This window comes from Pseudomonas sp. AM14(2022) (assembly GCF_036346455.1).
In the GTDB taxonomy this organism is placed as follows: domain Bacteria; phylum Pseudomonadota; class Gammaproteobacteria; order Pseudomonadales; family Pseudomonadaceae; genus Aquipseudomonas; species Aquipseudomonas putida_A.
On sequence record NZ_JAOTNY010000012.1, the window covers coordinates 1 to 109,162 of the forward strand.

The 109,162-nt window shown below is 59.3% G+C and carries 127 protein-coding genes, 1 tRNA gene and 2 pseudogenes; 83 read left to right on the forward strand and 47 right to left on the reverse strand.

The features are described 5' to 3' along the window. Positions 1-251: 251 nt before the first annotated feature. The 6 genes from V3W27_RS21300 to V3W27_RS21325 form a co-directional block, all read right to left on the reverse strand. Positions 252-1,226, reverse strand: a complete 975-nt coding sequence (locus V3W27_RS21300; RefSeq protein WP_330207457.1) for an AraC family transcriptional regulator — start codon at positions 1,224-1,226, stop codon at positions 252-254. A gap of 187 nt (positions 1,227-1,413) precedes the next feature. Then, on the reverse strand, positions 1,414-1,935 hold the full coding sequence (locus V3W27_RS21305) for a hypothetical protein (protein ID WP_330207458.1): 522 nt from the start codon (positions 1,933-1,935) through the stop codon (positions 1,414-1,416). Continuing rightward, positions 1,935-2,666 (reverse strand): alpha/beta hydrolase, encoded by a 732-nt coding sequence (locus V3W27_RS21310; protein ID WP_247269040.1) that lies wholly within the window; start codon positions 2,664-2,666, stop codon positions 1,935-1,937. The genes V3W27_RS21305 and V3W27_RS21310 overlap by 1 nt, the downstream gene beginning before the upstream one ends. A 3-nt stretch (positions 2,667-2,669) precedes the next feature. Next, positions 2,670-3,167, reverse strand: a complete 498-nt coding sequence (locus V3W27_RS21315; RefSeq protein ID WP_247269041.1) for a PAAR domain-containing protein — start codon at positions 3,165-3,167, stop codon at positions 2,670-2,672. Between the two features lie 353 nt (positions 3,168-3,520). Beyond that, the gene (locus V3W27_RS21320; RefSeq protein ID WP_247269042.1) at positions 3,521-3,820 is read right to left on the reverse strand and encodes a hypothetical protein; all 300 of its coding nucleotides are present in this window, start codon (positions 3,818-3,820) and stop codon (positions 3,521-3,523) included. Positions 3,821-3,940: 120 nt separating this feature from the next. Beyond that, complete coding sequence (locus V3W27_RS21325) at positions 3,941-4,303, reverse strand: DUF6124 family protein (RefSeq protein ID WP_247269043.1); 363 nt, start codon at positions 4,301-4,303, stop codon at positions 3,941-3,943. A 460-nt stretch (positions 4,304-4,763) separates the two neighbouring features. On the opposite strand from V3W27_RS21325, the gene V3W27_RS21330 reads away from it, so the two are divergent. The 3 genes from V3W27_RS21330 (at position 4,764) to V3W27_RS21340 (ending at position 7,921) form a co-directional block, all read left to right on the forward strand. After that, entirely contained in the window at positions 4,764-5,636 is an 873-nt protein-coding gene (locus tag V3W27_RS21330) for an AraC family transcriptional regulator (RefSeq protein WP_330207459.1), read from the forward strand. Between the two features lie 117 nt (positions 5,637-5,753). Further along, the gene (locus V3W27_RS21335) at positions 5,754-7,022 is read left to right on the forward strand and encodes a DUF1479 domain-containing protein (RefSeq protein ID WP_330207460.1); all 1,269 of its coding nucleotides are present in this window, start codon (positions 5,754-5,756) and stop codon (positions 7,020-7,022) included. Positions 7,023-7,669: 647 nt separating this feature from the next. Next, on the forward strand, positions 7,670-7,921 hold the full coding sequence (locus tag V3W27_RS21340; protein ID WP_330207461.1) for a DUF2790 domain-containing protein: 252 nt from the start codon (positions 7,670-7,672) through the stop codon (positions 7,919-7,921). Positions 7,922-7,965: 44 nt separating this feature from the next. Here the strand turns inward: V3W27_RS21340 and V3W27_RS21345 are convergent, their stop codons facing one another. Next, positions 7,966-8,910, reverse strand: a complete 945-nt coding sequence (locus V3W27_RS21345) for a LysR family transcriptional regulator (RefSeq protein ID WP_330207462.1) — start codon at positions 8,908-8,910, stop codon at positions 7,966-7,968. Positions 8,911-8,997: 87 nt separating this feature from the next. Between V3W27_RS21345 and V3W27_RS21350 the strand changes: the two are divergent. The 13 genes and pseudogenes from V3W27_RS21350 to V3W27_RS21410 form a co-directional block, all read left to right on the forward strand. Continuing rightward, positions 8,998-9,084: pseudogene (locus V3W27_RS21350) on the forward strand (G/U mismatch-specific DNA glycosylase); the annotation flags it as partial. A gap of 355 nt (positions 9,085-9,439) precedes the next feature. After that, a complete protein-coding gene (locus V3W27_RS21355; RefSeq protein ID WP_027613808.1) occupies positions 9,440-9,955 on the forward strand; it encodes an Hcp family type VI secretion system effector in 516 nt (171 codons plus the stop codon). Between the two features lie 125 nt (positions 9,956-10,080). After that, entirely contained in the window at positions 10,081-12,987 is a 2,907-nt protein-coding gene (locus tag V3W27_RS21360) for a type VI secretion system Vgr family protein (protein WP_330207463.1), read from the forward strand. After that, positions 12,984-17,669: an RHS repeat-associated core domain-containing protein gene (locus V3W27_RS21365; RefSeq protein WP_330207464.1), complete on the forward strand. Its 4,686-nt coding sequence runs from the start codon at positions 12,984-12,986 to the stop codon at positions 17,667-17,669. Before V3W27_RS21360 ends, V3W27_RS21365 begins: the two co-directional genes overlap by 4 nt. Further along, entirely contained in the window at positions 17,659-18,141 is a 483-nt protein-coding gene (locus tag V3W27_RS21370; RefSeq protein ID WP_097089968.1) for a DUF4265 domain-containing protein, read from the forward strand. Before V3W27_RS21365 ends, V3W27_RS21370 begins: the two co-directional genes overlap by 11 nt. A gap of 59 nt (positions 18,142-18,200) precedes the next feature. Beyond that, positions 18,201-18,464 (forward strand): PAAR domain-containing protein, encoded by a 264-nt coding sequence (locus V3W27_RS21375; protein WP_007969244.1) that lies wholly within the window; start codon positions 18,201-18,203, stop codon positions 18,462-18,464. A 124-nt stretch (positions 18,465-18,588) separates the two neighbouring features. Continuing rightward, entirely contained in the window at positions 18,589-23,292 is a 4,704-nt protein-coding gene (locus V3W27_RS21380; protein ID WP_330207465.1) for an RHS repeat-associated core domain-containing protein, read from the forward strand. Beyond that, positions 23,292-23,531, forward strand: coding sequence for a hypothetical protein (locus V3W27_RS21385; RefSeq protein ID WP_238547102.1), 240 nt, complete (start codon positions 23,292-23,294; stop codon positions 23,529-23,531). Before V3W27_RS21380 ends, V3W27_RS21385 begins: the two co-directional genes overlap by 1 nt. Before the next feature lie 49 nt (positions 23,532-23,580). Continuing rightward, positions 23,581-23,976 carry a hypothetical protein gene (locus V3W27_RS21390; protein WP_330207466.1) on the forward strand — a complete coding sequence of 132 codons (396 nt, stop codon included), beginning with the start codon at positions 23,581-23,583 and terminating at the stop codon, positions 23,974-23,976. 24 nt (positions 23,977-24,000) lie between these two features. Continuing rightward, a complete protein-coding gene (locus V3W27_RS21395) occupies positions 24,001-24,384 on the forward strand; it encodes a DUF1801 domain-containing protein (protein ID WP_330207467.1) in 384 nt (127 codons plus the stop codon). 137 nt (positions 24,385-24,521) lie between these two features. Then, positions 24,522-24,596, forward strand: a tRNA-Gln gene (locus V3W27_RS21400). Positions 24,597-24,768: 172 nt separating this feature from the next. Further along, complete coding sequence (locus V3W27_RS21405; RefSeq protein ID WP_003224376.1) at positions 24,769-25,149, forward strand: RidA family protein; 381 nt, start codon at positions 24,769-24,771, stop codon at positions 25,147-25,149. Positions 25,150-25,366: 217 nt separating this feature from the next. Next, positions 25,367-27,355 (forward strand): peptidase U32 family protein, encoded by a 1,989-nt coding sequence (locus tag V3W27_RS21410; protein WP_330207468.1) that lies wholly within the window; start codon positions 25,367-25,369, stop codon positions 27,353-27,355. A 27-nt stretch (positions 27,356-27,382) separates the two neighbouring features. On the opposite strand, the gene V3W27_RS21415 is transcribed toward V3W27_RS21410, so the two are convergent. From V3W27_RS21415 to V3W27_RS21440, 6 genes are all read right to left on the reverse strand, one after another. Beyond that, positions 27,383-28,345: a Dyp-type peroxidase gene (locus tag V3W27_RS21415; protein WP_330207469.1), complete on the reverse strand. Its 963-nt coding sequence runs from the start codon at positions 28,343-28,345 to the stop codon at positions 27,383-27,385. Positions 28,346-28,413: 68 nt separating this feature from the next. Continuing rightward, positions 28,414-29,679: an NAD(P)/FAD-dependent oxidoreductase gene (locus tag V3W27_RS21420; protein WP_330207470.1), complete on the reverse strand. Its 1,266-nt coding sequence runs from the start codon at positions 29,677-29,679 to the stop codon at positions 28,414-28,416. A gap of 2 nt (positions 29,680-29,681) precedes the next feature. Further along, positions 29,682-31,259: an aldehyde dehydrogenase (NADP(+)) gene (locus V3W27_RS21425; RefSeq protein WP_330207471.1), complete on the reverse strand. Its 1,578-nt coding sequence runs from the start codon at positions 31,257-31,259 to the stop codon at positions 29,682-29,684. 58 nt (positions 31,260-31,317) lie between these two features. Continuing rightward, positions 31,318-32,265 carry a dihydrodipicolinate synthase family protein gene (locus V3W27_RS21430; protein WP_027613817.1) on the reverse strand — a complete coding sequence of 316 codons (948 nt, stop codon included), beginning with the start codon at positions 32,263-32,265 and terminating at the stop codon, positions 31,318-31,320. A gap of 50 nt (positions 32,266-32,315) precedes the next feature. Next, a complete protein-coding gene (locus V3W27_RS21435) occupies positions 32,316-33,242 on the reverse strand; it encodes a 4-hydroxyproline epimerase (RefSeq protein ID WP_330207472.1) in 927 nt (308 codons plus the stop codon). Between the two features lie 21 nt (positions 33,243-33,263). Continuing rightward, complete coding sequence (locus tag V3W27_RS21440; protein WP_330207473.1) at positions 33,264-34,892, reverse strand: APC family permease; 1,629 nt, start codon at positions 34,890-34,892, stop codon at positions 33,264-33,266. A gap of 200 nt (positions 34,893-35,092) precedes the next feature. Here V3W27_RS21440 and V3W27_RS21445 point away from each other — a divergent pair, with 200 nt between their 5' ends. After that, the gene (locus V3W27_RS21445; RefSeq protein ID WP_330207474.1) at positions 35,093-35,866 is read left to right on the forward strand and encodes an AraC family transcriptional regulator; all 774 of its coding nucleotides are present in this window, start codon (positions 35,093-35,095) and stop codon (positions 35,864-35,866) included. Positions 35,867-35,876: 10 nt separating this feature from the next. Here V3W27_RS21445 and phnE read toward each other — a convergent pair whose 3' ends face one another. The 5 genes from phnE to V3W27_RS21470 all read right to left on the reverse strand — a co-directional run bounded on the left by phnE (position 35,877) and on the right by V3W27_RS21470 (position 39,675). After that, a complete protein-coding gene (gene phnE / locus V3W27_RS21450; RefSeq protein WP_007969262.1) occupies positions 35,877-36,644 on the reverse strand; it encodes a phosphonate ABC transporter, permease protein PhnE in 768 nt (255 codons plus the stop codon). Next, complete coding sequence (locus V3W27_RS21455; protein WP_330207475.1) at positions 36,641-37,468, reverse strand: PhnE/PtxC family ABC transporter permease; 828 nt, start codon at positions 37,466-37,468, stop codon at positions 36,641-36,643. Before V3W27_RS21455 ends, phnE begins: the two co-directional genes overlap by 4 nt. Continuing rightward, positions 37,462-38,259, reverse strand: coding sequence for a phosphonate ABC transporter ATP-binding protein (locus V3W27_RS21460; protein ID WP_330207476.1), 798 nt, complete (start codon positions 38,257-38,259; stop codon positions 37,462-37,464). Before V3W27_RS21460 ends, V3W27_RS21455 begins: the two co-directional genes overlap by 7 nt. After that, positions 38,256-39,119: a putative selenate ABC transporter substrate-binding protein gene (locus V3W27_RS21465; RefSeq protein WP_330207477.1), complete on the reverse strand. Its 864-nt coding sequence runs from the start codon at positions 39,117-39,119 to the stop codon at positions 38,256-38,258. The genes V3W27_RS21460 and V3W27_RS21465 overlap by 4 nt, the downstream gene beginning before the upstream one ends. A gap of 157 nt (positions 39,120-39,276) precedes the next feature. Continuing rightward, positions 39,277-39,675, reverse strand: a complete 399-nt coding sequence (locus V3W27_RS21470) for a RidA family protein (protein WP_027613824.1) — start codon at positions 39,673-39,675, stop codon at positions 39,277-39,279. Between the two features lie 122 nt (positions 39,676-39,797). On the opposite strand from V3W27_RS21470, the gene V3W27_RS21475 reads away from it, so the two are divergent. Together V3W27_RS21475 and V3W27_RS21480 are read left to right on the forward strand one after the other, a co-directional pair. Next, on the forward strand, positions 39,798-40,724 hold the full coding sequence (locus tag V3W27_RS21475; protein WP_330207478.1) for a LysR substrate-binding domain-containing protein: 927 nt from the start codon (positions 39,798-39,800) through the stop codon (positions 40,722-40,724). Between the two features lie 66 nt (positions 40,725-40,790). Beyond that, on the forward strand, positions 40,791-41,813 hold the full coding sequence (locus tag V3W27_RS21480) for a GlxA family transcriptional regulator (protein WP_330207479.1): 1,023 nt from the start codon (positions 40,791-40,793) through the stop codon (positions 41,811-41,813). Positions 41,814-41,838: 25 nt separating this feature from the next. Here V3W27_RS21480 and V3W27_RS21485 read toward each other — a convergent pair whose 3' ends face one another. Then, positions 41,839-42,873: an alpha/beta fold hydrolase gene (locus tag V3W27_RS21485; protein ID WP_330207480.1), complete on the reverse strand. Its 1,035-nt coding sequence runs from the start codon at positions 42,871-42,873 to the stop codon at positions 41,839-41,841. Between the two features lie 301 nt (positions 42,874-43,174). Here V3W27_RS21485 and V3W27_RS21490 point away from each other — a divergent pair, with 301 nt between their 5' ends. Further along, positions 43,175-43,588 (forward strand): cupin domain-containing protein, encoded by a 414-nt coding sequence (locus V3W27_RS21490; protein WP_027613829.1) that lies wholly within the window; start codon positions 43,175-43,177, stop codon positions 43,586-43,588. Between the two features lie 6 nt (positions 43,589-43,594). Here the strand turns inward: V3W27_RS21490 and V3W27_RS21495 are convergent, their stop codons facing one another. Further along, positions 43,595-44,614, reverse strand: coding sequence for an AraC family transcriptional regulator (locus tag V3W27_RS21495; protein WP_027613830.1), 1,020 nt, complete (start codon positions 44,612-44,614; stop codon positions 43,595-43,597). 90 nt (positions 44,615-44,704) lie between these two features. Continuing rightward, the gene (locus V3W27_RS21500; protein WP_027613831.1) at positions 44,705-45,400 is read right to left on the reverse strand and encodes an SDR family NAD(P)-dependent oxidoreductase; all 696 of its coding nucleotides are present in this window, start codon (positions 45,398-45,400) and stop codon (positions 44,705-44,707) included. A gap of 437 nt (positions 45,401-45,837) precedes the next feature. Here V3W27_RS21500 and V3W27_RS21505 point away from each other — a divergent pair, with 437 nt between their 5' ends. After that, positions 45,838-47,334 (forward strand): sensor domain-containing diguanylate cyclase, encoded by a 1,497-nt coding sequence (locus tag V3W27_RS21505; protein WP_330207481.1) that lies wholly within the window; start codon positions 45,838-45,840, stop codon positions 47,332-47,334. 41 nt (positions 47,335-47,375) lie between these two features. Here V3W27_RS21505 and V3W27_RS21510 read toward each other — a convergent pair whose 3' ends face one another. The 3 genes from V3W27_RS21510 to V3W27_RS21520 all read right to left on the reverse strand — a co-directional run bounded on the left by V3W27_RS21510 (position 47,376) and on the right by V3W27_RS21520 (position 49,564). Beyond that, complete coding sequence (locus V3W27_RS21510) at positions 47,376-48,293, reverse strand: AraC family transcriptional regulator (protein WP_330207482.1); 918 nt, start codon at positions 48,291-48,293, stop codon at positions 47,376-47,378. 80 nt (positions 48,294-48,373) lie between these two features. Continuing rightward, a complete protein-coding gene (locus V3W27_RS21515; RefSeq protein ID WP_330207483.1) occupies positions 48,374-48,631 on the reverse strand; it encodes an Atu4866 domain-containing protein in 258 nt (85 codons plus the stop codon). 168 nt (positions 48,632-48,799) lie between these two features. After that, positions 48,800-49,564, reverse strand: coding sequence for an SDR family NAD(P)-dependent oxidoreductase (locus V3W27_RS21520; protein WP_204895496.1), 765 nt, complete (start codon positions 49,562-49,564; stop codon positions 48,800-48,802). Between the two features lie 165 nt (positions 49,565-49,729). Here V3W27_RS21520 and V3W27_RS21525 point away from each other — a divergent pair, with 165 nt between their 5' ends. From V3W27_RS21525 to V3W27_RS21540, 4 genes are all read left to right on the forward strand, one after another. Beyond that, positions 49,730-50,674, forward strand: coding sequence for a helix-turn-helix domain-containing protein (locus tag V3W27_RS21525; protein ID WP_027613836.1), 945 nt, complete (start codon positions 49,730-49,732; stop codon positions 50,672-50,674). A 181-nt stretch (positions 50,675-50,855) separates the two neighbouring features. After that, a complete protein-coding gene (locus V3W27_RS21530) occupies positions 50,856-51,590 on the forward strand; it encodes an SDR family oxidoreductase (RefSeq protein WP_330207484.1) in 735 nt (244 codons plus the stop codon). 178 nt (positions 51,591-51,768) lie between these two features. Further along, positions 51,769-51,990 carry a hypothetical protein gene (locus tag V3W27_RS21535; protein ID WP_247269071.1) on the forward strand — a complete coding sequence of 74 codons (222 nt, stop codon included), beginning with the start codon at positions 51,769-51,771 and terminating at the stop codon, positions 51,988-51,990. Between the two features lie 163 nt (positions 51,991-52,153). Further along, positions 52,154-54,280: a TonB-dependent siderophore receptor gene (locus V3W27_RS21540; RefSeq protein WP_330207485.1), complete on the forward strand. Its 2,127-nt coding sequence runs from the start codon at positions 52,154-52,156 to the stop codon at positions 54,278-54,280. A gap of 67 nt (positions 54,281-54,347) precedes the next feature. On the opposite strand, the gene V3W27_RS21545 is transcribed toward V3W27_RS21540, so the two are convergent. After that, entirely contained in the window at positions 54,348-54,887 is a 540-nt protein-coding gene (locus V3W27_RS21545) for a GAF domain-containing protein (RefSeq protein WP_330207486.1), read from the reverse strand. A gap of 218 nt (positions 54,888-55,105) precedes the next feature. Between V3W27_RS21545 and V3W27_RS21550 the strand changes: the two genes are divergently transcribed. The 6 genes and pseudogenes from V3W27_RS21550 to V3W27_RS21575 all read left to right on the forward strand — a co-directional run. Further along, complete coding sequence (locus tag V3W27_RS21550; RefSeq protein WP_027613841.1) at positions 55,106-55,336, forward strand: hypothetical protein; 231 nt, start codon at positions 55,106-55,108, stop codon at positions 55,334-55,336. 83 nt (positions 55,337-55,419) lie between these two features. Next, the gene (locus V3W27_RS21555; RefSeq protein ID WP_027613842.1) at positions 55,420-55,659 is read left to right on the forward strand and encodes a hypothetical protein; all 240 of its coding nucleotides are present in this window, start codon (positions 55,420-55,422) and stop codon (positions 55,657-55,659) included. Between the two features lie 135 nt (positions 55,660-55,794). Continuing rightward, positions 55,795-57,021, forward strand: a complete 1,227-nt coding sequence (locus V3W27_RS21560; RefSeq protein ID WP_330207487.1) for a zinc-dependent alcohol dehydrogenase — start codon at positions 55,795-55,797, stop codon at positions 57,019-57,021. A 56-nt stretch (positions 57,022-57,077) separates the two neighbouring features. After that, positions 57,078-57,230, forward strand: coding sequence for a hypothetical protein (locus V3W27_RS21565; RefSeq protein WP_178083349.1), 153 nt, complete (start codon positions 57,078-57,080; stop codon positions 57,228-57,230). 98 nt (positions 57,231-57,328) lie between these two features. Beyond that, on the forward strand, positions 57,329-58,159 hold the full coding sequence (locus V3W27_RS21570; protein ID WP_330207575.1) for a ZIP family metal transporter: 831 nt from the start codon (positions 57,329-57,331) through the stop codon (positions 58,157-58,159). A gap of 12 nt (positions 58,160-58,171) precedes the next feature. Then, positions 58,172-58,323 (forward strand): annotated as a pseudogene (locus V3W27_RS21575) (DUF892 family protein); the annotation flags it as partial. A gap of 200 nt (positions 58,324-58,523) precedes the next feature. On the opposite strand, the gene V3W27_RS21580 reads toward V3W27_RS21575, so the two are convergent. Further along, positions 58,524-59,270, reverse strand: a complete 747-nt coding sequence (locus tag V3W27_RS21580; RefSeq protein ID WP_330207488.1) for an SDR family oxidoreductase — start codon at positions 59,268-59,270, stop codon at positions 58,524-58,526. A gap of 134 nt (positions 59,271-59,404) precedes the next feature. Between V3W27_RS21580 and V3W27_RS21585 the strand changes: the two genes are divergently transcribed. Further along, positions 59,405-60,292 (forward strand): LysR family transcriptional regulator, encoded by an 888-nt coding sequence (locus V3W27_RS21585; RefSeq protein WP_330207489.1) that lies wholly within the window; start codon positions 59,405-59,407, stop codon positions 60,290-60,292. Positions 60,293-60,486: 194 nt separating this feature from the next. Here V3W27_RS21585 and V3W27_RS21590 read toward each other — a convergent pair whose 3' ends face one another. From V3W27_RS21590 to V3W27_RS21600, 3 genes are all read right to left on the reverse strand, one after another. After that, entirely contained in the window at positions 60,487-60,873 is a 387-nt protein-coding gene (locus tag V3W27_RS21590) for a hypothetical protein (protein WP_247269077.1), read from the reverse strand. 308 nt (positions 60,874-61,181) lie between these two features. Then, positions 61,182-62,231, reverse strand: a complete 1,050-nt coding sequence (locus tag V3W27_RS21595) for a tyrosine-type recombinase/integrase (RefSeq protein ID WP_330207490.1) — start codon at positions 62,229-62,231, stop codon at positions 61,182-61,184. A 1-nt stretch (position 62,232) separates the two neighbouring features. After that, the gene (locus V3W27_RS21600) at positions 62,233-62,475 is read right to left on the reverse strand and encodes a DUF4224 domain-containing protein (protein WP_330207491.1); all 243 of its coding nucleotides are present in this window, start codon (positions 62,473-62,475) and stop codon (positions 62,233-62,235) included. 11 nt (positions 62,476-62,486) lie between these two features. On the opposite strand from V3W27_RS21600, the gene V3W27_RS21605 reads away from it, so the two are divergent. Together V3W27_RS21605 and V3W27_RS21610 are read left to right on the forward strand one after the other, a co-directional pair. Then, positions 62,487-62,786 (forward strand): hypothetical protein, encoded by a 300-nt coding sequence (locus tag V3W27_RS21605; protein WP_330207492.1) that lies wholly within the window; start codon positions 62,487-62,489, stop codon positions 62,784-62,786. A gap of 75 nt (positions 62,787-62,861) precedes the next feature. Then, positions 62,862-63,002, forward strand: a complete 141-nt coding sequence (locus tag V3W27_RS21610) for a hypothetical protein (protein WP_330207493.1) — start codon at positions 62,862-62,864, stop codon at positions 63,000-63,002. A gap of 55 nt (positions 63,003-63,057) precedes the next feature. Here the strand turns inward: V3W27_RS21610 and V3W27_RS21615 are convergent, their stop codons facing one another. From V3W27_RS21615 to V3W27_RS21635, 5 genes are all read right to left on the reverse strand, one after another. After that, on the reverse strand, positions 63,058-63,840 hold the full coding sequence (locus tag V3W27_RS21615; protein WP_330207494.1) for a hypothetical protein: 783 nt from the start codon (positions 63,838-63,840) through the stop codon (positions 63,058-63,060). A gap of 53 nt (positions 63,841-63,893) precedes the next feature. After that, positions 63,894-64,274 (reverse strand): hypothetical protein, encoded by a 381-nt coding sequence (locus tag V3W27_RS21620; protein WP_330207495.1) that lies wholly within the window; start codon positions 64,272-64,274, stop codon positions 63,894-63,896. Further along, on the reverse strand, positions 64,271-64,585 hold the full coding sequence (locus V3W27_RS21625) for a DUF4406 domain-containing protein (RefSeq protein WP_330207496.1): 315 nt from the start codon (positions 64,583-64,585) through the stop codon (positions 64,271-64,273). Before V3W27_RS21625 ends, V3W27_RS21620 begins: the two co-directional genes overlap by 4 nt. Then, positions 64,582-65,181, reverse strand: coding sequence for a hypothetical protein (locus tag V3W27_RS21630; RefSeq protein ID WP_330207497.1), 600 nt, complete (start codon positions 65,179-65,181; stop codon positions 64,582-64,584). Before V3W27_RS21630 ends, V3W27_RS21625 begins: the two co-directional genes overlap by 4 nt. 175 nt (positions 65,182-65,356) lie before the next feature. Beyond that, complete coding sequence (locus V3W27_RS21635; RefSeq protein WP_330207498.1) at positions 65,357-66,835, reverse strand: DNA cytosine methyltransferase; 1,479 nt, start codon at positions 66,833-66,835, stop codon at positions 65,357-65,359. 83 nt (positions 66,836-66,918) lie between these two features. On the opposite strand from V3W27_RS21635, the gene V3W27_RS21640 reads away from it, so the two are divergent. Continuing rightward, positions 66,919-67,449, forward strand: a complete 531-nt coding sequence (locus V3W27_RS21640) for a hypothetical protein (RefSeq protein ID WP_131671972.1) — start codon at positions 66,919-66,921, stop codon at positions 67,447-67,449. Between the two features lie 24 nt (positions 67,450-67,473). Here the strand turns inward: V3W27_RS21640 and V3W27_RS21645 are convergent, their stop codons facing one another. From V3W27_RS21645 to V3W27_RS21700, 12 genes are all read right to left on the reverse strand, one after another. Then, positions 67,474-67,950, reverse strand: coding sequence for a hypothetical protein (locus V3W27_RS21645; RefSeq protein WP_330207499.1), 477 nt, complete (start codon positions 67,948-67,950; stop codon positions 67,474-67,476). A gap of 55 nt (positions 67,951-68,005) precedes the next feature. After that, entirely contained in the window at positions 68,006-68,317 is a 312-nt protein-coding gene (locus tag V3W27_RS21650; RefSeq protein ID WP_108183211.1) for a hypothetical protein, read from the reverse strand. 81 nt (positions 68,318-68,398) lie between these two features. Next, positions 68,399-68,863 carry a hypothetical protein gene (locus tag V3W27_RS21655; RefSeq protein ID WP_108183210.1) on the reverse strand — a complete coding sequence of 155 codons (465 nt, stop codon included), beginning with the start codon at positions 68,861-68,863 and terminating at the stop codon, positions 68,399-68,401. Next, entirely contained in the window at positions 68,860-69,102 is a 243-nt protein-coding gene (locus V3W27_RS21660; RefSeq protein WP_330207500.1) for a hypothetical protein, read from the reverse strand. The genes V3W27_RS21655 and V3W27_RS21660 overlap by 4 nt, the downstream gene beginning before the upstream one ends. Further along, positions 69,099-69,866, reverse strand: a complete 768-nt coding sequence (locus V3W27_RS21665) for a lambda exonuclease family protein (RefSeq protein ID WP_330207501.1) — start codon at positions 69,864-69,866, stop codon at positions 69,099-69,101. Before V3W27_RS21665 ends, V3W27_RS21660 begins: the two co-directional genes overlap by 4 nt. Next, the gene (locus V3W27_RS21670) at positions 69,863-70,621 is read right to left on the reverse strand and encodes an ERF family protein (protein WP_330207502.1); all 759 of its coding nucleotides are present in this window, start codon (positions 70,619-70,621) and stop codon (positions 69,863-69,865) included. Before V3W27_RS21670 ends, V3W27_RS21665 begins: the two co-directional genes overlap by 4 nt. A 7-nt stretch (positions 70,622-70,628) precedes the next feature. Beyond that, a complete protein-coding gene (locus V3W27_RS21675; RefSeq protein WP_330207503.1) occupies positions 70,629-71,786 on the reverse strand; it encodes a hypothetical protein in 1,158 nt (385 codons plus the stop codon). A 157-nt stretch (positions 71,787-71,943) separates the two neighbouring features. Beyond that, positions 71,944-72,165 carry a hypothetical protein gene (locus tag V3W27_RS21680; RefSeq protein ID WP_017736470.1) on the reverse strand — a complete coding sequence of 74 codons (222 nt, stop codon included), beginning with the start codon at positions 72,163-72,165 and terminating at the stop codon, positions 71,944-71,946. Further along, a complete protein-coding gene (locus V3W27_RS21685; RefSeq protein ID WP_047297566.1) occupies positions 72,162-72,353 on the reverse strand; it encodes a hypothetical protein in 192 nt (63 codons plus the stop codon). Before V3W27_RS21685 ends, V3W27_RS21680 begins: the two co-directional genes overlap by 4 nt. After that, positions 72,350-72,775, reverse strand: coding sequence for a hypothetical protein (locus V3W27_RS21690; RefSeq protein WP_330207504.1), 426 nt, complete (start codon positions 72,773-72,775; stop codon positions 72,350-72,352). Before V3W27_RS21690 ends, V3W27_RS21685 begins: the two co-directional genes overlap by 4 nt. Before the next feature lie 24 nt (positions 72,776-72,799). Next, positions 72,800-73,387, reverse strand: coding sequence for a hypothetical protein (locus V3W27_RS21695; RefSeq protein WP_330207505.1), 588 nt, complete (start codon positions 73,385-73,387; stop codon positions 72,800-72,802). A gap of 234 nt (positions 73,388-73,621) precedes the next feature. Continuing rightward, positions 73,622-73,786, reverse strand: coding sequence for a hypothetical protein (locus tag V3W27_RS21700; protein ID WP_330207506.1), 165 nt, complete (start codon positions 73,784-73,786; stop codon positions 73,622-73,624). Positions 73,787-74,405: 619 nt separating this feature from the next. On the opposite strand from V3W27_RS21700, the gene V3W27_RS21705 reads away from it, so the two are divergent. Next, a complete protein-coding gene (locus V3W27_RS21705; RefSeq protein WP_330207507.1) occupies positions 74,406-75,116 on the forward strand; it encodes a hypothetical protein in 711 nt (236 codons plus the stop codon). Here the strand turns inward: V3W27_RS21705 and V3W27_RS21710 are convergent, their stop codons facing one another. Continuing rightward, positions 75,117-75,812: a LexA family protein gene (locus V3W27_RS21710; protein ID WP_230679685.1), complete on the reverse strand. Its 696-nt coding sequence runs from the start codon at positions 75,810-75,812 to the stop codon at positions 75,117-75,119. A gap of 66 nt (positions 75,813-75,878) precedes the next feature. On the opposite strand from V3W27_RS21710, the gene V3W27_RS21715 reads away from it, so the two are divergent. The 47 genes from V3W27_RS21715 (at position 75,879) to V3W27_RS21945 (ending at position 109,086) form a co-directional block, all read left to right on the forward strand. Further along, positions 75,879-76,064 (forward strand): hypothetical protein, encoded by a 186-nt coding sequence (locus V3W27_RS21715; RefSeq protein ID WP_024013552.1) that lies wholly within the window; start codon positions 75,879-75,881, stop codon positions 76,062-76,064. Between the two features lie 28 nt (positions 76,065-76,092). Beyond that, positions 76,093-76,284: a hypothetical protein gene (locus V3W27_RS21720; RefSeq protein WP_024013551.1), complete on the forward strand. Its 192-nt coding sequence runs from the start codon at positions 76,093-76,095 to the stop codon at positions 76,282-76,284. Positions 76,285-76,618: 334 nt separating this feature from the next. Beyond that, a complete protein-coding gene (locus tag V3W27_RS21725) occupies positions 76,619-77,473 on the forward strand; it encodes a phage regulatory protein/antirepressor Ant (RefSeq protein ID WP_330207508.1) in 855 nt (284 codons plus the stop codon). Continuing rightward, positions 77,470-77,775 (forward strand): hypothetical protein, encoded by a 306-nt coding sequence (locus V3W27_RS21730; RefSeq protein WP_330207509.1) that lies wholly within the window; start codon positions 77,470-77,472, stop codon positions 77,773-77,775. Before V3W27_RS21725 ends, V3W27_RS21730 begins: the two co-directional genes overlap by 4 nt. Continuing rightward, entirely contained in the window at positions 77,772-78,563 is a 792-nt protein-coding gene (locus V3W27_RS21735; protein ID WP_330207510.1) for a helix-turn-helix domain-containing protein, read from the forward strand. Before V3W27_RS21730 ends, V3W27_RS21735 begins: the two co-directional genes overlap by 4 nt. Continuing rightward, a complete protein-coding gene (locus V3W27_RS21740) occupies positions 78,553-79,359 on the forward strand; it encodes an ATP-binding protein (protein WP_330207511.1) in 807 nt (268 codons plus the stop codon). Before V3W27_RS21735 ends, V3W27_RS21740 begins: the two co-directional genes overlap by 11 nt. 1 nt (position 79,360) lies before the next feature. Then, positions 79,361-79,861 (forward strand): hypothetical protein, encoded by a 501-nt coding sequence (locus V3W27_RS21745; protein WP_330207512.1) that lies wholly within the window; start codon positions 79,361-79,363, stop codon positions 79,859-79,861. After that, on the forward strand, positions 79,858-80,337 hold the full coding sequence (locus tag V3W27_RS21750) for a hypothetical protein (RefSeq protein WP_330207513.1): 480 nt from the start codon (positions 79,858-79,860) through the stop codon (positions 80,335-80,337). Before V3W27_RS21745 ends, V3W27_RS21750 begins: the two co-directional genes overlap by 4 nt. Then, positions 80,334-80,810, forward strand: coding sequence for a hypothetical protein (locus V3W27_RS21755; RefSeq protein WP_330207514.1), 477 nt, complete (start codon positions 80,334-80,336; stop codon positions 80,808-80,810). Before V3W27_RS21750 ends, V3W27_RS21755 begins: the two co-directional genes overlap by 4 nt. Beyond that, complete coding sequence (locus tag V3W27_RS21760; RefSeq protein ID WP_330207515.1) at positions 80,807-81,205, forward strand: recombination protein NinB; 399 nt, start codon at positions 80,807-80,809, stop codon at positions 81,203-81,205. Before V3W27_RS21755 ends, V3W27_RS21760 begins: the two co-directional genes overlap by 4 nt. A 2-nt stretch (positions 81,206-81,207) precedes the next feature. Then, positions 81,208-81,885 carry a hypothetical protein gene (locus tag V3W27_RS21765; RefSeq protein WP_262948981.1) on the forward strand — a complete coding sequence of 226 codons (678 nt, stop codon included), beginning with the start codon at positions 81,208-81,210 and terminating at the stop codon, positions 81,883-81,885. After that, positions 81,882-82,526, forward strand: coding sequence for a recombination protein NinG (locus V3W27_RS21770; RefSeq protein WP_262948982.1), 645 nt, complete (start codon positions 81,882-81,884; stop codon positions 82,524-82,526). The genes V3W27_RS21765 and V3W27_RS21770 overlap by 4 nt, the downstream gene beginning before the upstream one ends. Beyond that, on the forward strand, positions 82,523-83,200 hold the full coding sequence (locus tag V3W27_RS21775) for a hypothetical protein (protein ID WP_262948983.1): 678 nt from the start codon (positions 82,523-82,525) through the stop codon (positions 83,198-83,200). Before V3W27_RS21770 ends, V3W27_RS21775 begins: the two co-directional genes overlap by 4 nt. A 134-nt stretch (positions 83,201-83,334) precedes the next feature. Next, a complete protein-coding gene (locus V3W27_RS21780) occupies positions 83,335-83,499 on the forward strand; it encodes a hypothetical protein (RefSeq protein WP_184315735.1) in 165 nt (54 codons plus the stop codon). A 327-nt stretch (positions 83,500-83,826) separates the two neighbouring features. After that, positions 83,827-84,150: a phage holin, lambda family gene (locus V3W27_RS21785; RefSeq protein WP_122597479.1), complete on the forward strand. Its 324-nt coding sequence runs from the start codon at positions 83,827-83,829 to the stop codon at positions 84,148-84,150. After that, positions 84,147-84,533 carry a hypothetical protein gene (locus tag V3W27_RS21790; protein ID WP_252143694.1) on the forward strand — a complete coding sequence of 129 codons (387 nt, stop codon included), beginning with the start codon at positions 84,147-84,149 and terminating at the stop codon, positions 84,531-84,533. Before V3W27_RS21785 ends, V3W27_RS21790 begins: the two co-directional genes overlap by 4 nt. Then, entirely contained in the window at positions 84,493-84,675 is a 183-nt protein-coding gene (locus V3W27_RS21795; RefSeq protein ID WP_047297581.1) for a hypothetical protein, read from the forward strand. Before V3W27_RS21790 ends, V3W27_RS21795 begins: the two co-directional genes overlap by 41 nt. Before the next feature lie 52 nt (positions 84,676-84,727). Continuing rightward, positions 84,728-85,159, forward strand: a complete 432-nt coding sequence (locus V3W27_RS21800; RefSeq protein ID WP_108183185.1) for a proteasome subunit beta — start codon at positions 84,728-84,730, stop codon at positions 85,157-85,159. An 8-nt stretch (positions 85,160-85,167) separates the two neighbouring features. Further along, positions 85,168-85,767, forward strand: coding sequence for a hypothetical protein (locus tag V3W27_RS21805; RefSeq protein WP_274129536.1), 600 nt, complete (start codon positions 85,168-85,170; stop codon positions 85,765-85,767). A gap of 1 nt (position 85,768) precedes the next feature. Beyond that, positions 85,769-87,256, forward strand: coding sequence for a terminase (locus V3W27_RS21810; RefSeq protein ID WP_330207516.1), 1,488 nt, complete (start codon positions 85,769-85,771; stop codon positions 87,254-87,256). 8 nt (positions 87,257-87,264) lie between these two features. Beyond that, positions 87,265-88,683 (forward strand): DUF4055 domain-containing protein, encoded by a 1,419-nt coding sequence (locus V3W27_RS21815; protein WP_330207517.1) that lies wholly within the window; start codon positions 87,265-87,267, stop codon positions 88,681-88,683. Further along, positions 88,673-89,716, forward strand: a complete 1,044-nt coding sequence (locus V3W27_RS21820; protein ID WP_330207518.1) for a phage head morphogenesis protein — start codon at positions 88,673-88,675, stop codon at positions 89,714-89,716. The genes V3W27_RS21815 and V3W27_RS21820 overlap by 11 nt, the downstream gene beginning before the upstream one ends. A gap of 37 nt (positions 89,717-89,753) precedes the next feature. Then, positions 89,754-90,335: a hypothetical protein gene (locus tag V3W27_RS21825; protein WP_330207519.1), complete on the forward strand. Its 582-nt coding sequence runs from the start codon at positions 89,754-89,756 to the stop codon at positions 90,333-90,335. A 114-nt stretch (positions 90,336-90,449) separates the two neighbouring features. Then, entirely contained in the window at positions 90,450-91,160 is a 711-nt protein-coding gene (locus V3W27_RS21830) for a hypothetical protein (protein WP_330207520.1), read from the forward strand. Between the two features lie 12 nt (positions 91,161-91,172). Beyond that, positions 91,173-92,141: a major capsid protein gene (locus V3W27_RS21835; protein ID WP_330207521.1), complete on the forward strand. Its 969-nt coding sequence runs from the start codon at positions 91,173-91,175 to the stop codon at positions 92,139-92,141. 50 nt (positions 92,142-92,191) lie between these two features. After that, positions 92,192-92,776 carry a hypothetical protein gene (locus tag V3W27_RS21840; protein WP_330207522.1) on the forward strand — a complete coding sequence of 195 codons (585 nt, stop codon included), beginning with the start codon at positions 92,192-92,194 and terminating at the stop codon, positions 92,774-92,776. 40 nt (positions 92,777-92,816) lie between these two features. Beyond that, positions 92,817-93,206: a DnaT-like ssDNA-binding protein gene (locus V3W27_RS21845; protein ID WP_330207523.1), complete on the forward strand. Its 390-nt coding sequence runs from the start codon at positions 92,817-92,819 to the stop codon at positions 93,204-93,206. Between the two features lie 3 nt (positions 93,207-93,209). Next, positions 93,210-93,569: a hypothetical protein gene (locus V3W27_RS21850; protein WP_330207524.1), complete on the forward strand. Its 360-nt coding sequence runs from the start codon at positions 93,210-93,212 to the stop codon at positions 93,567-93,569. After that, positions 93,569-94,144: an HK97 gp10 family phage protein gene (locus V3W27_RS21855; protein WP_330207525.1), complete on the forward strand. Its 576-nt coding sequence runs from the start codon at positions 93,569-93,571 to the stop codon at positions 94,142-94,144. The genes V3W27_RS21850 and V3W27_RS21855 overlap by 1 nt, the downstream gene beginning before the upstream one ends. Then, positions 94,141-94,536: a phage tail terminator-like protein gene (locus tag V3W27_RS21860; protein ID WP_330207526.1), complete on the forward strand. Its 396-nt coding sequence runs from the start codon at positions 94,141-94,143 to the stop codon at positions 94,534-94,536. Before V3W27_RS21855 ends, V3W27_RS21860 begins: the two co-directional genes overlap by 4 nt. A gap of 63 nt (positions 94,537-94,599) precedes the next feature. Next, a complete protein-coding gene (locus V3W27_RS21865; protein ID WP_330207527.1) occupies positions 94,600-95,760 on the forward strand; it encodes a phage tail tube protein in 1,161 nt (386 codons plus the stop codon). Between the two features lie 79 nt (positions 95,761-95,839). Then, positions 95,840-96,325, forward strand: a complete 486-nt coding sequence (locus tag V3W27_RS21870; RefSeq protein WP_330207528.1) for a hypothetical protein — start codon at positions 95,840-95,842, stop codon at positions 96,323-96,325. A 2-nt stretch (positions 96,326-96,327) separates the two neighbouring features. Further along, positions 96,328-96,567 carry a hypothetical protein gene (locus V3W27_RS21875; protein ID WP_330207529.1) on the forward strand — a complete coding sequence of 80 codons (240 nt, stop codon included), beginning with the start codon at positions 96,328-96,330 and terminating at the stop codon, positions 96,565-96,567. A 31-nt stretch (positions 96,568-96,598) separates the two neighbouring features. Further along, positions 96,599-96,955 carry a DUF2513 domain-containing protein gene (locus tag V3W27_RS21880; RefSeq protein ID WP_330207530.1) on the forward strand — a complete coding sequence of 119 codons (357 nt, stop codon included), beginning with the start codon at positions 96,599-96,601 and terminating at the stop codon, positions 96,953-96,955. A gap of 59 nt (positions 96,956-97,014) precedes the next feature. Next, positions 97,015-97,455 (forward strand): hypothetical protein, encoded by a 441-nt coding sequence (locus V3W27_RS21885; RefSeq protein ID WP_330207531.1) that lies wholly within the window; start codon positions 97,015-97,017, stop codon positions 97,453-97,455. 9 nt (positions 97,456-97,464) lie between these two features. After that, positions 97,465-97,764, forward strand: a complete 300-nt coding sequence (locus V3W27_RS21890) for a hypothetical protein (RefSeq protein WP_330207532.1) — start codon at positions 97,465-97,467, stop codon at positions 97,762-97,764. Between the two features lie 57 nt (positions 97,765-97,821). Next, positions 97,822-100,743 carry a phage tail tape measure protein gene (locus V3W27_RS21895; protein WP_330207533.1) on the forward strand — a complete coding sequence of 974 codons (2,922 nt, stop codon included), beginning with the start codon at positions 97,822-97,824 and terminating at the stop codon, positions 100,741-100,743. An 18-nt stretch (positions 100,744-100,761) separates the two neighbouring features. Then, positions 100,762-101,346: a hypothetical protein gene (locus tag V3W27_RS21900; protein WP_330207534.1), complete on the forward strand. Its 585-nt coding sequence runs from the start codon at positions 100,762-100,764 to the stop codon at positions 101,344-101,346. Next, positions 101,346-101,948 (forward strand): hypothetical protein, encoded by a 603-nt coding sequence (locus tag V3W27_RS21905; protein ID WP_097090050.1) that lies wholly within the window; start codon positions 101,346-101,348, stop codon positions 101,946-101,948. Before V3W27_RS21900 ends, V3W27_RS21905 begins: the two co-directional genes overlap by 1 nt. A 2-nt stretch (positions 101,949-101,950) precedes the next feature. Next, the gene (locus tag V3W27_RS21910) at positions 101,951-102,349 is read left to right on the forward strand and encodes a DUF6950 family protein (protein ID WP_330207535.1); all 399 of its coding nucleotides are present in this window, start codon (positions 101,951-101,953) and stop codon (positions 102,347-102,349) included. Next, positions 102,346-105,390 (forward strand): phage tail protein, encoded by a 3,045-nt coding sequence (locus tag V3W27_RS21915; protein WP_330207536.1) that lies wholly within the window; start codon positions 102,346-102,348, stop codon positions 105,388-105,390. Before V3W27_RS21910 ends, V3W27_RS21915 begins: the two co-directional genes overlap by 4 nt. A 41-nt stretch (positions 105,391-105,431) precedes the next feature. Then, on the forward strand, positions 105,432-105,740 hold the full coding sequence (locus V3W27_RS21920) for a hypothetical protein (RefSeq protein ID WP_330207537.1): 309 nt from the start codon (positions 105,432-105,434) through the stop codon (positions 105,738-105,740). After that, the gene (locus V3W27_RS21925; protein WP_330207538.1) at positions 105,737-106,399 is read left to right on the forward strand and encodes a hypothetical protein; all 663 of its coding nucleotides are present in this window, start codon (positions 105,737-105,739) and stop codon (positions 106,397-106,399) included. The genes V3W27_RS21920 and V3W27_RS21925 overlap by 4 nt, the downstream gene beginning before the upstream one ends. 25 nt (positions 106,400-106,424) lie before the next feature. Then, entirely contained in the window at positions 106,425-107,636 is a 1,212-nt protein-coding gene (locus V3W27_RS21930; RefSeq protein ID WP_330207539.1) for a hypothetical protein, read from the forward strand. A gap of 4 nt (positions 107,637-107,640) precedes the next feature. Next, positions 107,641-108,060 (forward strand): hypothetical protein, encoded by a 420-nt coding sequence (locus V3W27_RS21935; RefSeq protein ID WP_330207540.1) that lies wholly within the window; start codon positions 107,641-107,643, stop codon positions 108,058-108,060. A 64-nt stretch (positions 108,061-108,124) separates the two neighbouring features. Then, entirely contained in the window at positions 108,125-108,547 is a 423-nt protein-coding gene (locus V3W27_RS21940; protein WP_330207541.1) for a cell wall hydrolase, read from the forward strand. Further along, positions 108,547-109,086 carry a lysis system i-spanin subunit Rz gene (locus tag V3W27_RS21945; protein WP_330207542.1) on the forward strand — a complete coding sequence of 180 codons (540 nt, stop codon included), beginning with the start codon at positions 108,547-108,549 and terminating at the stop codon, positions 109,084-109,086. Before V3W27_RS21940 ends, V3W27_RS21945 begins: the two co-directional genes overlap by 1 nt. The last annotated feature ends 76 nt before the right edge of the window (positions 109,087-109,162 follow it).

The window sequence follows — 109,162 nt, forward strand, 5'->3', positions numbered from 1 at the left end:
GCTTGCTCGCGAAGAGGCCATGTCAGTCACCATCACCTTGGCTGACCCACCGCATTCGCGAGCAAGCCCGCTCCCACATTCAGATCCCGGCCAGCCGCCAACCCTGAGCCCAGCACATAACCCCACGGCACCGACCAGCCGCAATCTTGAGTCCACCAACTAACCCTGTGGAAGCGAGCCTGCTCGCGAAGGCGTCATGTCAGCCAACATCACCATCAACTGACCCATCAGCATTCCCGTCGATAAACCAATCAACCCCGCCCCCTCATCTGCGCCGGACTCACCCCATACGCCTGCTGAAAATACTGACAAAACCGCCCGACATTACTGAAGCCAAAGCGCAACGCCACCTCCGTCACCGACGCCGAATGCCGCTGCCCCAGCGCCTCGAAAGCGCGCTCCAATCGCACCTGACGCTGATACGCCACAATCGACATCCCGACAAACCGCCGAAAGCCCTCCTGCAATGCGCGCTGACTGACATTGCTCAACCGCGCCAACTCAACCCCACTCACCAACTGTTCGGGATGCGCCTGAATAAACTCCACCGCCAACTTCACATGCCGCGGCGTCACCCTCGGCGCCGGCTGGCGCAACGCCTCGGTAAAATTGTGCGGCCACGCCTCCAGCACCGCATCAATCAACATCTCACGCAACCGCGACGGCATCAGCGTGCCGCTATTGAGCAACAGATCAAACTCCGTCCCCGTCGCCAGATCAATCAACGCCTTGATCCCGCCAAACGCCGCCGAGTGCAGATCCACCACCGGCTCAAACACAATCTTCTGCACAACCGGCCGCCCCAACAACGCCGCCAAACGCTCAGTCAGTTGCCCCCGATTCACCGAAATCCCGTGCTGCGCGTGATTGTCGAGAAAACGCATTGAACGGATATCCGCCTTATCAATCGCCAACCCCACCTGCGCCACACCGACGGACTCGGTGCGGTGGTTGAACACAATCTTGCCCGCCGTGGGAATCACAAAAGTGATCTCGTCCTGCGGGTCGGGGAAGGTGACGGTGAAATCACCGTGGTAATGCATACGCCGGAAACTGACCCCGTCGTGCCGCCCGTAGACGCCGCCGATGATGATGTTGGAGGGGATCGGCGGGGTGTCGGCGTAGCGATTGCCGAAGAGCCGGGAGAAGAGGGCGCCGAAGTCTTCGGAGTGGAGGTTTTCGGAGCGGAGGATGATTTTTTGGCGAGGTGGGGCGACGGAGTACACCTTGGGGCACCTTTTTTTGGGGCTCTTGGGTAAGTGGGGAGAGGCGCAGGGGAGGTTAGCAGGTTGGGGGTGACAGGTTTGTGACGGGAGATTGAGTCACTGGAGACGGCCAATAACCCCCAGGTATATCCAGCAGCAGCGGGCAGATACTTCAGGTAAGTGCTTGCTTAGGTTGCATCTAAAAAAACTAAGGGTTTTTAAATATCTGCTCTGTCATTTTCATGGTTGGAATGATCAATGACTTTGTGTAATAGGTTTTATATCCATACGCGGTAATGCGTACCTTGCAGGGTATGAAAGCTTTATTGGCTAGTAGCGGTCGGACGGCTTCGTAATCATTCAGGTCGAGTTGCGTCCCATCGGGTCTTGTATTGTAAAAAACAAGTTCTGAAGTGAAGGTGTGATTTGGTCTGGCTTGGCTGCTCGCATTCACCAGGCCTTCAGCCTTTATATTGATTGAATGCTCGGACGAAAAATTCATGTCGCCGTCTAACGAGCAGGTCAGCGTTGGCGTGAGCTGATTAGAGTTTTCGAAATCATTGAATGCGCTAGCCAAATCTATTGTTGAAGTAAATTTCACAGTAAAAAGATTATTCGGCCCTAATTCGAAAGACGACAAAGTAAGATCGGCGGGCGGGATGTTGGCTGTTTTTACACAGCCAGCGCAGAGAAGTAATGTCAGGTAGACGAAGCAGCGATATAGATTCATTAACCGAAAATACCATTGATGGAGTCAAAAATCAGATCGAGCGCTGATTTTGTTTCCTGAACCGGCTGAATGAACATCCAATCTGCAGAGGCGTGGTGGATATCGATGGTTTTGTTCATAGTCGGACCGGATTTTATATTCCAGCGCTCGCCGAAATCAGCGACGCTGTCAGAAGAGTCGGGTTTGCTTGAGTTGGCTCGAATGTTAATCCAGGTCTCTGCGACAGGTTGCGGCTCTGACATGTAGATATCCGAGCCCAGCCATACCCAAAAACCTTCGCCGACAGGGTCAAGTGTCACCAGAAATTTAATGCTGTAACCCGCTTCAGATAAAATTTTAGAAAGATGTGCTCCGTTCCATCCACCCAAGCTGTGACCCACGATATACACGGGGCTTGATTTGCTGGGTATTTTGTCGATGAAGTTGGTTTTGATGTCTCCGGAACCTTTGGCGTCGTTGTAGCCTCTGGCCCAGCTGGTGTATTTGGTTTTCAGTTTTGCGTTTGGGCTTATTCTGTTATCAAGCAGATTTTTTGCGGCATCGATGTTGTGATAGGCACCTTGGAAATAATACTTTTCCTGGTCTGCGGCGCCACCGATAAAGAAGACGATGGCTTTCTTTTCCGGAACTGGTACTGCTTTGACGGTTGAGTCATTTGCAGCGGTCAATGTTTTCGTTGCCGCAAGGCTTGCGGTGTTGCCGTTTGGAAGAACAATTTGCTCTGCGGCCATTACTTAGTCTTCCAGAAAGATTTTGATGGTTTCTGCCAAGTGCGAACTCACCATATGGGTGAAGCCCATTGAATCGCTAACGCCATGTTCCAGGCTTCCATCCTCACGTTGGATGGCGTAACCGTGATTAGGCATTGGCTCGCCGGTCGTGCCGTCGACCAGTTTGATCTTGTCGCTGAAGTGCACCGGCATCGGCAGTAAACCGCTGAAGGGCGCTGATACAACGGTGTCGCCGATGATGACGGTGCCGGAGCCGCCAATGACAATGTTGCCGTGGCCTCCGGTGCTGTCTACTGTCGCGGCGTTCAGGCCGTTGATGAATACAGTCGAACTGATGCCCCCGGTAATTGGGCTACCGCAGGCGGATTTGTCGGTCATGCGAGCAGCTGCGAGGCCGTCGAAGAATACGTTCGGCGAGCCGCTGGCAATAGGATTGGTACCGTGTCCTGGAAGTGGGCAACTGGTGGGGTCTGAGACGCGAGCAGCTGGTTTTCCACTCATGGGAGGTTCCGTTTCGAAATGTGAGTAGGCGAGCTCGAGATTCTCGAGCGAGCGTTGGGCGGCAGTTTGATTAGGCGATTGCTGTTTTTACGAGCAGCAGCTCTACGTAGCCGTCGCCCAAGAAGGGATGGCTTTCAGTTCTGAAATGCGGGGGCGTATCTGAGGAGTTGTGGCGCGGTGGCGCTTCCGTACGCGGGGCATTCATAAAAATAAATCGTCCTTGAAAAATCGCCGTGAAGGATGCCCGAGGTGAAGGTCTCGTTCAACGAGATTTTCGCGCGTACTCGTACTTTTTGATCTCGTTCCCGAACTTTTTTGCAGAGCGTAATAGGCCGCTGCCGTCATTACTAAATTCAGGCTGAGGGAAACTCCAGGCTGTCGAGATCGATTTTGGCATAGGTCCCGAGTTCGCCCTTGTAGAGGGATACTCTGGATACTCTTAGCTCAGATTGTAGAAAACCAACGAGTACCCTGAGACTTGAGTGTTTGGACATGCTTGTTGGATGCACCACGGTAGCCTTGCCGGGCTCATCGTCGTAGGTTCGGATCATAAAAGTGTCTTCGCCGTTCTGGATGACGTAGTTAACCCCACGGTATTCATAGCCAGCGTCATGGTCGACATCATCGAAACGAGTAGCGGTTGTTATTTTCAATGTAGATTTCCGTTGAATTTGGCTCGTGGCAGGTAGCTTTTCGAACCGTTCGTGTTGATGTCCACTAGGCAATACCCTCCGTGGCACCAAGCTAGCTAGCGGCCACAGAGGTCTTACGAGTTATTGCGTCGGCACAACATTATCCAACGCCTGATTCACCGCCAGTTCCCCCAGCATCACCACCTGCGCAATGCCCAGCAGCGTCTTGCGAATCGGCCCCTCAACCAGCGCCGCGACATCCCCCAACATCACCGTCGCCGAACCCAGTGATTCACTGGCGTTCGCCAGCAATTCCTCGGTGGCGATTTTTGGGTTGGCTAGAAACATGGCGTTGGGTGTGTAGGGCGTGGCCATGATTTGGCTGGCGGGGTTGAGGTAGTGGTCGAGGGCGCGTTCGGCGGCTTCGCTGAGTTTTCGGGAATCGGGGGATTCGTAGGGGGAGACTGTTTCGGTCTCGGGCGGGTTCGGTGTGACTTTGAACATGATGACGCTCCATATGTGGCTAAGGGAACCATCACATTCGCTACCAAACGAGGGTGGTGGCCATTACGAAGGTTGGTAGACCGGCACACATGGAAAAACCGGCGCGCTCGAAAGCGCCCTGCGCATGGCCACCATTAAGACAGCCGCCAGAAGGCATCTGCGTAAGGTGACGTTTTGCGCCATGTGTGAAACCGGGCTACCAAACCCGATCGCTGCTTTTCAGCGACCGACCCACGATAGAACCCGCACCCTGGGCGCACAAGCCGGCGGATTCTGGCGTAGTCGTAGGCAATGGCGCAAGGCGTTGTAGCCTGGGATGACGTAACACTGGGTGTCTTTAAACGGCTCTGGCAAAACCTTAAACACGAGCGAGAAACTGACCGATTCGCGGCTTGAGCATTTCGATCGCGGTGATACGATCGTGGCGCGCCACCCACGCCAAAGAGCAGAATCGATCACCATGAAACCCAGTTTCGAAAAAATCCCCACCGAAGCCACTGCCTCGTGGACACTGCTGAACCGGCGTTTGCCGGAGGCGATTCCGTTCGAATGGCATCACCATCCCGAGTACGAGCTGACGCTGACCTTGAACAGTCGTGGCCATCGCTATATCGGCAATGACGTCGCGCCTTACGATGACGGCGATCTGATTCTGGTCGGGCCAAACGTGCCGCACAGCTGGTCGTCGGCTGAGCGGGTCGATGCCGGGCAACCGCATGTAGCGCTGGTGATCTGGTTTTCGGTGGCGTGGGCGGAGTCGCTGGTGGCGTTGTTTCCGGAGTTGGGTTCGTTGCGGCAATTGCTCGCGGCAGCGCGGCAGGCGTTGAGTTTCAGTGCGGTGGCGTCGCGGGAGATTCGGCCGCTGATCGAGGCGATGGTCGAGCAGGAGCCATCCGAGCGGTTGATCGCGTTGCTGGTGGTGTTGAACAAACTGACGCGGGACGTCGATGCCAGGCGAATCCTGTCGGCGCCGGACTTGCAGGTTGGCAGTCAGGTTGTTGAAGACCCGCGCATCCATCGGGTTCTGGATTATTTGCATGGTCACTACGCCCAGGCGATCAGCATTCCCGCATTGGCCGAGATGGCGTGCGTCAGTGTGTCGGCGTTCCATCGGATGTTCCGTCGTCATACGCGCAGCACGGCGTTGGACTACATCGTGCGGCTAAGAGTCGGACACGCCTGCGCGCTGTTGATGCAGGGGCACTCGACGGTTTCGTGGATTGCCGAGGCAGTGGGGTATTCGTCGCTGGCGCTGTTCAATCGGCAGTTCAAGGCGTTGAAGGGGCTGACACCTTCAGAGTTTCGTCGTCAGCACGGTCATCATTTTCTGTAAGCGGCGCGCTGCTTAAACGCCACAATCGTATTAGTCGACGCGGCAAATCAGGATGCCGCCGCCACCCTCGGAAGTGGTCCCATACCTGCACCAACAATAAGGTCTGCAGGTCCCCCGATGAGCAAATACCAGGCATTCGAGAGCGCAACGCTTCCGGAGAACTACCGCGACAGCATCGTCAAAATGAAACGCACCTTGCGCGCGCAGATCGGCGATGTACAGGGGCTGTTCGCCGAGGTCAGTGAGTTTATTGCCGGCGAAATTGCGTCGATCAAAGTGCAGGAGGGGCAGACCGGGTCGGCCTGGCCGGTGCTGGAGTTCGCTGACATCGCCGGCGGCACAGTGACTGCCGAGCAGTTGGCGTTGATCAAGCGTCGCGGCTGCGTGGTGATCCGCAATCACTTCCCCCGCGAGCAGGTGCTGCAGTGGGACCAGGGCTTGCTGGATTACCTCGACAAGAATCGATTCGATGCGCTGTATCGCGGGCCGATTGACCAGTTTTTCGGCAATCTCGAGGCGTCGCGGCCGGAAATTTTTCCGATCTACTGGTCGGCGGCGCAAATGCAGCTGCGCCAGCATGAGCGGATGGGCACGGCGCAGGCGTTTCTCAATCGATTGTGGAAGACTCATTCGCACGGCCAGGACTGGTTCAACCCGGATATCAATGCGCTGTATCCGGATCGGGTGCGCCGACGTCCGCCGGGCACACACTCGAAAGGCCTTGGCCCGCACACCGATTCCGGGGCGCTGGAGCGCTGGCTGCATCCGGCGTATCTGAAAGTCTTCGACAACATCTACAGCAACGACTTCGCGGCCTACGACCCGTGGGATGCGGCGTTTCGTACCGAGGTGGATGAATACGCCTACAAGGACACGGTCAAGTGCTCGGCGTTTCGCACGTTTCAGGGCTGGACTGCGCTGTCGGACATGCAGGCCGATCAAGGCGTGCTGCACACCGTGCCGATCCCCAAGGCGATGGCCTACCTGCTGCTGCGGCCGCTACTTGATGACGTGCCCGAAGACGAGTTGTGTGGGGTGGCGCCGGGCAAGGTGCTGCCGGTGTCGGCGCAATGGCATCCGTTGTTGGTGGAGGGGCTGAGTGCGATTCCGGATGTGCAGGCCGGTGATTCGGTGTGGTGGCATTGCGATGTGATCCATGGCGTCGCGCCGGTGCAGAACCAGCAGGGCTGGGGCAACGTGATGTACGTGCCGGCGGCGCCGATGTGTCCGAAGAATCTGCGGTATGCGCGGGATGTGTTCAGAGCGTTTGAGCAGGGGGCTTCGCCGGATGATTTTCCGCGTGAGGATTATGAGCGGTCGTGGGAGGAGCGTTTTGCTGTGGAGCGTCTGAACTCGCTGGGGCGTGCGGGGCTTGGGCTGGAGTAGGTGAGTTTGGGGTTTGGGGCAGGTCGCGGCCCATCGGGACGCTGCGATGTTTCGCTAAATCCTCTCACCACCGTTTTTTGTTTTGTCTGATTGAGCTGGGTGCCTTTCGGACAGCGAAACGCCCAAGGGTTTGGCACATCCTGAATGTTTAGGACGGCTTACTGCCTTGGGCGGGATGGGCGCAGATTGGTCGACGGCAATGCGAGGAGAAAGATAGAACTGCTTCGGAAAGCCTACAAGCCAGCCACTTCCGCAAGATTTGTAGGCAAATGCGCGGGCGCTTGTAGCCCCAATGTGGGGGTGATAACGGCCTGATATGAGTGGTTTGCCTGTTGGTGGTTGAAAACGGCCATGGCTAGGCGGTTTTTGAACTGGCGGTAGACTTGGGTTTTTCGCTGACTGGGCTGGCGTTTTCGCGAGCAAGCCCGCTCCCACAATGGTTTTGCGGTGTTCTGGAATGGTGTGGTCGGCGCAAAACCTGTAGGAGTGAGCCTGCTCGCGAAGGGGCATCCACGGTGTGTGGATTTATTCATCCCCATTCTGGACACAGTGTTTGTCCAACCGACCGATTTTTGCCGTGCGCTTGAACCCCTAACATCGTCTCCACTCCGTGAACAAACACGGTTCCCCACGAGACGGTGAACATCATGAAAGTTGCAAAAATCGCTCTTCTTCTGGTCTTCGGTGGTATCGGCGCGCAGGCGTTTGCAGCTGACGAGACCGCGCAAGTCGAGGCCTACAACGCCGCTGCTCAAGCAGACATCGCCCACGTGGTGTCGATCTCCGAAGCGGCCAATCAGTGCGGTGCGGTGCCGGTGCAGATGACTTATGACGACTCGACCGGTGCGCGGCATGTCGTGCAATACCAGGTGATGGGCAGCGGTTGTTCCAACGGTTGATGTCGGTGCAGGCGCTGGAGGGTCGCCACTCCAGGTCTGCGGCACTAAGCGTTGGCGAGTTCTTTGGCCCCGGCCATGTGTTCATCGGATGCCAGCAGTTGCGGGATGGCGGTTTTCAGGAACTCCACCCAGGTCTTGATTTTGGCGTCGACGAATTTGCGCGACGGGTAGATCGCGAACAGGTTGTATTCCTCCAGGCGGTACTGCGGCAGTACCCGCACCAGCGTTCCTCCCACTAATCCTTCGACGGCTGATGCCAGTGGCTGAATGCCGATGCCCATGCCATTTCTGATCGCCGTGGCCATGCCGTCGGCGGTGTTGATGTGGAAGGGTGAGTCGGGGATATTCTGCGTTTCCATGCCTTGCGGGCCTTCGAACACCCAGTTGTCTGCGGGCATCACCGTGTTGACGATGCGCAGGCAGTCGTACGCGGCGAGGTCGGCGGGTGTGGCGGGGTGGCCGCGTTTGGTCAGGTACGCCGGTGAGGCGCAGAGGATGCTGTAAGTAGTGCCCAGGCGTTGCGCGACGAAGCCGGAATCCGGCAGGTCGCGGGCGAGGACGATCGACATGTCGTAGCTTTCTTCGAGCAGATCGGGCAGGCGATTGCTCAGGGTCAGGTCGAACATCACCGTGGGGTGAATTTCGCGGTAGCGGGCGATCGCATTGATCACATAGTGGTTGCCGATGGCGGCCATGGCGTGGATCTTCAGACGCCCGACCGGCAAGGTCTGCGCGGTGCCGGCTTCTTCATCGGCTTCGCGCAGGTCATCGAGGATTTTTTCAGCGCGCTGCAAATAACGCACGCCGGCTTCGGTCAGGGCGAGGCGGCGAGTGGTGCGGTTGATCAGGCGCGTGTGCAACCGGGCTTCGAGGCTGGAGACGGCTTTGGAGACGTTGGTCGTGGTGGTGTCGAGCACATCGGCCGCAGCGGTGAAGCTGCCGCTCTGGGCGACGGCGACGAAGCAGCGCAGGGTCTGAATAACGTCCATCGTTGTGGTTGGCTCTGTGGCTGGGATGGCCATTCTAGGGTTTGCCGCGGGTGGTGTTGCAAATGTTTGCGAACGAGGGGCGCGCGCATGGCGGGTGAAGGGCTTGAAGACATTCTGGCGCCGGGGCTTTCGGTGGTGTTTTGCGGGATCAATCCGGGGTTGCTCGCGGCGGCGTATGCGGCGTTGACGGGGCAGGAGGTGGTGGCGCCAGCGTCGAAAATCTAAACACCACCACTGCGCAAAAAGTTGCGCAGTTGCTTCGCCAATTTCACCCGAGAACTCCCTTCAAGCCTCTCTAAACCAAGCCCTCCAGCCAAGTGCGCAAGAAGTTGCACAGTACTGCGCAACTTCTTGCGCACTTTTTTCTGTTTATCGAAGTTTAAAACGCCGGAACGCGAAGGTATTGCCGCCAACCCATTGATCCGAAATGGCTAGATGATGGCTGGCACGGAACTTGATATCCGAGCAGGTACCCGGGCAGGCAATGGTGCCTGTCGGTTGTGTTTTTTCAGGCAAGGAGAGCATCCCCATGGCAACACCAGCGTACATGTCCGTCACTGGCGAAAAACAAGGTCTGATCACTGCCGGCGCGTTCACCGCCGACTCCGTGGGCAACACCTTCCAGGAAGGTCACGAAGACCAGGTCATGGTTCAGGCCTTCACCCACGACGTGATTATCCCGCGTGATCCGCAATCCGGTCAGCCAACCGGTCAGCGCGTGCACAAGCCAGTGGTGATCACCAAGGTCTACGACAAGGCTTCGCCTCTGCTGCAAGCGGCGCTGACTTCCGGCGAGCGCATGAGCGAAATCGTTATCCAGTGGTACCGCACTTCGGCTCAAGGTACTCAAGAGCACTACTACACCACCAAACTGGAAGACGCGATCATCGTCGCCATCAACAACAAGATGCACAACTGCCAGGACCCGTCGAACGCCCACTTCACCCACCTGGAAGAAGTGCAGTTCACCTACCGCAAAATCACCTGGACCCACGAAGTATCCGGTACTTCGGGTTCCGATGACTGGCGTGCTCCAGTCGTTTAATCGCGACTGATGGTTGTACCACCCCGGCCAGTGGGCTGGCCGGGGTGGTTGTACCTACAGATTTTTTTGCGTGCGCCACGCTTCTTGGAATGGCGCCCGTCGCAGCATTGCGCGAGGAACAAGGGATGTTCTCACCGGCCAATCAGCCTCATTTCAATCTGACCATCGATGGCGCGGACAGCGATTTCCAGGTGCTGTCGTTCACCGGGAAAGAGGCGCTCAACACCCCCTTCGAGTTTGAGCTGGAACTGGTCAGTGAGAAGGCCTCGATCAACCTCGAAAGCCTGCTGCACAAACTCGCGTTCCTGCAGCTGTCGCCCAGCGGCACGGGGATTCACGGGCTGATCTACAGCATCGCCCAGGGCGAGGCCGGCAAGCGCCTGACCCGCTATAAAATCTCCCTGCGCCCGCAGCTGGCGTACCTCGCGCATCGGGTCAACCAGCGCATCTTCCAGCAGATGACCGTGCAACAGATCATCAGCAAGGTGCTGGAAGAACACGGCATTCTCGCCAGTGACTATCACTTCCAACTGAGCGCGATTTATCCGGAGCGCATCTACTGCGTGCAGTACGACGAAAGCGATCTGCATTTCGTCCAGCGCCTGTGTGAGGAGGAGGGGATTCACTACCACTTCCAGCACACCGCCAGCGGCCACAAACTGATGTTCGGCGATGACCAGACGGTGTTCCCGAAACTGGCGCCAGTAGCTTATCAGCAGGACTCCGGACTGGTCGCCGATCAACCAGTGGTCAAGCGTTTCGGCCTGCGTCTGGCGACCCGCACCAGCCGCACCACACGACGTGATTACGACTTCGTCAAACCGAAGATCGAGCTCGAAAGCGATGCCAAGAGCAGCGCCCAGCCGGATCTGGAAGATTACGATTACCCGGGGCGTTTCGTTGACCGCGAGCGCGGCAAGCATCTGGCCAATCGCGCACTGGAACGCCATCGCAGCGACTATCGTCTGGCCGAGGGCAACAGCGATCAGCCGATTCTGGTCAGCGGGCATTTTCTCGCCCTCACCGAACACGCCAACCCGACCTGGAACGATCTGTGGCTGCTCACCGAGATCTTCCACGAAGGCAAGCAGCCGCAAGTGCTCGAAGAGTCGGTGACCAGCGACACCACCGACAACAAGGACGATTTCCACCAGGGCTACCGCAACCGCTTCAACGCGATCCCGTGGGATGTGCCGTACCGGCCGCCGCTCGATCACCCGAAACCGAAAGTCCTCGGCACTCAGAGCGCCGTGGTCTGCGGCCCCGAGGGCGAAGAGATCTACTGCGACCAGTACGGTCGGGTGAAGGTGCAGTTCTTCTGGGACCGCGAAGGCGAGCACGACGACAAGACCAGTTGCTGGATGCGCGTGGCCTCAAACTGGGCCGCGGAAACCTTTGGCGCGATCAACATTCCGCGGGTCGGCATGGAGGTGTTGATCACCTTCCTGGAAGGCGATCCCGACCAGCCGCTGATCACCGGTTGCCTGTACCACGGCGCGAACCTGCCGCCGTACAAACTGCCGGACTTCAAGACCCTGGCCACGGTCAAGAGCAAGGAATACAAGGGCAGCCGCGCCAACGAACTGCGCATCGACGACACCACCAGCGAGATCAGCATCGCGCTGCGCAGTGATCACGGCGCCAGTGCGATCAACCTCGGCTACCTGACACACCCGCGCCCGAGCGGCGGGCAGCCGCGTGGCGAAGGTTTCGAGTTGCGCACCGACCGCCATGGCGCGGTGCGTGCTGGCGCCGGTCTGTTGATCACCACCGAGCCGCGCCCGAACGAATCGAAGCACCACAAGGACCTGCCGGAAACCGCCGAGCGCCTCGCCACTGCGAGCGATCAGCAGGACGGTTTCGCCACTCAGGCCAAAGAGCTTCAAGCGCAAGAGGCCGGCGATCAGGACGATGTGGCCAAGGCGTTGCACGCGCAGCATCAAGGTGTGCTGGGCAGTGGCCCGGCGAACATGACCGCCAATGAATTCCCTGAATTCACCGAGCCGCATCTGGTGCTTGCCAGCCCGGCCGGCATCGCCCTGACCACGCCGCGCTCCAGCCACATCGCCACCGGCGAACACCTGGCGCTGAGCAGCACCGGGCACACCAGTTTTTCCATCGGCAAACGCCTGCTGGCCAGTGCCAGCCGTGGCATGCGTCTGTTCGTGCAAAGCATGGGCTGGCGCCTGGTCGCGGCCTCCGGCGACATCGACGTCAAGGCCCTCAAGGACAGCATCAACCTGCTGGCCAAACTCAACATCACTGCCAACGCCGACCGCATCACCATCACCGCCAAGACCGAACTGGTGATCCAGGGCGGTGGCAGCGCCACCACCTACAACGCCGGCGGCATCACCCACGCCACTACGGGCCCGTACACCGCGCACGCGGCGAATTTCGCCTACACCGGGGCGAAAAGTCTCGCCGGGGTATTCCCGGAACCGCCGAAACCGGGCAAAGGCAATCTGGAGCTGTTCAACCAGTACGCCGGGCGCCAGGGCATCAAGGAAGGCGACTACGAAGTTATCGACGCCCTCGGCAAAAGCATCAAGGGCAAGCTCGACGCCAAGGGTTTCGCCAGCGTTTCTGGCGCTGCACCAGGCCCCGCGCGTGTGTTGTTCGGCAAGGATCCGGCGGACACCTGGAGTGAGGGCAGCTACATCGGCAAAGCGGAATGGCCGCTGAAACCGCCAGCCACTGAAGACGTACCGAGTCAGGTGCAGGCGATGGTTGCGCAGGTTCTGCCGAACAAGCACTGGGACATGCTGGAGAAGGGCAAGGACATGGCGCAGAGCGGCATGGGCGCCATGCAGACCGCACAGGGCGCGATGCAGACGGCGCAGCAGGTGAAAGGGGCTGTGCAGGGCGGGGTGGCCGGGTTACCGAAACTTGCCAGTGCGGCGCTGCCGAGTGCATCGAGCATCCTCGGCGCAGCGAGCAAGGCAGGCAAACTGCCAAGCCTCCCGGCCCCGTCCTTGCCCAAACCATCGCTCAAGACGCCTGGCCTGCTGAATGGGGAGGTGCTCTCATGACTGAGGCAGCCGTTGCCAAGAAGCGCGAGCCGCAGGTCGCGATCGTTCCGCTCAACACGCTGGACGTGCAGGACGTAGGTCGTGGTGCCGCCCGGTTTGATGCCTGGCTACGATCCATCAGCGGTGGTGTCGTCACGCTCGATCGAATCAAAGGAGTTGCCGGGTCGCTGCCGGTTGTCGGCAACATCATGGCGCTGGTCGATGCGCTGGGCGATATCGTCACGCTTACCAGAAGCAAGCAGCGGGAGTTGCTTGATTGGGTCAGCCTGGGGATCAACCTGATCGGTGTTTTACCTGCGCCTCCGACCATGGCGGCTGCTCGTATGAGTTTGCGTCCGACCTTGTTTCTGGTACGTCAGGAATTGCGTAACAGCGTCAAGATGCTGTTGGGCGATTCAATGATCGAAGTGCTGGTCGGGCATTTGAACGCGACTATCGTCGGCACGATCGATGACTTCGTGAAACAGGCTCAAGGCAAACTCTCGGGCATTCTCGCCGATGCAGGAAAACTCGGCGAAAGCGCAGTCACCGAAATTGCCAAGGGTCTTGAGGCCGTTGTAAATGGCAAGCTTGATTCAAAAGGCGATGCGCGCGCGGCTGGACAAAAGATCACGGCGGCGGGCAATCAACTGCTCAGCGATCCCAAAGCGGCGATCAGTAATATCTTCGGGGCGGCATTCAGTGCCTACAAAGCCGTGGGTAAAGGGGTTGCCAACAGCGCGGCGAAGAATCTTCTGCCGGATCAGGCCAAAAAACTGGTGATGACGCACACCGGTTCATTGAGAGCGATGGGGCCTGAGATCAAAACCCAATTGAGCAAGTTGGGTGACCCGGGAACGCGTCATTCGATTGGTTGGTTGTTGCAAATGCTCAGCGGTGCTGTGTTGACGTGGCGCAGGCGTCGTGGGCATGGACAGAGTGCCAGCGTTAAACCCAACGCCACCAGTAAGGCTCAGAACAAGGCAGGTGAAGGACGACTCGAGGCCAGCAGCCATCAGGCTCCTGCGAACGCCAACGCCAATGGCAAAAAAAATGGTGCTTGTGCGGGTACTTGCAACAGCATCAGTTTCGCGTTGGGGTCCGAGTCACTGAGCCATACCGATTTCAGCCTGCCGGGTCCATTTCCTATCGAGTGGGTGCGCACCTACAGCTCCCGGTTCGATGCTTTTGACAATGGCGAATTAGGGGCACGGTGGGTAACAGAGTTTACGACCCGATTCGACTGCAAGGACGATGGACTGGTTTTTTTTGGAGCCGATGGTCGTAGCATCGATTTCCCCCTGCCCAAGCCAGGCCTCTTTCACTATGACCCCGTTGAAAATCTCACGCTGGTTCGTTCCGCTGAGGATCAACTGCTCGTTTGCTTCGGTTTCGAGCGCAAGGAAACCTATGTCCGTCGTGGTCGTTCCTTTTGGCTGACGGATGTGAAGATGCGCAGTGGTGCCGGGCTGATGCTGCATTACGAGTATCGCCATGGGGACGCCCTCGTATTATCCGATCTGATCACCTATCAAGGTGACGTCACGCAAGTTTACTTGCACATCGGAACGCTGATAGATGATCAAGGACGCTTGAGCGGTCTCTGGGAGATTCGTGACGGCGCGCCTGTACGGCAATTGTGTCGTTACCAATACGACATCCATGGCAACTTGATCCAGGCGCAGGATGAAAACGGTGCGGCCTGGAGTTATCAGTATCAGCATCACCTCCTGACTCGGTATACCGATCGCACCGGCCGCGGTTTGAATCTGCAGTGGGATGGCCAAACATCGCACGCCAGGGCTGTGCGCGAGTGGGCGGATGACGGCAGTTTCGATACTCGCCTTGAATGGGACGAAAACATCCGTCTGACTTACGTCACTGATGCCCATGGCAACGAGACTTGGCATTACTACGACATCAAGGGCTATACCTACCGGATTCGCTATGCCGATGAACGTTCAGAGTGGTTCTTTCGCGATGATGCGAAGAACGTGATTCGTCACGTTCATACAGATGGCACCACCGATCGCTACAGCTATGACGAGCGCGGTAATTTGCTCGAGCACATCAGCCCCGACGGCAGTGTCGCTCACTACGCCTACGATGATCTCAACCAACTGATCAAGGTCAGTGATGCAGAAGGCGGTCAGTGGCAACGAGCTTACGATGACGCCGGTAATCTGGTGGAGTCGGTCGATCCGCTTGGCAACAAGACGGAGTACGCCTATGACAAAGCAGGTCAGTTGATCGCTATCAAGGATGCAATTGGCAACGAGAAAACGCTTGAGTACAGCGTTGCCGGTCAGCTTCTCAAATATACCGATTGCTCTGGCAAGACCAGCGAGTGGGAATACAACGATCGCGGTCAGATGATCTGCTTTACCGATGCAGCGGGGCAAAGCACCGAATATCAGTACAAGGCCGGGCATGTCGCCTTGATAACGCATCCGGATAAAACCGAGGAGCGATTCGAGCGTGATGCCGAAGGGCGTCTGCTCGCTCATGTTGACGGTCTGGATCGCTGTACGACGTGGAGCTATAACGCGGCCGGTCTGGTTGCCGAGCGAGTAGACGCCTGCGAGCAAACGCTTCGTTACCGTTGGGACCTGCTAGGCCGTTTGATAGCACTCGAAAACGAAAACGAGCAGCGCACCCAGTTTCACTATGATCCTGTCGGAAGATTGCTTGAGGAAAAAGGCTTCGACGGCCTTGCCACACGCTATCAATACGACGCTGAGAGCGGGCGGTTGGCGAGCGCCATCAGCGGTGAACGCATCATTTCGATGACGTTTGACCCAATGGGGCGGCTTGTTGAACGCCATGCGAGCCTAGGCAATGCGACTCAAAGCGAATCCTTTGCGTATGACGGTAATGGCAACATGGTTTTGGCCACGAACGACCAGAGCCGGTTGCTGTGGTTTTATGATTCGGCCGGTAATCTGATCAGAGAGCACCAGCATTATCAGGATCTGGATGCACCGCTCGTTGCCATCTGGAGGCATGAGTACGATGCCCTCAATCAGTGTGTCGCCACGACTCGTCCGGATGGCCATCGGGTGAGTTGGTTGACGTACGGCAGTGGGCATTTGCTCGCGTTAAAACTGGATGATCACGAACTGGTCGGCTATGAGCGAGATGATTTACATCGCGAAGTCGCTCGTTATCAAGGGAATCGCCTGCGCCAGACGCAAAAGTGGGATCCGGCAGGGCGGCTACAGGAGCAACTGCTCGGTCGAAGCGACGACAATTCGACGTTGCTCAAACGCCAGTACCAATATGATGCGGTCGGCCAGTTGACCGAGCTGAACGATACTCGTCGCGGACCGCTTACCTACCGTTATGATCCGGTCGGGCGACTGATCAGCGCAGCAAGTCGCCTAGGCGTTGAAAACTTCGCGTTCGATCCCGCCAGCAACCTGCTCGACGAGAAGGTGACAGAAGTGCGCCGGCCTCTTGATCAGGCCCCGGCACGTAGTCGGTTGGTAGACAATCTTTTACGTGAATACGTCGGTACTCATTACGAGTACGACGATCGTGGCAACCAGACATTGCGTTGGCACAATGGTCGACGCAGTCGATTGCAATGGGACCTGTTCGATAGGTTGGTGCATTTTGAAGATGATCGTCTTTCGGTCAGATACGCCTACGATGCCTTGGGTCGCCGGTTGTATAAGCACTCCACAGCCCATTATGTGAACCGTCCTGAAGCAGGTTCGCACTGGAATAAAAATGAGCAGGGGCGCATTCAGCGCTTGCTTGGCTGTGGCTTGACCTTGTACGGGTGGGACGGGGACAACCTTTCCTGGGAAAGCAGTCCAGCCCCTATTGATGGGGGGACAGGTCGCACCGTCCATTACGTTTATGAACCCGGCACATTCGTACCGGTGGCTCAAGCCCTCACACACGCCTCGATTGATCTGTTGAGTCAGCCTGAATATGTCGGCGGCGACAATCTTGAAGATGATCCGCTGTGGAGTCACGCTCCTGAAGCACAACCGTTCGATGCCCTGGCCTGGTATCAGTGTGACCATTTAGGCACACCATTGGAACTTACCGATCAAGACGGTGAGATCGCCTGGAGCGCTCAATACAAAGCGTGGGGGCAGGTGAAAGAACAGACATCAGCCTCGGCAGTGCGGCGCGGGCTGACTAATCCCATTCGTTTCCAGGGTCAGTACCACGATCACGAAACAGGCTTGCACTACAACCGCTACAGGTACTACGACCCCCATGTAGGTCGCTTCATCTCGAAAGACCCGATAGGTCTGATGGGCGGTATCAACCTTCATCAATACGCGCCTAACCCGACGCAGTGGGTGGACCCTTTAGGTCTGGTCAGAAAACCGCCATCCAAGCGCGCGCTGAAGGACGGTGCTGGAGCCTCCGCTAAAGACATCGCTGCGAGCAAGGTCGGCGGCGGTAGTCGGAAAGGACAAGCGGCATGTCGCAAAAAACTTATTGCCAAAAGCAAACCGGTGGGTGTGTACAAGTGCTGGCGGTGCGGGCATACCTCTAGCAATCCTGATGACATGCACTTGGGGCATAAAAATGTGGCGACCTCGAATGGCGGCAACCTGGCCGATGTCAACGTAGATCTTGAGGGCGCTTCGTGTAACCTGAGTGCTGGAAACAGCGGTTACGTGAAAGAAGGGATGTCGTGTGTCGAACGTGGAAGTTGTGGAGCGCCATATGGACGATAAAGAATTGCCTGTTCTGATTGAGGTGTTTGTATCAGATGACGATGGCCCTGTATTTGAGGAGCTCCCTGCAATCGCGATGGGGCAGGATACTTATCAGCTGCTGTCCTCACCTGGTCTTGCGCTGAATTTGGCTCGAGGTGATGTCATCTCGATAAAAAACAAAAATACCCACGCTGAAGTCCTGAAGCGCGGAGGGAATTTTTGTATTCATATTTACGCCGACTACATCCCCGAGGACGTCATTGCACAACTGGAAACTGATGTTGGCAATGAACTGGGTGGAACGCTGGATGGCGTTTTCGAAGGCAACCTGTCACTGGCTGTGCCCTCAAGCAATGGCATGGACAGCATCAATGCGTTTTTTGATCGGTTCCGCGAGAAAACCGGACTCGAATGGTATTACGCCAATATCTATAAAAACATTGATGATGAAGATGATGAAACGCTGCTCAATTGGTGGCTGCAGAGCTGACTGACAGGTCAGCGGACGGCAGGGTCGCGAGACCAGGATCAAGTCAAAGGAGTGACAACATGAAAGACGCCATTCGCTTGGGCGACTCCACCACTCACGGTGGCAAGGTGCTCGAAGCCTTCTCCCAAACCGATCTCAACGGCAAGCCTGTTGCCGGAGTCGGTCACAAGGTCAGCTGTCCACTGTGCAAAGGGGTTTTCCCGATTGCAGAGGGCAGCAGCACCTACACCGTTGATGGCACGCCCATCGCTCTGGACGGTATGAAAACCGCTTGCGGCGCTGCGCTGATTGCAAGCGGCCCGAAAGGGGCTGTGATCAGTTGAATCTACATGTACCGCATCGGCATATGCCGGGCATCACCTGACGTTTGTTGCATGCGTGTTGGCAGGCCCAGGCCATCAATCATTTCTTTAAAGTCTTGAACTATCTTACGGATGAGATGCAGTCATGACGACTGAAACGCCTGTCGCGAAAGTACGTGAACCTCAAGTGGCGATCGTTCCGCTCAACACCATTGACATCAAGGATGTCGGACGCGGTGCAGCCAGATTCGATGCCTGGCTGCAATCGATCAGTGGTGGAGTAGTCACGCTTGAGCGCGTCAAGAACGTTGCCGGAGCGTTGCCGGTGGTGGGCAACATCATGGCCTTGGTGGATGCGCTCGGAGACATTGTTGTCCTTGCCAAAAGCAAGCAACGCCAGATTCTGGACTGGGTCAGCCTGGGTATCAATCTGATCGGTGTTTTACCGGCCCCACCCACAATGGCCTCGGCGCGTATGACCTTGCGTCCGACTTTGTCATTGGTGCGTCAAGAACTTCGTAACAGCGCCAAGATGCTGCTGGGCGATTCGCTGATCGAAGTCCTGATCGGACATTTGAATGCCACCATTGTCGGTACGATCGATGACTTTGTAGAGCAGGCCAAGCCGAAGCTGGCTGAAATACTCGACAACGGCGGCAAGCTTGGCCAGAACGCGGTCAACGAAATCGCCAAGGGACTGGAAACGGTCGTCAACGGCAAGCTCGATGCAAAAGGCGACATGAAGTCGGCGAGTGCCAAGATGAGTGCGGCCGGAGGTCAGTTGTTGCATGACCCCAAGGCAGCCATCAGTAATATTTTCGGCGCAGCCTTCAGCGCCTACAAGGCTGCCGGTAAAGGTGTTGCCAACAGTGCGGCTAAGAACCTGTTGCCGGACAGTGCCAAGGCTTTGGTGCTGAGCAATACCGGCATGCTTCGTACTATGGGTGTGGAGTTGCGCACTCAAATGAACAAGCTGGGTGATCCGGCTGTTCAGCATTCAATCGGTTGGCTGCTGCAGATGCTGGCAGGTTCTGTCTTGACCTGGCGCAAGCGTCGAGCACATGGTCAAGGGGCCAGCGTCAAGCCGGATACTACTTCAAAGACTCAGCACAGGGCTGGAGAGGGGCGGCTTGAAGCCAGCAGCCAACAAGCGCCAGCGACGCATAACTGCAAAACATGTAAAAACGGCGTCATGCCGGGCACGGCGCATAGCATCAGTTTTGCCCTGGGCTCTGAATCGCTGAGCCATACGGATTTCAACCTGCCTGGTGCATTCCCTCTCGAGTGGACACGCACCTACTGTTCGCGTCTGGATGCGTATGACGCCAGCGAGATGGGCGCCCGCTGGATTACGTCGTTAACTACCCGTTTTGACTGTGTTGGCGGGAGTCTGGTGTTCCATGACGCTGATGGTCGCAGCCACGACTATGTGCTGCCCGAGACAGGGCAGACTCACTACGATGCCATTGAAAACATGACGCTGGTACGGGTGACCGATGACCAGCTTCTGTTGTGCAGAGGGTTTGAACGCAAGGAAACCTATCTGCGTCGTGGACAACGTTTCGTGCTGGTCGGCGTGGTTTTGCGCAACGGTGCGGGAATCATGCTGCACTACGAGCATCGCCACGAAGGAATGCCGGTGCTGTCCGACCTGATTACCTATCAGGGTGATATGGCCGACGTCAGATATCACCTCGGCACCCTGCTTGATGAGCACGGTCGCGTAAAGGGGCTTTGGCTGATCAGCGACGGTGTTCCTCAGCGTCAACTGTGTGCCTATCACTACGACAGTGTCGGTGATTTGATTCAGGCTCAGGACGAGAACGGGGCGGCGTGGAGCTATGAGTACCAGCATCATCTGATCCGTCGTTACACCGATCGGACCGGACGGGGCATGAATCTGGAATGGCAGGGCACAGGCGCTGATGCGCGGGCCGTTCGCGAGTGGGCGGACGACGGCAGTTTCGACACGCGCCTTGAGTGGGACGAGAATATTCGCCTGACCTATGTCACCGATGCGTACGGTAACGAAACCTGGCACTACTACGACATTCTTGGTTATACGTACCGCATTCGCCATCCGGATGAACGTTCCGAATGGTTGTTCCGTGACGAAGCGAAAAACCTGATTCGCCACGTACATGCTGACGGCACAACTGATCGCTTCATCTACGACGCGCGTGGCAACGTCGTCGAACATTTGCGTGCCGACGACAGCGTGCTGCATTTTGCCTACGACGATCTGGATCAACTGATCAAGACCAGCGATGCAGAAGGGGGGCAGTGGCAGCGTGCTTATGACGATCATGGCAACCTTGTGGAAGCAGTCGATCCCCTTGGTAACGTAACGGAGTTTGCCTACAGCGTGGCAGGGTTGCCGACAGCGATCAAAGACGCCGCCGGCAATGAGAAGAAGCTCGACTACAACGATGCTGGTCAACTGATCGAGTATGTCGACTGCTCAGGAAAGACCAGGGCCTGGGAGTACAACGAACTCGGACAGATGATCTGTTCTACCGACGCGGCCGGCCAGAGTACCGAGTACGGGTATCGACTGGGCCAGCTGGCCTGGATCAGGCACCCGGACAAGACCGAGGAGTATTTTGAACGAGACGCTGAAGCCCGGTTGCTCGCGCACACGGATCGTCTTGGCCGCTGCACTACCTGGAAATATACAGCTGCCGGTCTTGTAGCCGAGCGCATCGATGCTGATGAGCATACATTGGTCTACCGCTGGGATCGTCTCGGGCGCTTGCAGGCGCTGGACAACGAAAACGAAAGCCGGGCGCATTTCCTCTACGACCCGATAGGTCGCCTGCTGGAAGAAAAGAGCTTTGATGGTCGTATCACCCGCTATCGGTATGATTCTGATACGGGTCATTTGAGTCATATCGTCAACGGCGAGCGTGTGATTTGCGTGAGCTTTGATGCCATGGGACGCCTGATTGAGCGACGCGCCAGTCAAGGTGAGAAATCGCAAAGCGAGCGCTTCATTTATGACGGCAACGGTAACCTGATTGAAGCCGCCAACGCAGACAGTCGTTTACAGTGGTTTCACGACCTGGCCGGCAATGTGCTGCGCGAGCATCAGCATTACCTTGGGCTGGACCAGCCCCCGGTAGTTGGCGTGTGGCAGCACAAGTACGATGTGCTCAACAATCGGGTCGCGACAGTTCGTCCGGACGGGCACCGTGTCAGCTGGCTCACCTATGGCAGCGGTCATTTGTTGGCGCTACGCCTGGACGAGCACGAGCTGATTGGCCTGGAGCGCGACGACCTTCATCGTGAGATTGTCCGGCATCAGGGCAACCACCTGCAGCAGACGCAACAGTGGGATTCTGCCGGGCGTTTGCAGGAGCAGGTGCTGGGGCGCAGTGAGGACGGTGCGACGCTTGTCAAACGGACATATCAATACGATGCCGCTGGTCAACTGACTGCGATCAACGATACCCGAAGAGGCGCGATTTCATACCGTTACGATCCTCTCGGTCGACTGTTGGAAGCAGCGACACGACAGGTGGTTGAAACATTCACCTTTGACCCGGCCAGTAATCTGCTTGATGAAAAGGCGAGTGAAATTCGACGACCACTGGACCGGTCTCCGCGCCAGGAGAGGCAGGTAGACAACCTGCTACACGAGTACGAAGGTAATCAGTTCACATACGATGAGCGCGGCAACCTGGTCGAGCGTCTGCAAAACAATCAGCGGAGCTTCCTGCAATGGGATCTGTTTGACCGTTTGGTGCGATTTGAAGATCAACGCTTGTCGGTTGAATTCGCCTATGACGCTCTTGGACGTCGTCTTCACAAAAACTCTGTCGCCCATTCCAAGGGGCGTCCCGAGGCGGGGTCGCACTGGAACCGGAACGAGCATGCACGCATACAGCGAGAGTACGGCTGTGGCTTCACGCTCTACGGCTGGGACGGTAACCGACTTGCCTGGGAAAGCAGTGCCGCGCAACTGGATGGCGGTGCCGGACGCACGGTGCACTACATTTTCGAGCCCGGTAGTTTCATTCCTGTAGCACAGGCCATACGACATGCCCCGATTACACTGACGAATCAGCCTGAGTATCAGGGAGAGTACAGCCTGGATGACGATCCGTTGTGGAATCGCAAGGTCACGGTTCAGCCAATTGACGTTTTGCTCTGGTATCAGTGCGATCACCTGGGTACGCCTCAGGAACTGACCGACTCTGAGGGGCAGTTGGTCTGGACGGCTCAGTACAAGGCATGGGGGGCGATATCGGAGCAGCGATCGCAATCGGCCCGACAAAGTGATGTGAGAAATCCTATAAGATTTCCGGGGCAGTACCATGATCATGAGACCGGGCTGCATTACAACCGGCATCGTTACTATGACCCGGCGGTGGGGCGATTCGTCAGCCAGGATCCGATCGGTTATGCGGGCGGTCTGAATTTCTACACCTATGGCCCGAACCCTACAGGGTGGGTGGATCCGATGGGCCTGACGGGGGTCGATGTCTATCGGGCCATGAAAACCGACGAAAAAGGAAAGCCCATTGCTGACTCGACCGCGCGTGGCCTAGGGGTACGTCCTGTCGATATTCCAGTTGATAAAGATGGGAACGTTCATCCCAATACCGGTGGGATGTCCGTAGCGCCGGATACTCCGCAAAACCTGCCGGATCATCGGCGCCCCTCCACGTTACCCGGCGGAACCGGCAAAGACAGCGCCTGCAAATTGAATACCGCTTCACTTCCGGAAAGTCTTCGTTACGTGCAAGACAAAAAAACTCACGGAACCATTCAGCCTAGTAAGGCCATGCCACTTTCTGATTACCAGAAGGCACTAGGGTCGACGGCTGAGCATTGGGAGAAACAATGATGAAAACGCTTGATAAACCGTTGGACGATGAACTGTCCGGCGCATTGAGGAGGGGGGATGATCTTCTTTCGATACGGGAAATCCTGCTGAAGTATCGAGATAAGGGTTTTTCGGCTATATCGGTTAATGAACTGTTGGGGTCAATGCGCGGTGATGCCGATGAAGAGTTGGAGGATCGGATTCTGGAGGTGATGGATATCGTTACCGGGTTTTGTGCGCCAGCTCTGGAAGTCTGGTAAGCGGCGGGTTTGGAATTGAGAGGTTTCACTGGAAATCTGGGAAATGAGCATGAAAAACACTGCTGTGATCCTTGCACTGACCGCCACTTTCGGCCTCTGCGCCCTGGCCCGCGCAGAAGCGCCAGATCCCGCTACCCTGAAAAGCATGTATGACAGCGGTCGCAACATGTCGGGCCTGATCAAGCATTGCGTCGACAAGGGCTACCTGAAAGCGGACAGCACGGAAAACGCCAACAAGATGGTGGCGTTCGTTGCGAATATGCCGGGCGCGTTCGACAAGGCCGATGGCGACAAGAACGAAGGTCTCGGTCGCAAGGGCGAAGTGTTGGCCGACGGTCAATACAAGAGCCTGCAAGGCAACCTGCCGCCGGATCTGAGCCTCAAGCAATGGTGCGAGCAAGCGGATCAAGGGATGGGTGAGGGGCTCAAGCAAATCGGCTTGTAAACCACATCGAAGAGAACACTTGCCATGAAATCCGAAATACCACCCACCGACGCCTCGGCACTCATCGACGCTCGAATCGCTGAACTGGACGATTGGCGTGGCGTCATTCTCAGCGAGATTCGCAAGGTCATTCATCAGGCCGATCACGAGGTGGTGGAGGAGTGGAAGTGGCGCGGTGTTCCGGTGTGGTCACGGGGCGGGATCATTTGTACCGGGGAGACCTACAAGGCGGCAGTCAAAATGACCTTCGCCAAGGGCGCAGCGTTGGCCGATCCGGCGCGGTTGTTCAACGCCAGCCTTGAGGGCAACACCCGCCGGGCGATTGATTTTCATGAGGGCGACACGGTCGATGAGCAGGCCTTGAAAGCGCTGATTCGCGAGGCGATTGCGCTGAATCTGTCGAAGTGAATCGTGGCGCTTGCCTTGGCTCAGAAATAACTGGCTGTTTTAAAACAAATTTTTTTGCATTCAGGGCTTCCCAGATCAAAAAAAGCTTGGTAAATTGCGGCCCATTCTCGCAGAGCTTGTTACAGAGCTTGAGATACAGGGGCGTCGCCAAGCGGTAAGGCAGCAGGTTTTGATCCTGCCATGCGTTGGTTCGAATCCAGCCGCCCCTGCCATATTCAGAAAAAACGCCAGTCCGAAAGGGCTGGCGTTTTTTTATGCGCGCGATTTGTGGCTGGGGCTGACAGTTGCCTGAGCCAAACCGGGGGACTGTTGTAAACTCCCCGGCGAAAAGTCCCGGTGCGTTGCTGGCCGGCGACCCTCATTCTCTCCAGACAAGAGACTTTCATGGCTAATCAAGACCTCAGCTTTACCCCTGATCCGGATGCAGATTCGATTTCCTCCGACGTTGTCGGTTTCAACGGCATTCTGGTTTCGACCCAGATCCCGACCCGCGCCGACGGCAGCCTGGAGCTGGGCGACATCACCCTGCAAAGCGAATGCACCCTGCAGGCGCTGAAAGTGGCGCTGGAGCGGGCCGGCAGTTCGATGGATCGGGTCATGCACCTGACCATCTACCTCACCGACATGGCTGACCGTGCGGCATTCAACGAAGTCTACAAGCGCTTCTTCGCCAAGCCATGGCCGGTGCGCGCCGCGGTGGGCGTGGCGTCGCTGGCGGTGGAAGGCATGCGCGTGGAAGTCACCGCGATGGCCGCCAAGGCCTGACCGCCCCCTGTAGGAGTGAGCCTGCTCGCGATAGCGGTAAATCAGCCACCATCAACGTTGACTGTGCCACCATCATCGCGAGCAGGCTCACTCCTACAGGAGACTCTCGTGTCGGATTGGAGCGAGGTCATCTGCCACTTGGCAGCACAGGCGTGCCGCTCGGGCGTTTCGCGGCTACAATGCGCGCCTTAACCGTGACAGCCTGACTAAAAAAACTATGTCCTTGCCCAAGCATCATCTGGAATTGCTCAGCCCCGCCCGTGACGTGGCGATTGCCCGCGAGGCGATCCTGCACGGCGCCGATGCCGTGTACATCGGTGGCCCGAGCTTCGGCGCGCGCCACAACGCCTGCAACGAGGTGAGCGAAATCGCCGAGCTGGTGGAGTTTGCCCGCCGTTATCACGCGCGCATTTTCACCACCATCAACACCATCCTGCACGACAACGAACTGGAGCCGGCGCGCAAGCTGATCCACCAGTTGTACGACGCCGGTGTCGACGCGCTGATCGTCCAGGATCTGGGCGTGATGGAACTGGACATTCCGCCGATCGAGCTGCATGCCAGTACCCAGACTGACATCCGCACGCTGGAGCGGGCGAAATTCCTCGATCAGGCCGGTTTCTCGCAACTGGTACTGGCCCGCGAGCTGAACCTGAAAGAAATTCGTGCCATCGCCGACGAAACCGATGCCGCCATCGAGTTCTTCATCCACGGCGCGCTGTGCGTGGCGTTCTCCGGGCAGTGCAACATCTCCCATGCGCAGACCGGGCGCAGCGCCAACCGTGGCGACTGCTCGCAGGCCTGCCGTTTGCCGTACACCCTCAAAGACGAAAAGGGTGGGGTGATCGCCTACGAAAAACACCTGCTGTCGATGAAGGACAACAACCAGAGCGCCAACATTCGCGCGCTGGTCGAAGCCGGTGTGCGCTCGTTCAAGATCGAAGGCCGTTACAAGGACATGGGCTATGTGAAGAACATCACTGCCTATTACCGCCAGCGCCTCGACGACGTGCTCGAAGATCGCCCGGACCTGGCCCGTGCTTCCAGCGGCCGTACCGCGCACTTCTTCCTGCCGGACCCGGAAAAGACTTTCCACCGTGGCAGCACCGACTATTTCGTCACCGATCGCAAGATCGACATCGGCGCCTTCGACTCGCCGACCTTCACCGGTCTGCCGGTGGGCACCGTCGAGAAAGTCGGCAAGCGTGACATGCAGGTGGTGACGCAGGAACCGCTGTCCAACGGCGATGGCCTCAACGTGCTGGTCAAGCGTGAAGTCGTCGGTTTCCGCGCCAACATCGCCGAGCCAAAGGGCGAGTTCGAAGAAGACGGCGAGAAGCGCTATCGCTACCGCGTCGAGCCGAACGAAATGCCCGAAGGCCTGTACAAGCTGCGGCCGAATCATGCGCTGAACCGCAACCTCGACCACAACTGGCAACAGGCGCTGCAGAAGACCTCTGCCGAGCGTCGTATCGCATTGAGCTGGGTCGCACGTCTGCGTGAAGAACAGCTGGAAGTGACCGCTACCAGCGAAGAGGGCATCAGCGCCAGCGTGACTCTGAACGGCCCATTCGGTGTGGCCAACAAGCCGGAGCAGGCGCTGGAACAATTGCAGGATCTGCTCGGCCAGCTCGGTACCACCCAGTACCACGCCACCGACATCAAGCTCGACGCGCCGCAGGCGTTCTTCATTCCCAACTCGCAGCTCAAGGCCTTGCGCCGTGAAGTCATCGAAGCCCTGACCGCCGCCCGTGTCGCGGCGCACCCGCGTGGCAGCCGCAAGGCCGAAACCACGCCGCCGCCGGTGTACCCGGAGTCGCACCTGTCGTTCCTGGCCAACGTCTACAACCAGAAGGCACGCGACTTCTATCACCGTCACGGCGTGAAGCTGATCGATGCGGCCTACGAGGCGCACGAAGAGGCCGGTGAAGTGCCGGTGATGATCACCAAACACTGCCTGCGTTTCTCGTTCAACCTGTGCCCGAAACAGGCCAAAGGCGTGACCGGTGTGCGCACCAAGGTCGCACCGATGCAGCTGATTCACGGCGACGAAGTGCTGACCCTGAAGTTCGACTGCAAGCCGTGCGAGATGCACATCATCGGCAAGATGAAAGGCCACATCCTCAACATGCCGCAACCGGGCAGCGTGGTCGGCCACATCAGCCCGGAAGACCTGCTGAAAACCATCCCGCGCGCGCCACACTGAGTGACGGGCGGGCGTGGCGCTACGGTGTCACGCCTGCTCGGGCTCTCGCTCCGCCAGCTCTTCGAGCAGGTCGGCTGACGGCACAAAGAACAACCCCCCGGTGACTGCGGTGCTGAAGTCCAACAAACGGTCGTAGTTGCCGACGGGTTTGCCGACAAACATGTTCTCCAGCATCTGCTCGATCGGTTCCGGCGAACGCGCGTAACCGATGAAATAGGTGCCGAACTCGCCAGCCCCCGGGCGGCCGAACGGCATGTTGTCGCGCAGGATCTTCTGCTCCTGACCGTCCTTGGTGATGGTGGTCAGGGCGCTGTGGGAGTTGCTCGGCTTGACCTCCTCACCGAGTTCGATGTCGGCCAGCTTGGTGCGGCCGATCACCTTTTCCTGAGCTTCGACGCTCAGTGCATTCCACGCCTCCATCTTGTGCAGGTACTTCTGCACCAGCACATAACTGCCGGATTCGAACGCCGGGTCTTCGTTGCCGATCAGGGTGAAGTGGTCTGCCTTGCGGCCCACCGGGTTCTCGGTGCCATCGACGAAACCGATGATGCTGCGCATGTCGAAGTAGCGGAAACCCTGCACCTCATCCACCACGGTGATCGCGCCATTGAGCGCGCTGCACAACTGGGTCGCCAGTTCGAAACACAGATCCATCTGGTCGGCACGGATGTGCAGCAGAATGTCGCCGGGAGTGGCCACGGCGCGACGGCCCTCGACGCCGAACTCGCGGAACGGATGCAGCGACGCCGGGCGCGGGCTGCCGAACAGGGCGTCCCAGGCGTTGGCGCTGAACCCGCAGACACATGACAAGTTACCGCTGGGCACGCGTTTGCCGACCGAACGGGTGAGGGCGGCGATATCGCCGCACCAGCCGCGCACCTGACTGGCGGCGTCACTGCCGGGCAGCAGCGTGGCGACGATGAAGATCGCGCTGCTGGTGATCGGGTTGCAGATCGCTTGTGGCTCGGGGGTATCCATTGATGAGGTCATAGTCGGTTCCATATGCGCGGGGCCAAGGTCGGCGCTCAGTATGAAACCAAAAACGTTTCATCGATATCTCAGAAACGCCCCAGTCGATAGGCATCCATCGTCGGCAAGCCGGAATTGGCCGAGGGTGGCGCCAGTTGCGCAATCATCTGCGCAGTCACCGCCGCCTGCGTCAGCCCCAGATGCTGATGACCGAACGCGAGCAGTACCTTGCCGTCGCAGACCTTGTCGATGATCGGCAGCGAGTCCGGCAGCGACGGACGAAAGCCCATCCACGGCATTGCGTCTTCAGCGTTCAAATCACGGCGGAACAAACCTTTGCTCAAGCGATGCAATTGCCAGGCGCGCTCCATAAACGGCGGGCGCTGCAGGCCGGCGAACTCCACCGTACCGGCCAGGCGCAGGCCGCCGGTCATTGGCGTCATGATGAACTTGCGCTCCAGCGAGGTAACGGCGAACGGCAGTCGCTCGGGCTCGTGGGGCAGCATCAGGTGATAGCCGCGCTCGGTGTCCAGCGGCACGCGTTTACCGGTCAGCGCAGTGGTGAGCTTCGCCGAATGCGCGCCACAGGCGATCAGCACCTGCCGCGCGGTGAAACGCCCCTGATCGGTGATCAGCGACACGCCATGCGCCTGCAACTGGCCGCCCTGAACTTCCTGCTGGAGGAACTGCACGCCGGCCGTTCTGGCGGCGCTCACCAGTTCACACACCACCTGATACGGGTCGAGAAAATGCCCGGTGCGCGGGTAGAACAATCCGCCTTGAATCTGTTCACTGAGCTGCGGCGCGCGCTCCCTTACGGCGTTGGCCGACCACAAATCCACCGGCACCTGCTGCTGACGCATGCGCGCCTGCAAGGCGTCGATGGCTGGCCGCGACTCGGCGCGCTCGAATACCAGCAGCGAGCCGTCCTCCTTGAGCAGGTCGGGGCGGGCGATGCTCTGCAGCAGGCGCTTCCAGGCGTCGAGGCTGCTTTCGTTGAGCGCGCGCAAACCGGCTACGGTGCGCTGAAACGGCGCCGGGCGCAGGTTCAGCAGCAATCGGCTGAACCACGGCACGGCGTGCGGCAGGTACTTCCAGTCCAGGCGCAGCGGCCCCATCGGGTCCATCAGCATCGCCGGCAGACGCTTGAGGATCGACGCATCGGCAATCGGAAACACCTGCTCGGTGGCCAGATGCCCGGCGTTGCCGAACGAGGCGCCATGACCGGGCGGCTGCTTGTCGATGACCACCACCCGTTTACCCTGACGTGCCAGTTGCAGAGCGCAGGCGACGCCGATGATGCCGGCGCCGATCACCGCGATGTCGGCGTTGTCCGTTGTGAGGTTGTCGGGCATGTTCAGGCTTCCCTCTGGCCGTCGAGCAAGCGTCGTAGCAGCAGCGGATTTGCCTGTTTCAGCGGCGGCGGCAGCAGGCTGTCGGGGAAATCCTGATAACACACCGGACGCAGGAAGCGCAGGATCGCCGCCGTGCCCACCGAGGTGCTGCGCGAATCCGAGGTGGCCGGGAACGGCCCGCCATGCACCATCGCGTCACACACTTCGACCCCGGTCGGCCAGCCGTTGACCAGCAGACGTCCGGCCTTGCGCTCCAGTGTCGGCAACAAGGCCCGGGCTTGATCCAGATCGGCGTCATCCAGGTGCAGGGTGGCGGTCAACTGGCCTTCGAGGTGTTCGCAGACCTGACGGATTTCATCGTCGTTGGCGCATCGCACGATCAGCGATGCCGAGCCGAATATTTCACCTTGCAGACGCACATCAGCGATGAAGTCTTGCGCCGGAGTGACGAACAATTGCGCCTGACATTGGTTCGGCCCTTCAGCCGCCCGGCCGCTGGCCACGCGTTGCGCCTGCGGATGTTCGGCCAACGCGGCGACTGCGCTTGAATAGGCGCGGAAGATCCCCGGCGTGAGCATGGTCTGCGCGGGGCTGCGCTGGATCAGCTCGGCGGCCGCCGCGATAAAAGCGTCCAGTGCCGTCCCTTGGCGAGCGATGACCAGCCCGGGATTGGTGCAGAACTGCCCGGCGCCCTGAGTCAGCGAGGCGACAAAATCCTGCGCCAACGCCTCACCGCGTGCGGCAAGCGCTGCGGGAAACAGCAACACCGGATTGATCGAACTCATTTCCGCATACACCGGAATCGGTTCCGGCCGCGCTTGCGCCGCTCGGTTCAGGGCGAGGCCGCCACTGCGCGAGCCGGTGAAGCCCACAGCCTTGATGCGCCAATCACTGACCAACGCAATGCCGACCTCGTTGCCGGAGCCGAACAGCAGCGAAAACACGCCTTCAGGCAAACCGCATTTTTTCACCGCGCGAGCCAGCGCCTGGCCGACCAGTTCACTGGTGCCGGGATGCGCGCTGTGCGCCTTGACGATCACCGGGCAACCGGCGGCCAGCGCCGAAGCGGTGTCGCCGCCCGCCACGGAGAACGCCAGCGGAAAGTTGCTGGCGCCGAACACGGCCACTGGCCCCAGCGCGATCTGCCGCTGGCGCAAATCAGAACGTGGCAGCGGCTGGCGCTGTGGTTGTGATTGATCGACGCGAACGTCCAGCCACTCGCCAGCACGCACGGTGCGGGCAAAGGTGCGCAGTTGCCCGCAGGTGCGTCCGCGTTCGCCCTGGATACGGGCGCGTGGCAGGCCGGTTTCGGCCACGGCACGGTCGATCAGCGCATCGCCAAGGGCTTCGATCTCATTGGCGATGGTTTCGAGAAATTCGGCGCGAGCCTCCAGGGAGGTCTCGCGATAACGATCAAACGCTTGCCACGCCAGTGCGCAGGCCTGTTCGACATGCTCGCTGCTGCCCCCGGCGTAGGCCGGTTGCAGCACCGCGTCGGTGGCGGGATTGATCGCGCGGATCGCTTCACGGCTGCCGGCGATGGCTCGGCCGCCGATCAACATGTGCCCTGTCAGAGTCATGACGCTTCCTTGATAAAAGAGGTGAAGCCCCGGCATCACACCGGGGCAGGGACTGTGATCAGGCGAGGTTCTGTTCGGCGGACCAGTTTTTGTACCACTGGCGGAACAGCGCGTACTGGGTCTCGGCGTAACGCCGCTGGGCATCGCTCAAGGCGTCGGTTTCGTTGAAGTGCAGGGCGTACTCGCGGTCGCCGTTGAGCACCATCAGATGCTTGTAATACAGCACCAGGTCGCAGCCTTCGTCGAACGACGACAGCACCGCCAGCGCCGCTTCCAGTTCGCGCGCCAGACGCCTGGCCTTGGCGTCGCCCTTGGCCGCTTGCTTGCTCAGCGCCACCAGTTGCAGCACTTCGCGCGGCAGGGCGTTGCCGATACCGGTGATCGCGCCGGTGGCGTTGCAGTTGACGAAACCGTGCACCACTTGGGTATCGACACCGACCATCAGGGTCACGGCATCGTCCTGCGAGGTGATGTTTTCGGCGGCGTAGCGCAAGTCGGCGCCACCGCCGAACTCCTTGAAGCCGATCAGGTTCGGGTGTTCACGGCGCAGTTCGAAGAACAGGTCGGCGCGGGTGGCGAAGCCGTAGTAGGGACTGTTGTAGATCACCGCCGGCAGGTTCGGCGCGGCGTTGAGGATCGCGGCGAAGTGGGCTTTTTGCGCGGTGGCCGAAGCACCACGGGACAAGACGCGCGGAATCACCATCAGGCCATGGGCGCCGACTTTCGCCGCATGTGCAGCGTGGGACACCGCTTCACGGCTGTTGACCGCGCCAGTGCCGACGATGGTCGGTACCCCGGCGGCCACCAGACGCGCCACGCCTTCCTGACGCTCGGCCTCGGTCAGCAGCGGCCAGTCGCCCATCGAGCCGCAGTAAACCACCGCGCTCATGCCGATATCGATCAGCTCGCGACCCTTGGCCACCAAGGCGTCGAAGTCAGGTTTGCGCGCGGCGGTGCACGGGGTCATCAGCGCGGGAATGCAGCCAGTGAAGATGTTATCGCTCATTGTTGTAGCTCCTCGGGACATTCATTCGGATCGGTAGAAAAGCGGGGCACTCAGATGCCCCACGCGAAAGGGTCCTGCTCGTCGATCAGCAGGGTGGCGTCGGCGGTCATGTAGGCGCGGCCGGTAATGAAAGGGCGCACGCGTTCGCCATGCCATTCGAAGCGGCCTTCGAACTGGCTGCCGGTGATGCTCGCTTGCGTCCAGACCTGGCCTTCGGCGAGTTTGCCGTCAGCGGCGAGGCAGGCGAGTTTGGCGCTGGTGCCGGTGCCGCAGGGCGAGCGGTCGTAGGCTTTGCCCGGGCACATGACGAAGTTGCGGCTGTCGGCGTGGGCGTCGTCGGCAAACAGTTCGACGTGGTCGATCAGCGCGCCGTCCTCGCCGTGGATGCCTTGGGCTTCGAGAGCCTTGAGCATCGCCCAGGTGTACTCGGTAAGGGCTTCGACGTTGCTCATCTGCAGGTCCTGGCCGTGTTCGGAAACCAGGAAAAACCAATTGCCGCCCCAGGCAATATCGCCGAACACGCGGCCGTGGCCGGGCACGTCCACCGGCACCTGTTTGCGATAGCGGTACGCCGGGACGTTGCCCAGGGTCACCGCGCCGTCCTCGTGCAGGGTGGCGCTGACCGGGCCGACCGGGGTGTCGATCTGGTGCACGCCCGGTTCGATGAGGCCCAGGTAATGCAGCGAGTTGACCAGGCCGATGGTGCCGTGGCCGCACATGCCGAGGTAGCCGGCGTTGTTGAAGAAGATCACCCCGCAGGTGGCATCCGGCGACACCGGCGCGCAGTACAGCGCACCGACCAGCACGTCGTTGCCACGCGGTTCCAGCAGGCAGGCGCGGCGCCATTGATCATGGCCCTCGCGCAGGGCATCGCGCTTCTCGGCCATGCTGTTGCCGGGCAGCTCGGGGAAGCCTTTCATCACCAGACGCGTGGGTTCGCCGCCGGTATGGGAATCGATGATGTGCAGTCGTTTCATGGTTCGTCCCTTGAGTGAAGGTCAGGCGTGAGCAGGGCGCTGGCCCGTTGCCGAATGGGTGGAGGATTCAGCGGCTTCGCTTTCGTCGTCCTCGGTTTCCAGACGAATCAGGCGTGCCGGTACACCGGTGGCGGCGCCCCAGTAGTAGATGCCCAGCGCGCAGACCGCGACGATCACCGTGTCGAACGGATGGCTGAGCACGCCGATGCCGCCGAAACTGCCGAGCTTGGAGAGGACGATGGTCACGGCGTAGAAGCCGATCAGCCATGCCGAAGAATGCACTTGCTGGCCGAGGTTGAGGTGCGCGGTCGGCACCATGCGCCCGCACAGCAGGTAGATGACAAACATCAGGATTTGCAGGCCGAGCAACCACGACACGGTGCCCCAGCCCGACCAGTAGACAATCAGCGCGGCGATGATGAACGACAGCGGCCCAAGCACGCTCATGCCCTTGACCCGGAACGGACGCGGCATGTCCGGCGCATTGCGACGCAGTGCGGCAACCGTCACCGGAGCCACCGCATAGCTCAATACCAGCGCGGCAGAGACAACGTTGATCAGCGCTTCCCACGACGGGAACGGCAGGGTCCAGAACACCGACAGGCCAAAGGTCAGCCACAGCGCCGGGCGCGGGATGCCGGATTTTTCGTCGATGCGGGTGAAAATCTTGAAGAAGGTCCCGGTCTGCGCCCAGCCGTAGATCACCCGTGGCGTGGCGTTCATGTAGATGTTGCCGCAGCCGCTGGGCGAGATCACCGCATCGGCCACCACCAGATACGCGAGCCAGCCGACACCCAGTGCCAGGGCGATGTCGCGGTACGGCAGGGCCAGTTCCTTGGCGACGCCGGCCCAGCCATTGGCGAGCATTTCGGTCGGGATGCCGCCGAGGAACGCGGTTTGCAGCAGCACGTAGATAGCGGTGGACAGCAGCACCGACAGTATCAGCGCGATCGGGATCGTGCGTTGCGGGTTCTTCACTTCACTGGCCACGGAAATGATCGGCGTCAGGCCCAGATAAGCAAAGATCACCCCACCCGCCGAGACCGCCATTTCAATGCCGGACAGACCGAACGGCGCAAAGCCGTGCACTTCGAAATTGGCCGGTTTGAAGAAGGTGAACAGCACGCCAATCACCAGCAGCGGCACGATGAACTTGAACACGCTGACCAGATTGTTGGCCATGGCGAAGGTCTTCACGCTGCGGTAATTGAGCAGGAAAAACAGGCACAACAACCCGAACTGCACGAACCACCCGAGCACGGTCGGGTCGCTGGAACCGGCCTTGGTCAATTCGGGAAACCACGCCGCCGCATATTGCCGCGAGGCGACTACTTCGATCGCCACCAGGCTGGAAAACGCGATCAGCGTGATGAAGCCCATCAGGTAGCCAAGCAGCGGGCCGTGGGAGTAAACCGGGTAACGCACCACACCGCCGGCACGGGGCAACGCAGCGCCCAATTCGCAGTAGACGATGCCCAGCAGCAACACGGCGAAACCACCGAGCAGCCAGGAAAAGATCCCCGCCGGGCCGGCGATGGCCGACACGTGACTGGCGGCGAACAACCAGCCCGAACCGAAGATCGCCCCCAGTCCGATGAACGTAAGGTCTATCAGTGAAAGTTGTTTCTTGAACTTGCCTTGGCCTGTCATAGCGTCGCCTTCTTGTTGGTTGTTGGAGGGGCGTGCAGTGGCGCTACAGTGAACTGATCAGGCGATGGGCGATTGATGTTTTTTGCCGGTGACGATGACGAAATCAGCACAGTGGCCAACGGCAAAGGCCCGGCTCGACAGGCTGTCAGCCATGGGGCAATCTGCGTGCAAGTGATAAAACCGAGTGGGGAGTGAGAGGTATGCCGCAGAACGCGTTTGCGATCCTGAGCCAGCACAACGAAGCGAGCCGACCGCAATGCCTCGACGATCTGCTCGCCGGTATGGCGCTGCTGTTGCCGATGCTCGACGTGATTCCCAACGCGGCGATCTTCATCAAGGATCTGCAGGCGCGCTACGTCATGGCCAACCAGACGCTGGTGCAGCGCTGCGGTTTGAAAGACCTGCGACCGTTACTGGGCAAGACCAGCGCCGAGGTGTTTCCCGCGCAATTGGGCCCGGGCTACACCGAGCAGGATCGGCGCGTGCTGGAAGAGGGGTTTGTGCTGGAGGATCAGCTGGAACTGCATCTGTACGGCAGCCGCGAACCGGGCTGGTGCCTGACCCACAAGCGTCCGCTGTACGACCGCGATAACCGGATCATCGGCCTGGCGGGAATTTCCGTCGACTTGCAGACCGCCAGCGAAACCCATCCGGCGTATCAGCGTCTGGCGGCAGTGGACGAGTACATTCGGGCGAACTTCAATCAGCGCGTCAGCCTGAGCGAACTGACGCGCATCGCCGGGATTTCCGTGGCGCAACTGGAGCGTTACTGCAAGCGCGTGTTCCACCTGACGCCACGGCAGATGATCCAGAAAGTCCGTCTTGAGCACGCGCATCGGCTGTTGCACGGCGACTTGCCGATCACCGAAGTGGCGCTGCAGTGCGGCTATACCGACCACAGCGCGTTCACCCGGCAGTTCAAGGCTTCGACCGGATTTACCCCGCGCCAGTATCGCTTGGCGACAGCGCCCTGAGGTTTGCCCGTCAGGCCTTGACCCAACGCTGCCGGCTCCACGCACTCAGCGAATCCACGCCCAGCACCAGAATCAGCATCGCCAGAATCACCGTGCTTGCCTGCGCTTCCTGAAACAGGCTGAGGCTGACATACAACATCTGCCCCAAACCACCGGCACCGACAAAACCGAGCACGCTGGCCATGCGAATGTTGTTTTCCCAGCGATACAGGCAATACGCGAGCAATTGCGGGGCAAGGTTGGGCAGGGTGCCATAGCAGAAGGCGAGCACCGGGTTGCCGCCCTGCAAACGGATCGCTTCGGCCGGTTCCGGCGGGGTGTTTTCCAGCGCTTCGGCGAACAACCGGCCGAGCACGCCGGTGGTGTGCAGGGCCAGCGCCAGGGTGCCGGCGTTCGGGCCGAGGCCGGCGGCGAGCACCATCAGTGCCGCCCACACCAGTTCCGGAATCGCCCGCAGACCGTTGAGCAGCAGGCGCGAAGCGCTTTGCAGCGGCCAGCCGAAACGTCCGGCGGCGGGCAGCGCGAGGAGGATGCCGAACACCGCCGCGAGCAGGGTGCCGAGGGCCGACATGGCGAGGGTTTCCAGCGCGCCCTTGAGGATCGCCTGCAAATGCGTGGCGCTCAGGTCCGGGCTGAGAAAGCGCTGCGCGTAGGCACCCATCTGCTTGAGGCTGGTGGCGCTGCCGAGTTCACCGAGATCGAGTTCGAGGTAACCGAACGAGGCGATAACCGCGACGCCAATGCCGACGATCAGCAACAGATTGATCAGGCGATTCATGTCAGCCTCCAGCGCAGCAGGCGGCTGAGTTGGTCGGCGCCGAGCACCAGAATCAGGAACGTCAGCAACATGCTCGCCACTTCACCGCCGGCGAACATGCGCAGCGACAGGTCGATCTGCTGGCCGAGGCCACCGGCGCCGACAAACCCCATCACCACCGACGCACGAATCGCGCACTCCCAGCGATACACCGTGTACGACAGCAGCTCGGCCGCGACATTCGGCAGAATCCCGTAGGCAAACGCCGCGAGTCGTCCGCTGCCGGCCTGCATCAAGGCATGCGCCGGGCGTTGGTCGGTGGATTCGAAAATTTCCGCGTAAACCTTGCCGAGCATGCCGCTGTAGGTGATCGCGATCGCCAGCACACCGGCCGCCGGGCCGAGACCCACAGCGCGCACAAACAGCAGCGCCCAGACGATCTCTGGCACGCTGCGCAAGAAGATCAGCAGCCCGCGCACCGGCCAGCGCAGCAAGCTTCCGACCCGACTGGGAATGCCGCTGCGGGACGCGGCGGACAACGACAGTGCGCGACTGGCAATCAGGCTCGCCGGTACCGCCAGCAGCAGTGCGAGGGCCATGCCGGCGGTGGCGATGGCCAGGGTTTGCAGGGTCGCCTTGAGCAGCAACTGGAGAAAATCGTGGTCATGCGCCGGTGGCCAGAATCCGGAGATGAAGCGGCCCATTTCGGTCTGGCTGTCGCTGTGCAGCAGCACGCCAAGGTCCAGTTCGCTGAGCTGGATGCCCGGCCACAGCAAGGCAAGTGCCAGCAGGGTCAGCAGTAATCGCGGCGCGGCGGCCGGGTCGCGTGAATCGGCCCTCAGCATCGCGGGATCTGCACAATCAGCGGCGCATTGGGCGTCGTCGGGCTTTGCAATTGCTCGTTGGCGTACAGCGTGTCGAGCATCTCGCGGCTGACCTGTTCGGCCGGGCTGTCAAACAGGATCTGGCCGTCGCGCAAACCGATGATGCGCGGAAAGTGCGCCAGCGCCAGTTCCACTGCATGCAGGCTCGCCACCAGCGTGACGTTGTGTGTCCGGGCGTGCTGCGAGAGGATCGACAGGGTGTGCCCGGCGAGCACCGGGTCCATCGCCGACACCGGTTCGTCCGCCAGCAGAACCTCCGGCGCCTGATACAGCACCCGGGCAATACCCACGCGCTGCAATTGGCCGCCGGACAATTGCTGGCAGTGAGCGAAGAGTTTGTCGCCCAGATCCAGGCGGGCGAGGGCCGCACGGGCGCCGGGAATATCCGTCGGGTGCAGCAGATTGAGCAGGCTCTTGCCTAAACTCCACTGTCCGAGTTTACCGGCCAGCACCGCCGTCACCACCCGTTGGCGCGGCGGCAGCGGTGGGGCTTGATGCACCAGGCCGATGCGCGCACGCAGGCGTTGCCGTTGACGAGTGGAGAGGTGCCAGGGACGTTCGCCCAGCACCTCGATTTCACCGCTGCTGGGGCGCAACGCGGTGGCCAGCAGATTCAACAGACTCGACTTGCCGGCCCCTGAAGGGCCGATGATCGCCACCTGTTCGCCCACGCCAATCTGCAAGTCGACGCCACGCAGCGCATCGACCCCGTTGGCGTGGTGCAGGCTGGCGTGTTTGAGGCTCAGGGTCATTTCAACAGATCGGCAGCGCGAGCAGCTTCTTCGATACCCTTGTAGTTTTCGGGCTTGGTGTCGATGAAGCGGCTGGCAGCCTGCAGATCAAGAATCTTCTTTTGCTCGGGGTTGGCCGGGTCGAGGTCGAGGAAAGCTTTCTTGATCTTCGCCGCCAGCGCCGGGTCGAGGGTGCCGCGCACGGTCCAGTTGTAATCGAAGTAGGCCGGAGTGGTGGCGAACACGTGGACCTTGTTGGTGTCGACCTTGCCCGCGTCCACCAGTTTCTGCCAGACGCTGGCGTTCAGCACTCCGGCATCGACCTTGCCGGCCTGAACCCAAGCCACGGTGGCATCGTGCGCGCCGGAATAGGCAACGCGGCTGAAATAGGCTTCAGGCTTGATGTTGTCGTTCTTCAGCATGAAGTAACGCGGCATCAGGCTGCCGGAGGTGGACGATACCGAACCAAAGGCAAAGGTCTTGCCTTTGAGGTCGGCCAGGCTCTTCACGTTTGGGTCGGCAGTGATGAACTTGCTGGTGAACTGCGCATCCTGCTCGCGCTGCACCAGCGGGATCACCGGGGTGGTGGCGTCGGTCTTCAGGCGTGCCTGAACGAAAGTGAAACCGCCCAGCCAGGCCATATCGAGGCGATCGGTCGCCAGCGCTTCAACCACTGCCGGGTAGTCGGCCACCGGAACGAACTGCACTTTCATGCCCAGTTGCTGCTCCAGATAGGCCCCCAGTGGTTCGAATTTGCGCAGCAATTCGGTCGGGGCTTCATCGGGAATTGCACTGACCCGCAACACATCGGCGGCATTCGCCACCAAAGCAGAAAAAGACAGGGCCAGACCAGCAGTCAGTGCCAGGGTTCGTTTGAGCATGGAAATCTCCGTTTCATGAGCGTCGCATTCTAAGCGCCGCGACGCGAGGTGTCGCGATCGGGCGCTCAATCAGGTTAGACGAAACGGCGAGGTTATACGCAGCCGCGCTGTCAAAGGCCAGCAGTGGTGTCCGACGATGTTTTACCCCGGATTACGATCATGGGGTTTCCGGGAGTTTGGCAATCACCTTGATCTCGAACTGAAACCCGGCCAGCCAGGTCACGCCGACCGCAGTAATCGTCGGATACGGTGCGCTGCCCCAGAACTCCGGCACCACTTCCCAGATGGTTTCGAAGGTCGATTGTGGATCGATCATGAACACCGTGACGTCCACCGCGTCGGCGAAGCTGCAACCGGCGGCATCGAGGATCGCATTGAGGTTATTGAACGCCAGGCGCACCTGGTTCTGCAGATCCGGCTCGGGCGAACCATCTTCACGGCTGCCGACTTGCCCCGAGACGAACAGAAAACCGTTGGAACGAATCGCTGGCGAATAACGATGGCGCTCGTAAAGCGCATGGCGGGCTGGCGGAAAAACGACGTCGCGCTGGGTCATGGGTGTCTCCATCATTGTTTGGTGGTTGTTGATGGAGTGACTGTAGGGGCTTGCGCAGTGGCGATAAACGCGCAAGCTTGGCGTTCACTGTTTGCAGATTCCAAACAATCCGAGGGCGCAAAGTGGACCGTTTCGATGCAATGCAGGCGTTCGCCCGGGTGGTCGAGGCGGGCAGTTTCACCAAGGCTGCCGAGACCTTGCACATGAGCAAGACCACCGTGACCCAAATGGTGCAGCAACTGGAGGCACGGCTGCGGGTCAAGTTGCTCAACCGCACCACACGCAAGGTCAACGTCACTGCCGATGGCGCAATCTATTATGAGCGAGTGATCAAGCTGTTGGCCGATATGGACGACGCCGAAACCAGTCTGTCCGGCGCGTCGGCATTGCCCAGAGGACGTTTGCGCGTAGATGTGCCGAGCCCGCTGGCGAGGCTGATTCTGGTGCCGGCATTGCCTGAGTTTCATGCGCGTTATCCGGACATTCAGATCGATATGGGTGTCAGCGACCGCATCGTCGACATCATCGATGAGAACGTCGATTGCGTGGTGCGCGGCGGCGAATTGCTTGATCAGTCACTGATGGCGCGGCGGGTCGCCGATCTTCAGCTCGGGGTTTTCGCCGCGCCGGATTATCTGGCCCGTGCCGGCACGCCGCAGCATCCACGCGAGCTGGAGGACTCGCATCATCGGGTGGTCGGTTTTCTCTGGGCCCGCACCGGCAAACCCGTGCCTTACGCCTTGCACAATGGCAGCGAACACCTGCAGATCAAGGGCCGCCACGTGCTCGCCGTCGATGACGGCAACGCTTACCTTGCGGCAGGTCTGGCCGGCATGGGTGTGCTGTGGTTGCCCAGGTACATGTCGCACGCGCATCAGGCTCGGGGCGAGTTGGTGCCGCTGTTCGAGGAATGGCAACTCGAGCCGATGCCGCTCTACGTGGCGTACCCGCCGAACCGGCATGTGAGCCTGAAACTGCGGGTGTTCATTGACTGGATCGTGGAGCTGATGGCGCAACATGCGCCGCTCGTTGCTCGCCGGGTTGAGTGATCGATCGCAAGCATGATTGACTCTTTGGCCCATCGAGCCAACTATCGGCGCATAACAACATGACCGATGGGCCAGACCTTGATCGAACGACGTCAATTCAGCGGAGGCATGAAGGGTAAAAACCTCCGCTATCTGAATGAGCAATCCACCGAGACCCGCATCACCCGCACCGGTTTCCTGTTGCTGGAGCACTTTTCACTGCCGGCCTTCACCCAGGCGCTGGACACCATCATCACCGCCAACCTGTTGCGCGCCGGACTGTTCAGCTCGCGCACGTTCGGGCTGGGTGAGGGTGAGGTGATCAGCGATCTGGGGCTGGTGATTCGTCCGGATGCGCGGATTGACGTCGCCAGCCTTGCGGATCTGGACTTGCTGGTGGTGTGCGGCGGCTACCGCACTGAGCTGAAGGCCAGCGAGGAGTTGATCAGCCTGCTGCGCGCGGCGGCGGAGCGCGGGGTCAGTCTGGCCGGTTTGTGGAACGGTGCGTGGTTTCTCGGCCGCGCCGGATTGCTCGATGGTTATCGTTGCGCGATCCACCCGGAACACCGTCCCGCACTCACGGAAATTGCCAAAGCCACTCAGGTCAGCAGCGAACCTTATGTGATCGATCGCGACCGGCTCACCGCGTCGAGTCCGTCCGGGGCTTTCCATATGGCGCTGGACTGGATCAAGAGCCTGCACGGCAAGGCGCTGGTCGAGGGCATCGAGGACATTCTGGCGTTCGAGGAGTCGCGGTATCGGCGGATCAAACCGGATGAAAACCTCTGCGTCAGCGCACCGTTGCGCGAGGTGGTCAAACTGATGGATGCCAACCTCGAAGAGCCGCTGGAGCTGGAGCAACTGGCGGTGTACGCCGGGCGCTCGCGGCGACAGCTGGAGCGTTTGTTCAAGGAGCAACTGGGCACCACGCCGCAGCGCTATTACCTGGAATTGCGCATCACCGAAGCCCGGCGCCTGTTGCAGCACACCGAGCTGTCGCAGATGGAAGTGCTGGTGGCCTGCGGTTTCGTTTCGCCGAGCCATTTCAGCAAGTGCTACAGCGCATTTTTCGGTTATCGCCCGTCCAGGGAAAAACGCCTGGTCAAATAGACCGAGGCGTTTTCTGCCTTCGACCTCAGAGGTGATCGGCGTCGATCACTGCCTGAGCAAACGCCTGCGGATCCTCCTGCGGCAGGTTGTGGCCGATGCCGCCGTTGATCAGGCGGAACTGGTACTTGCCGGTGAACCGCTTGGCGTAATCCTCAGGCGCCGGGTGCGGCGCGCCGTTGGCATCGCCCTCGAGGGTGATGGTCGGCACACTGATAAATGGGGCGCTGGCGAGTTTCTGCTCCAGCGCCGCGTATTGCGGTTCGCCCTGCACCAGGCCCAGACGCCAGCGGTAGTTGAACACGGTGATTTCGACGTGATCGGGGTTTTCCAGCGCTTTGGCGCTGCGGTCGAACGTGGCGTCATCGAAGGCCCATTTCGGTGAGGCGAGCTGCCAGATCAGCTTGGCGAAGTCGTGGGTGTTTTTACGGTAACCGTCCCGGCCACGGTCGGTGGCGAAGTAGAACTGATACCACCACTGCAATTCGGCCTTGGGCGGCAACGGATTTTGCCCGGCAGCCTGATTGCCGATCAGGTAGCCGCTGACTGACACCAATGCCTTGACTCGCTCCGGCCACAGCGCCGAGACGATATCTGCCGAGCGCGCGCCCCAGTCGTAACCACCGAGCACCGCTTGCTTGATGTTCAGGGCATCCATGAAGTCGATCACGTCGCTGGCCAGCGCCGCAGGCTGGCCGTTGCGCAGTGTCTGATCGGAGAGGAAATGCGTGTCGCCATAACCCCGCGCATACGGCATCAGCACCCGATACCCCTTGGCGGCGAGCAACGGCGCGACCTTGTCATAGCTATGAATGTCGTACGGCCAGCCGTGCAGCAGAATCACCACCGGCCCCTGCGCCGGGCCGGTTTCGGCGTAGGCCACATCCAGCAGCCCGGCCTTCACATGCTTGAGCGGGCCGAACGGCGAGGGCGCGGAATAGCTGACGTTGTGGTCGCCGGTTGCCGGCTGCGCGGCGGCGGCCGTTGGCATTTGCGTCGCCGCCAGCGCGCCGAACAGCGTCACGGCGAGGATGTTCATACGGTTGAATGCTGCGTTTTTCATGCTGAAGTCTCCTTGGCGATCCTGTCGGGGGCAGGTGCGGGCTGAGCCCGGCAAACCTTGCAGGCATTTGAACGCCGGGACGTATCTGGTCCATGTCGAAAAAGCGCGATGATTCAAGTTCATGTATCGCCGGGGTGTCTGTACACACTGTGATACACAGCCGGTGTGCTTTGTATGGCCGTGTATCCAGCATTGCGCGCGATACACGGCGAGACCAAACCCGGGTTTTTCGACACATCGCCGCTACACCGGGCAGTCACAGTGCAGGCCTTCACACCATGACTGTCGAGAGGGTAATTGCATGCAACGCACACTGATTCTGGCCACTGTGGCCGCACTGGTTTCATTCACCGGCCTGGCGCAGGCGGCAGACGCTCAGGCCATGAGCTGGCAGCAGGGCCTGAGTCGTACCGACCTGATTCGTCAGGACCTGGGCGCCGCGGATCGCGAGGTGATACAGGCACGTATCGATTTCGAACCGGGTGTCACCGCGCCGCGGCATGCGCATCCGGGTGTCGAAGTGGCGCACGTGCTCAGCGGCACGCTGGAGTATCAACTGGAGGGGCGGCCGGCGGTCACGCTAAAGGCCGGGGACTCACTGTTCATCCCGGCAGGCGTGGCCCATGTGGCGAAGAACGTCGGCCAGGACCAAGGCGTGGAACTGGCGACCTATGTGGTGAAAAAGGGCCAGCCGCTGCTGCAGCTGAAACCGTGATCGGGCTTATCTGGCGCGCAATAACTTGCGGTAATCCACCGGTGAAATCCCGCGGGCCTGACGGAAGGAATGGCTGAAAGAACTGGCCTGCGAGTAACCCAGCATCAGGGCGATGTTCATGATGCTGGTCTCGGTGCGGCGCAGGTAATGGTCGGCCAGTTCCATGCGCATGGTTTCCAGCACTTGATTGAAGTTTTCCCCTTCGGCCGCCAGTTTGCGCTGCAAGGTGCGCGGTGAAATCGCCAATTGCCGGGCCAGGCTTTTCAGGCTGAAATCACCGGTCGGCAATTGCTCGGTGAGCAGCGCGCGCAATCGATCTGTGACCGAAAACGCCGGATACGACAGGCACAACTGCCAGTCGGCCTCCAGCAGCATGCTGCGATGCATGCGCGGGTCGGCGCCCTGGATTCGTGTAGAGAGTGTCGATTCGGCAAACACTAGCGCATTGCAACCGGCCTCGAACTGCACCGGACAGCCAAAGAAGTGTTCATACAGCGCCGGTTCGCCCACCGCCGAATGCATCATCCGGACTTCCAGCATCGGCTGATTACTCGCGATCAACCAGCGGCCGAACGCTGCCCAGCCGACCATCAGCGCTTCCTGATGCAGGGCGCAATAGGGCTCCAGTTCACTGATGCGTTGATCTTCGAGAGTCACGCGGCCGTCGCCGATGACGATCCGGGTCTGGCTGGACGGACTGTCGTAAACGATCTTGCCGAAACGCAGAATCATGTTCAGCGATTCGCCCAGTGTCGCGCTGGTCATCAGCACATAACCCAGCACGCCGTAGGTGCCCGGGCGTACGGCGGCGCCGACCAGCAGGCCGAAATGCGGCAGGTTGCTGCTGAGCGCCGCCAGTTCCAGCAAGGCACGCAGTTGGCGCATGGGAATGCGCACGATCGAGTCGGACAACTGCTCGCGTGAGAGTCCGGTCTGCTGCAACAGCCAGTCGCCATCGCAGCCGTATTGTTCGGCGACATCAAGGACGTGGTTAACGAAGGCAGCGCTGGAAGTGGCGGGTCGCATGGGGGGAGGGGAAGTCCGGTAATCCGGTGATCTTGCTTTTCCGAAAGGTGAAGAAAGCGACGTCGCCAAGGCGCGCGGCGTCAATAGACCCTACATGCGCCCGATCACCGGAATACCGGTGCCAGTGACGGCCGACGCTTGTTCCGAGATCAGAAACAGAATGACCGCCGCCAGTTGAGCGGGCGTCACCCAGCGCTGATGCTCGGCGTCGGGCATGGCTTCACGGTTTTGCGGGGTGTCGAGCACGCTCGGTAACACGGCATTGACCGTGATGCTCATGTCCTTGAGTTCTTCGGCGAGGCTTTCGGTCAGGCGCAAAACGCTGGATTTCGACGCGGCGTAAGCGCCCATGCCCAGCCCGGCCTTCGCCGCCATGCTCGATCCGATATTGACGATGCGTCCCGCCGAGGATTGCAGCAGCAATGGCAGCAAGGCTTTGCTGGCGTTCAATGCGGTTCGAAGGTTCAGCGAGTAGAGCCGATCCCAGGCCTCTATCGCGCTGCCCAGCAACGGCTCCCACGCATAGCCGCCGGCGCCGTTGACCAGGGCGTCGAGGCGTCCGAAATAGCGGTTGATCTGGTGGGCGACTGCTTGGCAATCGGCAAGGGAGGTCAGATCGATGCCGGACAGGACCAGTCGATTGTGGGAACTGGGCATCGCCATCGTCGCCTGATCGATCAGCACCAGATCCGCGCCCTGGGCTGCGGCCATGTCCGCCAGGGTCTCGCCGAGATTCCCCAGGGCGCCGGTAATCGCCACAACGCGCCGTGAGAGTGACTGAGTCATCAAGAGTCCTTTCCTTTTTAAGGGCGCATACTCTAATGATATCGGTGGCCCGTGGCATGCTTTTGGATGTCAACTTGTTGTGCAAAAGTGCCAAAATTTTATGCTTGGCAACACATCACGAAAGGGTCGTGAAACAGGCGTCAGAAAGTTGGCTTCTGACGGTGGGCGCCAAGCGGATTCTGAAAGCCTGGCGATGGTTTGGTCTGGCATTCTTGTCGCTGTTTCGCCAAGCGCAAATCCTTCCGAAGTCTTTAGCAGGCTTTTTCCGGACGACGCAGCGCAAATCGGAAGTATGTCTTTTTTGCGCGACATAATCTGTTGCTGCAGCAAGCCAGTGCTGCTTGTATCCTTGCGCGCGACAAGGACACGCGGCTGCAGTCATCGAGTCGGTCGACCCGCCGCAGGAACGGAAACCGGACTTTCCCAAAGGTAGTAATGTGAAGCGTGATACCCGCCTGGTTGTGCTTTTGTTGTTGGTGATCGGTTGTTCCCTCGGGTCACTGACGGTGTGGAAAGTGCTGGCCTCTCGAGAGCGCGCACTGGAGGAGGTAAACGTTCATGGCTTGAACCTGACCCAGGCGCTGGCGACTTATTCCGAAGGGATCGTTCGCCAGAGTTCGTTGCTGTTGCTCGGGATCGTCGAACGTCTGGAAACCGAAGGCAGTGGCCCCGCGCAGATCCAGCGTCTGAGCGCACTGGTCAATCGTCAGGAACCGCTGATGCCGCAGCTCAGCGGCATCACCATCTACGACAATCAGGGCCGTTGGCTGATGTCGTCCAACCGACCGATTCCGGCCGGGGCCAACAGCAGTGATCGTGTTTATTTCATCCATCATCGTGACGATCCGAGCCGCGAAACCTTTATCGGTCCGCCGATCCAGAGCCGCTCCAATCAGGAGTGGGTGATCACCGTCAGCCGCCGTTTCAATGATGCGCACGGCGAGTTTGCGGGTGTGGTGGCGGTGACCCTGGGAATCGAAAACTTCCTGCGCCTGTTCGGCAAGATCGACGTCGGGCAGGACGGGGCCATCGGCTTGTCCTACACCGACGGTACGTTGCTGGTGCGCTATCCCTTCCGCGAGCAGGACATGGGCCGCAATTTTTCCAAGTCGCCCATCTATGAGAAGTATCTGGTCGATCGATCGGTCGGCACCGCGTCATTTACTTCCAGCCTCGATGGCGTCGAGCGGCTCTATGCCTTCCGCAAGAGCGACCGGCTGCCGCTGATCACCACCGTCGCCCTCGGCAAACGCGAAGCCCTTGCGGCGTGGCGCATGGAGGCCTGGCTGTCGGCAGTGGTGGTCGCGGGGTTGCTGGGGCTTACCGGGCTCATCGGCTGGTTTCTGATTCTCGATATTCGCAGGCGTACCAGGGCTGAAGATCAATTGCGCGGGACGCAGCAGCAGTTGCTTTCCTCCAATCGTCAGCTTGAGTTACTGGCGATGAAGGACGCCCTGACCGGCCTGGCCAACCGGCGCTGCTTCGATGAGAGCCTCGCCATGGAAGCCCGACGCGCACAACGTGACGGCACGACGCTGGCGTTGCTGATGATCGATATCGATTACTTCAAGCTGTTCAACGACTCGTTCGGGCATGTCGCCGGCGATGCCTGCCTGCAGAAGGTCGGGACAATCCTCGAAGGTTGTGTACGGCGCCCCTCGGATCTGGTGGCGCGTTACGGCGGCGAGGAGCTGAGCGTGATCATGCCGGCCACCGACAGTGACGGTGCTGCAGTGGTCGCGCAGTTGATCCTCGAACGCTTGGAGCAAGCGAACATCGCACACCCGTCCAGCCCGTTCGGCCGGCTGAGTGTGAGTATCGGCATCGCTACGGTCTCGGGGGCCCAACTGCAATCCTTGCAAGGGTTGATTGAGGTCGCCGATCAGGCGCTGTATAACGCCAAGACGCTGGGGCGTAACCGGTTTGTGAAGTGATTGGTGGGCATTAATCCGATAGATCGCCGTCAGGCTGACTTTCACGCCGGGCGGCGAACCCGCTGGGTGTCTCTTGATGGCGGACACCCGAACTGGCGACTGTATTCCCGGCTGAATTGCGACGGGCTTTCGTAGCCCACTCGATAGCAGGCACTCGCCACATCCAGCCCTTCGCCGAGCAATAAGCGGCGGGCTTCCTGCAGGCGAAGCTGTTTCTGGTATTGCAGTGGACTCATGGCCGTCACGGCCTTGAATTGATGATGCAATGTGGAGCTGCCGAGACTTGCGACCCGCGCGAGTTCTTCGATGCGCAAGGGTTGGGTGTAGTGGTTGTTCAGCCAATCGATTGCCCGCGTTACCCGGCGTGTTTGCGAGTCAACGAGGGCAAGCTCATACAGACGACGACCGTGCACACCTCGCAGGAGCCGGTAATACAGCTCGCGAAGGGCGAGGGGCGCGAGCATGCCGATGTCTTTCGGTGTTTCCAGTAGCCGGACCAGCCGAAGCATGGTTTCCAGCAGAGGCACATCGACCTTTTCAATGAACAGGCCAAGCTCCGGCTCGTCCGGGACGCCCGTCGGGGGCGAATCGGCGATGACCTGCGCGATTTCCGTGGCTTCGAAATCAATGCGGATACACAGGTAGGGCGCCTCCGGGCTGGCCATCAACACGCGCCCGGAAACGGGAAGTGTCACTGAGACCACCAGGTAACTGAGCGGGTCGTACAGGTAATGGTCGTCACCCAGGCCGACTTCTTTTTGTCCTTGCACGATCAGGCAAAGTGCCGGCTTGTGCACGGTGTGGATCAGCTCCGAAGGCGCGTCAAAACGGATCACATGCAAGGACGCTATGGCTGTCTCATAGACCCCGGATGCGCTAAACCGTTGCGTCAGCAAGCGAACCAGTTCGTCACGGTAGATGGCCGTGTTTTGCAGGATGAAAGCATCGCTCTGTTGCATTTCAGGCTCTCACAAGTGTCCATGAGCGTCTGCCCGGAACTGTCCAGGCAGACGATATTCACCCGACATCATTAAAGTGCTCATTGCCGATAAAGGACCATGCCGGCGTGATACAGCACGTCGTCATGAAAATGCCCGTCAGCGGTGAAGCCGGTGTCGTCCCAGTACTGGATATAGTCACCGGTTATTTCGTAGCGACCTTCATAAGCACTGTTATTTTTACCACGGGCCTCGTCATAACGCCCAGTGGTCAGAAGCTCGTGACGGATGAATCCATCGGCGGTGACCCACATCCCGGCGTAACGATGGTCAGGCGTGATTTGTCTGGCATTTTTCATCAGCTTTTCTCCTCAGTCCTCATTCAATCCGAGCGGCCTGCCGTGGCCTGTGTCTGCATCCGTTGCGTGCTTTCAGATTACGTAGCCGAGCGCAGAGGTGTCAGAACAAAACTGCCGCAGATTTGCCTGATCCTCTCGGGCTTGCGGGCGGATCTTTCCTGTAATGGCTCAACCGGCCGTGACGGTCATGCCGCCGTCGGCCATGACAACCGAACCGACCATGAAGCTGGCACGATCCGAGGCGATGAACGCGACCACTTCGGCGATTTCTTCCGGTTGTGCCGCACGGCCGATCGGCGCGGCCTCGCCGTGTTGGGCGAGAAATGCCGGACCATCGTCGACTACATTGTTGAGGATGTTGGTCACCACATCTCCGACGCCGACGGCATTGACGCGGATGCCGTGGCCAATGACTTCAAGCGCCAGGGTGCGCGTCAGTTGCGCGAGTGCGCCTTTGGAAGCGGTGTAGGCGGCGATGGTGGGGAAAGCGAAGTAGGAGGCGTAGGACGCGATGTTGACGATCGAACCGGATTTATTCGGCATCATCGCCTTGACCGCTTCGCGGCTATGCAGAAATGCCGCCGTGGCATTGACCGCCTGAATGCGCTCCCAGTCTTCGCGAGTCATGTCGATGACCAGTTTGTTGATGATGATGCCGGCGTTATTGACCAGGATGTCCAGTCGACCAAATTGCTCGACGGCCAATGCGACCGCGCGTTCGGCGGCCCCGTCCTGAGTGATGTCGGCTACCAGTGGTACCAGCCCGGGGCGAGCCAGCGCCTCTACCTCAGGGTTGATATCTTCGGCGATGACCTTGGCGCCGCGGGCATGCAGCAGTAGTGCGATGGCCTTGCCGATGCCACTGGCCGCGCCAGTGATCAGAGCCACTTTACCGGCCACTTCGTTTGGTGTGCTGTGCTTGATATCGGTCATGATGTTCTCCAGCATTTTGATCGAGTAGGGATTGGCCGGGTCGGCGCCCGCAAGGCGCTGTCATCGGCGACGGGCCTACTGTCTCGCAGCGGGGCGAGGTCGGCTTTCGGGAGATTGCCCCGGCTGTCGGGGTTTTGCGCTGAATCTCAGCAAAAGGGCATGTTCATGACCAATACCGGGCAAACGGCGTTGCAACAGAAGTCCACTTCCTCCCAGGACTTGCGCATCACCGGGCAGTCGATGGGAGACTACCTGCCGGGCGAGCCGCAGGCGTTGCCAGCGTGTCCGGAAATCAAGGACATCGTGATCCGGTTTTTTACCCATGGCAGCGTGGTTGAACCCATTCTCGTGCCTGCGGTGGTGGAACCGCTGCTCGTCCTGGTTCTGGCGGGGTCGGCGAGGGTGGAGGAGCGCGTGCCGGGTGGCGAGTGGGAAGCGGCGGAGGTCAGCGCGGGCGATTTTTTCCTCACCAGTTCCGACGAGCCTTATGAGATGCGCTGGCAGACTCAAGGGGCCGACACCTTTGAAGTCATGCACCTTTATCTGGGGCTGCCGTTGATCGAGCACGCGTCGCGTGAGTTGTTGGGGGATTACGGGGGAGCTGTGCGTTTGCGTGATATTTCCGGGGCACGCGACGCGCGCGTCGCGTTTGTCATGGAGCAGTTGCGCACCGAACTGGTTCTGGAGCGCTCGCCCAGCGCTCTGTTTGCCCGCTCGCTGGCACAGGCGCTGGCCGTACATCTGGTGCGCAGCTATCGCGCCGAGGCCCGCGGCGGACGTCGGAGCAACGCTTTGCAAGCCTACAAGCTGCGCAAAGTCACTGACGCCATGAGTGCGGATCTGGGCGCTGAATTCAGTCTGGCAAAGCTGGCCAGACTGGCCGAGCTGAGCGAGTACCACTTCAGCCGTCTGTTCAAGCGTGCGACGGGTTTTTCGCCTTCGCAGTACTTCATCCGCTTGCGCATGATTCGCGCGCGGCAGCTGTTGCTCGAGACCGGGCGCAGTGTCATCGACGTCGGCCTGGAGGTCGGCTATTCAAGCCCCAGTCACTTCTCTCAGGTATTTCGTCGCGAGGTGGGCGTAACGCCCAGCGAGTTCCGTGGGGCTTGAGCATCGCTGCTTTATCTGTTTTGCAGATTGATGCACACCGACACGAATAGGCAAAAGTTGCGCAGGTTTCGGCACGCGCCGAGCAGGCATGTGCCCTTAATCTTTTCGACGTACCCCGCAGCAACGCCCGCACTTCAGCGGTCGCTGCTGAACTTCAATGCTGAGAGCAGGAGCTACGGATATGTCGAACATTCACAACAAAGTCGTGCTGATTACCGGTGCAAGCAGTGGTATTGGCGAAGCGGCGGCCAGGCTGATCGCCAGCAAAGGTGCCCATGTGGTACTCGGTGCCCGCCGTACAGAGCGTCTGGACCAACTGGTCAGCGAGATCCGGGCCGAGGGTGGCTCGGCCAGCGCCCGCGCACTGGATGTCACCGATCTGCAATCCATGCAGGCGTTCGTGACGTTCGCCAAGGCGCAACATGGCAAGGTCGACGTGATCATCAATAACGCGGGCGTGATGCCGCTGTCTCCCCTGGCCTCGCTGAAAGTCAATGAGTGGAACCAGATGCTCGATGTCAACGTGCGCGGGGTGCTGCATGGTATCGCTGCGGTCTTGCCGGACATGCAGGCGCAAGGGTACGGGCAGGTTATCAATATCTCGTCGATTGGCGGTCTTGCAGTCTCTCCAACCGCCGCGGTGTACTGCGCGACCAAATTCGCCGTCCGCGCCATCTCGGATGGTTTGCGCCAGGAAACCGACAAGATTCGCGTCACGGTGGTGTGCCCGGGTGTCGTTGAGTCGGAACTGGCCGATACGATTTCCGATGAGGTGGCACGCGAGGAAATGAAAGCCTTCCGGCGTGTGGCGCTCAACGCCGACGCCATTGCACGAGCCCTCGCTTATGCCATCGAACAGCCCGACGATGTTGATGTAAGTGAGATTGTGGTACGTCCGACGGCCAGCCCGCACTGAGCCATCCTGGAAGGCAATCGCTCTCAGGCTCAACGCAGTCGTGCATCAACGGCTGCTTTGGGCCGCTTCATTTTCGAGGCCGCAACGAAAACCATCTGTCGCGCCGTCAGTCGCCGCCGCTGAACACTCCAGAACCGCAGCCCTCTACCGACTTACAAGTCACCCGGGGGTAATGACCATGAGCGACATTCGCAAAGAGCAGGCGTTGGCCGCCTGGCGAAAATTACTGGAAGAGCCAGCGATCCGTATGGACGCCGAGGATCAATACGACGAGTTGCTGAAAATGGCCGACACCATGGAGCAGGAAGGGCTGATTACAGCAACAGAATGGCGCCAGTTGGTGCGCAAGGCCGGCGCGAGGTTCGCCCAGGCCACCGAGGGGCTTTCGGGCGGAACCTGAGAATTTGGCGGGGCGGGGCGCAGAGCGACGGTGCCGCATTGACAGCGGCAACTGTTGTTAATGGGAATTTGTATTAATTGCGAATAATTTTGTATAGCATGCGCGGGAGTTTTTTGGCGGATTCACCCCCTGCATTGGCCTATTCGTAAAGGTTTCCCTCTCCATGCGTCGAACCCTCCTTTCCATTTGTGTGCTGCAAGCATTGTCGCCTGCCTCATGGGCTGATCAAACGGGGGCATCACCCTCAACGCTGGAGCTGGACGCAACCGATGTCATCGGTACGGCGAATTACGAAAGGGCGGACGGCCCGGTGCAAGGTTATCGCGCGACGCGCTCGGCCAGCGCCACGCGTACCGACACCTCGATCCATGAAACTGCGCAATCGATCAGTGTCGTCTCGAAGGATGCGGTCGAAGATCTGGGCGCCACCCGATTGCAGGACGCGCTGGACTACGCCGGCGGCGTGGGGCGGGCGAACAATTTTGGTGGGCAGGGTCTGACCACGTTTACCGTGCGTGGCTTCACCACTGGCGAGTTCTATCGCAACGGTTTCCCGATCAACCGCGGCTATCCGAACATGCCGGATGCCAACACAATCGAACGCCTCGAAGTGCTGCGCGGCCCGGCCACCATGCTCTACGGTCGAGGTGATCCTGGCGGCACCTTCAACGTGGTGTCCAAGCAGCCGTTGCCTGAAAGCAGCGTCACCCTGGGCAGCCAACTCAACGATCAGGGCATGAAACGCGGCACGCTGGACGCTTCCGGCCCGCTCGACGAAGAAGGGCGTCTGGCCTATCGCTTGAACGTTGTGGGCGAGGGCGGCGATACTTTCCGCGATCATGTCGAAACCGAGCGCTACGGCATCGCACCGGTGCTCACCTGGCAGGCAACCGACGCGACCAAGCTGATTTTCGAAGGCGATTTCATGCGCAACAACGCGCCTCTGGATCGCGGCCTTACCCGTTACGCAAAACAGACGGGAACCGCTTCGCGCGACAGTTTTTTCGGCGAAAAAGACGCTGGCAAACTGCATAACGACAACAACATGGCGCAAATGCGTTTCGAGCACATGCTCAATGACGACTGGACCCTGGGCGGCGGTTTCCAGTGGCTCGACGGTTCGCTCAAGGGCAACGCAATCGAGGCTAATGGCATTGCCGATGACGGCCGCACTTTGGGGCGCAATTTCAACTATCGCAAGCTGGAGTGGACCGACAAGGATACCCAGCTCAACCTGACCGGGCATTTCGATACCGCGGGTTTGCAGCACACATTGCTCACCGGCATCGAGTACGAGGATTACGACTACAAGTCGATCATCCAGCGCTCCAGCGGCGCTGTCGGTGCGTACCCGATCGACATCTTCGACCCGGTCTACGGCCAGCCGCGCCCGGCGCTCACCCGCACGCCGACACACGACAAGGAAAACCTCAAGACGTATGCCGCGTTCGTGCAGGACCAAGTGGCGTTGACCGATAAACTCAAGGTGCTGGCAGGGGCGCGTTTCGAGCGCTTCGAACATGACTACGAAACTTACGTGCCCGGTGGCAAGAGCTGGCAGGCCAGTGACAACGCGGTGACTCCGCGCATCGGCGTGACCTACGACCTGACCGAGACATTGGCGATCTATGCCGACACGGCGCGCTCTTTCAAGCCGAACACCGGCGCCAGTCGCCAGGGCGGAGGGTTCGAGCCAGAGAAGGGCAAGTCCTATGAAATGGGACTCAAGTGGGAAGCGCTGGATCAGCAGTTGAGCGTCGACGCGGCGATCTATCAGATCGAAAAACGTAACGTGCTGACCACCGACCCGGTTGACTCGACCTTCAGCGTTGCGGCCGGCGAGGTGCGCAGCCGTGGATTCGACGTCAACGTGGCCGGCAACCTGACGCCCGAATGGCGGGTGATGGGTGGCTACGCCTATGTCGATGCCGAGGTGACCAAGGACAACGTACTGCGCTCTGGCACGCGGCTGATGAACATCCCGAAGAACAGCTTCAGCCTGCTGAACATGTATGAGTTCCAGGACGGCACCTTCAAGGGACTGGGCCTGGGCACTGGCCTCAAGTACGTCGACGAGCGCGCCGGCCAAACCGCCAACACCGCGTTTTCGATGGGCAGCTATACCGTTGTCGACTTGCTCAGCTTCTACAAGATCAATGACAAGGTGCGGCTTAATCTCGACGTAAAAAACCTGTTCGACCGTGATTATGAAGAGGGCGCATTCGGCAACGTCTATGCCTACCCGGGGGCGCCGCGAACCGTGCAGATCGGCGTTTCCTACACCTTGTAGCAGGGTGGAGCAAAATTCTCACAGGCCACAAATGAAACAGCCCTGAATATTCAGGGCTGTTTCTTGTTTATCCGATAACGCTTGAAACGTTCTTGCGGTAGCCGCTGCCGGCCTCCGTCAGATTCGCGTAAAAGATACAGCCGATCAGTCTCGCGAACAGGCCTAACGTGTCCGCCAGATCCGGGTCGTCGAAAATCACCGCCCTGGAGTCCAGTGCACACAGCGCGCCCCAAAGTTGTCCGTCGGGCAGGAAAATCGGCGCACCTGCGTAGCTTTCAATCAAATATTGCTTCACCACCGGGCGTGTGGAAAACCTGCCGTCGCGACTTATCTGCGGCACGAAAAGCACCTGAGGGTCTCTGCGAAACTCGCTGCACAGCGTGGTCTCCAATTCCAGCGTGTCGCCGGAATTGATCCCAAGCTCGATCGGATCGTAGGCAGAACAGACGATCCAGTCCGTGTCGGTGAATTTTGCGATCGCCGCGAAGCGCGTTCCGGTCATGCGTGTAACGAGCTGCAGAATATTGGTCGTAGCTTCAATTTCAGCGATAGAGGAACGTTCCTCTGCGCTTAGCAACGCTCTGTCAATGGTGTCACTGAGGGGCATGCATTGTTCTCCGGTCATGATTTTTCGAGTTGGCGACTGCTAAACGCTTTTGAAACTGCCCGTTTTGATACTAAACAAAACGAATTCGTTCACATGAAAGGTTCCTGATGGCTGCCATAGCGAACGATCATTGGCGCGCGGCTTGAGGCACCGTTGTCGGCGGCGTAGCCTTGATCACACAAATTGTTGGATCTCGCATTGAATGCAGGGTGAGGAAAGTGGAAGGCGTAGTGTTGAGCGAAAAGATGCAACGTGAAGCTGATCGGCTTCTGGCGCAGATTGTCCGGGCAGACTCGATGATCATCGCTGTGAAGGCGGGTGCCCGTGCGGATGGCTTCGTGCTTGGGCTGGAAACCAGCGAGGTTCTGCGTGCCGGCGATGCTGAAAAGCTGTACGTCATTTTTGAAGCGGCTTTGGTCGAGCGGCTGAAAACGCTTTCTCGCAGTTGAGCTGCAGAACATTTATCCGCTTGAACTAACGATTGACCGGTAAGTCAGGGTAGTTGTCTGCCACTCTGATTTTGAGGTTATCAATGCGCAACTACACCATCGAGTATCTGTTCAACGGCGAGTCCCGTACGCATCAACTCGCGTTGCAGCAGTCGAAGCTCTCCATTCACGACGCTGCCATGCATCTGCTGGAACTGCACTTTGGGGATGCTGAGAACAGTCTGATCATGCCAACAGCTGACTCGACTGCTGAAGAGATACTGGAGCAGGCCAGTCTGGTGGGTATTACGCAAATCGACGTGAAGGATGCAGGCGCTGACTGATTTGTGGATTCGGCCTTGAGTCCGCGCCGCCATCCCGCTCATCCAGAATGCATAAAACAGAGTGAACTCGCGGTGGCGGAGTCCTTCCGAATTTGAAGAGACAGTTCTTCAATTCCATCGTCAGAGGATTGCACCATGCGAGCATTGACCTACCACGGCGCTCACGATGTACGCGTCGAAACCGTGCCGGACCCGATCCTTGAAGCACCGGACGACATCATTCTGCGAGTGACTGCCACAGCCATCTGCGGCTCGGATCTGCACCTGTATCGGGGCAAGATACCGACGGTCGAACACGGCGATATCTTTGGTCATGAGTTCATGGGCATTGTCGAGGAAACAGGTTCGGCAGTGACCGCGGTGCAGCGCGGCGATCGAGTGGTGATTCCGTTCGTGATTGCCTGCGGCGACTGTTTCTTCTGCCAGCAGGCCCTGTACGCGGCCTGTGAGACAACCAATGCAGGACCGGGCGCGGCGATGAATAAAAAGCGCATACCGCCGCCGGCTGCGCTGTTCGGTTTCAGCCGCATGTACGGCGGAATTCCGGGCGGCCAGGCCGAATTGGTGAGGGTGCCGAAAGCCAATACCGGGCCGTTCAAGGTGCCGGGAACACTGGCGGACGAGAAGGTCTTGTTCCTTTCCGACATTCTGCCGACCGCGTGGCAGGCGGTGATCAATTCGGGCGTTGGCCAGGATTCGAGTCTGGCGATCTATGGCGCCGGGCCGGTCGGACTGCTCAGTGCGGCGTGCGCTCGCATGCTCGGCGTCGAGCGCATCTTCATGGTTGATCACCACGCTTACCGACTGGCCTATGCGCAACGCACCTACGGTGTCATTCCGATCAATTTCGATGAGGACGACGACCCGGCCGATACTATCATCAGCCAGACACCCGGCAACCGTGGGGTGGATGGCGTGATTGATGCGGTGGGCTTCGAGGCCAAAGGCAGCACTACCGAAACGGTGCTGGCCACGCTCAAACTCGAAGGCAGCAGCGGCAAGGCACTGCGTCAGTGCATCGCGGCGGTTCGCCGCGGCGGCTCGGTCAGTGTGCCGGGGGTGTACGCGGGGTTTATCCATGGATTCCTGTTCGGTGACGCTTTCGACAAGGGCCTGACTTTCAAGATGGGGCAGACCCATGTGCAGCGTTATCTGCCGGAACTGCTGGGGCATATCGAAACCGGGCGCCTGCAACCGGACGCAATCATCAGTCATCGACTCTCGCTCGAGCAGGCGGCCGAGGGCTACAAGATCTTCGACAAAAAACAGGAAGACTGCCGCAAGGTCATCCTGACGCCGGGCGGCAGTGCTGTGCCGCTGGCCGAGGTGGACGGGACAGCACCGCTGGTGCCGGCCGTCTGAGCAAGCAGACCTGTGCCGAGAGCCCTCGCCACAGAATCATTTAGCGGGAGACGATCATGAAAACAATCTGTGCCTGCCTGGGGCTTTGCTCAATGTTGCTGTTGCAGGGCTGTTTTGAAGGTTCGAATGATGCGCCGAACAAGGATGGCGACAAAAGCAAGGCGTCGCTGCAGATCCAGAAAGACAAAGCGGCCGATTCAGATAAGTGATTGAGGGTGCGGACGTGCGCGCGAAACTGAACTGCATTCGCGTGTGGAGCATCGCGTCCAGTGGCGGTTGGCCAGGCATCTTGTTCTGGGTAACGCTGATGCTGGTTACCGGCCTGCTGCTGATCAGCGGATATAGCGCACTGGTCGGTGCTGACAAGGGAAATCTGCGTCTGGCTGCATTGGGTGGCCTGTCAGGCTTCGGGGCGACCGCATTGGGCGCTTTGGTGGCGATCATCCTGCGCGATATCGCTTCACGCACCCAGGACATCATGCTGGGGTTCGCGGCCGGCATGATGCTGGCCGCCAGTTCTTTCTCACTGATTATGCCCGGAATCGAGGCTGCCCAAACGCTGTGTGGCAACCCGCTGCTGGCAGCCGCGGTGGTCGTGTGTGGATTGGCCCTGGGCGTTGCACTGATGGTCGGTCTGGATCGCTTTGTACCCCATGAGCATCAGCAGATCGGCAGGCGCGGGCCCGACGCTCAACGCATCAATCGCGTCTGGCTCTTCGTCCTGGCGATTACTCTGCACAACCTGCCGGAAGGCATGGCCATCGGCGTCAGTTTTGCGGACGGCGACATGAAAGTAGGCCTGCCGTTAACGACCGCCATCGCGATACAGGACATCCCCGAAGGACTCGCGGTTGCTCTGGCTTTGCGCGTTACCGGGATCTCGGCCTGGCGGGCGGCACTGTTCGCCATTGGCTCCGGTTTGATGGAACCGCTGGGTGCAGTGGTCGGACTGGGTGTGTCGAGTGGCTTCGCTCTGGGCTATCCGATTGCGCTGGGTCTGGCTGCGGGGGCCATGATCTTTGTGGTGTCGCACGAAGTCATCCCCGAGACCCATCGTAATGGTCACGAGACCCCGGCGACCCTCGGCTTGATGCTCGGCTTTGGCGTGATGATGTTTCTGGATACCGCTTTGGGTTGATGGAAGTCTCACTATGGCACGCTGATCGCGATGGCCAGCACCTGAAACTCAAGGATGCCGCAACCTTGCTGCAGGCCATGCTTGCAGAAGAAAAGGGCGCGGATGAAAAACTGACGAAAATCGCCGAGCAAGGCGGTAATCAGGGGGCGACGCTTGAGAAGTGAGCAGACGTTGCAGCGTGCCTGTAAGCGCCACGGCGATCGAGTACGCCGTGGCACTTCAGGACAAGCCTTCGCCTGTGTTGTATGAATCCACCCATGGCCGTCCTCTGCGCAGGACAGCAGGGTAAACGTCATCCCTTGCGTGAGCGTTACGCTTCCGGCCAGGAGGTGGAATGCTCAGACTCAAAGGCGTACTTGTCTCGTTAAAGTGCGCGACCACCATCAACGATAATTTCCGTTCCCACCGTCCAGCGAGACTCGTCCGACGCCAGATACAGCACCGCCTTGGCTACTTCTTCAGGCGTGCCAAAACGGCCAAACGGAATAGTCGCGACAATCTCCTTGTTGACCTGCTCGCGGTAGGCATCGGGTATACCTGCCTTGTCATACAGCGGTGTGTCGATTGGACCAGGGCTGACCGCATTGACTCGAACACCACGCGGTAGAAGCTCGCCAGAGAGCGTTTTCGACAGGTTCAGGAAGGCCGCCTTGGTTGCAGCATAAACGGATGAATTCGCGGCGCCCAAGTGCGCACTTATCGAGGTGTTAAGAACCACCGATGCAGGATTGGAGAAAGTCGGCAGCAGTGCTTGCAGAAGGAAGTAAGGGCCTTTGACATTGATGTCGAAGGAGCGATCAAACATCTCCTCGTTCCAGTCTTCGATTGGCCTCCAGACGGATACGCCAGCATTGAGGAAGGCAACGTCCAGCTTCCCGTAATGAGACTGAACGGCCTGTGCCAGCTCCTTCTGGGCTGTGACGCTGGCTGAGTCGGCGCGCAACACCAGGACTTCGCTACCTAAAATAGCTTGAGCATTTGCCATGGACTCAGGATTGACACCGGTGACGATCACACGTGCGCCTTCGGCGAGGAACTGCTTGGCGGTCTCCAGACCGATACCGCTTGTACCGCCAGTGATCAGGGTACGTTTGCCTTGTAAACGGGACATCTGAATTTCCTCTCTTTTTGGACCGCCAAATGGACGACTGGCCCTCTGAGAGCAACTATGTATTCATGCCGGCGCGCTGATAAGATGGGTAAATAGAATAGATCTCATGCGAAATCCGCATGAAAAGGGGTGTGATGGATCGGTTGTTACTGATGAGCTGTTTTGTACGAGCTGTCGAGACAGGCAGTTTTTCTGCTGCGGGCCGTGATCTGGGACTAGGGCAACCGAGCGTCAGTCGTTACGTCGCTGCGCTTGAAGACCATTTGCAAACCAGGCTGCTTCACCGATCCACACGAAAGCTGATGCTCACGCCCGAGGGTGAACGGTACTACGCAGATGCGCGGCGTATCCTGGATTCAGTGGAACAGTCCGAGTCCTCACTGAGAGGAAAAGTAGCGCCGTCCGGGCTACTGCGCGTCGCTTGCCCGACCGCATTGGCTCACACTTTCATCGTACCGCACGTCGCGAGTTTTCTAGGGCGCTACCCCGAACTGTCGCTCGATTTTCAAATCAATGATCGCTACGTCAATTTGGTCGACGAGGGGGTAGAACTCGCGATTCGTATCGGTCACCTCGAAGACAGTGCAATGCGAGCCCGGCCACTGGCATGGTTCGAGCGTGTGTGCGTTGCCAGCCGCGCGTATCTGGAGAAACGAGGCACTCCCTCTTCGCCAGACGACCTGAAGGAACACGACTGCCTCATTTATACCCTCCTGTCCACTGGAACCCACTGGCGGTTCAAGGATATTGATGTGCCGATCTCCGGACGACTGCGGGTCAACTCGCCTGAGGCGATTCGTGAGTACGTCAATGCAGGGCTGGGCATCGCGCAGGGGCCGCAATGGCTGTATGAGGAAGGGCTGAGAAGTGGCAATCTTCAATTGCTGCTTAACGAATACGTGGCGCCACCGGTGCCGATCCAGATTGTCTACCTGGCTAATCGGCTGCTCCCCCAGCGAGCCATCGTTTTCATGGATTTTATCGCGGATATTTTTGCTCAATTCCATGAGCGCCCTGACTAGCCTTTTAGCTCGCGGTCAGTGTGCGAGCGGAGAAGAGGACACTGGCACACGTGTGTCGGTTTCCGTTGGCAATGGGAATGGAGTGCGTCCGAGCCGATTGCTGCCTGTCGCGAAGGGCTGCAAACGGCTAGAAGCAGCCGTTCGATCAACGCTTTTTACCAGGTAAAAACGGAAAATTGCTCAATCTGTAAAAGCTAGCCTGCAAGGGCAGCCATTATTTCCTGGACCACCGGCTTCGTGTACTTCTCACTGGGGTCAGTCTCCGGTGGATCGTTACTGCGGATCCATTCACCTTGGTCGAACGCCTGGTAAAGCGAGAACGCGGGCTGAGGCATGTCGTCAGTCATGCCCACTTCAACCACGGCATTTATGATCCCATTCATAACACCGTCGCAAAAACAATAGATCAAGGATCCTTGTAGATAGCCCTCCGCAACGGCAATGGACAATTCGTTCAGCACATCTTGCGGTGCAACATCGAACTTTTCGCAAGTGGCTGCAAGATCGCTCAGCTTTAAACCGTATGAATCGGCTTTCACCGAAAGCTCCATGAGTACGTTGTGCGGTAAAACCTTGATCATGAGTTTATTCCGACCAGTTGCAAAGACAGTGAATCAGGATGGAACACATACCGAGAGGCAGAAATTTTCGTAAACGCCAGAAACGACAAAGCCCTGAATAATCAGGGCTTTGTCGTATCAAATATGGCGGAGGCGATGGGATTCGAACTCATGGACCTGTTACAGTCGACGGTTTTCAAGACCGCTATGGAAAGCCGCTGAATACGCGGCCTCAGCCGCTTTTTCGTTCCAATACTTCTGTTTTGCAGCACCTCTACAGACCGCATTCTACAAGGGGCGCCTTTCGGGTTATGGAACTCTTTTTCGGCCTATTTTGAAGGTTTCGCGATGGCACCAACGCGACGGTAAACCCGCTCGGTAATGTCGCCTTTTGTGTGCCCGAGCAGCAGGCTGGCGTCACCCACATCACTGATCTCCGATGCCGCCTTCGGTCGAATATCCCGGAACTGGAATTCACCGATCCTCTTTGCCAGCAGCTCGTCTCCCTGCTCAAGAGCGTCCAGCTTTGCCTTCTCCCGGGCGGCATCCCATCGCTTCCTCAGCATCGTCGCCGTCATCCGTTTACCGCTCCGGTTGATGATCAGGTAGCTCGACACGTGCGCAGCGTTCCGCTCTGTGATCGCAGCGATCAGAATGCCCAGGCTGTTCGCCTCTCCGGCGGTCGTCATCTGAATGCGCAGCTTCTTGTGCGTCTTGTTCTGCTGAACAGTCAGATATCCGCCTTCAACATCATCCTTCCGCATAACCAGCACATCTGCCGGCCTTTGCCCGGTCAGATAGGCCAGGTCCATCGCTTCCTTCAGCTCCTGAGCTGCCTTCTTGTACACCGCCTCCCAAACCACATCATTCGCGTAATAATCCCTCGGCGTCTCCTTGTTCTTGCGCACCCCTTGGCAGGGGTTCTCCTTCGTTGTCAGCCCCCACTCTCGGGCGATATTGAAAATGTGGGAGAGGGTAGCGATCTCACGGTTCGCCCGGACCTTTGCCGATCGCGCGTCTCGGTAGCCAGCAATCGTTGCTGGCGTGATTGAGTCGATCGGGGCGCTGTCGAACATTGGCCGGAGCTGCTTGATTTCCGCCAGGTTGTCCTTCTGCGTGCGCGGTGCTTTCTTCGGCACCACATCACGAATGTACCGGTCGAAGATTCCCTTCATGGTGCGCAGGTCGAGGGGCTTTTCCTTGGCTTCGAGTTCGGCCCATTTCAACCGTGCTTTGTCGATATCCTTGCCCAGAGGGATGTCATTACCGAGCAGGTCGCGGTAGTAATATGCGGTCCACGTACTACCGTTTTTGCGCTTTCGGGATCGCTTGTACATTCGAGGGGGCAGGTGCTGGTGTTCGGTCTTGCGGGGGCGCATATCAGTTCACTCGCGAATAATCAGGTGTCCATACCGGTGTGGCCGGTGGCGGGTTCGGATCGGCGATGGTGGGGCTGACCATGCCCAGCTTCATGCGGGCGTACATCCGCCCCACCAGCGGGCGTTTACCGCGGCTTTCGACAAACACCCACTGGCGATCAATCAGCCAGCGGCGCTGGTACGCGCGGGCTTTGTAGCCGGTGAGTTCGGCCAGCTCCTCGTCGGAGAGAATTTCAGTTTCCATGGTGATGCTCCATGCCGCGCGTGGCGGCAGAAGTTGCTTGCTATTGGATGGTTGCGCTTGGTCTACAGTTGATCGATGCGCAATTGATGCGGAGTAAACGAATGTTCAACAAATATCCGGAGCAGAAGCAAAGCCGGACGGCGCTGGCTGTGCTCGGTGCCGCATTCCTGGCGCTGGGAATATTTCTGATCGCCGTCGATGCAGTTGGAGGTTTTATTTTTGTCGTCGCTGGAAGCGGCCTTGTCTTGCTGACGTGCGGGGCAGGCGAGCGAACATTCGCGAGAGTGTTGCGAGTCCTGAATTGGTTTTGAGTGATTAACCGCGGCTTGGCCTTACGCCGGCAGGCTTTGTGGTTAAATGAGATGTTTTCTTAAGGAGAGGCATCTATGAAAAAGGCATTTCAAAACTCGTTGTTCTTATCCGGTCTGCCGCTGACCGTCTGTGGTGTTGCGATTACTGCCCCGGGTCTTTGGATTCCGGGACTGGTGCTGATGGTTGCTGGCTTGGCTACGAGAAAAAGAACCTGACTTCATCGCCACGGCCCCCTGTAGATCAGGTAGGCCATGTAGAGCGGGGCGAAGATCATTGCGATAACTCCAGTTCAGTTGGCGCTGTGGCGGCCAGGGTTTCGACGGCCAAGGCGTAGACGTCCGGGTGCTGCTTGTCGAAAGCAGGCATGTGTTCAGTCTCGATCCATGTCCCGCGCACTGCGCCCTTTGCCAGCCATGCCGGTTTGCTTCCCGGTGCCTGTGTCCACGCGGTGACGCCGATGCCGTGGCTGGCGATCTGTTTGGCGGTGATGAAGCCTTGGCGCCGAAGCTGGGCAAGAACCTTCAGTGCTGACTCTTTCCACGGCGTCAGGCGCACGGGCGCGGGCACGCCTGCGGGCAGGTTCGTCACCAGCACTGGCACCTGGCAGCGCTCTGGCGGATTCCAGTCGAACATGTACCAGTCGTAGAAAGGCTTGTGGCCGCTTACCTCGAGCAGAGAGTGGTCGAGGCTGAAGGTCATGCAGTTGCCTTGCCGGGTCCAGCTCTGTCTCGGCACCAGCACTCTGACGCCAAGATGTTCCAGCATCTTCACGATGCCTTTGCTGGCATCGGTGATTTTGCTCACGATCACCAGTCGGTAATCTGGCCCGGCGCGCCCATAAAGGTCGTCGCCGCGGCAGGGCAGAATCTGGTCGGCTACTTTGGCGTTCAGCTGCAGCTTCGCTTCGACGCCGATCTGCCGACCGTCTTCGTGCACGACCAGCACGTCGAATCCGGCCGCCTCGGGGTAGCACGTCCAGCCGGGTAGTTCGTTGAACTCCTGGATGAACAGCGCGCAGAGGTCAGCCTCCTTTTCGATTTTCTCGATAGGCATTTTTCGTCCTTGCCGCTATAGCGGCTGACTTTGAAGGTGGAGGGAGTTATTGGTTACTGCGGGAGTTTGCCGAGGTGGTCTTCGAGGAACTGCTCGGTGAAGGGCTGAGGTGGATCGAGCGGCGCTTTCACACCTCGTTCCAGCTCATCAATCCGCTGATCCGCCGCGTTCAGGCGCAGCTGCAGGGCCGCGATCTTTTCCCGGCCGGCCGCTTCTCGCGCCAGGAAGATCGAGTAAGCCTCCTGCGAGACGCGTACCGAACGCCCGTCGATTCCGAAATCTACTCCGTCGGCCTGAAGTGGTGGTGTGGGCGCCGCTGCCATGGCCTCGAACCACATCTGCAAGACCCCATTCCCTTTCTTCCGCTCGGTAGTCATTGCGTCAAGAATCGATTGAGAGGGCTCGACTGGAACCAGCTTCCACTGAGTATTCATCCTGCAATCTCCAGCGATACCAGATCATTGGCATTGACGACCTTCATGCCGAGCTCCTTGCCGATATGCACTTCGAGGCTGGCGCCGCGTGAGTTCTGCCAGCCGGGCAGGGTGGCCACGGTGTCGCATTCCATCAGCGCTGTGATGTCACGGCGCATGCATTCGCTCCAAGTGCCTGGGTCTGGATTGAGCTCGGCCGGGTTGATGACGCTGTGCCCGGCGGCGCGCAGGCTGGCGGCCGTTGAATGGAACAGTGGGAAGTTGAGGTCCAGCATGTTGGTCATGGGGCCGCTGAGGTAGATGCGCTTCATGCTGCGCGCTCCTTCTGGTAAAAGTCCCACGCGGCCTTGTCGCCCTGGGCCACGTACCAGCGCAAGGTGCCGTCGCCGTCGTGATCGCTCACAGACCCGCCATACTGCGAGCCAGGGAACTGGAATTTTGCCGACATGGAAATCCGTGGCCACCCGATGCTCCATTCGGTAAAGGTCAGATCTGGCCGCTCGGCCATAACCTTCTCCTTGAAAGCCTCACCCTTGGCGTTTGCATCAGCGATTTCCTTGTCTCGCGCGTCTTTGCATCCCTGATCGCAGTAGACGTGCCTTCCGTCATAGACGATCGCGAGCGGATTGCCTTCGTCGTATTCCTCGTCCTCGTAGAGCTGGTTCTCGCAGTTGTTGCAGTACATCCACCAGCCCTGCTCGTGGTAAGCCTTGGCCGGGATGAAAGGTTGGCCAGCGAACTGATCGGCCCACGGCGCGCGGCGGCAGAACTCCACCTCTTCGAAGGTCAGATTCAACTCGTTGCCGCCCTCGCGGCGCGCCGTAGCGCTGTTGGTGGCGAACGTGATCACGTGTTCACCTTCAGAGCCTTCACCGACGTGATAGGCCTTCATCTTTTCTGTGGGCATGGGGCGTCCTATGCCGGGGCATGCCCGGGCGGTGGAGGGTGGTCGGCGGGAGATTCAATTGGGCCGCTATAGCAGAGGAAAACCTTTGCCTAGAGAACAGTTGAGGATTGTTGAATGAAAGATCTAATAAGTGCGATTGAGCTGATCACCGCAATTTTGTGTTTTATCGAGGCTCTCAAGCATACGGGCTGGATGTGATCTGCTTGAGGATCCGCCGGCCGATCCAGCGCACGCACGGCACGGCCTTGCTGTTGCCGATCGCCTTGTAGCGCGGGCCATCTGCGTCTCGCACGTACCATGCTCTGCTTTTCTTCGCTTGGCGCACATCCATGCCGTCGGCGATGCACTGTTCCGTAGTCTCGTCGGCGTCGAGCTTTCGCCAGCCATCCCAAGGGATTAGGGTGTAGTCGTCCGGCATACCTTGGAGGCGTTCGCACTCACGCGGAGTCAGGCGCCGCACCTTTGATCCGCCTACCAGCATTTCAGCCTCGGTCACTGGGTTGCTGTTATTCCGCATGTTCCCCGATCTGAGGGTGGGTGAAACTGATGCGACGATTGCAACCTGACCGCCACCGTTTGCATGGCTTCCCGAGTGGTTCATGGCGCGCAGTGTTGGCGCTATCTCGCCAGCATCTCCGCCGTAATCCTTGCATGAGAAAGCCAGCACGGCATTTTCCATCCCATTGTTTCTGCCGAGGGTGTGCGCTTGATCGATTCGCACATCGGGATCCTGAGTACCGTGCACCACGAAGCTCTCAACCTCAAAATCAATCCGCATCCCTTTTGCGGTCAGGCAAGCCGCGACATCTATTGCCCCGCTGGTTCGTCCGCCGCCATAAGCCGATACCGGAATGAATGCTTCGGAGTCTGCACGATGGCTGCTTTGTGATTGAGCGCGGAGAGTTGGCGCGGTCAGAGGGATATCGTCCGTGCTGTATCCGCCCCTCTTTCGAGCGCCGCCTGCAATGGTGCTGGCAATGTTTTCTTCCTCGCCAAGGCGCGGCGCATGATCCCTGCGCACGCCGTCTCGCTCAAAAAGTACCTCGGTGGGATCGAATCCGTCTCTAGCACTTGCGACAACGAACACACGGCGGCGTCGTTGGGCCAGGCCGAAATATTGGGCGTCCAGGATCCGCCACGCGATTGTTCTTTTGGGTCCATACACACAACCAGCGTCCGGCCATTTTTTCCCTGAAGGCTGCAGTTCGCAGTCTTCCCCAGCAAGCGCGCCAAGAAAGCATCCGAAGGCGTTCCCTTTGTCGCTGAGGACGCCGGGGACGTTTTCCCAGACGATGACGCAGGGCGGCTTTCGCTGGCCTGCTCGAACATAGTCAACTGCATCTGCGAGCTCCACGTATTTGATGGTGAGGGCGCCGCGCGGGTCGGTGAGTCCTTCGCGCATCCCGGCCACGCTGAAGGCCTGGCACGGCGTGCCGCCGACGAGGATGTCCGGCGCGGCGATCTTGCCGGCCAGCACCTGGGCGCCGAGTTTGGTCATGTCACCGAGGTTCGGCGTGTTCGGGTAATGGTGAGCCAGCACCGCGCTGGGGAACGCTTCGATCTCGGCGAACCAGGTCGCACGCATGCCAAGCGGCTTCCATGCAAGCGTTGCCGCCTCGATGCCGGAGCAGACCGAGCCGTAAGTGATTTCCATAGGGGATCCTCGCCGGTTGGCGTGATTCGTAGAAGTGGGGTATTTGTGTTCGGCCCGGCATGGGGCTGGAGGAGCTTGAACTTATGGATGCAGCATCTTGGGCAAATTTAATTGCGAGCGTTGCTTTCTTGGTTGCGGTCGTGTCCGCGGTGTTTGCCTGGAAGTCAGCCCGAGAGGCTCGACAGGCAAACAAAATAAGCATTCACGAATATCAAAGAAAACTATATGAGGCTTTCACAGAAGCGTTTCATCTGGTTAAAGAGAATGGAATGCATACCGATCTGCGCGAGTTTGCGAAGATTACTACGCACATAAAAACTTCTAGGCTTTATGTTGATGAGGCAATTTCTGCGGAGCTAGAAAGTTTTTACGAAGCCTTTATTGTTGTGTATGACGCTGAATGCAAGCGTAAGCGTGCTTACGCTGAAAGCGCTGAGGCATCAAAGCGAAATTTGATTGGTGGCAACGTGAGCCCGTTAGCAAATTCCATCTCAGAGCGGGCGGACTCCTTCGCAGAACAGTGCGAGTACGATGCCGATCTTGCGTTACATAACCTTTATAGAATAGGAGCGGATATAGATAAGCGCATAATTGAGTACATAAAGTTGATTTAAACCACTAATCTTTGAAGGAATGAATTACTGAATAGGAAGGCTGCGGACCGGGCGCGCGACGCGCTCGTCGTTCTTGACGTAGTTGTAGAGCCAGCCAGCTTCAAAGTCCATGAAGTAGGCGGTGTTGGCGGAGAACTGCGAACTCAGCCAGTGCCAACGATCTTCGCGTAGGGTGACCAAGCCTTCGGACTTCGCCGCCATCAGCAGAGCGCCTTCGAGGTAGGACGGGATGTGCGCATCCAGCTCCAAGGCCTTCACCGCGATATCGTTGCCGGCTTCGGCCATGGCGCGGGTATTTGCGGCACCATCACTGAGGCTCTTGGCGCCGGCGACGTCCTCGCCGTACTTACCCCAGCTGCCGATCAGTTCGTTGTCGAGCAGCACCAAGGCGCGCTCTTCGCCGTTCAACCAATAGCGAGCGAAGAAGGTGCCACCGGCGAGAGGTTGACCGCGCTCTGGCAGGTCGGCGGCCGCTACGGATTGTTGTGCATGTTCAGTCATGATTTTCTCCGGGTATGTGCCGCCCTCCGTGACCGGATGCGCAGCGTGAGGGTGGTTATTCGTCGTGAGTGATGCGAAGGGCTTCGCGGTCGTGGGCAAGCTTCAATTTCCGCGACACGTTTTCAGGAATTTCGTATTTGTGTCGCGGCGGCGTGAGTAAGGGAAGGGCGCCGCCCGGGCCAAGGCCATGCAGGTGGTGAATCATCAGCGTGATGGCTTCGCCCGGTTCTTCGATTCCGCTCCAGGCCATCAGGTCAGCAAGGGCTTGGCGCGTAGCTGGCAGGGTGTGGAACCGAACCTCTACTTCGCCGCGGCTCTTCCTCTTCGCCGCGGCTTTCGCTGAGCGATCTGCATTGCTCTTGGCCATGGCTTACCTCTTCAATTCCGCTGGCCGGCAAGTCCAGCCATGTCTGTCGTCGGCGCTGGTGCGCCCGGTTGATCGATCGTCTCACGCTGCTGCCTTCACCTGGTGCCAGGCGCCGGCGGCGTAGAACAGCTTCGCTGCCTGGGCTTCATCCATCGACACCTCGTCCGGAATGGCGATCCAGCCTGACGCAACCAGATGGTTCGGGTTGGCGCTGTTGCGCAGCTCCAAGTAGTAATGCTCGATGGCCTCTGTCAGGCGCTCGACCTTGTAGATGCCCTCGGGCGAGATCTCCACCGACTTGATGTACTCGGCGCCACGCTCGTCGCGACACATGGCGCCGATGTAGATCGTCCAACGATAGGAGAAGTCGAAAATCGCGTTGGCGATCGCCAGACTGCGGATCTGCCGGCAACTCTTCCAGTTCGCCATGATCTGGCTGCCGCTGGGGTCGATGTTCACCACCGCGACGTGGTTGGTGCGCAGCAGCGCCCGGCAACTTCGTTCAGCCCGGGCGAAACCGTTGTTGGGTTTGCGTTTCGACTTCATAGCGAGTCCGCCATTTTGCGCAGCGCCTTGCGTTCGGCCGCTGATATCGGCTTCGGCCTCCGCTTGAGGACCGTTTCAGGGTCTATTTTCTTCGAGCGGGGCGGTGGCAGCGGTTTGCGTGGCGGGCTTGGCAACTGCGCGACTGTCCCGCCAGCGTCCAAGAACTCCGCCGTGCGCTCCGATATCGAGTAAGCGTCCTGGCGGTGCTGCTCGACGAGGTTGAGGTGGTTGCTGATCATGCTGCTTTACTCCGGAGCTTCGCCTCGTAGCCGTCCACCAGCAGCTTAAACTGCCAAAGGTCTTCTTCGAGTTGTTCGATGTAGTCGTCATCCCGTTTGAACTCTTGCAACCAGAGCTGGCGACCAACGGGTTTCAGGAGAGGGCAGTACATCCCGATGTGCCACCACTTGCGGCCGGTGATCCACATGCAGCCCTGCACCTGGTCGATCACTTCGCTGGCATCGTTGTCGATGTGGAACGCGCGAAGCTTGTCAGGCGAAAGGAAACATTTGTACTCCGAGCCGCCATCGTCGCCGATGAACCCGTCTGCACTGGCGCCGAACACGCCGTCGTCCGTTTTCACCAGCCCGACCTGAGTCACGATCAGGCCCGTCTGGATTTCGTGTTCCATGCGGGCTTCGGGTTCGAGTTCGTGCCCACGTCGCATCTGCCACGTTTCGAAGCCACCATCCAGCGGCGCACCGCCGATCCGTTCAACGGCCAGTTCGAAGGCGTAGGTGAGTGCGGCGTTCGATGGTTCGCCGACCTTCTCGCCATCGAGAGCGCGCTGCACGACTTCGGCCTTCGGACCGGCCTTGTATCCAGCCAGGTCGCGGGCCTTGCTTTCGCTATGGCCGGCCAGGATCGCGTCGACATACTTCCGCTGCTGGGTGGTAAGCCCGTTCACCTTGGAGCGGGCGGTGCTGAACATGCTTGCGGTGATGACCCCGGCGCGGCCTTGCAGCCACTCGGCAGATCCCTGCGTGCAGTTGAGGACAATCATTGTTTTGCCTCCAATATGTCTTTGCGCTTGGTGACGGCAATCTTCACCGTGTCATAACCGACCTTGTCGCCGCTGGCCTGCAAAACCTTCAATGCAGCCTGCCAGACATCTTTGAGCTCATCGGGTGAGGCCGTCTGTTCGACCCGCTCGAGGATGTCCGCAATTATCTGGGCTCGCATTTCCTCGCTGTCCGAACCGTCTGCTGTCTGCGCGTCATCATCGCGAGCCTCACTGGTCGTGATGTTCAGCAACGCGCACATCACGTAGCGCTTGCCATAGGTGGTGGATGAACCAACCGCCTGCACTTCGTTGCGCCCTTTGCCGATATCGGCCGGTAAGGTCATCGTGGTGTGTTCTCGGTGCCCGTCACGGTGCATCAAAATGCCGGTGACACTGATCGCCTTGTCGAGGTTTTCAACCTTGAAGGTGATTGCGAATCCGTGTCGCTGCATGATCGGCTTGATGATTCGCGTGATGTCGTCGAGCGTGGCGTAGGCGTTGCCGGTATGCAGGTTCACAGCGGCCTCGAAGACCGTTGGTATCTCGCACTGCATTTGCGCCATTCCGGCGTTGAATGCTGCTTCGGCGGCCTTATCCTGCATGCGTTCATGCATTGCCAGCAGGCGCTCCATCTTTTCGATATCGCAGGTCGGATCGGCGGCGGCGCGACTGATGACGGCCATGATGCTGTTGTCCGTCGAGATCGGCACGACGGCTTGCCGGCGCTGCTCCGGCATAATGATTTCGGTAGACATAGCGACCTCAGTAGCTGATTGAAATGGCGGGGATCTTGCGCTGCGCGATCAGGGTGATTGCCTGCTTGGCGCATTCCTCGGTCATGCCGCCGGCGATGAAGGCTTCCAGAGCGGCGCGATTGATCTGCTTTTTGTGTTCAAGATCGGCCTCGCGGGCTTCCTGCTGGCGGAGGATTTCGGCGGCCGCTGCATCGGCGCGGCGGCGCTCGTCGGCACGCGCTTGCTCTGCTGCCTGTTCGGCACGTTTCGCGGCGGCTTGGCGTTCCTGTTCGGCACGTTGCTCGGCAGCGATGCGGTTCGCTTCTGCCTGTTCCGCCGCCAGTCGAGCTTGCTCGGCCTGCTGCTCAAGCTGGAGGCGCTGGCGTTCAGCCTGAGCTTCTGCGTCGCGGGCGGCTTGTTCGGAGGCGCGCTGCGCGGCGGCAGCCTGGTCAATCAACTCTTGCTCGCGGCGGGCGGCTGCGTCTCGCTCAGCTTGGGCGCGCTGCTCGGCTTCGTGGCGGGCACGCTCTTCAGCTTCCCGGGCGATTTGCGCATCCCGATCGCGCTGCGCCTGTGCTTCAGCCTCGGCGCGCAACCGGATCAGTTCGGCCTGCTCGGCTTCGTACCGCGCTCGTTCGGTGTATAGCGCGCGCAGCTTGCTCAGCGTCTGGTCTTTCACTTGGGCGGCTTCAGCCAGAAACTCTTCCCAGCTATCGCCGATTTCGAGCAATTCAAGGTCGGCGATGATGTTGGCCAAGTGGCCGGACGTTGGCGCCGCTTCGAAGATGGCCAGATCCTTGATGCGCTGGATCGCGTCGACGTGGGCATCTGTCCGGGCAATCTCGGCCTGCTCCCAGTCCGTCAGAGGCTGGCGAGTGGCGTCACGCAGCGCATCCATCTTGTTGACGAACTCTCGCAGCTCGGCCTCGACGACCTTCGGCATTTCCTTCAGGCGCTTGAGGTAGTCGCGTCCGGGCTTTTCCACGGCTGTTTTCGACTTGCTGACCTTTGCCGCCAGAGAGGCGATGCGCTCGCGGCCTTTGCGAGTGGTCAGGTCTGGAACCTCGGCAGTGACCTCAGCGGCAACCGCGTCGAAGAACTGGCTAAGACCACCGGCGACGTAAATGGCCGGCGCGTTTTCTTCGCTGATGTCGTCGATCTTGATGACTTGCTGTTGTGCGGACACGGGGAATCCTTGCCGCGATGCTCGCAGCGTTTGAAGGTGTGGGGTTATTGAGTGACGCGATCAGCGAGGGCGCTGATCAGCATCAGTAAGATGAAGACGGAGATGGCGATTAAACTTCCGCGGAGGATGGCGGCACGTTTTGCACGCTGGTAGGAGGTCAAGCTTTCACCTCATATGTGATCGTCCACTCACCACACAGGCAGGCCCTGCGGCTCCAAGCGTGAACATTTTCAATGCTGGCTAATTCAGCAGAGTGTAGAGCGTCTTCCCAAGTTGCGCCCTTGAACACCATCAGTACGCGGTCGCTTGGTACCGCCATGAATTCGGGCAGCTCTTCAATTTGTTCGTCGATCAGCGATTTAACCGGTGCGGTACTCATGTGAACTCCTTGCGCTGCCTGCAATGCTTCAGCAGGCGCTGGCAGTAATGGCTGAATTCTTCGAGGGTGATCAACTGATCCGTCATCAGGTTGGTGATGATCTGCTGAACCAGAATGCTGTTGCCGGGCGGACTGTCCGGATGCGAGAGGCTATCCAGCGCTTCATCGATAAGGATGTGCGGGCTCACAGTTCGGCATCCTCGGTTTGGGCGATCAGCGCGTCATCGATAAGGGGGCGAAGTAGGCCCTCCGCAATTTCGCCGAGCTTGCCCAGTGGGTGATCGCTGGGACCGAGCAGTCCGGCGGCAGCGACCTTGTCAGCGTGTCCGCGCTCGGCGGCGATCAGCAGGTAGCCCAGCGAAGCCGTGGTGACCTCGCAGTCTGCAAGCCGTCCGTTTACATGCTCATCAACCGCTAGAGCGAACTGGGCCAGCGTGACTCCCTGAGCCGGCCGCATGCGGCGCTGGAACGAGACGTCGCAGCCATGCCGAACCATCTGCTCTACGGCGTTGTACAGCCACTCAGCCCGAGCAACTTCGCGAGGGCTTTCGCTCACCGGAGGCGGCAGGCGGTTATCGAATTCACTTTGTGCGAGCGCGGTTGCGTTCATGGTTGCCTCCAGAGTGGCGGTAGATCAGGAGTCTGCTGCGATATCGGCGAGGATTTGCGTCTTGCGCTTCTCGAAGCGGGCGCTCCAAGTTGGTCTGCCATCTACGCGCCAGATGGTCGCACCACGCTTGCGGAGCTTCCGGGCCCGAGCCGGAGAAATTCGATTGCCCCATTTCTCGGTGCGGTAGATGGCTTCCCAGTACTCGACCGTCTCGCGCTTGTCGTACTTGTAGTACCGGCTGCTCGGCTTGTTTTTCGAGAGCCATTCGTTCACCAGCGATACGTCGACTGTGGCCGAGCTGAAGACGTAGCAGCTTGCAAGAGACTCGAGAGTTCCTACGCCGACCTGTGCGGTTGGTACGCCAACATCAGCACCGCACGACCAGACCTGACCCCTGCATTCCAGCGTTGACCCATCCGTGAGCTGGATCGTGAATTCCCGCCCGGCGAAGGCGTCGCGCGACCCCGGCACAATTTGGAGGAAGTCGTAAAAGCCGCCGTCGTTCGATACCAAAAGGTTTCCGGTGCGCTCGTAAACGCAGCGGGGTAATTCGTCGAGCAGCAGAAACGTCTGCCCCCGCTTCGTCCTGATCACATCAATGATCTTCGGCATTACGGAAACCTCTTTGGTTGATCCAACAAAACTCGGATGCACTCATCCGCTCCGCTGGTTGCCGTTGGGCGCGGAGGGGAGTGCATTCGGGTGGTGTCGGCTGTGGGAGCGAAGTAAGTGTTTTCGTGCTGCCAGCGCCCGGAATAGAGCGGCTGGTCTGTGGGAGCGAGTAGTGAAAAGGCCCAACTGGACGTGAGGGCCTTTTCGGTGTTGCCTGCGATGCAGCTTCAATAGTCAGTATTTGGGGCTGGGCAACGCGCGCCAGAACGAACGCTGACCCTCGGTACATCGCCAGCGCTCACAGTGGAAGCGCAATGGACCGGTTGGCAGGCCGTCATCAGGTGGCGGTTCTGGCCGCGCATGGCTGAGCGCTGCGCCGATCAGGATGAGTTGAAGCATGGGAATCTCCGACAGGTCGTTCTGTGTGGCCGTTGATCCAAGAGTTCCAGGCATTCTTGTCGATCACCTGTCCTTCGTATTCATGCGCTCCGCATGACCTGCAGTACAGGTGCGGGGTACGCATGCCCAGCGAAGCCGTATTGCTTGAGCTGCAAATTTTGCAGGCCATTTAATTGCCCTCAGTTGATTTCCCGTCTGGCCCTGTCGCCAAGGCCAGCCAGTGAAATCTGTTTTTGAACTAAGGCAAAAAATGCCTGAGTTCGATTCCATCCCATGCTCGGCGCCTCGGTTTCCCCACCTGGCCGGCGTCACACATTTCGTGTTCGGTGTTCTTCGCCGGCTGGCTTGCATGGTTTGGCGTCCTCCCATATGGGGAGTCCGGCAGGTTCCAGAGCCTGCATGGAGATCGAAGTTTGTGTTTCGCGCTATGCCCGTTTCCGGGGATCGATCCGCGAAGATTCCAAATTGTGAAAGAGCGGCGGGTCTGTTGAGGCCCTTCGCAGTGGCTGTGTGTCGCTGCGATGGGTGAACAATACGCCAGCGTATAAATTGCGTCAATACGCGCACGCATTATTTTTGGTGAGATTCTTCTTCGCCCCATTTGGTAGCGAGAGAAGAAATGGATTTCGATGTGTCGGCGCATGAGCAATCGATGCCTGCTCAGGCTGAAAAATGGCTCGAATGGCCTATGAAGGAACAGCGGATAGGACTTCCGCGCGAAGGGCGCCCAGAAAATGCCGCACTGGCGCTGATGAAAAGCGAGGGGTGGGAGGGCGAGCACACGGAGGGAAATTTAACGAGATCAATCTTTAGGGCGCTCCTGCTCCCATATCTGATTGAGCGCAATCCGTACAAGGCGGTCGACCCCGTGCGGACACCGCTCATGCATGCAATCCACTACTTAATACCGATGACCGCCCAGGGTATCGAAAAGCTTCTAGAGGGAGGCAGGGAGGTGCCACCCCAGCCTATCGCGGAAATGCACGAAGTGCTCAGCAGCAGATTGTCAGATGTGGAATCTGTCCTGAAGGACTACTCGAGGATTTGCACGGCATGCGCGGAAGTATGGCCAATGACGCCATCGGGAAGCCACGTAGCGCGCAAATTCATCGCCGCCTATCCCGAGGCGTTCTGGCACCAGCTTTTGGATGTTTACGCAAAATTCGACGGCGCAATGTCCCATGGGTGGCCTGATCTGGAGCTCACAAACGGGACCGAGGTGCTCATGGTCGAGGTAAAGGTGAAGGACAGGCTGACAGCGCACCAAAAAATTACCATTCCTCGACTTATCTCGATGGGAGTTGGCTGTCGCCTGATACGCCTCGTCTGATCAAAGAACCGATCGAGGCCATTTCGCATCTACGACGCGGCCGACAACCGTCCAGGTGTTATCGACTTCAACTGTTGGGAAAGCAGGGTTGAGGGGTTTCAAGTAAGCCTTCCCGGAGTCGCGAACCAACTGCTTAAATGTCGCTTCGTTGGTGTCTATGAGTTTGGCCACTACGTATTGGCCGCTCTCGACATCGCTTCCGGGCGCAACAAGGATGATCATTCCTTCGCTGAAGCTCATGCCGTTGGTCGATGTCATTGATGGGCCGCGCACCTTCAGCCAAAAACCATTTGGCCCCGCCCAAGCATCTGAAGGGTGGATCGCCTCGAAGTCGCCAACGTTGAACAGATCCATTGCTTCGCACGCAACTCCAGCCTGCACCCAGCTGATCTCCGGATATTCGTAATAACGGCTCGGCCCTGTTGCCGGCTCTACGTTTGCATCAAAGGAATCAGGCTCGCTCTTCGCCCCGCCATCCCATAGCCATTTACTTGCCACGCGCAGCGCTTTAGCGATCTTTTCAATATTTTCCCGCTTTGGGGATTTCGATTCACCGGAAATTATCCTGTGAACGGTTGGCTGCGTGACGCCTGCTCGACGCGCCAGCTCGCCCTCGCTCCAGCCTTTAGCCGCCATTTCGGCAGCGATCCTATCTCCGATGTGCATTTTCCACCAATAGACAAACGTATTGCGCAAGTGTATTGCCTCCGTTTATACGACTGCGTATCATGCGGGCAATACGCTGCCGAATTGGAGGCACATATGACTATTCAAGAAATGCTCACAGAGCTTTTCAGCTTGGGTTTTTCGCAGAAGGCGATCGCTGATCGCATTTCCACCACGCAGCCGACCATTCACCGCGCGAGCAAGGGCGCAGATGTCCGCTACGAAACTGGAAAGGCCATTGAAAGCCTCTACGAAGACGCCCTAAAGAAATCCGCTGCCTAACCACTTCCAACCACACAAGGAACCACAGATGTCGTACTTCGAACCTGACCACCTTCACGACAAGCCGACCAAGGTTCGCCTGGACGAGGCGGCTGACGACCTGCTGACAGCGATGGCCCGCTTTCAGCGGACTCAAAAAGCTGTGCTCGCTCGCGAAATCCTGGAGCGCGGCCTGAACCAAATGATGGAAGAGCTTAACGCGAAAACAGACGTGGCCTGAAGTAGCCGAGGAGGCCCTGTGCCTGAAAGAAAACCGCTGGAAATCCAGCTCGACTGGCAGGGACTCGCTGATCTGGAGCTATTAGCCAGACGCAACGGGGTAACGCCAGAAGAGATGGCCGCAACAATCATGAACCGGGCGCTGGATCGAATGACCCGGCCACCAAAGAGCCGGAGCAACGTCGCTTCCATAGGACGGAAGGGCTGATAAGCCCCTCAGGGACTCATGAGGAACTGCCAATGAAACAACCATCCACCAAATCGCAGGCACAAAAAAACCGACGGATCAGGTCGGTTCTTTTAACAGCGCTTGCAACAACGTTCTGGAGCGAATAATGCCCACTACCCAGTCAATCGTCAATACCCCCGCCGGTGTCGCGACACGTTTTTCGAGTTTTGAAAACGTGTCGCGTACTGAAATCGTCAGCCTTGTAGATGGCGAGGCAGTTACTACCACTCTCGCCATCGCGGCAGGGTGCGAAGTTGATCATGCCAGCGTTATTAAGCTGGTCAGAACCTACCAAGCGGACATGGAAGAGTTTGGAAGGGTCGGATTTGAAATCCAGACCTTTCAAACGGCTGGCGGCCAGCAAGCAAGGGAGATTGCAACACTCAATGAGCAGCAATCGACATTACTCCTTACCTACATGCGCAACAGCGTCATCGTCCGCGACTTCAAAAAGCGACTGGTGAAAGAGTTCTGGCGTATGGCTCACGCAAAGCCTGCTTTCGACATCGCAAGCCTCAACGACCCTAAAGTCCTGCTGGCCTTGCTGACAGACAACGTGCGCAAGGTTGTAACCCTGGAAGCAGACAACACCGAGCTTTCCCACGAAAACCTGATGCTCGAGCAGAAGGTCGCCGCCGACGCGCCGAAGACAGCTTTCTTCGACGCAGTGACGGTCACCCACGAAACCTACTCGGTGGCCGAGGCCGCAAAACTGATCGGCACCGGCCAGAACCGCCTGATGGCATTCCTGCGCCAGCGCCGCTGGGTAACTCTTCGTAAGAACGAGCCGATGCAAGGCCCGATTGAATCCGGCTACCTGACGGCGAAGCTCAGCACCTTTGAGCATCCCGAGAACGGCAAGACTACCGTGTCCACACCTCGCGTCACTGGTAAAGGCCTGACAAAGCTCCAGGCCCTATGGGCGCGCCGTGATGCTGATTTGCTCGGGGGTGGGGCATGAGCAAGTCGACGACAAAAGCTACCCTCATCGACGACGCCTACATGGAGCAATTTACCAACGACCAGTTGGCCTTCATGGCTTGGGATAAAAGCGACTTTGCCATGAGTGTGTATCTGGATTCCGAGGAATCCAAGTGCCCAGACTGCACCAATGACGCTCGATTTGAGCTGATGACAGCGGTCCTGGCTTCCAAGGTGCTGATTCGCCGGCTTACTGGCATCAACCCACAGTCGATCCGAGACATGGCCGTCAGCAAGCTCCTGAGCGGTGACTTCCTCCCGGAATGGGAGACTTTGCAATGAGCGTTCAATCCATGAGCTGGGCGCTCGAGCAGAACGACATTGTCGACGCTACCGCGCGCCATGTCCTGCTGTGCCTCGCCAATTATGCCGACAAGAATGGAAAGGGCGCCTTTCCTTCTGCCAATAGCTTGAGTTCTGACACCGGACTCTCGCTGCGCACCGTCCGCTACAAGCTGGACTACCTGCTGGAGATTGGGGCGATCCGCCTGGGCAACCAGATAATTGCCGCTGCCTATATCGACCGTCACGACCGCCGGCCTGTCGTCTATGACCTCTGCATTGAACGGGGTGCATCTCCTGCACCCGGTTCTGGACGGGGTGCAAGTGAAGACACAACGGGGTGCAGCTCACAACACAACGGGGTGCAAATGACGACCGAACGGGGTGCACCAGCTGCACCCAATCCATCAATTAACCATCAATTAACCATCAATGAACCGAAAGGGGTTGTCGCTGGCGCTCCGGGGAAGGCGAAAAAATTCGATCCGCTCACTGCCAAGCCCGAGAACGTGTCCGAAAGCGCGTGGGCCGACTGGTGCCAGCACCGCAAGGAAATCCGCAAGCCGCTGACCGCCAAGAGCTGTGAGCAGCAGGCCAAGGCGTTGCTGGGCCATGCCGCGCCGGATCAGGTGCTCGCCACCTCGATCTCCAACGGCTGGACCGGCATTTTCCCGGACAAGGTCGCCAGCAACGTGCACCCGTTCCCGCAATCCCGTCACACCGGCTTCGCTGATCGCGATTACACCTCCGGCCTGAAGATGCGGGAGGACGGCAGCTATGCGCTCTGAGCCAGTCCAGGCAACTCCAGAACTGCCGCCGGGCACTCGCATCCAGCCCGCTGAGTGCGAAACCCACGGTTCCTACGACCAGAAGGTTTATGCCGTGCTGGGCCGGGAGCTCAGAAGCAACTGCCCTGAGTGCAGCCGTATCGCCCGCGAGAAGTCCGAAGCCGCTGAGCAGGCCAACAAGGCGATGGAGCTGCGCATGTCCCTCGCTCGCAAGCTGGGCGATGCGCTGATCCCAAAGCGCTTTACCACTCGCACCCTGGGCAACTACCAGGCCGAGAACGACGGCCAGCGCAAAGCCCTCCGGTTCTGCCAGCACTACGTCCAGATCTTCGACGAGATCCTGAAGACCGGTCGCTGCATGGTGCTGATCGGCAAGCCCGGTACCGGGAAGACGCACCTCGGCGCCGGCATGGCCAACGAGCTGCTGCACAACACGTCTCGCACTGCCGTGTACCGCACTGTCGGCGCCATCCTGCAGGCGATCCGCTCCACGTACGACAAGCACAGCGAGCGCAGCGAGGCCGAGATTCTTTCGAGCCTGATCGATCCCGATCTGCTGGTGCTGGACGAAGTAGGCGTGAGCAAGGAGCAGCCGAGCGACTTCGAGCTGACGACCCTGTTCGCAATCATCAACGGCCGGTACGAGCAGGAACGCCCCACGGTGGTGATATCCAACCTCGAAGCCAGCCAGTTGCCAGCCGCCATGGGTGACCGCTGTGTCGACCGTCTGCGCGAGGGCGGAATGATCGTGGTCCCGTTCGATTGGGAATCTCAGCGCGGCAAGGAGGGTTTCTGACATGACCGACTACAGCGAACTGAAACGTCTGGCCGAGGAATTCCCGGCCGATCTGGATTGGGACAGCAACACTGAACCGTTCTTCAACGGCCCATCAGGCGAATCGCTTGGCGGCGGCGCGACTGGTTTTTACTCCGTCTACGGCAAGCCATTCCGTCTCGAAGGGGAGGATTACGACTACGACGGGCCGACCTATGTCGAGGCCTGCAACGCTGATTTCGCCAAGTTCATGGTTGCAGCGCGTGAAGGCGTGCTGGCCCTGATTAAGGATCTGGAATCGCACAAACGCATGCTTCTGGCGGCGGCTTGCGACCTTGGCGCGATTGGCGAAGCACTCAAGTCCGACATGGACGCCGACGGGGATGAGTTGCTTGGCATGGTCATCGACCTGAAAGCACAGAACACCCGAATGCTCGGATGGCTGCAGGACATTAGCCGCACATCCGGCGACAAGGGTGCCGTCATGGGCGCACGTCAATTGCTCAAGGAGTTCGCCGAATGAATGACTCTCGCGATTTAAAAGCGATTGCCGAGGCGTGCCAGCAGCATCAGCCGCTTCGCTTCATGCGCAGCCACGGCGCGTTGTACATCCGGAACGACAACGGGATCGTCTTTGACGTGCATCAGAACCGGTCATTCCCCGAGTTCATGGCGCAGAACAAGGATTACGCGGATCTGGTGCTCGCCGCGAATCCCGCCGCAGTCCTGGCCCTGATCGCAGAGAACGAATGCCTGCGGGCAGATCTGCGAGAGGTGAAAGACGCCAAGCTTGGCCTGAGCTGGGCTATCGGCGAAGTCATGGGCGAGTGTGATCGCTTCAAGGTCGAGAACGAGGCTCTGCGCAAGGATGCCGATCGCCTGCAGAGCGCTACAGCTTTCGTTCAGAAGCTGTGTGATTCCGCAGGGAAGCAGCCAAGTGTGGCGACGGGTTATCTGCACGACATCCTTTCAGCCCTGGGCAAGGGAGAGCAGTCATGAATCCACTGATCGTTCGACAGATGCAACCGTGCCCGGTGAGTTGCGTTTCAACGTGCCTTGCGATGCTTGCCGGTCGACCTGCTGCCGAGGTCATCGATGAGCTGCACAAGCCATACCGCGAGGGCGAGTTGACCATGCGCGAAATGCTCGAATACCTCGGGATCAAATACACGGCGTTTTTCAGTGTCGACAACCCGCCGCTGGCGGACGAGGGCGTTTATCTCTGCACGGCGCCGTCACTCAATATCGAAGCTGGCAATCACCAGATCCTGATCGAGGTGACCGATGAGGGTTACTTCGTGATTGACCCGGTCCAAGGCCGCGAGGATCGCAAGTATTACGTGCCGCGCGGCCAGGGCAACGGTGATCCGCTCGCAATCGATCTCGGAGGTTTCGTCGTCGATGCGTTCGTCTCCCGTTCCCACCTGGTGGAGAAATACACGAGCGCTATGGCGACGGAGGTTGCGGCATGAACGAGTTCCCAATCCGCAGCCAGCGCGATATCAGCCGCCTCATGGGCGTCCTGCACGCAACCGACTTCACCACGCCGAAGATCGTCGTCATCAAGGACGAAAAGCGCCCGGACATCTGCAACCGCAAGATGTGGGCAATGCTCAAGGACGTATCAGAGCAGGTCATCTGGCACGGCAAGAAGCTGACCAGCGAGGACTGGAAGTGCCTTTTCAGTGCCTCGCTGGAGAAGCAGCGCGCGGAGCCCGGCCTCGACGGTGGCTTCGTCGTGATGGCCGTATCGACCCGCAAGCAGTCGCAGAAGTGGTTCAGCGACTTGTTCGAGCTGATGCATGCCTTCGGCGCCGAGCATGACGTGCGTTGGACTGAGCAGGACAAATGGGGTGGAAGGTACTAGCCATGGGCAAGATCAATAAATTTAGCACTCATGGGTGCGATAACTTCCGCGATGCATCTGGTGAGTGGGTTAAGTCTTGGACAGTCCGCACGGAAGATACGCTGGAGTGCCGCTACACCCGACTTGGCAATTTGTGGAACGCGATGGCTGATCGATGCAACCCGAAAAGCTTCGTCGGCAGAACACACCAATCTTACAGCGACGTAAACAACGGGTTCGAATCATTCCAACAGTTCGGTGACTGGGCGGTAGAGCAGCCTGGGTTCGATTTAGTTGAAGGTTCAGGGAAAAGGTATGCCCTGGATAAGGACTTGCTAATTCCTGGAAGCCGCGCCTATTCCGCCGAGTCTTGCTGCTTCGTACCTCAGCGGCTGAATAACCTCTTCATTTTGCCGCGGACCCCCCGAGATCTGCCAATAGGTGTCAGCTGGGAGCCTTCACGCAAAAAGTACGCGTCCTGCATTAGCGTAGACGGGAAGAATAAGCGGCTGGGGCGATACGACACCGCTGAGGATGCACACGCTGCTTGGCAGAAAGCAAAAGCCCAAGAAGTTGAGCGGTTAATGGCGTGGTATCGAGAATGCCCGGGGTTTGACGGCCGTGTTTTTGATTCGCTGGGGGCTCGTGTGAACAAGCTCCGCTCGCACATCGCAAGCAATGCTCGGACGGTGGCTCTATGACCATCGAACGCAAAAAACCACGACCGAAGAATTGCAAGAACCCAGCTTGCGGGGACTCATTCGTCCCGCAGCGACTCGGGCAGGCTGTATGTGGCTACAAGTGCGGTCTGGCCATCAAGGACGTCAATCAGGCGAAGGCCCGGAAAGCGCTGGATCAGATCGGGCGCGCCGAGATCCAGGTCCGCAAGGAGGCGCTGAAGACTCGGTCGGATCACCTCAAGGACGCGGAAAAGGCTGTGCGCGACTACCGGCGCACCTACGAGCTGAGCATCGGCAGCGGCTGCATCAGTTGCGGCGAGTCGCAGGAAGTAATTCTTGCGGCTCAAGGCTGGAAGGTCGGCGGCGCATTCGATGCTGGCCACTTCATGGGCAAGGGGGCCAGGCCAGAACTGCGCATGGTGCCTGAAAATATATGGCTTCAGTGCAAAGCGTGTAACTCAGGCTCCTACATGCACGCCCGCAAGGGGTACACCGTTTCCCAAGGGTTCCGCGCCGGCCTCATTGCCCGGATCGGCTTAGATGCGGTCGAGGCCCTTGAGGCTGACCATGAGCCGCGCAAGTACACCGCAGAAGAACTCAAGGCGATAACCGCCGAATACCGAGCCAAAACAAGAGAGCTGAAAAAAGGGGAAGCCGCATGAAGCTGATCAACGCAAGACAGGTGTGGACTGAAGCGCAGCACGAATCGAACGCGTCGATCAGCGCTGTGGCCATCGACAAGGCGCAGTCGGCACCGATCAAGAAGGGGCAGCGCATGCGCCGCGCCGAGGCCGTGTTCGCTGCGCTTGGGGATGACAAGGAAGAGCGCATTCAGGTCGTGCGCCAGAAGATCAGCATCAGCGAGACGCGTCGTACACCGGTTGGCCGATCTACCGCCAGAGCTGCGCACCTGGCAACCATCGGTAAAGTACTCCGAGCAATCGACACGCTTCCGTTCCAGGTTCAGCAGCTCGGTCACTACCTGTACCACCCATGCATGACGATGGTTCATGTGCTCAACGCCGAGAAGCTGATCTGGAATGATGTGGACTTTTCCGCCCTGACGGACGCAAAGGCAGCGAAGGCCCATTGCATGATCACCATAGCTTTGCAGTCCTACAAGGTTGAGGCTCACGGAGGCGAGCAGTGGGGGCCGGCGCGAGTGGCTGAGGGGATGCTGAAGCTTTACGGCGTGCGTATTGAGCCAAAAGTGTGGGATCGAGACTGGAAGGATGTGTGGAATTTCCTGCGTGAAGCTATCTCAGAAGTGGATGTTCAGGCATTGCAGCCTATATGGCAGGTCATCTTTGATGAAAAATCTGAAGATGCGGCATAAAGTTGTTGCTATGTTGGGGTTTGTGAGGTAATTTTCCCATAGTGCACAAGTAACGCGAAACGCACACGAAACCCTAAACCCGGCCAGCGCGCCGGGTTTTTTATTGCCTCAAATTCAACCTTCTGGAGGTGCACGTGAAGCTGAAAGCCAAAGGCAATCTGTTGGAACGCGCCAGAACGGCTTGGGAGGCAGTCGCACGCCAAGTTGGCGAGACCGACTTCTCGCGCCATCCGCGCACCGGCGAGTATCTGCACCCCGGTGTCGCTCTGGGTTGGCGCATCCACAAAAAGAATCTGTAGTTTTACCTGTAGCCAGGACAGCCTTCGGGAAGGCCTGGACGTCGATAGCCGGATAGTGCGACGCACGGATCAACGCCGGCAGCCCGCGCACTCTGACCTCACAATGCTTTCAGGGTGGCGCGAGACACGATCAGCGAGATCGATGCAAAGGGGCGTCGACGTTGAGAAAGCCTTTGGCCGACAGCTCGGAAAGACGAGCGCACCTATTCAGGGGCCTCTGCACTTGCAGGGGCTTTTTCCGTTTTCGGCTCCCCACACCCATTGCTCCGAGCTGGGAGTGCAGCGGACGCCGGATTTATCAATCTCCCCATGGGGGAGGCAACTCGGATGCCTACCATGCCTGATAAGCCAGACACCTGGGCCAAGATCTGGCTGGCGTTGAGCAATCCGCTCTGGCAGGGCGCAATCATGGCCATCACCGTATCGTTGCTTCGCGTGATGTACGACGCGAAGGAAACCAGTAAGCGTCGGATCCTTTTCGAATCGCTGATCTGTGGATCGCTGAGCCTTGTTGCGTCCAGCGTGATCGAGTGGATGACCTGGCCGCCCAGTCTGTCGGTTGCTGCGGGAGGGACTATTGGGTTCCTCGGCGTGACAGCTATCCGCGAGCTGGTGACCCGCTTCCTCGGTCGCAAGGCGGATGCCGCATGAAAGCCTTCGCTGCAGCAATCATCATCGCCCTGGTCGGCCTGCTCCTCATTGGGATTCAGCAGTCGCGCGTCATCGCCCTTCGCGGGGAGGTGGCATTCGAAGCCAGCGAGAAGAAGAAGGCGGTCGATGCCAACCTTGAAAGCCAGGCCACGATCACCACCCTGCGCGCCGAAGCCCAGCGAAACGCCGATTACCAGAAAGACCTGAACAAGCGCTTACAGGCCAGTCAGGCCAAAGCCAGAAAGGCGGAGAAGAACTTTGAAGAACTCAAACGCAACAGCAAGCCTGTTCGTGATTGGGCTGCTCAGCCTCTGCCTGACGGCCTGCGCGGGAAAGCCGCCACTGGTAACAAAGACAGCGGCGGTAAGAGTCGAGCCCCCTGAGTTGGTGCCCTGTGAGCGCGTAGCTGATGAAGACCTCGCCGACAATGGCCAGCTGTGGGAGTTGAAGAATCAAGCCATCAATCTGCTCGACACCTGTGCAGACCAAGTGGACGCGCAGATCAAGCGCAGTCAGAGCAAGTAGGTCGCGACACGTTTCGCGAGAGTGCAAATTGTGTCGCGACACTGGAGAGAGAATGACCACCATTGCCTACAAAGACGGCGTTATCGCCTATGACTCGCGGCAGACCAGGTCAGGCGCGATCGTCTCAGATGATTGCCTGAAGTGCGCGACCGTGGATGGCGTCAGTTTCTTCCTGGCTGGAGCGGTATGTGACGAGAAGGCTTTGATTGCTGCCTACTTCGGAACCCCCTCGCTTGTTCCTGTGGAGTGTTCGGGCTATGTCGTCGATGGTGGCAAGCTGATGATGGTCGGCCACGACGACAAGACAGGTGTTTGGAAGCAGGAGCTCGACCCATCCAATCCTGACGCCATTGGCAGTGGCTCCGCTTATGCCTTAGCAGCGATGGATATGGGTGCAAACGCAGTGGGCGCGGTTCGTGCCGCCATGAAGCGAGACATCTACACCGGTGGCACTATCCGCACGATGACCATCAAGCAAAAATAAGGATCCCCATGACAACCAAGCAACCCGACTGGGAGGCGATCGAACGAGCCTACCGGGCAGGTTCGCTTTCCATCCGAACAATCGCTGAGCGCCAAGGCGTGAGCGACACCGCCATCAGGAAGAGGGCCAAAGCCCTTGGATGGGCAAGAGACCTTTCTGACCAGGTACGCAAAGAGGTTCGCAGCAAGCTGGTTCGCGGAGAGGTTCGCAACGACCAAGGCGCGAACTGCGAACTAGATGCAGAGATCATCGAAGAGGCCGCCGAGGAAGGCGCCCGGGTGGTTCGCAGCCACCGGCGAGACATTCGCAAGGCGACGAATCTTGCGAACCTGCTGATGGATGATCTGCTGTCGACCATCCAGCGCCGCGAAGAGATCGAAGAAGACATCGAGGCCGAGACCTCCGAAGACAACAACGGTATGCGCCGCGCCTCAATGCTCGCCGCCGTCTCGCTGCCCAGCAATTCCAAAACACTGTTCCAGCTTTCCTCTGCAATGAAGAACCTGCAGGTTCTGGAGCGTCAGGCATACAGCCTGGACGAGAAGGAGAAGACGGACGAAGCCGACGAACTCTCGAAGATGATGGACGAACTATCGAAGGACGCCTGACATGAAGCCCGAGCACATGAAGCTGCTCCGGGATAAGCGTTGGCGGTTGAACAATCTCTACTTCATCACCGACAAGGAGGGCAAGAAAGTCCGCTTCCGGATGACGGACGAGCAGATCGAATACTTCGACGGGATACATACCCGCAACATCATCCTGAAGGCTCGGCAGCTCGGCTTCACAACCGAGTGCTGCATCATCCAGCTCGACGCCGCTCTGTTCGAGTCGGCCAAGTGCGCGCTGATTGCTCACACCCTGAACGACGCTAAGCGCCTGTTCCGGGAGAAGGTGAAGTACGCCTACGACAACCTGCCGAAAGAGATCCGCGCCGCGAACCCTGCGAGCAACGATGCTGCCGGCGAGCTGGTATTCAGCAAGGGCGGCTCACTCTACGTCAGCACATCGTTTCGGGGCGGCACGCTGCGCTACCTGCACGTCTCCGAGTTCGGGAAGATCTGCGCAAAGTTTCCGCACAAGGCGCGCGAGATCGTCACCGGCGCGTTTGAGGCTGTGGCCACCGATTGCTTCGTCACGATTGAATCGACGGCGGAGGGGCGGGCGGGCTACTTCTTCGAGTACTCGCAGAGCGCCGAGAAACAGCTGCTGTCAGGCACGCCGCTCGGCAAGCTGGACTGGAAGTTCTTCTTCTTCAGCTGGTGGAAGAACAAAGCCTACTGGCTCGATTCAGCCGAGGCGATCATCCCGCAGCGCCTGACCGATTACTTTAACGAGCTGTTCGCAAAACACGGCATCGACACGAACCCGGGTCAGCGCGCCTGGTACGCGGCCAAGGAGAAGACCCTCGGCGACGACATGAAGCGGGAATACCCGTCGATCCCGGCCGAAGCCTTCCAGCAGTCGATCGAGGGCGCTTACTACGCCCAGCAGTTCACCAAGCTGTATGCCGCTCAGCGCATTGGTACGCTGCCAGACAACAGCCACCTGCCGGTGATGACTTTCTGGGACATCGGTGTCGGCGACTCCACGGCCATCTGGTTCGTGCGTCAGGTCGGCAACGAATACCACGTCATCGACTTCTACCAGAACAGCGGGGAAGGCCTGCGGCACTACATGAAGGTGCTCAAGGACAAGGGTTACACCTACTCCGAGCACTGGGGGCCGCACGACATCGACAACCGTGAGTTCGGCAGCGATGCCAAGACCCGGCGGGAAATGGCGCGCGAAGGCTATGAGATCGACGGCCAGCACTACCGCATGACGTTCCAGGTCGTGCCGAAGATCGGTGTGGACGATGGCATCGACCAGGCGCGAGAGATCCTCGCCCATTGCGCTTTTGACGAGGCGAAGTGCGAGGAGGGCATCACCGCCCTTGAGAACTACCGCAAAGAGTGGGACGACAAGAAGGGCTGCTGGAAAGACCGGCCGCTTCACGATTGGGCGTCTCACCCGGCGGATGCATGGCGTTACTTCGCGGTCGCAAAGAGCAAGCGCGTATCAGTCACGCACATTCCTGTCACATTCAGCTTCTGAGGCCATCCATGGCGAATTTCAGCACTCCCCGGGCAGAGTACGCACAAGCCCTGCCTGGCTGGCAGTTGGTGAAACGCTGCGTAGCCGGTGCGCGTGAGGTGCGCAAGCACGACGAATACCTGCCGATGCCAGACCCGGAAAACAAATCTCCGGAGAACCTGGCTCGCTACAAGCAATACAAGAAGCGGGCGATGTTCCTCAACATCACCGGCCGGACCCGCACCGGTCTGATGGGGGCGGTGTTCCGCAAGACTGCCGAGCTCTCGCTGCCAACCGCGGTGGAGTACCTGAAGGAGAACGCCAGCGGCGACGGTACCAGCCTTGAGCAGCTATCGAAGGAGTCCGTTGGCGAGTGCCTGGACAGCGGGCGAGGTGGCTTTCTGGTCGATTTCCCGACCGTGGCCACTGAAAGCGGTGTCAGCTCGATGGCCGACCTTGCCACAAAGCGCGCCCTGATCCACCACTACGACGCCCTGTCGATTATCGACTGGGACGAGCAGGTGATCGATGGCGTGAAGCGCCTGGTGTACGTGAACCTGCGGGAGTGTGTGTCAGAGTTCAACGCTACCGATTTGTCTCGCGAGACGTATACGCAGAACCGGGTTCTGCTGCTGGTCGATGGGCGATACATTCAGCGCGTCTACAAGGAGGGCGAGGAAAGTGTCGAGGAGACGCAGCCTACCGATAAAGCCGGCCAGCCCTTCGATCACATCCCGTTCAGCTTCTACGGCGCCCAGAACAACGACGCCAGCATCGACAAGTCTCCGCTGGAAGACCTGGCAGACGTCAACATCCTGCACTACGGCAACAGCGCCACGGTGGAGGAAAGCGGCTTCATCAGCAGCCAGCCGACGCTGTTTATCACCACCAGCATCGAATCCGACGAGTTTTCAAAACTGAACCCGAACGGCATGCACATCGGCTCGCGGCGTGGACACAACCTCGGCAAGTCCGGGTCTGCGGTCATGCTGCAGGCCACTGAAACCCAGCTCGCCCGAACCCTGATGAAGGACAAGGAAGAGCAGATGCTGATGATCGGCGCCCGCGTCGTTCAGAAGGGCAGCGGCGCCGAGACGGCAGAAGCTGTTCGAATCCGGTACAGCTCGGACAACAGCGTGCTGGGCACTATTGCCGGCAACGTATCCGAGGCCCTGAAGCGAGCCATCATCGACGCCGAGCGATTCATGATGGATGCACCGGACGTGAAGGGCACCGTGTTCTGGCTCAACCAGTCGTTCTTCGACGAGACGATGACCGCGCAAGACATCCTCGCCCAGGTGCAGTTGTGGCAGCAGGGCTTTATTGCGAAGTCGGACGTCCGGGTCAACCTGCGTCAGGGTGGCGTACTTGAGGCTGATCGCACCGACGAGAAGATCGACGAAGAGCTGGCCAGCGCGCCACCGGTAGGCGGAAACGATGAGCAATGAGGGCTTTCTTGAGGACGCCGCCACGCGGCACCAGATTTACGTCCAGCGATATGCCGGCGGAAACCTGAAGCGTGTGGCTTCGTTCATCAGCAAGGCCATCAAGACGGCAAAGCAGCGCGTTTCGGACGGCCTGAGCGCTTACGGCACGCGTCGGTACAACTCTCAGATCGAAACGCTTCAGGGCGACTTGCGGGGCATCTACGACGACCTCAAAGGGCGCGCTCAGCTGGATCTCGGCGAGTTCGCCACCTATGAGGCGCAGTTCAACGCGACGATGCTGGGCAAGGTTGTCCGCGCGGTGGTTCAGCTCAATGTGCCGTCGGCCGAGATGATCTCCGCCGCTGCACTGGCCGATCCGCTGCAGCTCGAAGCACGCAAGGGCATCCAGCGCATCAGCATCAGCGGTGCGCTCGACCAATTCGGAACCAAGAAGGTCGCCGAGATCATCGGCGAGATTCAGATCGGTTCCAGCCTCGGCGAGACGAGCCAACAGATCAGCCGACGCCTGACCAGCATTCACCAGTTGCAGCAGGATCAGGCCGGCGCACTGGTCCGGACCATGACCAACCACATCGCCAGCACGGCGCGAGTGGAGACGCTGAAGACGAACGACGACATTCTCGCAGGAATGCGCAGGGTGGCGACCCTGGACTCGAAGACCACGCTGTTCTGCATGAGCGTCGACCAGACGATTATCCCGTTGGATGGGCCGAAGCCGCCGTATCACTGGGGCTGCCGCACGACGCTGATTCCGGTGCTGAAGGACGAGTTTGCACGCGAGATCAAAGGCTCGACGCGGCCCTCAATCGGCCCTGACGGGGTGACGCTGGTGTCGAGCAAGACGAGCTATCAGGAATGGCTGGCTCGTCAGCCGGCGGCGTTCCAGCGCGACATTCTTGGTCCGAACCGGTACGCGCTTTTCAGTAAGGGCGAGCTGACCCTCGACAAGTTCATCGACGACAACGGCAAGACGCTGACTCTCCAGCAACTGAAGGATCTTGAGCCGCTGGCGTTCGAGCGCGCCGGACTTTAGAGTGGTGAATTGCCATCACTTTGGACTCTTGGTTCGCATGAAATGGATGTTAGGAATTGGTGCGCTGTTCGCGTGCGTGCTTTGTGGATTACTAGGGCTGATCGCCGGAATTAATATGAACCCGACGTCAACCGTGAAATTTGTACCCGACATGGGAAGTCTTGCGGACTGGATATCCGGTATTGGCTCGGTTTCGGCTGCCGGTGTTGCTCTTTACTTGGCCGACCGTCAACGAAGGGAGAACACCGCCAAGGTTGAAATCAGCCAGTACTTCACCAGCGACAACTTTACGATCGATCTCGTATCTACGGGTGAAAAGCCTGCGGTGATAAAAGGGATTTTTATACGATCTCCGCATGCTAAAAAACAAATGCTGCTTAATCGTTCGCCGTTATCTGGGTACGACAAAATAATTGGTCGTTATGAGTACGGCGAAACCAAGAGGCTGTTGATCGACGCGTCATTTTTCCCGTCCATTGCTTTCGAAGTTGAGCATGAGCTCGGCACCAAAAATTTCGACGGACTGCTGCTTGTGGTGGGTACCGCTACAGCAGAGTTTAGAGCTGAATTGAACGCCGATTTCTTACAGGAACTTCGCAAAGAGGCCGCCGAAGAGTAATTACAAGCAACAAACCTGAAGCTCTCATCGCTTTTTATTCACACAAGCCTCGTCCATGACGGGGCTTTTTTATGCCCGCAGGCAGGGCCTGCACCAAGTCTCTGGGAGACAGCAATGACCTTGAAATTCCAACTGGACAGCCTCGAAGGCGTCGACGAATCCATCCAGGCCCTGTACGTCGAGAAGGACGGCAAGTTCGTCCTCGGCATTGAGGGGCTGCCACAGCCGGAAGATGTTTCCGGCCTGAAATCCAAAGTTCAGGAGCTCCTGGACGAGAAGAAGGCCGAGGCCGACAAGCGCAAGGCTGCTGAAGAGCAGGCTCGACTGGATCGAGAAGAAGCGCTGCGCAAGTCCGGCAACGTCGAAGAGCTCGAAAAGTCCTGGTCCGAGAAGTACGCACGCCGCGAAGCTGAGCTGACCGGCCAACTCGAAAGCACCAACAGCACCCTTCAAGGCCAGATCCGGGATCTGACTGTGGGCCGCACGGCTACCGAGATCGCGACCACTTTGGCCATCCCTGGCAGCGCAAAGGCATTGCTTCCTCATATCGAACGCCGGCTCAGCGTTGAGCAGCGCGACGGTAAGCCAACCGTCGTCGTACTGGACGCGGCCGGCAAGCTCTCGGCGGCGACGCTGGACGAGCTGAAAGCAGAATTCACCAACGATCCGGCCTTTGGCCCGCTGATCGCTGGTAGCAAGGCATCGGGCGGCGGGGCCGGCGGTGCTGGGAAAGGCGGCGGGGCCGCAAAAGGAAACATCGGCGGCACCAAAGAGGAACGACAGGCCGCAATTGCGAGCCGGTTCCCAGACCTCCCTCAGAAATAAGGAAAATCACTCATGTCCCTGTCGCAAATGCAGGTCTTCAACGAATACGTAATGCCGGCGACCATCGAAACGCTGGACCAGATGCTGGTGGCGTTCAACGCTGCCAGCCGTGGCGCCATCCTGCTGTCGCCTGACGGCTTCACCGGCGACTTCCTTCAGGAGTCGTTCTTCCAGACCCTTGCCGCCGCCCAGCGTCGTGTCGATCGCTACGCCGCCAACGGTGCCGCACCGATCACCGACCTGACCGAGCTGAAGAACTCCTCGGTGAAGGTCGCCGGCGGCTTCGGCCCGATTCGCTACGAGCCATCGCAGATGACCTGGCTGGAGCGCCCAACCGCGCAGGGCATCGAAGTCGCATCGCGCGCGTTCGCCGAGATCTTGCTGAAGGATCAACTCAACACCGCGATCGCTGCGCTGGTGGCTGCCATCACCGCTCAGGCAGTCGCTGTGAACGACGTCTCCGCAACCTCCGGCATCAGCCAGGCCGCACTGAACAACGCTCACGCGAAGTTCGGCGATGCGAGCCAGTCGCTGGTCACCCAGATCATGCAGGGCACCACCTACCACAAGCTGGTCGGTCAGGCGCTCACCAACAGCGAGCAGCTGTTCCAGGCCGGCAATGTCCGCGTGGTGGACATCCTCGGCAAGATCTCGGTTGTCACCGACGCCCCGGCACTCATGCAGACCGGTACACCAAACAAGGAAATCGTTCTGTCCCTGGTGCAGGGTGCAGCGATGGTGCACGACGGCCGCGACATCATCAGCAACGTTCAGACCACAAACGGCAAAGAGCGCATCGAAACCACTCTCCAGACCGACTACACCTTCGGCCTGGGCCTCAAGGGTTACACCTGGGACACCACCGCCGGCGGCAAGTCTCCGACCGACGCCGAACTAGCGACCGGCACCAACTGGGACAAGACAGCCACCAGCATCAAGCACACCGCCGGTGTTGCTCTGATCGGTGATGCCTCCAAGTAACCCCTGACTGTTGAGCCGGGCTTTGTGCCCGGCTCCGCGAGGACATGATCATGAGCAACAAAATCTGGTATCTGCCCGGTCCGTTCCACCAATACCGGGAAAACGTAAAGGCGCTGGCCAAGGAGCGCGGCTTGCGCATCGTCGACGCGAACGTCACCGAAGACCGCGAGGGTGAAGCCTTCGATGTGCCTGAAGTGACACTGCGACAGGCTGCTCCCGCGACGGTTCTGGTGATCGATGGCCAAAGCGGTGTTGAAGGCGCAGCGCTGCAGGAGCTGATCGGCAAGTTGAATGCAGAGCGCGACGGCATCGTGCTGCTGATCGAAGCGGCCGAGGGTCTCGCTCCACTGGAACATCCTGGCGCCGGCGAACTGCCGATTCGTCTGTTCGATGCATTGACCTCTATTCACGAAGGCATCGCCTCACTGAAGAGCAAGCGCGATGAACTGCTGGGTGAAGTTGATTCGCTCCGCGCAGAAGTCGCGCGGCTGACTCCTGGATCGCAGAACAACGGCTCAGCTCTCGATGATCTTACCGTCGTGCAGATCAAGGAACAGCTCGACGCCAAGGGCGTGACCTACAAGGTCAACGACTCGAAGCCTGAGCTGCTCGCGCTGCTGAAGGCCAACCAGTAACACCCGGGGCTTCGGCCCCACTCATTCAAGCGGAGGCCTGATGGCTACCTACATCACCGTGGCGGACGTGGACGCCGAGCTCGGGCCTTCATGGGCACCAGACGACAAGAAGGCCCGCGCCGTGCTGCAGGCGAATGCTTATTTGACCTCGCTCAACCTGGTCGGCATCGAAATGGACGCCATTCCCGACGAGGTGAAACAGGCCGGCGCCGAGCTGGCGGTTGTCGCTTCTGAGGGCAAGCTGTACCAGCAGCAGACCGAGGGATCGCTGGAGGCCAAGACTGTAAAGGCCGGATCGGTGACCACCAGCAAGACGTTCGCCTCGATCGACACCAGCAAATCCACCGCGCTCCCCGATGGCGTCCAATTCGCGCTGGGGCTTCTCGCGCCTTGGCGCGCCAGTGGCTTCAGCTTCAACGTGTACAGGTGACCCATGGCCCTACGTGAAGAGATCCAGGCGGATCTGGCTGAGGCCTTCGACACCGATCTGGCGGACGCCGTGAAGCCATTCAGCGGCGGCGTGACGCTGCCGGGAACCTGGGATCCGGTCAATGAGGTGGCCGGCGAACCCGTTGTCATCGCCTACACCGGTCGCGGCGTATTCGACGCCTTCAAGATTGCCCAGGTAGACGGTGTGAACATTCGCGCAACAGACCAGCTGCTGATCGCGTTGACCAACGAAACAATCGGCGGGGTCCCGGACATCGGCCACAAGATCAACGATTTCGACGTGGTCAACGTCCAGACCGACCCAGCTGGCGCCCATTACGAGATCCAGCTGAGGAAAGTCTGATGGCCAACAAAGCGGGCTGGAGCCATAGCCTCACGGAGTTCGCCGACCAGGCAGGCGAGGACATCACTCAGATGGCGCGCGTGATCGCGACCGCCATGCTCACCGAGGTGGTGAACCGCTCGCCGGTCGGTAACCCTGACCTATGGCAGGCCAACGTGGCGCTGCGCACGAAGAACGTAGCGCTGGCTGATGCTTATGACGCGAACGTCGACGCACGCAACGCTGCGCGCACCGGTGGCAAGGCCTTCAAGAAGCTGACCAAGCGGGAGCGCGAAGAGAACTACTTCGTCAAAGCGCAGGCGGCTGGGAAGGGGTATATCGGCGGCACATTCCGGGGCAGCCACCTGGTCTCAATCGGCTCTCCGGACATGACCGTAACCGACAACATCGACCCGTCTGGCCGCGAAACGATCAGCAAGGGCAGCATGCTCATCAAGGCCTCGGGCAAGTTTCCCGTGATCTATATCCAGACCAACAGTCCCTACGGCGAGATGCTGGAGCTGGGGCATTCCACGCAGGCGCCCGGCGGGGTCTATGACCTCGCGTTCATTGGCGTATCCGAGGCCTACACATGACCTTTGAGCAAATCAGGGCGCTCATCACCGCGCGCATGGTCGCCTTCACCGGCGTTGACCAGGCGCGGATCGATTACCCGAACCAGCCGGAAGTGTTCACGCCGCCGGCGACCGGCCTCTGGTGCCGGCTGAATATCCAGTACGCCTCGGCCTTCATGGCTGGCATGGCCGACCGTCCGTACACCCGCAAGCCCGGGCAGATCAGCATCCAGTGCTTCGCCCGTGAGCGCACCGGAACCAAGGCCATCAACGAGCTGGCCGACTCGCTCGAAGCGCACTTCGCCTACTGGCAGTCCGGTGACCTTGAGTGCATGGAAGCCAGCCAAGTGGTCGCCGGCGAGTTCGAGGGCTTCTACCAAATCAACGTCAACATCCGGTTTCGCGCCGGCTGACAGCGAAGCAACCGCCACGCCCGCGCCTGCGGGTTTTTTTATGCCCGCGAATAGGAGGCTCCAATGAGCTCTGGCGCAAAAGTCGTTTCACACATCATCCCCGAGGTGACGCCCGGCGTTACCCCGACTGGCACCTGGGACACGCTGCGCCTGACCGGCAACGCGCTGACCCCCACCGTCAACACCCAAGTCAGTGACGAGATCACCGACACTCGGCTGAGCCAAGGCTCGGTGGCCACCAGCATCGATATCGGCGGCGACCTGACGGCGGAGTTCTCGTTTGGCTCGTTCGATCAGCTGCTGGAGGCCGCTTTCTACGGCAATTGGACCGGTAACGTGCTGAGCGTCGGTGACACCCGCCACACCTTCAGCATCGCCAAGGGTTACGACGACGTCGGCGTCTACGGCGTGTTCAAGGGCGCGCACGTCTCGACCTTCGCGCTCGACATCCCGTCCGACGGTAAGATCACCGCCACCTTCAACATGGCGTGCCTGGACTACGCCGATAGCGAGACCCCGATCGTCGTCTCGCCGAACGCACCGACAACCACCCCGTTCCTATCGAACAACAACGTCGGCACGATCCTGGTGAACGGCCAGTCGCTGGAAGGCGTGGCCTGCGTCTCGGCCATGACCGTCAACCTCGACAACAGCCTGCAAACGCAACGCTGCCTCGGCTCTGACAGTCTCGGCCCGGGCGCACACATTGCTACCGAAGCAGCGATCACCGGCAGCATCACGCTCGCCTGGTCGAAGCGGGCGTGGGAGATCTGGAAGAACACCTTCACTCGCGCCCCGATCGGCGTCGTGTTCCCGATCACCGACAGCCTGGGCAACAAGTACACCTTCAACTTCCCGGCAGTGGAAGTGGACGGCGAACTGCCTAATGGTGGCAAGCGCGACCTGATCGAGGTGACGCTGAACTACACCGTTGCCAAGGTCAGCCCGACCATCACCCGTGTTCCGTTCGTGCCGGTGACCAGCGTCGCGGTGGCGCCTACGACCGCATCCATTGTGGTTGCCGCGACTCGTCAGCTCACTGCGTCGGCATTGCCGGCCGAAGCCGCGCAAAACGTCACCTGGTCCAGTTCGGCGCCGAGCGTCGCCACTGTTAGCTCTTCTGGCCTGGTCACCGGCGTTTCTGCTGGCTCCGCGACGATCACCGCCACCAGCGTGTCGGACGTCACCAATACCAGCACGGCGGCGATCACCGTCACTGCATAAACCAGCTCGACCTTTGGCAGCCCCGGCATTCACGCCGGCCGGGGCGGCCCTTTTATTGGCGCGGCGTTGAGGAATTACCATGGCTCTGCAACTGGGCAAAAAGAAGCCGGCAGTCACCGGCGAGCGCTGGGCGAACTTCGACAAGGACACCAAGGTGCTGCTGGCCGGCATCGACAACCCTGAGTATCAGGTTGCGCTTGAGCGCATGCGCCGTCGCATTCAGCGCAACGATGCGCGGTTTGAAGAGGGGCAGGTGGGCGTGGTCGCCGGCGAGAAGACCGAGCACCAGAACCACTCGATGCTGCTGGCGAGCTTCATCGTGAAAGACTGGGATGGCGTACTCGACGCCGAGGGCAACCCGATCAAGTACAGCCCGGCGATCGCCGCCGAGCTGCTGGAGACCAATATCGAGTTCTTCGTCTTCGTCCTGCGCGAGGGTACAGCTGCAGCCAATGACGCCGCTGAAGAGCGAGCTGAGTCGGTGGGAAAGCCGTCTGCCGCTTCGAGTGGGAACAAGAGTGGGGCGGGGAAAGCGAGAAGCGCCGCGCGGTCTACGCGCGCCTGAAGATGGCCGTGCCTGACGAGCCGGAGAACGACCCGATCACCGCCTATCTGCTGAACCTCTACCGCAACGTGTCTCGCGGTCGCCGGTACATCGCCGGCATGGCCGAGGCGTTCCCACTGCCACTGTCGGCCCGGGAGATCTCCGACTGGCTGGAATCGCATCCGTCGCCGCTGCCGCGCGATGAGATCGACGATGTGATGTTTGCGCTGGATGCGGTGTGTTTGTCCGGCGACGATGGTTAGAATGGAAATTCATAGCCACGGAGAGGAAGACATGCAGCGTAATTGGGACCTGATCAGGATGATCCTCTTGGACCTTGAAGAGGCGAATGGTGAGCATCGAAAGGCCGAGGAAATGCCGCCGTTCCCGGCTGACTGGGTGGCTCTTCACATGAAAATGATGGAAGAAGGCGGCTTGATCGAGGGCAATGACCCTGGATTCCTCAGCGGCCCTCCCCAGTTCTTTGCGCTTGGGCTGACATGGAAAGGGCGCGAGTTTCTCGACAGCATCAGAACCCAGTCGGTTTGGGATAAGACGAAAGGACTTCTGAAAGAAAAGGGGATTGGGCTGACACTCGACACAATCAAGGCCGCAGTGGTTACCGTGGTAACTCAGCTTTTGAAGTCTTGATTTTGTCGAGTCCCTCTGGTTGATGCTAGATTCCCCCTTCAAACAGGGAGGGGGTGTCTTTGAAAAGACAAATCGCATTTGGTGTTGCATTCCTGCTGCTTGCCGGCTGCGAAACAACTAGGGTCGCGCCCGAGAAGGCCGCTCAGGTCTCAGCAGAGGATGTTTTCGCTTTCGGCAAGCCAAGCGCAGCAGATGACGCGCGCATTGTTTTTACGCAAGACGCTGGCGCCTTGAGCTGCCTTGGTGCCGGCATGCAGGTGTTCTTGAACGAAAGGCTTGCTGCAGAAACGAGTAGCGGAAAATCGGTGAAGCTTTACCACAAGCCTGGCCCTGTTCAACTGAGCATCAAGAACAATGCCGGATGTGCCGGCGGTGATCTGCGTGGGCTATTGCTTGACCTGAAGCCAGGCTACTCGTATTCGGTTCGCGGGTACCGCGGCATGTGGGACAAAGCGGAGCCGCTTCTTACCGCACCAGAGCCGTACAAGTACGCGAAGTAGCGAGGACTTATGAGAACGATATTCGCCGCACTCATTGCTGTAACTGCGCTTTTTTCGATGTCGGCGCAGGCCGCCGAAAGCTCCTGCAAGAAAATTTCTGCCTTGGCAGGTGAGGCAATGACTGCTCGTCAAAAAGGTGAGCTGCTCGAGGACTCGCTCGACAAAATTGGTGATGGCAGCAAATTCGCCAGAGGCGTCATTCTCAAGGCTTACGAAAAGCAAGTCATGATCACAGACACCATGAAGGAAGAAGCAGTAAAAGAATTCCGCAATGAGGCATATCGAGTCTGTCTCAATGCGAACAGCTGAATCAGCACCCAATGAATAACCCGCTCCGGCGGGTTTTTTTGCGCCTGGAGAAAGACAATGGCTCAGACATCCCGCCTCGTTCTGGAAATCGATAGTCGGGACGCCGAGCAAAAGGCTGCCGACACTCGAAAGGCACTTGAGGCGCTCGAGGGGGCAGGCCTTCGTGCCAAGCCGGTGATGGACAAGTTGGCCGACGGAATCGACAGCGTTGGTCAGTCCTCCGAAACAACGGGCAGGAAGGTAAAAACGCAGAAAGAGCAGTTGGAAGAGCTGCTGGGCAGTATTGATCCTGTGACCCGAAAGCTGGGCGAACTGGACAAGCAAGAGAAGGAACTGGCTAAAAACCGGAAGCTTGGCTTGATCGACGCGGATACCTTTTCCGAATATCAAACGAAGATCAATACCACGCGAGCAGATCTCGGGCGATTCAACTCGGATCTTGGCAAAGCCGGCATGACGGCGAAGGCAACAGCTGCCGCATTGCGGGGAGTTCCTGCGCAGTTCACTGATATCGCCGTATCGCTGCAGGGCGGTCAGGCGCCACTCACCGTTTTCCTACAGCAAGGTGGGCAGCTTAAAGACATGTTTGGGGGTGTTGGGCCGGCAGCAAAAGCGCTGGGCGGCTACGTCCTCGGCCTGGTAAATCCTTTCACCGTGGCTGCGGCAGCGGTAGGTGTGCTCGGTCTGGCCTACTACCAAGGCTCGAAAGAGCAGGATGCTTATCGCCTTTCCCTCGTAACAACTGGTAATGCTGCCGGCACCACGACGCTCGCGCTGTCTGAAATGGCCAAGCGCGTCAGTGGAACCGTCGGCACTACGGCGGATGCTGCCGCGGCGCTTGCGCAGCTCGCCGGTACAGGGAAGATCGCCAGTTCCAGCTTCGAGCAAATCGCAACTTCCGCCATCGCCTACGAGAAGGCGACCGGGAAGGCAGTGTCAGAAACCATCGCAGAGTTTGTGCGGTTGGCGGACGACCCGGTGAAGGCAGTCGCTGAACTCAACAACAAGTACAACTTCTTGACCGCTTCGGTATATGAGCAGGTCCGAGCGGCGCAGGAGATGGGCGAGAAGGAGGCCGCTGCAGCCATCGCTCAGGAAGCTTACGCCAAGGCTTTGGGTGAGCGAGCCGCAACTATGAAGTCAAACTTGGGCTCGCTCGAAAAGGCATGGAACGATCTTGCTGGCGCCGCGAAGAGTGGTTGGGATGCAATCCTCGGTATCGGTCGCGAGTCGAACAGCGGTCCCGACGTAAAGGCGATTCAGCAGAAGATCAATTACCTGAAATCTACCCTTGATACTGGTTATGAGGACGACAACACGAGAGAGCGGATCGCTTCGCTGCAGGCCGAGCTCGATGCCTACGACAAGAAGTCGAAGGCTGAGCAGAAGGCTGCTGACGATGCCGCCCGTGCAGCCCAGGTTCAGCGTGATGGGCAAGTGGCTTACGAGGCTTTTGAAAAGAGCCTTGAGCAGAACTTCACCAAGCGCCAGAAAATGAACAAGGCGCTTGAGGATGAGGAGAAACGCATCAGCGCTGCCCGCGCAGCCGGCTATTCGATTACAGCCGAGCAGGAAGCGGCAGCGCTCAAGGCAATTCGCGAAAACTCCATCTACAAGGAAGCCGCCGAGAAGAAACCGAAGGCTTATACCGAAAACGCCGGCATCAAGGCGCTCGATCAGGCTAAACAGCAATACGCCGTTCTTCAGCAGCAGACCTCACTGATCGGCGTGCAGAAGGGCGAGGTCGATAAGCTCGGCGCTGCCGGTCAGGCGCTTGTGAAGTGGGAGCAGGAACTCTCTGACATCAAGGGCAAGCAGACTCTGACGGCCGACCAGAAGTCGTTGTTGGCCAACCAGGAGCTGATCACCGCTCAACTGAAGAAGAACGCAGCGCTCGAAAAGGAAAACGCGCTGCGCAAGATCGCTTCCGATGAGACGCAAAAGCTCGCCGCTTTTCAGACCAACCTTGCGAGCCAGTTGGCGAAGGCCAAGACCGGGCTGGACAACAATCTGGCCGGCATGGGAATGGGGGACCAGCAGCGACAGCGTCTGCAGGAACAGCTCAATATCCAGCAGCAGTACCAGTCTCAACTGGACGCACTGGAGCAGCAGCACAACGAAGGACGGATCAGCGACAACCTGTACAACCAGGAGACTGAAGCCCTGCGTTCGGCGTTGCAAAGTCGCCTCGCGATGCAGCAGCAGTATTACTCGGACGTGGACAAAGCCCAATCGGACTGGTCGCTCGGCGCTTCATCGGCGTTTCAGACCTACTCCGAGCAGGCCCGCGACGTTGCCAGCCAAACCCGCAACCTGTTCACCAATGCCTTCAGCAACATGGAAGACGGCATCATCCAGTTCGTGAAGACCGGGAAGCTGTCGTTCAAGGATCTGGCGGACGGCATCATCGCCGACCTGATTCGCATCCAGGTGCGTCAGGCAGCGGTGGGCATCTTCGGCACGCTGTTCAGCGGGCTGGCTGGTGCTGGTGCGTCTGCTGCTGGTAATGGCTTCGCGGCTGGATCGGCTGCTGCCACGTCCTCCAGTCTGGGCGCATCGGCGGCCGGTTACAGCTCGAAGTACGGCTTTTCCGACGGTGGTTATACCGGCGACGGCGGCAAGTTCGAGCCGAAGGGTGTGGTACACGGCGGTGAGTTCGTGGTGCGCAAGGATGTGGTCAGCCAGCCAGGCGCCCGGGAATTCCTCGAGCGCATGAATGCGAACTCGAAGGGGTACGCGGATGGCGGTTACGTCGGATCGGCTGCCGTAACCAAGAAGTCCAATGTCGTGCCGATATCCTCGGCGTCTTCCGCTGCCCCGGTCATCCAGCAAAGCTTCAGCTTTCAAGGCACTCCAGATGACGCCACCGTCAACATGGTCAAGGAGGCCGCGATGCAGGGGGCGAAGGGGGGCTACGAGTTGGTCGTGCGCGACCTGAAACAAAACGGAACCATCCGCCAGCTGATCGCGCGGCGATAAGTCTTTAAGGAGTACCGCATGGCTCTCACGTGGCCGGCTTCGCTGCGCCCGTCAGAAATGACGTGGGGCATCGTCAACAACAGCAGGGCGTTCACTTCGACACTCTCGAACGCCCAGCAAATCATCGGCTACCCGGGCGCCTACTGGCAGTGCACGCTGACCTTCGGACTATTGACGAGGGGCCAGGAGCGCGAGCTGTCGGCGTTCCTCGGGCGGCTCGACGGCATGATGGGCACCTTCAACCTTCCGGCCTTCACCAGGAGCAGGACGAACAGCGTCGGCGCACTGACGGTGGTCACCGGTAACGCTCAGGCGAGGACGATGATCATCGGCGGCGCAACGGCGAATGCCCCGGTTTTCAGCGCCGGCGACTACATCACCATCGCCGGCGAGATGTTCGAAGTCACAGATCCTGCATCAGCAAATGCGCAGGGCAGGGTGACTGTGCTGCTCAACAAGCGGATTCGCAAGACGCTCACGGCCGGTGCCGCTGTCGAGTATCTCAACCCGTACTCGGAAATGCGGATGACCTCTGACACCTGGTCCATGTCGGTGCGCCCCGTGGTCTCGAACGGCAGCTATCAATTCAGGGAGGCTTTCTGATGCCCTCAGCATTCCCGTTCAGCCAGAACGTGGTGAACATCATCGCAACTGGCCGGTTCATGCCGGTGTACGCCGTGCAGCTCGACTTCGTTGACGGCATGGTCTTCGCGCATACCGGCACCGGCGACCTGGTGGTTGACGGCATCACCTATCAGGGCGTTGGCAATTTTGGCCAGGTCAGCCAGTCGCAGGAAAGCGACAACTCCGGTTCGCCGATGTCGGTCGAACTGACCCTCAGCGGCCTGGATGCCTACATCCTCTCCGAGACGAACGTACGCGGTTGCCGCGGCCGGATGGCCAAGGTCCTGTTCGTGGTGTTCGACGAGGCTGGCAACTACGCGGCGGACATCCTGTTTTCCGGAAGGATGGACGCTGCCAAGTTCTCGTTCGCCGGCAACGGCCAGGACGGCAACAGCATCACTGTGCCCGTAGTTGACCGGATGGCCGAGTGGAGCCGCACCGGTACCGAACGCTTCACCGACGAAAACCACCGCGCGCGCCATGACGGCGACCGGTTCTTCTACGCCATCGCCCAGATGTCCGAGTGGCCCATTTACTGGGGCTCGAAGAAGGACGCACCGACATTCACCTATGGAAGTTAGCCATGCGCTACCGAGACTGGACAACCCGTCTAAACGACGTGATCAAGGCCGCCCAAGAGCGGCCTTTTTCATGGGGCGAATTTGACTGCTGCCTGTTTGCTGCGGACTGCACGGCGGCGATTTGTGGCGTCGATCCGGCCCAGAACTACCGCGGCAAATACACAACGGAAACCGGCGCCAAGCGGCAGCTGAAAAAGCAGCACGGCAGCCTCGAGGCGGCATGGGATGCCCATTTTGCAAGGGTGCCGCTGACGTTCATCCAGCGCGGTGATGTGGTGCTGTACGACGCGCCCGGCGGCCGAAGCATGGCTGTTTTCTGGGCTGGCGATTATTGGGCAACAACCGACGACGGCGCAGCCCGTGTCGTATGCGAGCCACTGGCCGCGTGGAGGGTTGAATGAGCGGCGGCGTCAGAAAACTTGCCTCGGTTGTGGTTGGTGCGGTTGTTGGTTTTGCCCAAGGTGGCCCGTGGGGCGCGGTCGCCGGCGCTGCGCTGGCCTTCTACGCATCTGAGCAGCAGGAAAAGCTCAACACCAAGTCGCCACTGCGCGACAACGAGCCGTCGGCGCAGACCGTTCGGTCGTCGAAGGCGCCGGTCCGTTTCATCCTCGGCCGCGTTTCCACCGGTGGCGTGCTGGTCTGGGCGCAGGAGCAAGCCGGTGCGCAAGGTGAGGGCGAGTGGCTGCACCTGGTGTACGTGCTGTGCGAGGGCCCGATCACCGCGCTTGAAAACATCTACCTGGGCGAGGAAGAGATCGGCAGCTACGGCGCGCAGGCGACCTATGAGCTGGTGGTCAATCCGACTCAGGTGAACGCTTTCCTGAAGGCCAACTGCCCAGACTGGAAGGACAGCCAGATCGGCAGGGGCCTGTCGTTCGTTAGGGTATCGCTGCAGTACAGCGCAGAGAAATTCCCGTCGGGCATCCCGGATACCCGTTTCGTGGTGCGCGGCCGCAACGACGTTTACGACCCGCGCACCGGTACCGCTGTTTACAGCGCCAATACCGCGCTGCACTTGCTGTGGTTCCTGCGTGCGCGTTGCGGCGTGCCGGACGACGAGATCGTGTTCGAAACCTTCGCCAGTGCCGCGAACGTGTGCGACGAAGCGCTGACCAATGCCGATGGCTCGACCAGCCAGCGCTATCGCAGCGGTTGCGTGATCGGTGCGGACGAGCAGCGCACGGGTGTGCTGCAGAAGCTTGAAGCGGCCTGCGGTGGCCATCTGATTCGTGTTGGTGGTCGCTGGATGCTTCAGGCGGGTGCGTACTACGGCCCGTATGACTTCGAGATCACCGAGGACATGGTGATCGGCACAGTCACCGGCAGCACCGAGCCGACCAACGACTCGGCTATCAACACCGTCCGGGGTACGTTCATTGATCCGTCGCAATCGTGGACGGAAACCGACTACCCGGAGGTCGGTGTTGCTCAGTGGATCGTTGAGGACGGCGGTGAGGCGGCAGAAACGCTGACCTACTCCTACGTCACCGATCCGTATCAGGCCCAGCGCCTGGCGAACATGGAGTTGCGCCGGCGCCGCGCGGGCGGGGCGATCAGCATTCCGATGAACTTCGCCGGCTACAACTGCCGGCCGGGGCGCGTGGTGCGGGTAAACCTGCCGTCGCTGAACATCTTGGGCGAGTTCATCGTTTCGGACTGGTCCATGGGCGACAGCGAAGGCTGCACTGTCCAGGTCAAACAGTACGAGGCGGCGATCTTCGATGATGCCGTGGGCCAGCCGTACAACCCGATCGGCTTCATCAATCTGCCGGCCGGTGGTCTCGGCACCCCCAGTGCGGTCACTTGGACGCAGGACACCACCGCCGAGGTGACTCAGGGTGTGCTTTCGTGGCTTCCACCGACAGGAATCGTAAAGGAATACATCGTCATCGTCCGGCAGGGCGATACCGCAGTTCAGTCGCACAACGTGCCGGCTACCTCGACGGAAATCGCCATCAACGGCCTGCCGTCTGGCAACTACACAATGAGTGTGGCGGCGGTTGGGCCGATGGCGCGTTCCGGTGAGGCAACGATCACCGTCAGCATCAACGGGCCGCCCATTCCAGAAAGCTGCGTGGTGCAGTCCTCGATCGACAGCATCGTGCTGATCCCAAGCAACTCGCAAAACGGCCTGAATGGAGGGACCTACGAATACTTCTTCAGCACTTCGCCAACGGCAACGTCTGCGGATGCCGAATATCTGGGGCAAGGCCTGACCTTCACCCACAACGGGCTGGGGTTCTGGACCAACTACTACTACTTCATCCGCTCATCGAACGCCTACGGGAAAAGCTCCTTTCTATATGTGCCGGCTCAGACTTCAAACGATGTTTCGGCATACCTTGCGGCGCTGGCCGGGAAGATTGGTCGCACAGAGTTGGGACAGGATATTGTCGACGAAATCGACAAAATCCCAGGCTTGCAGGATCAGATCGATGCGCTCGACGGATTGAAGGGTTACAACCCCGACGATACGTACGAAGAGTACGACCTGGTCGTGCAGGGCAAGCGTATCTATCAGGCCACCGGCCCGGTGCCGGCGAATACCCCACCACCCAATCCGCTCTATTGGCTTGATGTTGGGCAAACCGTTGAAACCACCAATGGGCTTGCCCAGCAGGTGGCCACGAATACCACCAAGATCACCGAGCTTGACGGTGTAGTCACGGCAGAGGCGACAGCGCTTCAGGCACTGCGCGCGGCTTCACGAGATGACAGTGGCGAGGGCGAGCTGGCGGATGCTCTGAAAGGCTGGACCAGCACTGCTGCGATCGTCGCGGAAGAGAAGGTCAGAACCTCCGAAAACGAAGCATCCGCTCGACGCCAGACTGAACTGACCGCGGTGGTGGCCGAAAACTCGGCAAACGTCACGCTGCTTGAAGAAGTAGTGGTCACGAACCAGCAGGCAACTGCTCAGCAATTGAGCCAGCTCAGCACCACCGTCGGAGATCAGCAAACCGCCATCCAGCAGAACACGTCGATAGTAAATGACGTGAACGGCAGGGTATCGGCGAGCTGGTCTGTGAAGATGCAGTACAACTCTGGGACTGGTCAGTACATAGCTGCCGGTATCGGCCTCGGTATCGAGAACGGCCCGGCAGGCCTTCAAAGCCAGTTCCTGGTGAGTGCCGACCGGTTCGCCATCGTCAACACGATTGCCGGCGGCGCGATATCAGCGCCGTTTGCGGTGCAGGGCGGTCAGGTATTCATGAACTCGGCCTTCATTCAAGACGGCAGCATCACAATGCTGAAGATCGGCCAATACCTTCAATCCGACAACTATATCCCTGGAACACTTGGCTGGAGGCTGGATAAAGCCGGCAACCTAGAGTTCAACGGTCCAGCGCCGGGTGGAGGTCGTTTAACGATGACCAACCGAGCCATCAAGGTTTTCGACCAAAACGGGGTGAAGCGCGTGCAACTTGGAGATCTCGACGCATGACTTATGGAGCGAGAGTCTGGGACGAGAATGGCAATCTAGGGATGGACACCAACAGCTTCACCTACCAGGTGTTGTGGCAGGGCGTGATTGATTTCAGCGGTACCACGCCCAGCTACACGCTGAACATTCCGGGTTTCAACCCTGCCAACTGCGCGTTCATGATCATCCCGACGAGGGCGCAGGATGTGCAGTCATCGGAAGCTGATGGCTTGGGAAACAGCAAGTCTTACCCGTATGTGACCACCTCGGCTGGCCAAGTGATTGTGAGGAACAAGAACCCATCGGCCAGCGCTTCGACGACCGCAACGCGAATTGTCGCCAAAGGCTACGCAATCAGGTACGGGGTATGACTTACGGCTTTCAGAGCATCAACGACAACGCATTCGTCCAGATCGATTCCGAAGCTCCACGATTGTGCGTTTTGACGAAGGGAAGTTACTCCGGAACCACCAACGCATCCGGCGTTTTTGCCAGGGCTGTCACAAGCCAAGACCCACCGATTGTTTTCATCCGACCAAATCAGACTGGCGCCATTCAGGTGCCGATATCGGTCTGGTTCACAGGCGGGCCAGGTAATTGGACTGGTTTCACCATGAAGGCATCAAACGTGGACTCGACGCTTAGCGGGCAGTATTTCGTCGCCGCGTGGGCTTCCATGGGGACCGCTGCCTACGGGATGAGGCTATGGGACGGCGCCGGAACGTTGATTTATGACAGCGGCGCACCGGCCGTGGTTGTGACGTTCGCCGCCGGCAACTGGACGTATGTCGGGAGCGAGGTGCTTGTGGTGGGGCGCCGATACATCTGGTCAATCAATAAAGCCTTGGGAGTCGGCGAATACGTTTCCTTGAACCCATTTGCGATGAACTGCCACAACGACGCAACCGGTGGGGGCTGCGCCTTGGGCGTCGACTATGCGGGCGGTCGAATCATGATGTACAGCCTGGCTACGACCGCCTGGACCGATCAGGGCCACCGCCCATTTCTCTGCGCCAAATTGCTGGCCTGAGCCAAACTTCTTCTGGAGTAATTCGATGCCCTGGTACAAAACCGGGACGGTTTCTGCCGTCCAAAATTCCAATGCGGTGATCGGCGCCGGTACCGCCTTTATTGCCAACAGCCGAGTCGGTGACGCGTTCCGCGGCCCTGACGGCGGTTGGTACGAAGTCACCAACATTGCCAGCGACACGGCGATGTCGATTGCGCCGCCGTACCAAGGCGCAACCAACACATCTGGGGCTTACGCGCTGGCGCCAATGCAGGGGTACGTAAAGGATTCTGCTGATGCACTTCGCGCGCTGGTCAATCAGTTCGGTACGCAGCTCGCCGCTCTGACCGACACCGATGGCCTGCCCGAGGGCTTAATCAACAAGTATTTCACCGACGCGCGAGTAAGGGCTGCAACCCTGACTGGATTCACGCTGCCGAGCGTGGCATCTGCTGTTGTTGCGACCGACACCGTTCTCTCTGCCTTGGCGAAATTGCAATTCAGCAAGGCCGGCAAAGGGCAGAACTCCGACATCACCTCTTTGGTCGGGCTCACTACACCAATTTCCCGAGAACAGGGCGGGATCGGCGGCGCGCTGGGCTTTATCGAAGGTCTAAGCCTGGTCTGGGTGTCAGGAACGAGTATCGCAATCCGCCCCGGTAGCGCGTACGTGCCGTCAGTGGCCAAGGTTGTTACCTACGCTGGCGGAACGATCAATCCGATGACGGTGGGGGCGGTCAACACTTTCATCCACCTTTACCTTACCGATGCTGGTGCTATTGAGCAGTCCACTACTGCTGCGCCGGCGCGGTATTACAACCAGGCGCACCAGAAAACAAATGACAACTCTCGCCGGTACATCGGTTCGATTCTGATCAACACCAACGCAGCGGGGGCTTATCAATTCGCCCATCGCCTGGCCGACAGCTCGATCATGTACACGGTGGCCAATCCGGAAAGCACCACATTCCGCCTGCTCAGCGGTGGGACCTCGGTCGCGGCATTCAATACGCGCACCATCGCACCGGTTACGGCGCACACGTTGGAGGCGGCTTGGCAAAACGTCGGAACCGTCTCGGTGAAATTTACCCCCTCTGATGCGGGCACGCCGATCGCGTCCGGATGGATGGTATTCGTGCCGCCGGGTGCCATTTTCAATGGTCGCTGTCCGATCGCCTCAGACGGCACCATTACTTACAGCGCAGCCGGTGGCGGAAGCGCCAACTGCTACTCGCTCGGCTACTACTTCGACAGGTGATGATATGCCTTACGCAATTACCCCCACTGGCTGGCGGGCGATCAACCCAGAAATGGAACTGCTGGAGGGCGAAACCTTCGTCGACGAAATTCCACAGTCCCTGATCGATGCCATCGCCGAGCAGGAACTCCTGCGCGACACAACGGCGATTCTCAACGCCAGAACGCGCCTTGCAACCGCCCAAGTCACTGCGCTGCAAAGCCGGGTCGACGCAATCAATGATGCCATTGATGGTGATTACGCGCTGCCCGAGGAGGTCGACGAGAAGCCGCTGCGGGTAGCGTCGCTGGCGGCCTGGAAGAAATACCGCGTTTTGTTGGGGCGCGTGACCGGCCTGCCTGTTTGGCCAGACGCTCCAACTTGGCCGGATCAGCCTGAGCCGTACAACGAAGAAACCACCGTGGCCCGAGCAACCCAGTCTTGAGTTGATCGCCGCGGCAGACCGCAACCCGCCATCGAGCGGGTATTTTTTTGCCTGGAGAAAAGTGATGCCTGTAACCGAAAAAGACCGCGACATACTCGCTCGCACGCTGTGGGGCGAGTCCCGTGGGGAAGGAACTGCCGGCCAAATCGCCGTGGCCTGGACGATCCGCAACCGGGTGTTCGACGGCAAGACCAATTCGTGGTGGGGCGAGGGCTACGCCGGCGTGTGCCAGAAGCCGTACCAATTCAGCTGCTGGAACAAGACCGACCCGAACTATCAATTCCTGATCGGCGTGAAGCAGATTCCGTTCCGCGAGCTGGCGCAATGTCGGATCGCTGCTGATCAGGTGATCGACGGCAAGGTGCCGGATCCCACCGGCGGCGCCACTCACTACTACGCCACCAGCATCAAAGCGCCAGCCTGGGCGGCGAAGGCCAAGCAGACGCTCAAGTTGGGCGGGCACGTGTTCTTCCGGGATGTGCCGTAATGGTCGTGCCGTGGAAAGCGGTGGGCGCGCTGGCGCTGGTGCTGGTCGGCGCCGGCAGCGCCTGGCAGTTTCAGGATTGGCGTTTCGGCAAGCAGTTGGCCGAACAGGCCCAGCAGCACGCCGAAACCCTCAATCAACTGACCCTGGCCTCCGCCACCGCGCAGCAGGCCGAGCAGGACAAGCGTTTGGCGCTCGAGCAGCAACTGGCGGCCAGCGAGCAAACCCACTTCAGGAAAATGACCGATGCCCAACGTGACCAAGATCGCCTGCGCGATCGCCTTGCCACTTCTGATTTGCGGCTGTCAGTCCTCCTCGACGCAACCGATGCTGCCAAAGGCTGCGGTGTGCCAGCCACCGCCGGCGCCGCCGGCGTGGATCATGCAGCCGTACGAGCCCGACTTGACCCAGCGCATGCTCAACGAATTATCGCCATCACCGACGAAGGCGACCGGGGGCTGATCGCGCTGCAGGCTTGCCAGGCCTACATCCGCACACTGAGTGATGGCTCGGCGCTATCGTTGCGAGGTGAGCACCGGTAAACCATCATTTATATTCGATCTGGATGATGCGGGCACATGGACAAGCAACTGGCTGGCTACTCAATTGTGATGACGA

Coding starts and splice junctions, on each gene's coding strand:
- V3W27_RS21940 (WP_330207541.1), top strand. CDS start 108,125: ATGCCTGTAACCGAAAAAGACCGCGACATACTCGCTCGCACGCTGTGG.
- V3W27_RS21445 (WP_330207474.1), top strand. CDS start 35,093: ATGCCGCAGAACGCGTTTGCGATCCTGAGCCAGCACAACGAAGCGAGC.
- V3W27_RS21850 (WP_330207524.1), top strand. CDS start 93,210: ATGGCCCTACGTGAAGAGATCCAGGCGGATCTGGCTGAGGCCTTCGAC.
- V3W27_RS21580 (WP_330207488.1), bottom strand. CDS start 59,270: ATGTCCCGTTTACAAGGCAAACGTACCCTGATCACTGGCGGTACAAGC.
- V3W27_RS21415 (WP_330207469.1), bottom strand. CDS start 28,345: ATGACCTCATCAATGGATACCCCCGAGCCACAAGCGATCTGCAACCCG.
- V3W27_RS21935 (WP_330207540.1), top strand. CDS start 107,641: ATGCCTTACGCAATTACCCCCACTGGCTGGCGGGCGATCAACCCAGAA.
- V3W27_RS21325 (WP_247269043.1), bottom strand. CDS start 4,303: ATGTTCAAAGTCACACCGAACCCGCCCGAGACCGAAACAGTCTCCCCC.
- V3W27_RS21650 (WP_108183211.1), bottom strand. CDS start 68,317: ATGGCCAAGAGCAATGCAGATCGCTCAGCGAAAGCCGCGGCGAAGAGG.
- V3W27_RS21330 (WP_330207459.1), top strand. CDS start 4,764: ATGAAACCCAGTTTCGAAAAAATCCCCACCGAAGCCACTGCCTCGTGG.
- V3W27_RS21930 (WP_330207539.1), top strand. CDS start 106,425: ATGCCCTGGTACAAAACCGGGACGGTTTCTGCCGTCCAAAATTCCAAT.
- V3W27_RS21535 (WP_247269071.1), top strand. CDS start 51,769: ATGAGCGACATTCGCAAAGAGCAGGCGTTGGCCGCCTGGCGAAAATTA.
- V3W27_RS21625 (WP_330207496.1), bottom strand. CDS start 64,585: ATGAAGCGCATCTACCTCAGCGGCCCCATGACCAACATGCTGGACCTC.
- V3W27_RS21895 (WP_330207533.1), top strand. CDS start 97,822: ATGGCTCAGACATCCCGCCTCGTTCTGGAAATCGATAGTCGGGACGCC.
- V3W27_RS21540 (WP_330207485.1), top strand. CDS start 52,154: ATGCGTCGAACCCTCCTTTCCATTTGTGTGCTGCAAGCATTGTCGCCT.
- V3W27_RS21750 (WP_330207513.1), top strand. CDS start 79,858: ATGAATGACTCTCGCGATTTAAAAGCGATTGCCGAGGCGTGCCAGCAG.
- V3W27_RS21310 (WP_247269040.1), bottom strand. CDS start 2,666: ATGGCCGCAGAGCAAATTGTTCTTCCAAACGGCAACACCGCAAGCCTT.
- V3W27_RS21370 (WP_097089968.1), top strand. CDS start 17,659: ATGGACGATAAAGAATTGCCTGTTCTGATTGAGGTGTTTGTATCAGAT.
- V3W27_RS21775 (WP_262948983.1), top strand. CDS start 82,523: ATGAAGCTGATCAACGCAAGACAGGTGTGGACTGAAGCGCAGCACGAA.
- V3W27_RS21680 (WP_017736470.1), bottom strand. CDS start 72,165: ATGAGTACCGCACCGGTTAAATCGCTGATCGACGAACAAATTGAAGAG.
- V3W27_RS21600 (WP_330207491.1), bottom strand. CDS start 62,475: ATGGAAACTGAAATTCTCTCCGACGAGGAGCTGGCCGAACTCACCGGC.
- V3W27_RS21345 (WP_330207462.1), bottom strand. CDS start 8,910: ATGGACGTTATTCAGACCCTGCGCTGCTTCGTCGCCGTCGCCCAGAGC.
- V3W27_RS21385 (WP_238547102.1), top strand. CDS start 23,292: ATGAAAACGCTTGATAAACCGTTGGACGATGAACTGTCCGGCGCATTG.
- V3W27_RS21570 (WP_330207575.1), top strand. CDS start 57,329: ATGCTGGTTACCGGCCTGCTGCTGATCAGCGGATATAGCGCACTGGTC.
- V3W27_RS21495 (WP_027613830.1), bottom strand. CDS start 44,614: ATGCGACCCGCCACTTCCAGCGCTGCCTTCGTTAACCACGTCCTTGAT.
- V3W27_RS21815 (WP_330207517.1), top strand. CDS start 87,265: ATGGCGAATTTCAGCACTCCCCGGGCAGAGTACGCACAAGCCCTGCCT.
- V3W27_RS21610 (WP_330207493.1), top strand. CDS start 62,862: ATGAAAAAGGCATTTCAAAACTCGTTGTTCTTATCCGGTCTGCCGCTG.
- V3W27_RS21470 (WP_027613824.1), bottom strand. CDS start 39,675: ATGACCCAGCGCGACGTCGTTTTTCCGCCAGCCCGCCATGCGCTTTAC.
- V3W27_RS21830 (WP_330207520.1), top strand. CDS start 90,450: ATGACCTTGAAATTCCAACTGGACAGCCTCGAAGGCGTCGACGAATCC.
- V3W27_RS21390 (WP_330207466.1), top strand. CDS start 23,581: ATGAAAAACACTGCTGTGATCCTTGCACTGACCGCCACTTTCGGCCTC.
- V3W27_RS21510 (WP_330207482.1), bottom strand. CDS start 48,293: ATGCAACAGAGCGATGCTTTCATCCTGCAAAACACGGCCATCTACCGT.
- V3W27_RS21500 (WP_027613831.1), bottom strand. CDS start 45,400: ATGACTCAGTCACTCTCACGGCGCGTTGTGGCGATTACCGGCGCCCTG.
- V3W27_RS21530 (WP_330207484.1), top strand. CDS start 50,856: ATGTCGAACATTCACAACAAAGTCGTGCTGATTACCGGTGCAAGCAGT.
- V3W27_RS21630 (WP_330207497.1), bottom strand. CDS start 65,181: ATGCCCACAGAAAAGATGAAGGCCTATCACGTCGGTGAAGGCTCTGAA.
- V3W27_RS21455 (WP_330207475.1), bottom strand. CDS start 37,468: ATGCTGAGGGCCGATTCACGCGACCCGGCCGCCGCGCCGCGATTACTG.
- V3W27_RS21305 (WP_330207458.1), bottom strand. CDS start 1,935: ATGAATCTATATCGCTGCTTCGTCTACCTGACATTACTTCTCTGCGCT.
- V3W27_RS21425 (WP_330207471.1), bottom strand. CDS start 31,259: ATGACTCTGACAGGGCACATGTTGATCGGCGGCCGAGCCATCGCCGGC.
- V3W27_RS21605 (WP_330207492.1), top strand. CDS start 62,487: ATGCCGCGCGTGGCGGCAGAAGTTGCTTGCTATTGGATGGTTGCGCTT.
- V3W27_RS21545 (WP_330207486.1), bottom strand. CDS start 54,887: ATGCCCCTCAGTGACACCATTGACAGAGCGTTGCTAAGCGCAGAGGAA.
- V3W27_RS21945 (WP_330207542.1), top strand. CDS start 108,547: ATGGTCGTGCCGTGGAAAGCGGTGGGCGCGCTGGCGCTGGTGCTGGTC.
- V3W27_RS21690 (WP_330207504.1), bottom strand. CDS start 72,775: ATGAACGCAACCGCGCTCGCACAAAGTGAATTCGATAACCGCCTGCCG.
- V3W27_RS21800 (WP_108183185.1), top strand. CDS start 84,728: ATGACCACCATTGCCTACAAAGACGGCGTTATCGCCTATGACTCGCGG.
- V3W27_RS21755 (WP_330207514.1), top strand. CDS start 80,334: ATGAATCCACTGATCGTTCGACAGATGCAACCGTGCCCGGTGAGTTGC.
- V3W27_RS21380 (WP_330207465.1), top strand. CDS start 18,589: ATGACGACTGAAACGCCTGTCGCGAAAGTACGTGAACCTCAAGTGGCG.
- V3W27_RS21410 (WP_330207468.1), top strand. CDS start 25,367: ATGTCCTTGCCCAAGCATCATCTGGAATTGCTCAGCCCCGCCCGTGAC.
- V3W27_RS21725 (WP_330207508.1), top strand. CDS start 76,619: ATGCCCACTACCCAGTCAATCGTCAATACCCCCGCCGGTGTCGCGACA.
- V3W27_RS21715 (WP_024013552.1), top strand. CDS start 75,879: ATGACTATTCAAGAAATGCTCACAGAGCTTTTCAGCTTGGGTTTTTCG.
- V3W27_RS21870 (WP_330207528.1), top strand. CDS start 95,840: ATGGCTCTGCAACTGGGCAAAAAGAAGCCGGCAGTCACCGGCGAGCGC.
- V3W27_RS21860 (WP_330207526.1), top strand. CDS start 94,141: ATGACCTTTGAGCAAATCAGGGCGCTCATCACCGCGCGCATGGTCGCC.
- V3W27_RS21820 (WP_330207518.1), top strand. CDS start 88,673: ATGAGCAATGAGGGCTTTCTTGAGGACGCCGCCACGCGGCACCAGATT.
- V3W27_RS21915 (WP_330207536.1), top strand. CDS start 102,346: ATGAGCGGCGGCGTCAGAAAACTTGCCTCGGTTGTGGTTGGTGCGGTT.
- V3W27_RS21745 (WP_330207512.1), top strand. CDS start 79,361: ATGACCGACTACAGCGAACTGAAACGTCTGGCCGAGGAATTCCCGGCC.
- V3W27_RS21430 (WP_027613817.1), bottom strand. CDS start 32,265: ATGAGCGATAACATCTTCACTGGCTGCATTCCCGCGCTGATGACCCCG.
- V3W27_RS21770 (WP_262948982.1), top strand. CDS start 81,882: ATGACCATCGAACGCAAAAAACCACGACCGAAGAATTGCAAGAACCCA.
- V3W27_RS21765 (WP_262948981.1), top strand. CDS start 81,208: ATGGGCAAGATCAATAAATTTAGCACTCATGGGTGCGATAACTTCCGC.
- V3W27_RS21405 (WP_003224376.1), top strand. CDS start 24,769: ATGGCTAATCAAGACCTCAGCTTTACCCCTGATCCGGATGCAGATTCG.
- V3W27_RS21825 (WP_330207519.1), top strand. CDS start 89,754: ATGAAATGGATGTTAGGAATTGGTGCGCTGTTCGCGTGCGTGCTTTGT.
- V3W27_RS21520 (WP_204895496.1), bottom strand. CDS start 49,564: ATGACCGATATCAAGCACAGCACACCAAACGAAGTGGCCGGTAAAGTG.
- V3W27_RS21620 (WP_330207495.1), bottom strand. CDS start 64,274: ATGAATACTCAGTGGAAGCTGGTTCCAGTCGAGCCCTCTCAATCGATT.
- phnE (WP_007969262.1), bottom strand. CDS start 36,644: ATGAATCGCCTGATCAATCTGTTGCTGATCGTCGGCATTGGCGTCGCG.
- V3W27_RS21480 (WP_330207479.1), top strand. CDS start 40,791: ATGGGCCAGACCTTGATCGAACGACGTCAATTCAGCGGAGGCATGAAG.
- V3W27_RS21810 (WP_330207516.1), top strand. CDS start 85,769: ATGAAGCCCGAGCACATGAAGCTGCTCCGGGATAAGCGTTGGCGGTTG.
- V3W27_RS21790 (WP_252143694.1), top strand. CDS start 84,147: ATGAAAGCCTTCGCTGCAGCAATCATCATCGCCCTGGTCGGCCTGCTC.
- V3W27_RS21440 (WP_330207473.1), bottom strand. CDS start 34,892: ATGACAGGCCAAGGCAAGTTCAAGAAACAACTTTCACTGATAGACCTT.
- V3W27_RS21740 (WP_330207511.1), top strand. CDS start 78,553: ATGCGCTCTGAGCCAGTCCAGGCAACTCCAGAACTGCCGCCGGGCACT.
- V3W27_RS21670 (WP_330207502.1), bottom strand. CDS start 70,621: ATGTCTACCGAAATCATTATGCCGGAGCAGCGCCGGCAAGCCGTCGTG.
- V3W27_RS21585 (WP_330207489.1), top strand. CDS start 59,405: ATGGATCGGTTGTTACTGATGAGCTGTTTTGTACGAGCTGTCGAGACA.
- V3W27_RS21835 (WP_330207521.1), top strand. CDS start 91,173: ATGTCCCTGTCGCAAATGCAGGTCTTCAACGAATACGTAATGCCGGCG.
- V3W27_RS21640 (WP_131671972.1), top strand. CDS start 66,919: ATGGATGCAGCATCTTGGGCAAATTTAATTGCGAGCGTTGCTTTCTTG.
- V3W27_RS21705 (WP_330207507.1), top strand. CDS start 74,406: ATGGATTTCGATGTGTCGGCGCATGAGCAATCGATGCCTGCTCAGGCT.
- V3W27_RS21315 (WP_247269041.1), bottom strand. CDS start 3,167: ATGAGTGGAAAACCAGCTGCTCGCGTCTCAGACCCCACCAGTTGCCCA.
- V3W27_RS21485 (WP_330207480.1), bottom strand. CDS start 42,873: ATGAAAAACGCAGCATTCAACCGTATGAACATCCTCGCCGTGACGCTG.
- V3W27_RS21720 (WP_024013551.1), top strand. CDS start 76,093: ATGTCGTACTTCGAACCTGACCACCTTCACGACAAGCCGACCAAGGTT.
- V3W27_RS21435 (WP_330207472.1), bottom strand. CDS start 33,242: ATGAAACGACTGCACATCATCGATTCCCATACCGGCGGCGAACCCACG.
- V3W27_RS21760 (WP_330207515.1), top strand. CDS start 80,807: ATGAACGAGTTCCCAATCCGCAGCCAGCGCGATATCAGCCGCCTCATG.
- V3W27_RS21355 (WP_027613808.1), top strand. CDS start 9,440: ATGGCAACACCAGCGTACATGTCCGTCACTGGCGAAAAACAAGGTCTG.
- V3W27_RS21375 (WP_007969244.1), top strand. CDS start 18,201: ATGAAAGACGCCATTCGCTTGGGCGACTCCACCACTCACGGTGGCAAG.
- V3W27_RS21460 (WP_330207476.1), bottom strand. CDS start 38,259: ATGACCCTGAGCCTCAAACACGCCAGCCTGCACCACGCCAACGGGGTC.
- V3W27_RS21635 (WP_330207498.1), bottom strand. CDS start 66,835: ATGGAAATCACTTACGGCTCGGTCTGCTCCGGCATCGAGGCGGCAACG.
- V3W27_RS21910 (WP_330207535.1), top strand. CDS start 101,951: ATGCGCTACCGAGACTGGACAACCCGTCTAAACGACGTGATCAAGGCC.
- V3W27_RS21665 (WP_330207501.1), bottom strand. CDS start 69,866: ATGATTGTCCTCAACTGCACGCAGGGATCTGCCGAGTGGCTGCAAGGC.
- V3W27_RS21555 (WP_027613842.1), top strand. CDS start 55,420: ATGCGCAACTACACCATCGAGTATCTGTTCAACGGCGAGTCCCGTACG.
- V3W27_RS21735 (WP_330207510.1), top strand. CDS start 77,772: ATGAGCGTTCAATCCATGAGCTGGGCGCTCGAGCAGAACGACATTGTC.
- V3W27_RS21840 (WP_330207522.1), top strand. CDS start 92,192: ATGAGCAACAAAATCTGGTATCTGCCCGGTCCGTTCCACCAATACCGG.
- V3W27_RS21905 (WP_097090050.1), top strand. CDS start 101,346: ATGCCCTCAGCATTCCCGTTCAGCCAGAACGTGGTGAACATCATCGCA.
- V3W27_RS21855 (WP_330207525.1), top strand. CDS start 93,569: ATGGCCAACAAAGCGGGCTGGAGCCATAGCCTCACGGAGTTCGCCGAC.
- V3W27_RS21590 (WP_247269077.1), bottom strand. CDS start 60,873: ATGATCAAGGTTTTACCGCACAACGTACTCATGGAGCTTTCGGTGAAA.
- V3W27_RS21925 (WP_330207538.1), top strand. CDS start 105,737: ATGACTTACGGCTTTCAGAGCATCAACGACAACGCATTCGTCCAGATC.
- V3W27_RS21335 (WP_330207460.1), top strand. CDS start 5,754: ATGAGCAAATACCAGGCATTCGAGAGCGCAACGCTTCCGGAGAACTAC.
- V3W27_RS21465 (WP_330207477.1), bottom strand. CDS start 39,119: ATGCTCAAACGAACCCTGGCACTGACTGCTGGTCTGGCCCTGTCTTTT.
- V3W27_RS21645 (WP_330207499.1), bottom strand. CDS start 67,950: ATGACTGAACATGCACAACAATCCGTAGCGGCCGCCGACCTGCCAGAG.
- V3W27_RS21525 (WP_027613836.1), top strand. CDS start 49,730: ATGACCAATACCGGGCAAACGGCGTTGCAACAGAAGTCCACTTCCTCC.
- V3W27_RS21660 (WP_330207500.1), bottom strand. CDS start 69,102: ATGATCAGCAACCACCTCAACCTCGTCGAGCAGCACCGCCAGGACGCT.
- V3W27_RS21560 (WP_330207487.1), top strand. CDS start 55,795: ATGCGAGCATTGACCTACCACGGCGCTCACGATGTACGCGTCGAAACC.
- V3W27_RS21695 (WP_330207505.1), bottom strand. CDS start 73,387: ATGCCGAAGATCATTGATGTGATCAGGACGAAGCGGGGGCAGACGTTT.
- V3W27_RS21920 (WP_330207537.1), top strand. CDS start 105,432: ATGGACACCAACAGCTTCACCTACCAGGTGTTGTGGCAGGGCGTGATT.
- V3W27_RS21365 (WP_330207464.1), top strand. CDS start 12,984: ATGACTGAGGCAGCCGTTGCCAAGAAGCGCGAGCCGCAGGTCGCGATC.
- V3W27_RS21490 (WP_027613829.1), top strand. CDS start 43,175: ATGCAACGCACACTGATTCTGGCCACTGTGGCCGCACTGGTTTCATTC.
- V3W27_RS21880 (WP_330207530.1), top strand. CDS start 96,599: ATGCAGCGTAATTGGGACCTGATCAGGATGATCCTCTTGGACCTTGAA.
- V3W27_RS21340 (WP_330207461.1), top strand. CDS start 7,670: ATGAAAGTTGCAAAAATCGCTCTTCTTCTGGTCTTCGGTGGTATCGGC.
- V3W27_RS21395 (WP_330207467.1), top strand. CDS start 24,001: ATGAAATCCGAAATACCACCCACCGACGCCTCGGCACTCATCGACGCT.
- V3W27_RS21420 (WP_330207470.1), bottom strand. CDS start 29,679: ATGCCCGACAACCTCACAACGGACAACGCCGACATCGCGGTGATCGGC.
- V3W27_RS21875 (WP_330207529.1), top strand. CDS start 96,328: ATGGCCGTGCCTGACGAGCCGGAGAACGACCCGATCACCGCCTATCTG.
- V3W27_RS21595 (WP_330207490.1), bottom strand. CDS start 62,231: ATGCGCCCCCGCAAGACCGAACACCAGCACCTGCCCCCTCGAATGTAC.
- V3W27_RS21700 (WP_330207506.1), bottom strand. CDS start 73,786: ATGCTTCAACTCATCCTGATCGGCGCAGCGCTCAGCCATGCGCGGCCA.
- V3W27_RS21655 (WP_108183210.1), bottom strand. CDS start 68,863: ATGAAGTCGAAACGCAAACCCAACAACGGTTTCGCCCGGGCTGAACGA.
- V3W27_RS21360 (WP_330207463.1), top strand. CDS start 10,081: ATGTTCTCACCGGCCAATCAGCCTCATTTCAATCTGACCATCGATGGC.
- V3W27_RS21785 (WP_122597479.1), top strand. CDS start 83,827: ATGCCTACCATGCCTGATAAGCCAGACACCTGGGCCAAGATCTGGCTG.
- V3W27_RS21900 (WP_330207534.1), top strand. CDS start 100,762: ATGGCTCTCACGTGGCCGGCTTCGCTGCGCCCGTCAGAAATGACGTGG.
- V3W27_RS21730 (WP_330207509.1), top strand. CDS start 77,470: ATGAGCAAGTCGACGACAAAAGCTACCCTCATCGACGACGCCTACATG.
- V3W27_RS21565 (WP_178083349.1), top strand. CDS start 57,078: ATGAAAACAATCTGTGCCTGCCTGGGGCTTTGCTCAATGTTGCTGTTG.
- V3W27_RS21805 (WP_274129536.1), top strand. CDS start 85,168: ATGACAACCAAGCAACCCGACTGGGAGGCGATCGAACGAGCCTACCGG.
- V3W27_RS21865 (WP_330207527.1), top strand. CDS start 94,600: ATGAGCTCTGGCGCAAAAGTCGTTTCACACATCATCCCCGAGGTGACG.
- V3W27_RS21615 (WP_330207494.1), bottom strand. CDS start 63,840: ATGCCTATCGAGAAAATCGAAAAGGAGGCTGACCTCTGCGCGCTGTTC.
- V3W27_RS21515 (WP_330207483.1), bottom strand. CDS start 48,631: ATGAAAAATGCCAGACAAATCACGCCTGACCATCGTTACGCCGGGATG.
- V3W27_RS21890 (WP_330207532.1), top strand. CDS start 97,465: ATGAGAACGATATTCGCCGCACTCATTGCTGTAACTGCGCTTTTTTCG.
- V3W27_RS21845 (WP_330207523.1), top strand. CDS start 92,817: ATGGCTACCTACATCACCGTGGCGGACGTGGACGCCGAGCTCGGGCCT.